The sequence below is a fragment of the Mycobacterium sp. pV006 genome (genome assembly GCF_041287115.1).
Classification (GTDB): Bacteria; Actinomycetota; Actinomycetes; order Mycobacteriales; family Mycobacteriaceae; genus Mycobacterium.
The window spans coordinates 1-113266 of record NZ_JBGGKT010000012.1 but is presented as its reverse complement, the minus strand read 5'-3'; the positions used below and the strand labels follow the sequence as shown (position 1 = coordinate 113266).

Below are 113266 nucleotides of genomic sequence, written 5' to 3'. Positions count from 1 at the left end.
CGCATCCTGAACACCCCGCGCCGCGGCATCGGTGACCGCGCCGAGGCGTGCGTGGCGGTCTATGCGGAGAACACCGGGCTCAACTTCAACGATGCCCTCCTCGCGGCTGCCGAGGGCAAGGTGCCGATGCTCAACACCCGCTCCGAGAAGGCGATCAAGGGCTTCGTCGACTTGCTCGACGAACTGCGCGGCGGCCTCGACGGAGATCTCGGTGAGCTCGTCGAGACGGTCCTCGCCCGCACCGGATACCGCGCCGAACTCGAGTCCAGCAACGACCCCCAGGATCTGGCCCGGCTCGACAACCTCAACGAATTGGTCTCGGTGGCACACGAATTCGCCACCGATCTGGCCAACGCGAGGGCGCTGGCCGAAGAGGAGCCGCAGGACGAGGACATCCCCGACACCGGCGTGCTCGCATCGTTCCTCGAGCGGGTGTCGCTGGTCGCCGACGCCGACGACATCCCCGAGCACGGTGCCGGCGTGGTCACGATGATGACGCTGCACACCGCAAAGGGCCTCGAGTTCCCGATCGTGTTCGTGACCGGCTGGGAAGACGGCATGTTCCCCCACATGCGCGCACTCGGCGACCCCGTCGAGCTGTCGGAGGAACGGCGGCTGGCCTATGTGGGCATCACCCGCGCCCGCCGGCGGCTGTACCTGAGCCGAGCGAAGGTGCGCTCGTCGTGGGGTCAGCCGATGCTCAACCCGGAGTCGCGGTTCCTGCGGGAGATCCCGCAGGAGCTTCTCGACTGGCGGCGCACCGAGGCGCCGCAGTCGCGCTTCTCCGCTCCGGTCGGCAACGCGGGACGCTACGGGACACCGCGCCCGGCGCCGACCCGGTCACCGGCCGGCAAGCGCCCGCTGCTGGTGCTCGAGCCCGGCGACCGCGTCACACACGACAAGTACGGCCTCGGCCGCGTCGAGGAGGTCTCCGGCGTCGGCGAGTCGGCGATGTCGCTGATCGACTTCGGCAGCGCCGGCCGAGTCAAGCTGATGCACAACCACGCGCCGCTGACAAAGCTGTAGCGGAGTCCGCGGCGGAGAGGTCAAGATCACCACATGCCTACTGCTGTCCGGCTCATTCGCTCGTCCACCCTGTCCGACGTCGCCGAGTACGCCTACGCCGCCACGGCCCCTGCCGACGCACGCCTGATTTTCCTGGCGGGTGCCTGCCCGCTCAACGAGGACGGGACCACCGCGGCGATCGGCGACTACGGCGGACAGGCTGCCAAGTGCATCGAGACGCTGACGCGGGCACTCGCCGATGCCGGCGCCACCCTGCAGGACGTGATCAGCACCCGGGTGCTCGTCGCCTCCACCGAGCAGCGGGACCTGGTCACAGCCTGGGAGGTGGTCCGCGATGCGTTCGGCGCACACGACGTCCCCAGCACGCTGCTCGGGGTGACGGTGCTCGGGTACGACGACCAACTGGTCGAGATCGAAGCGGTCGCCGCCGTCGTCGACACCTAGTTGCGGGCCCATCGGCCGGTCTGGGGGAGCGCTGCGAGCCCGACGGTCGCCACCGGCAGCAGCGGCAGCGCGTAGACCGCACCGGGCAGGTCGGCGCCCGCCACGAACAGTCCGGTGAACATCAGCAACGCCACCACGGCGCCGACGATCACCAGCAACCGACCCGTCCGTTGCCGGAGCAGCATCATGATCAGCCCGGTGATGTTTGCTGCCGACGAGATCGCGGTGAGAAAACCCATCGCCACGCAGAACAACGGGTCGGTGCCCCACCACCCGGTGATCAGGTCGGTCGCGATCACCGCCGTCGCCCAACCGGACAGGATGCTGACCACCGTGGTGGTGATCGCCGCCCACGGATGCGCCGGCGACGGGGGCTCGACGGTTACGGGTGGGACGAGAGTGGTGGCCGGCTCGTCGGTCCGATGCTCCTCGCGCGAGCGCTCGTCGGTCCGATGCTCCTCGCGCGAGCGCTCGTCGGCGGCTGGGACGGGAATCTCTCCCGTCGGATGACGACGGATGATGCCGGTGGCGGGTTCGGGCTCGGGACTCAGCGGGGCGCGCCGCAGGATGCGGGTTTGCGCGTCGGGTTCGCCGGGGTCGGCGGACGGGTGATCGTCGCGGGCCACTCAGCCAAAGTAGCTGCCGGGGGCCAACCCCCGCTTGGACAGCCAGCCGATCGGGTCGACCCGGGTGCCGCCGAGGTGCACCTCGAAGTGCAGGTGCGGGCCCGTCGAGTTGCCGGTGTTGCCCATCTTGGCGATCTGGTCGCCGGCCATCACACGGTCGCCCACGTTGACCAGGATCGAGCTGTTGTGCCCGTAGAGAGTGACGGTGCCGTCGGAATGACGCAGCTTCACCAGGTTGCCGTAGCCGCCCTCGGCGCCCGCAGCGATGACGACGCCGTCGGCGGCGGCGACGATCGGCGTGCCAATCGCATTGGCGATGTCGATGCCGGCGTGCAGCACACCCCAGCGGTAACCGAAGCCCGACGTCCACATGCCGCGGGTCGGCATGGCGTACTGCGGCCGGACCAGACGCGCCTCGCGCTCGGCACGCTCCTGGGCGAACGCGGCGGCCTTGGTGATCTCCTCCGCGTGCACCGACGAGGAGGCGGCCGGAGCGACGGTGACGATCTGCATGCCGTCCGTCGACCCGGAAGCGGCTCCGGCGACCGTCAGCGTTGCCTCGGAGGCCAGCACGGTGTCGGCCGGGGCCTTCTGCGCACTGTTGGTGACCGTGTACGCGCCGGCGGCGGTCGCGCCGACGGCCATGGCCGCAACCATCAGGCGGCCCTTGACCGGCACTTCCTGTTTGCGGTGTGCGCCGCGCCGTCCGCGCATGTCGATGACGTCCGTCTTGGCGAAACCGTCACTGAGGTCGGTGTGGCTGTCGCGGTAGGCGCGGCTCGACGAGCGTGCCGACGAGGCCTGGAACTCCGCGGGTACGGCCAGTTGGAGCGGGGTGAGGTCGTCGGTGTCGGTCAGGTCGTCGAGTTCGGGTGCGTGCATCACCTGCGCTTCGCGGTCGAACGCCGCGTGGGGGAGCACATCGAGGTCCGAGACTTCGTCGATCGGACCGAACTCGTTGAACGGAATGATGTCGGTGATCTCGCCCGGACCAGGCGTCGCGACGGCTTCGAAGGGCCGAGGCGAGCGATGCTGAGGCAACCTGAAAAGTCCTTGTCGTCGTGATCAGACCGTTACTTAGACCAGTGGACGTTAACCAAATTCCAATCCGAGCGGCAACCCGAACGCTGGATCACCTCACGAATGTGACTTGAATCACCACCGCGAGTGCGGTGAGATCGACCACATGAGCGGTGGGCGGTAACAAGCGTCTCCGCCCATGTCGTTACAGTTCCTCACGAGCCCGTCGGGCCGCAAGTTTCCACCCGCAGACAGACAGAATGTTTCGGAGTCCATGGACCTCTTCGAGTATCAGGCGAAAGAACTGTTCGCCAAGCACAACGTACCCACGACGCCCGGACGGGTGACCGACACCGCCGAGGACGCCAAGGCGATCGCCGAGGAGATCGGCAAGCCGGTCATGGTCAAGGCGCAGGTCAAGGTTGGTGGCCGCGGCAAGGCCGGTGGTGTGAAGTACGCCGCCACCCCCGACGACGCGTTCACCCACGCGCAGAACATCCTCGGCCTCGACATCAAGGGCCACGTCGTCAAGAAGCTGTTGGTGGCCGAGGCCAGCGACATCGCCGAGGAGTACTACATCTCCTTCCTGCTCGATCGCGCCAACCGCACCTACCTGGCCATGTGCTCGGTCGAAGGCGGCATGGAGATCGAAGAGGTCGCCGCCACCAAGCCCGACCGGCTGGCCAAGGTGCCCGTCGACGCGACCAAGGGTGTCGACGAGGCCTTCGCCCGGGAGATCGCCGAGAAGGGCCACCTGCCCGCCGAGGTCCTCGACGCGGCCGCGGTCACCATCGCCAAGCTGTGGGACGTCTTCGTCGCCGAGGACGCCACGCTGGTCGAGGTGAACCCGTTGGTGCGCACTCCCGACGATCAGATCCTGGCGCTGGACGGCAAGGTCACCCTGGACGCCAACGCCGACTTCCGTCAGGAAGGCCACGCCGAGTTCGAGGACAAGGACGCCACCGATCCGCTCGAGCTCAAGGCCAAGGAGAACGACCTCAACTACGTCAAGCTCGACGGCCAGGTCGGCATCATCGGCAACGGCGCCGGACTGGTCATGTCCACGCTGGACGTGGTCGCCTACGCCGGTGAGAAGCACGGCGGCGTCAAACCCGCCAACTTCCTCGACATCGGTGGTGGTGCCTCGGCCGAGGTGATGGCCGCGGGCCTGGACGTCATCCTCAACGACGATCAGGTCAAGAGCGTGTTCGTCAACGTCTTCGGTGGAATCACGGCGTGCGACGCGGTGGCCAACGGCATCGTCAACGCGCTGAAGATCCTGGGTGACGAGGCCAACAAGCCGCTGGTCGTGCGTCTCGACGGCAACAACGTCGACGAAGGCCGCCGGATCCTCGCCGAGGCCAACCACCCGCTGGTCATTCAGGCCGACACCATGGACTCCGGTGCCGACAAGGCCGCTGAGCTGGCGAACAAGTAAGGGACTGAAGCCAATGTCGATATTTCTGAACAAGGACAGCAAGGTCATCGTCCAGGGCATCACCGGTGGCGAGGGCACCAAGCACACCAAGCTGATGCTCAAGGCCGGCACCCAGATCGTGGGCGGCGTGAACGCGCGCAAGGCCGGCACCAAGGTCGAACACCAGGACAAGGACGGCAACGACGTCGAGATCCCGGTGTTCGGTTCGGTCGCCGAGGCGATGAAGGAGACCGGCGCCGACGTCTCGATCGCGTTCGTGCCGCCGAAGTTCGCCAAGGACGCGATCATCGAGGCCATCGACGCCGAGATCCCGCTGCTGGTCGTGATCACCGAGGGCATCCCGGTGCAAGACACCGCGTATGCGTGGGCCTATAACGTCGCCAAGGGCGAGAAGACCCGCATCATCGGCCCCAACTGCCCGGGCATCATCACCCCCGGTGAGTCGCTGGTCGGCATCACGCCGAACAACATCACCGGCAAGGGCCCGATCGGTCTGGTGTCGAAGTCGGGCACGCTGACCTACCAGATGATGTACGAGCTGCGCGACCTCGGCTTCTCGACCGCGATCGGCATCGGCGGCGACCCGGTCATCGGCACCACCCACATCGACGCCATCGAGGCGTTCGAGAAGGATCCCGAGACCAAGGTCATCGTGATGATCGGTGAGATCGGCGGCGACGCCGAGGAGCGTGCGGCCGACTACATCAAGGCCAACGTGAGCAAGCCCGTCGTCGGCTACGTCGCGGGCTTCACCGCGCCGGAGGGCAAGACCATGGGCCACGCCGGCGCCATCGTGTCGGGTTCGTCGGGCACCGCGGCGGCCAAGCAGGAAGCCCTCGAGGCGGCCGGCGTCAAGGTCGGTAAGACTCCGTCGGAGACCGCGCGGCTGGCTCGCGAGATCTTCGAGTCGCTGTAACTTTTCTTCCGCGAGCAGTCCGCGAAAACCCCCGAGATCTTCGGATTTCGGGGGTTTTTGCGTCTGCTCGCGGGACTGAGGTGCCCCCAGATCGGTAGGAACTAGAGGTGCTCGGCCAGGAAGCGCTCGACCGCCTGATACATGTCGATCTGGTTGTCCGGGTTCAGGAATCCGTGCCCCTCGTCCTGCTTGACCATGTACTCGACCTCGACGCCGCGGGCCCGCAGCGCCTCGACCATGTTGTCCGACTCGGCCTGCACCACTCGAGAATCGTTGGCGCCCTGTATGACAAGCAGCGGGGTGATGATCTTGTCGACCCGGGTGATCGGTGAACGGGCCAGCATGTCGGCTTCCTGTTCCGGGTCCGAGGGGTCGCCGACGTAACGGTGCCAGTTGTTGGCGAGGAACGGCCGCGCCACATTCGGCAGGGTGCGCATGAAGTTCGCCAGGTTCGAGATGCCGACGTAGTCGATGGCCGCGGCGAAGACGTCCGGAGTGAACGTGACGCCGACGAGTGCCGCATAACCCCCGTAGGATCCGCCGAAGATGGCGACCCGCTTCGGGTCGGCGTAACCGTGCTGCACCGCCCAGTTCACCGCGTCGACGAGATCGTCGTGCATCTTGCCCGCGAACTCCCCGATGGCGGCCTTGGTGTGGGCCTTGCCGAACCCGGTCGAGCCGCGAAAGTTGACCTGCAGCACCGCGTATCCGCGGTTGGCGAGCAGCTGCACCTCGGGCTGGTAATACCAGCAGTCGCGTGCCCACGGGCCGCCGTGTACCAGCAGCACCATGGGCAGGCCGACCGGCTCGACACCGAGGGGCAGCGTCAGGTACGACGGCAACTCCAGGCCGTCGCGCGCCGGGATGATCACCGGTGTCATCGGTGCCAGCACGTCGGGATCGAGGTGGGGATGCGGCCGGAACAACACCCGGCTCTCGCCGGTCGCATGATCGTAGAAGTAGGTGACGCCGGGATCGCGGTCGTGGGTGAAGCTGACCACCCACCGGCGGCCGCTGCTGTCGGAGGACAGCGAGCCGATGTCGCCGTCGGAGAGCCGGCCCAGGTTCTCCAGTACCGCTGCGAAATCCGGGTCGAGCGGCCGGATCACCTGCCGATCGCGGTAGTAGCGGGCACCGATCAACTCGCCGGTCCGGTCGCTGACGATCATCGGCGGCGGGAGCATCACCTGTGTGGCGAGGTCGAACTCGGGGTGGCTGTCGACCTCGGTCTCCTCGCCGGTGGCGACGTCGACGCGGACCAGTCGGGTCCGGTCACTGCCCTTGTTGGAGCCGAGCCACAGGCCGGTGCCGTCGGGACTGATCACGATCGGATAGATCCCCAGCGGGTAGTCGATGCCGTCGTAGGTCACGATGGTGCGTAACGATCCTGCACCGGCGTCCCATCGGGCGAGTTCGATATCGCCGTCGGCGGTCATCGTCGAGGTGAACAGGTCACCTGCCGCGCTGGCCTGCCAGTTGATGACGGTGCCGGGGTTCTGCACCAGCAAGGTCAGCTCGCCGGTGGCGATGTCGAGTTCGTAGGCGTCCTGCAGTAGCGGGTCGCGGTGGTTACTCTGGATCAGAGCCTTGCCGGGACGGCTTCTGAGCAGTTCGAAACTGGTTCTGGCACCCGGGAATGGCGTCAGATCCACGGCTGAGGCGACCGTACTTTCGGGGTCGACGCGGTAGACGTGCCAGTTCTCGTCGCCGCCGCTGTCTTGCATGTACAGCAGCCACTTCGAGTCTTCGGTCCACTCGTAGATGTAGACGCTGCGGCCCTCTTCGGCGGTGACGCATCGGGTCTGGGAACCGTCGAGGTCCTCCACCCACACATTGAGTCGGTTCTTCCACGGTGCCAGGTAGGCAATCCTGGTGCCGTCCGGTGAGATCTTCGCGGCCGCCCGAACGGGCGGGCGAAAGAAGTCTTCGACCGAGATACGTTGAGGTAGAGCCATTGTGGAGCCTTTCACGTGGTGATGGGACCGCCGAGGCGGCCGTTGGTGGCTTCTCTGATGGCCCGGTCGATGAGCGCCAGCGCCTCCTGCGCGGTGACGGCCTTCTCTTCGACGATCACCGCCCGGCTGACGTCTTCGTCGACGACCCGGAATGCGGCGGTGACGGCCGCCGCGCAGAGGCGGACGGTCAGATCGGAGTCGTGGAGGCGCAGTCGCCGGGCGATGACCGGGATGAAACCGCGCTCCATCTGGTCGTGCACCATCAGGTAGGCGGTGCGCAACGCCGGTTCCGAGGCCGACATCGCGGCGATACGCATGGCGCTGATCTCGTCGGCGACCTCCTGGGGCGTCAACGGATACTCAGCGCTGTCGGCGGCCAGATGCTCGGCCAGGGACAGCTCCGGTGGCCAGCGCTGCAACATCTTGATGAAGCGGTCCACCGTCTTGGCGAGCAGGGGTTCGACGCAACTCTCCTTGGTCCGGAAGTGACGCCAGATGGTGCGCTTCGAAAGCCCTGCAGCCGCAGCGATGTCGTCGCCGGTGGTCTTCGCGACGCCGCGCTCCCAGAACAAGTCCGCGGCGAGACGGGAGACGGTCAGTCTGGTCAGAGCGTTCTTCTCGTCGATCACGACCACCCCCTGTCACTTAGTGACACCAACACTGTCACTAAGTGACATGTCCGTCAAGCGGTCGACCCCGCGCATCGGCCCGCCCGTCCTTTCAATTAGCCTGCCGAAATAAACCTGCAGGAGGTTCGTCATGGTCGATCCGCGCACACCGGTCGTCGTCGGAGTCGGTCAGTTCACCGAGCGGCTCGGCGATGACGGCTACCGCGGCATGTCGGCTGTGGACCTCGCCACCGAGGCCACCCGCGCGGCGCTGGCCGACACCGGTGCCGACGTCGACGCGGTGGCACGCGCCTTCGACGTGTTCGCCGGGCTGCGGCAGTTCGAGATCTGCACGCCGTTCGAGGACCCGCCGCTGGGTGCCTCCGACAACTATCTGCGGTCGGTGGCGGCCCGGATCGGTGCGGACCCGGCTCGCGCCGTCCTCGAGCCGATCGGCGGCAACGGTCCGCAGAAGTTGGTGACGGAGTTCGCCGGGGTGATCGCGTCCGGCGACGCCGAGGTGGTGCTCGTCGTCGGTTCCGAGCCCGGGTCGACGACGAAGTACTTCTCCAAGAGAGACGACAAGCCTGACTTCACCGAGCGTGTCGGCGGTCAGCTCGAGGACCGCGGTTACGGGTTCGAGCAGTACATGAGCGACTACACCGTCGCCCACGGGCTGACCGGCGCGCCCGTGCAATACGGTCTGCTCGACAACGCGCGCCGCGCCGCCCTGGGTCTCGGAGTGGACGAGTACCGCCGCGCGATGGCCGAGCTGTTCGCACCGTTCTCGGCGGTCGCGGCGAAGAACCCCTACTCGTCGTCGCCGGTCGAGCGGTCGGTGCAGGAGATCGTCACCGTCACCGACGAGAATCGGATGATCTGCGATCCCTACCCTCGGCTGCTCGTCGCGCGTGACACGGTCAACCAGGGTGCCGCGGCGATCGTCATGTCGGTGGCCGCCGCGCGTCGCCTCGGGGTGCCCGAGGAGAAGTGGGTCTATCTGCGCGGCCACGCCGACCAGACCGAACAGGACCTGCTCGACCGCGAGCAGCTCGGCACCAGCGTGTCGGCGAAACAGGCTGTCGCAGAAGCTCTCCGCGTGGCCGGCATCGGGATCGCCGACGTGTCCACGTTCGACCTGTACAGCTGTTTCCCGTTCCCGGTGTTCGCCGTGTGCGACGAATTCGGTTTGGGCGCAGACGATCCCCGTGGTCTGACGCTCACCGGCGGTCTGCCGTACTTCGGCGGGCCGGGCAACAGTTACTCGCTGCACGCGATCGCCGAGACGGTCGCCGCGATGCGCGCAAACCCCGGTGCGTTCGGTCTGGTCGGCGCCAACGGCGGTGTGATGAGCAAGTATTCGGCCGGGGTGTACTCGACCGCGCCGGCCGACTGGAGCGCCGACCGCAGCAAGGAATTGCAGGCCGACATCGCCGCGCTGCCCAAGGTGCCGGTGACGCGGTACCCCGACGGGCCGGGCGTCATCGAAACCTATTCGGTGCGTTACGACTGGCCCGTCCGCACCGGCATCATCATCGGTCGGCTCGACGCCGACGGGTCGCGGTTCATGGCGACCACCGACGACACCGAGTTGGTGGCGCTGATGAGCGACGGTGACCCGCTGGGTGCAAAGGTCACCGTCAAGCCCGCGGGTCAGGTCAACCGCGCGACGCTGCGATAGGCCGACCTCAGAACAGTCGCACCGACGTCGACGTGATCACGAAGCCGTGCGCGCCGACCTGGCAGGCGACGGTCCCGTCGTCGGTGACGGCGCAGACCGCGTCCCCTTTCTCCGCGGTCACCTTGTCTCCCGGCGGCAGTACCGGCGGCGGGTTCTGTCGATCCGCGGCGAGGTCGGGATCGTCGCGTAGTGGTTCGACCGTCGCGGACTCGCTGTGGTGCGCGCGCACCGCCCAATCACCGGGACCCTGTCCGGGCAGCGGGCCGCGGCAGCCGACATACTCGAACTCGACGTCGGGATAGGCGTTGCTACCGCAGAGCAACCCGCCGGCGGTGGAGAAGGAAAAACCCTGCACGCGCGGCACGTTGACCTGATTGAACGTTTCGATGCGTTCGGTGAATGCGGAGAGGTCGGGGAACCCGACATCCGGCGGGGCGGTGGGTGTGGACGTAGCCGACGAAGACTGTTGCGTGAGAGTGTCACTGGGGGCCTCGGGAGGCGATGAACAACCCGCCAGGCTCGTCACCGCGACCGCCCCTGCTGCTGCCACGATACCCATGACCGTCGTCGGTCCGGTCCGCATCAGTAGGCCCCCAATCCACGTGTGTCGCTGTTCTCGATCTGGACCAGTTCCGTACCGTACGGGTTCCACAGGGATATCGACGCGTCCACCGAATTCCCGCCCGACAGCGGCGACTGGAAGACGCCGTACGCACCCGGCTGCGAGGTGACCAGCTGCGGTGGCGTCCAGTTGACCCCGTCGGCCGAGGAGCTGGTGAACACGTTTCCCTTGTCGTCGTTGAACGTCAACAGTGCCTTGTTGTCGTAGAAGTGCACGTTCGGTTCGCCCACTCCGGTGTGGCCCTGTGGCGGCGCCATGATCGGCGGACTCGTGTGCGGCGACTGCCCCGGGTCGAAGGCCGTGCCGTTCCAATACTCGTAGCGTGCGGGATTCTCGATGTCGCCGACCGGTACGCGAGCGACGTGCAGGCCGTCGTTGGCCCGCCCGTCCTGGGTTCCGTACATGTACACATAGCCGTCGTCGCTCGGCGCGAAGCTCTGGACCTGGAACGGTTGGTCGTGAGCGGAAGTGTCGTTCGTCCAGACCATCGGCTTGACGGGCTCCCAGGTCCGCCCCCCGTCGGTCGACTTGTACAGCTGGGAACTTCTCGTCTGCCACGTGCCGTCGTCCCAGTTCTTCACGTTCATCACCGACGTGTACATGGTGTCGCCGTCGTTGAACGTCGAGGTCGGGATCGTCGAGATGTCTGCCGGTTGTCCGGGCAACCGACCCGGGGTGTTCGGGAAGGGATCGTGGACGACCTCGTCGACCACCCATTTGCCGTGCTCGTCCATCTTCCAGAAGATGATGTTGTTGTGCCCGCCGGTCTCTGCGCGGGGACCGGGGCCACCGCCCTCACCCATGCCCACGCCGGTGTCGCCCTGGATCGTGAAAAGACGTCCGTCCGGGGTCATGCCCATGATCGAGAGGTCGGTGTTCGGGACGCCCACACCCCCCTCGCCGGTGGTCGCGTCCCCGGAGCCGGCCACGCTCTGCAACCACTGCAGTTGCTCGCTGTTGAGACTGTCGGGATCGATGCCGCCGGGCGGCGGGTTGTTGCCGGGCAGCCGACCCGCCTCGACGGCGCGCACGCCTGCGGCCGTGGTCTGGTCCGCGGTCAGGAAGCTCTCGATGAGCTGCTGGATGATCTTGGTGTAGGTCGCGGCGATGGCCACCCACGGCGCGGTGTCGTTCGGGGGCCGCACCGATACGACGCCGGCATCGGAGACCTCGAACATCGACGCGGCGATGTCCACCCAGATCAGCAACACCGAGCGCAGGTTGGTCATCGAGGCGCCGCCGGACTGCATCGCCGCGGCCAGGGCCACCAATTTCTCGTGCCGCAGGTGTTGACGCTGCAACGCGCGGTACGCCGACGCCGAGGCCGCGTTGGCGGCCCGACCGGACCAGTTCTCGCGCAACGTGTTCAGAGCACGCACCTGCTCGCCGATCAGGACGTCCACGGTGGCCGCCTTGTCGGACAGGGCCGATCCCGCGTCGACCACGCCCTGCGGGTTCTGCGCGCGGATCATCGAGATGGACATCAGGCTCCCCGGCTGGTGTGGCTACCAGCCTATGCGGGGATCACCGGCCCTCGATGCGCCGAATTCGCGCCGCGCGTCACACCAGGGCGGACAGCTTGCCGGCCAGCCGTTCGACGTAAGCGGCGACCTCGGACTCCGATTTGTCGGGCAGGCCGAAGAGCACCTCGGTGACGCCGAGCTCGCGCCAGTGCGCGAGCTTGTCGGCGTCGGGCTTGAAGTCCAGCGCCACGATCTGGGGCGCCCCGTCCCGACCCGCCGCCGCCCAGGTGTCCTGCAGCAGTTTGACCGGCTCGTCGATCAGGAAGTCGCGCGGTGTGGTGATCCAGCCGTCGGCGGAACGCGCGATCCACTTGAAGTTCTTCTCGTTGCCCGCAGCTCCGACGAGCACCGGAATGTGCGACTGCACCGGCTTCGGCCACGCCCACGACGGTCCGAACGAGACGAACTCGCCGTCGTACTCGGCCTCCTCTTGTGTCCACAGGGCGCGCATCGCCTCGAGGTACTCGCGCAGCATGGTCCTGCGCCGACCCGGCGGAACCTTGTGATCGGCCAATTCGTCGGTGTTCCAGCCGAATCCGACACCCACCGACACCCGGCCGCCGGACAGGTGATCCAGGGTGGCGATCGTCTTGGCCAGCGAGATGGGATCGTGCTCGACGGGCAGCGCCACCGCCGTCGACAACCGGACCCGCGACGTCACCGCTGCCGCGGTGCCCAGCGACACCCAGGGGTCCAGCGTGCGCATGTAGCGGTCGTCGGGCAGGGTCTCGTCCCCGGTGGTGGGATGGGCGGCCTGCCGCTTGATCGGGATGTGGGTGTGCTCGGGGACGTAGAACGTCGTGAAGCCGTGGTCGTCGGCCAGCTTCGCAGCCGACGCCGGAGTGATCCCGCGATCCGAGGTGAACAGCACCAACCCGTAGTCCATAGCTGAATTAGAACGTGTTTCAATCCGCGGCCGCAAGGCCCCGGCGTCCGGGAGGACCCCGGGGCGACGCCCCGACGCGTGACCGCACCCGGTGGAGGTGCGCTAGCGTGGTTCATCGAACTAGAGGCGGTTCCTCGCGGATCGCAGTCGACTACGTCGTTGAAACCGATGCGGCGCCCGCACACCACAGGAGAGGTCATGTCGTTCCCACAAGGCCCGCCCGGAAGCCCCGGCTACCCGCAGTCCCAGCAGCCCACCACCCAGTTCACCGCACCGACGCAGCAGTTCGGGAAGATCCCTGACCAGGACTTCGGCGTCCCCGGCGTCAGCAAGCTGCCCACCTACCTGACCGCCACCGTCGCGGTGCTCGGTCTGTTGGTCTACCTGTCGAACTTCGCGCCGCAGTTCACCATGTCGGCGTCGGACTTCCCGTTCCTCGGTGAGGTCAGCGGCAGCTCGACCGGGCTCGGCCTGGCCATGATCGCCTCGCTGATCGCGGCGCTGCTCGCCGGGATCAGCCTGCTCCCCAAGCAGCGCAGCCTGGTCAACATCGCCGCGGTCGCCGCGGTCATCAGCTTCCTTTTGGTGATCGCCGAGATCGTCAACAAGCCCAACGAGGCCACGGTGGATTGGGGCCTCTACCTCGTGATCGCGTTCACGCTGCTGCAGGCGGCCGTCGCGGTCGTGGCACTGCTGTTCGAGACCGGCATCGTCAAGGCTCCCGTCCCGCGCCCCAAGTACGACCAGGGCCAGCAGTACGGCCAGTACCCCGGCTCCTACTACGGCCAGCAGCCGGGCCAGCTGCAGCAGCAGCGTCCCGGCTACCCGACGCCGTACACCGGCAGCAGCGGCTACCCGAGCACGGGCCCGTCGACCGGCGGCTTCTCGCCGGCACCGTCGGGCCAGCAGTCCTCGTCGCAGGCCCAGTCCGGTCCGCCGACCCCGCCCACCGGCTTCCCGACCTACGGCCAGCCGCCGTCGGGTAGCAGCCCGGGCACGCAGCAACCGTCGACGGGCAACGGCCCCGGCGCGCAACACCCGCCGTCGTCATCCTCGCAGTCGGGTCAGTCCTCGTCGTAGTCTGAGCCGCGCGTGCGCGAACGTCGCGCCGGCGAGCGTGTGCGAGGAGCGGCTCCACCTGTGAACAGTCCACCAGTCGGGACGCGTCAGGCGCGTGACCTGCTGCGGGTGGCGTTCGGACCGTCGGTGGTGGCGTTGGTCGTCATCGCCGCGGTGGTGCTGTTGCAGCTGTTGATCGCCAACAGCGACATGACCGGTGCGCTCGGTGCGATCGCGAGCATGTGGCTGGGCGTGCACCAGGTGCCGGTGTCGATCGCCGGCAGCGCCCTGGGCGTGATGCCTCTGCTGCCGGTACTGGCGATGATCTACGGCACCGCCCGCACCACTGCATCGGCGACGATCAGCTCATCGTGGTTCGTGACCCGCTGGGTGGTGGCCTCGGCGCTGGGCGGTCCGTTGCTGATCGCGGCCCTGTGCCTGGCGGTGATCCACGACGCCGCGTCGGTGCTGACCGACCTGCAGACCCCCGACGCGTTGCGCGCGTTCGGCGGGGTGCTCGTGGTGCACGCGCTCGGCGCCGCGGTCGGGGTGGGCGCTCGGCACGGTCGCCGTCTGCTGGCGGTCGGACCGCTGCCGGCCTGGCTGCCCGACGCGCTACGCGCCGCGGCCGCCGGAGTGATGACACTGCTGGGACTGTCGGGTGTGATCGTCGCAGGCTCGTTGATCGTGCACTGGTCGACCATGCACGAGCTGTTCTCGATCACCGACTCGGCGTTCGGCCAGTTCAGCCTGATGGTGCTCAGCGTGCTCTACATCCCGAACGTGATCGTCGGCGCCTCGGCGATCGCCGTGGGCTCCAGCGCGCACGTCGGGTTGGCGACGTTCAGTTCGTTCACCGTCTTCGGTGGGGAGGTGCCGGCGCTACCCGTGCTGGCCGCCGCGCCGACGCCGCCGCTGGGGCCGGTGTGGGTCGCCCTGCTCATCGTGGCGGCCGTCGCCGGCGTGGCGCTGGGCCAGCAATGCGCACGCCACCCGCTGCCGCCGCTGCAGGCCACGATGAAACTCGTGGCCGCCGCCGGCATCGCCGCCGCCACCATGGCGCTGCTCGGTTTCGCCGCCGGCGGCGAGCTGGGCAACTTCGGCGACGTCGGCGTCGACCAGGCCACCTTCGGTCCGGCGGTGTTCCTGTGGTTCGCCGGGATCGGCGGACTGACGGTGGCGATGTCGGGCGGACTGCAGCCGAGGGTGCGTCGACCACGTCCGGCCGGTCCCGAGGAGACCGTCGACGACGTCTCTGATGTCTCCGACGAGGAGGCGGATACCGAGATCATCGACGTCGACCCGGCCGCCGCGCCCGTCGACCCCGAACCCGACCCCCGCGGGACGGAGCCGGTGCCCGACGCGCCGGAACCCGGCCCGGCCGAACCGGTCGCGTTCGACCCGGAGGAGCACTTCGTCGTCGACGGGGGCGACGACGATCCTGCGGGCAACCGCACACGCGGCGGCGAGTGAGCACACATTAGGCTTCTCGCGTGCAACCCGACGTGAGAGTCCCCCCGAGCGCGCCGGCCCGGTTGGTCGTCCTGGCGTCGGGGACCGGGTCGCTTCTGAAGTCTCTGCTCGAGTCCGCGGTCGGGGACTACCCCGCGCGGGTCGTCGCCGTCGGATCCGACCGGGTGTGCCCCGCCCTCGACATCGCCGCAGCGGCGTCGATCCCCACCTTCACCGTGCGCGTCGGGGACTACCCCGACCGCGCCGCCTGGGACACCGCGATCACCGAGGCCACCGCCGCGCACCAGCCCGACCTGGTGGTGTCGGCCGGGTTCATGAAAATACTTGGCGCGGCCTTTCTTTCCCGGTTCCCGGGTCGCGTCGTCAACACCCACCCGGCGCTGCTGCCCTCGTTTCCCGGTGCGCACGCCGTGGCCGATGCACTGGCCTACGGCGTCCGCGTCACCGGCTGCACCGTGCACCTGGTCGACGGCGGCACCGACACCGGCCCCATCATCGCCCAGCGGGCCGTCCCGGTGCTCGACGGTGACGACGAGGCCACCCTGCACGAACGGATCAAGGTGATCGAGCGAGAGCTCCTCGTGGATGTCCTGGCCACGCTGGCCACCCGCGGCGTGACCTGGACAGGAAGAAAGGCGACCATAGGATGACCGCGACAGAAGGGCGCCGGCAGATTCGTCGGGCGTTGATCAGCGTCTACGACAAGACCGGCCTGGAGGCGCTCGCGCAAGGGCTGCACGACGCCGGCGTCGCCATCGTCTCCACCGGGTCCACCGCGAAAACCATTGCTGCAGCCGGTGTTCCGGTGACCCCCGTGGAGGAGGTCACCGGATTCCCCGAGGTGCTCGACGGACGGGTCAAGACGCTGCACCCGCGCGTACACGCCGGGCTGCTGGCCGATCAGCGCAAACCCGAACACGTCTCGGCGTTGAGCGAACTCGGTGTCGAGGCGTTCGAACTGGTTGTGGTGAACCTGTATCCGTTCACGCAGACCGTCAACTCCGGCGCCGACGCCGACGAATGCGTCGAGCAGATCGACATCGGCGGACCGTCGATGGTGCGCGCAGCGGCCAAGAACCACCCCAGCGTCGCCGTGGTGGTCGACCCACTGGGCTACGACGGTGTGTTGGCCGCGGTCCGGGCCGGCGGCTTCACGCTCGCTGAGCGAAAGAAGCTGGCGGCGTTGGCTTTCCGGCACACCGCCGAGTACGACGTGGCGGTCGCGTCCTGGATGGGGACGGTGCTGGCTCCCGAGGAGTCCGCCGACCCGCAGCTGCCGCCGTGGTACGGAGCGACGTTCCGCCGCGCGGCGGTCCTCCGGTACGGCGAGAACCCGCACCAGGGTGCGGCGCTCTACCGCGACGACAGCGGCTGGCCGGGGCTGGCGCATGCAGAACAGCTGCACGGCAAGGAGATGTCCTACAACAACTACACCGACGCCGACGCCGCGTGGCGTGCGGCGTTCGACCAGGACGACATCTGCGTGGCGATCATCAAGCACGCGAATCCGTGCGGCATCGCGGTGTCCTCGGTGTCGGTGGCCGATGCGCACCGCAAGGCCCACGAGTGCGACCCGCTGTCGGCGTTCGGCGGGGTGATCGCGACCAACACCGCCGTGTCCGTCGAGATGGCCGAGACCGTCGCCGACATCTTCACCGAGGTGATCGTGGCGCCGGCCTACGAACCCGGCGCCGTGGAGATCCTCACCCGAAAGAAGAACATCCGGGTGCTGGTGGCCTCCGAACCGCCGCGCGCCGGTACCGAGTTCCGTCAGGTCAGCGGCGGCCTGCTGGTGCAGCAGCGCGACGCCCTGGACGCAGCCGGCGACGACCCGAACAACTGGACGTTGGCCACGGGCAGCCCTGCCGATCCGCAGACGCTGGCCGACCTCGCGTTCGCGTGGCGCTCGTGCCGCGCGGTCAAGTCCAACGCGATCGTCGTCGTCAAGGACGGGGCAACCGTCGGCGTCGGCATGGGGCAGGTCAACCGGGTCGACGCCGCACGACTGGCCGTGGAGCGGGCCGGCGACCGCACCCGCGACGCCGTCGCGGCCTCCGATGCGTTCTTCCCGTTCCCGGACGGTCTGGAGACCCTGACCCGGGCCGGTGTCCGGGCCGTCGTGCACCCCGGTGGGTCGGTGCGCGACGACGAAGTCACCGCCGCGGCCGAGGCCGCCGGGATCACGCTGTACCTGACCGGGGCGCGCCACTTCGCGCACTGAAACGCGCTCCGGGGTGCAGGATTGACCGCATCGGTCTGTCCTGGCGAACGGAGCCCCCAACGTGGCCGTATTCATCAGTTACTCGAGCCGCGACGCAGAGATCGTCGGCCAACTGGCCGGTGCGTTGCGCCGCGGTCGCCACGATCTGTGGATGGACGACGAGCTCAGCGGCGGCGATGCGTGGTGGCGCGCCATCCTGAGCCGGATCCGGACCTGCGACGTGTTCCTGGCCGCGCTGTCGCAGAACATGCTGGCGTCGAAGGCGTGCCAGGCCGAGATGCGTTATGCGCTGGCGCTGGGCAAACCGATCCTGCCGGTGCTGGTCGGACCGCTCGACAGCATGAGGACCAACCCGCTGGCCGGGATGCAGGTGATCGACTTCCGCGACCGCAGCATCGAGGCCTGGATGGAGCTCGACGAAGCGGTGCGTGCCACGCAGGCCTCCGCGCCGCCGCTGCCCGATCCGCTGCCCGCCGAGCCGCCCATGCCGTTCGGCTACCTGATGCGACTGGGCGGCCAGATCAGTGGCGGGGCGCTGACCCCTCAGGAACAGACGGTGATCCTCGCGGAACTGCACGCGGCGCTGCGCGACGACGGCGACGACGCGGGCGCCCGTCGAGACATCTGCGCGCTGCTGACCCAACTGCGCGACCGACCCGACGTCACCTACCGGACCCGCACCGAAGTCGACGAGCTGCTGGCGCAGACGGACCCCGTCCCGTCGGCGATACCGGCGGCGCAGGCCGGCCCGCCGCGCCGGCCCCGACGAACGGTCATCGTCGGGGCAGTGGCGGCCGCGGTCGTCGTCGCCGTGGTCGCGGTCGTTGCGGCGGTGACGCTTTCGGGCTCGCCGGGCGATACCGACGTGGCCGCTGCCGGCGGGCAGCCCCCGGCGGCCGTACCGGCACCGGGTGCGCCGGCCGGCCAGACGGCCCCGCAGACGGTGACCGTCGGCGCCGCGTGCGCGGCCACCGACGTGCCACCGGTGGTCGTGCCGACCGACGCCCACGAGCCGATCCTGCAGATGCCCCAGCCAGCCGGCTGGGAGCGCAACACCTGGATGGAGTCCGACGGCATCTTCCGGTTCGCGCTCTACAACAACGCGCTGATGGTCGACGGCGTCGCCGCCAGCGCGCTGGTGACGCTCGACGAGGAGCGCGGACGCACCGACGCCGACAGCATCTTCCTGCTCAAGCGAGGTGCCCTGTCGGCGATCGGCGCCACCGACGTGACCGCCGAGAAACACACCGTGTGCGGGTTGCCGGCCGAGACGGTCCGCTACACCACCGGAGAGATCGCGGGCCTGGCACCGCATCCGGCGACCCTGCTGCTCGTCGTGCTGCAGACCGCCGACCGGACGTACACCGCGTCGCTGACCGTCGAGTCGGCCGACCCGCAGAACCCGCAGTTCCGCAGCGACATGGACGCGATGATCGGCGGCTTCCAGTTGTTGCCGCGCAGTGACAGTTGATGCTTCCTCGACCCCTTCCCGGTGCGGCGTCGTAGCGTGGAGTCGTGACTTCACCTAACGACCTGCCTCGGACCGTCGGCGAACTGAGGGCTTCGGGACATCAGGAACGCAGCGTCAAGGCCGAGATCCGGGAGAACCTGCTCGCCGGTCTGCGCTCGGGTGCCGGCGCCGAGCAGCTGTGGCCCGGAATCCTCGGCTTCGAGGAGACCGTCATCCCCCAACTCGAACGCGCGCTGATCGCCGGACACGACATCGTGCTGCTCGGAGAGCGCGGACAGGGCAAGACCCGGCTGCTGCGCGCCCTCAGCGGACTGCTCGACGAGTGGACCCCGGTGATCGCCGGCGCCGAACTGGCCGAGCACCCGTACAGTCCCATCACCCCCGAATCCATCCGCCGGGCCGCGGACTCCGGCGACGACCTGCCGATCACGTGGCGCCACCGCAGCGACCGCTACACCGAGAAGCTGGCCACCCCCGACACCAGCGTCGCGGACCTGGTCGGCGACATCGACCCGATCAAGGTCGCGGAGGGCCGCAGCCTCGGCGATCCCGAGACCATCGCCTACGGGCTCATCCCGCGGGCGCACCGCGGCATCGTCGCGGTCAACGAGCTGCCCGACCTCGCCGAGCGCATCCAGGTCGCGATGCTCAACGTGATGGAGGAACGCGACATCCAGGTCCGCGGCTACACGCTGCGCCTGCCCCTAGACGTGCTGGTGGTGGCCAGCGCCAACCCGGAGGACTACACCAACCGCGGACGGATCATCACCCCGTTGAAGGACCGCTTCGGCGCCGAGATCCGCACCCACTATCCGCTCGAACTCGACGCCGAGGTCGGTGTCATCCAGCAGGAAGCGCACCTGGCCGCCGAGGTCCCGGTCTACCTGCTGCAGGTGCTCGCCCGGTTCGCGCGCAGCCTGCGCGAATCCACCTCGATCGACCAGCGGTCGGGGGTGTCGGCGCGCTTCGCGATCGCAGCCGCCGAGACCGTCGCCGCATCCGCGCGGCACCGCGCGGCGATCCTCGGTGAGGACGAGCCGGTGGCCCGCGTCGTTGACCTGGCCACCGTGATCGACGTGCTGCGCGGCAAGCTGGAGTTCGAATCCGGCGAGGAAGGCCGCGAACAGGCGGTGCTCGAGCATCTGCTGCGGCGTGCGACCGCCGAGACCGCGCAGCGTCTGCTCGGGGGTATCGACGTCGGCCCGATCGTCACCGCGGTCGAGAACGGGTCGCCGGTGACCACCGGCGAGCGGGTGTCGGCACGCGAGGTGCTCGCCGCGCTGCCCGAGGTGCCGGCCGTCGCCGAGATCCAGCGCCGCCTCGAGGCGACCTCGGAGGGGCAACGCGCCGCGGCTGTCGAGTTGGCCCTGGAGGCGTTGTACCTGGCCAAGCGCATCGACAAGGTGACGGGGGAGGGCGAGACGGTCTATGGCTAAACAAGCGCGGTACTCGCGCTATACCGGGGGACCCGATCCGTTGGCCCCGCCGGTGGACCTGCGCGAGGCGCTGGAGGCCATCGGCCAGGACGTCATGGAGGGCACTTCGCCGCGCCGTGCGCTTTCCGAACTGCTGCGCCGCGGATCGAAGAACATGCGCGGCGCCGACAAGCTGGCCGCCGAGGCGAACCGCCGCCGTCGGGAGTTGTTGCAGCGCAACAACCTCGACGGCACCCTCGCCGACATCAAGAAGTTGCTCGACGAGGCCGTCCTCGCCGAGCGCAAGGAACTGGCCCGCGCGCTCGACGACGACGCCCGGTTCGGTGAACTGCAGCTCGATTCGTTGTCCCCGTCGCCGGCCAAAGCCGTCCAGGAGCTCTCCGAATACCAGTGGCGCTCGCCCGAAGCCCGCCAGAAGTACGAGCAGATCAAGGACCTGATGGGCCGCGAGATGCTCGACCAGCGCTTCGCCGGGATGAAGGAGGCGTTGGAGAACGCCACCGACGAGGACCGGCAGCGCGTCAACGACATGCTCGACGACCTCAACGACCTGCTGGACAAGCACGCCCAGGGCCAGGACACCCAGCAGGACTTCGAGAACTTCATGGCCAAACACGGCGAGTTCTTCCCGGAGAATCCGCGCGACATCGACGAGCTGCTCGATTCGCTGGCCAAGCGCGCCGCCGCGGCGCAGCGCTTCCGCAACAGCCTGACCGAGCAACAGCGTGCCGAGCTGGATGCGCTGGCGCAGCAGGCATTCGGCTCGCCGTCGCTGATGAACGCGCTCAACCGGCTCGACTCGCATCTGCAGGCGGCGCGGCCGGGGGAGGACTGGGACGGCTCGCAACGGTTCTCCGGTGACGATCCGCTGGGCATGGGCGAGGGTGCGCAGGCGCTGTCGGACATCGCCGAACTCGAAGAGCTCGCCGAACAGCTGTCGCAGAGCTACGCCGGCGCCAGCATGGACGACGTCGACCTGGACATGCTGGCCCGCCAGCTCGGCGAGGAGGCGGCCATCGACGCGCGCACGCTGTCCGAGCTGGAGCGGGCGTTGATGAACGAGGGCTTCCTGGACCGCGGCGCCGACGGGCAGTGGCGGTTGTCACCCAAAGCGATGCGCCAACTCGGCCAGGCCGTGTTACGGGATGTGGCGCAACAGCTTTCGGGCCGCCACGGGGAACGCGACACCCGTCGCGCCGGTGCGGCCGGCGAGTTGACCGGAGCGACGCGGCCCTGGCAGTTCGGCGACACCGAACCGTGGAGCGTCACCCGCACCTTGACGAACGCGGTGCTGCGCGAAGCCGGCACCGGTCAGGCGACGCCGCCGCTGAAGATCACCGTCGACGACGTCGAGATCGCCGAGACCGAGACGCGCACCCAGGCGGCGGTGGCGCTGCTGGTGGACACGTCGTTCTCGATGGTGATGGAGAACCGGTGGTTGCCGATGAAGCGGACGGCCCTGGCGCTGAGCCACCTGGTCAGCACCCGCTTCCGATCCGACGATCTGCAGATCGTCGCGTTCGGGCGCTACGCGCGCACCGTGACCCCCGCCGAGCTGACGGGCCTGGAGGGGGTCTACGAGCAGGGCACCAACCTGCACCATGCGCTGGCGTTGGCGGCCCGCCACCTGCGTCGTCACCCGAATGCGCAGCCGGTGGTGCTGATCGTCACCGACGGCGAGCCGACGGCGCATCTGGAGGACTTCGACCGCAACGGCAGTCCTGCGGTCTTCTTCGACTACCCGCCGCATCCGCGGACCATCGCCCACACCGTGCGGGGGTTCGACGAGATCGCCCGGATGGGGGCGCAGGTCACCATCTTCCGGCTGGGCAGCGACCCGGGCCTGGCGCGGTTCATCGACCAGGTGGCGCGGCGGGTCGGGGGCCGGGTGGTCGTGCCCGATCTCGATGGGCTGGGTGCGGCGGTCGTCGGCGACTACCTCGGCGCCAAGCGGCGCCGTCGCTGACGGCGCCGGCGTCGCTCAGGAGCCCTTGCGCTTCTTGCGTTTGACCTTGACGCTGCCCCACAGGGAGAAGCCCGAGATCCGCACACACGGTGCGCCGGGCGATCCGTCTTCGTCGACGTCGTGATCGAAGGTGCCCATGACGGCTTTGCCGTGCACGTCGAGGTTGACTTCCGGCGGCACCAGGATGGTCTGCCCGCCCATGATCGAGTAGGAGCGGATCTCGACGTCGTGTGCGGTGAAGTCGGCGTAGCGCAGGTCGACGACCCCGCCGCCCCACAGCGCGAACGTGGTGAGCTTCTTCGGGATGTTCCAGCGGCCGCGGCGCTCGAACCCGCTGAAGATCGCCAGCAGCAGACTCGACGGGGCGGGCCGGCAGGGTCCGCTGCGACCGCGTGTCACCGCGCCGGGCAGGTCGGCCGACAGCCGGTCCAGCTCGTCGTGGGTTTCGGCGGCGTAGGCCCTGGTCAGGCGTTGCTCGTACTCGGTGACGCCGAGTTTTCCGGACGCTGCTGCGTCGGTGAGCAACTGTGCCACCTGGATCCGATCGGTGTCGGCAGCACGCATCGACCCGTTCCTCGAGGCGGGCGTGCTCATGATGACCCTCTCCTCATCAACAGCTCCTCGCCGGGTACACACGCGCACACATCGACTACGAGCCTACGACCTACGGCAATTCGTGCAAGAGGGTTCACCAAACTGTAAGCGCTCAGACGGCCCAGCGCGGCGGCCTTTTCTCGAGGAACGAAAGCATGCCCTCGCGGGCCTCGTCGGAGCCGAACAGCTCTGCCGACTCGCGCGTCAATTTCTCTGCACTGCGGTCGAACTCGGCGAGGATGGCTGCGGTGGTCAGCGCCTTCGACGCGGCCAGGCCCTGCGGCGATCCCTTCCGGATGTTCGCGACCAGATCGCCGACGGTGGCGCTCACATCATCGGCGGCCACGGTGACCAGGCCGATCTCGGCGGCGACGGCCGCGCCGAACTTCTCCCCGGTCAGGAAGAACCGGGCCGCGGCGCGCGCGGTCAGCTTCGGGAGCAACGTCAGCGAAATGATGGACGGGGCCACCCCGATGCGCGCCTCGGTCAGGGCGAAGGTGCTCGCCGGGCCTGCGACGGCGAGGTCGCACGCTCCGACCAGACCCAGGCCGCCCGCCCGCACGTGCCCGTCGACCGCGGCGATCACGGGCAGCGGTGACTCCAGGATGCGGCGTAGCAGGCGGGTCATCTCGCGCGCCCGCATCACGGCGGTGTCGCCGACGTCCGCACCGGCGGTCTCGCCGAGATCGGCGCCCGCGCAGAACGTCGACCCGGTGTGCCCGAGCACCACGACCCGCACATCCGGGTCGGCCCCGGCCTGGCTCAGGCCGTCGTGCAATTGCTCGACCAGCACCGTGGACAGGGCATTGCGGTTGGCCGGGGAGTCCAGCGTCAACCAGGCGGCGCCGTCGGCGGCCCGGTAGTCGACCAGAGACGTCGTCATCAGTACGACCGCGGCAGGCCCAGCGACGTCTGGGCGACGAAGTTCAGGATCATCTCCCGGCTCACCGGCGCGATCCGGGCCAGGCGCGAGGCTGTGAGCACCGAGGCGATGCCGTACTCCTTGGTCAGCCCGTTGCCGCCGAGGCACTGCACGGCCTGGTCGACCGCGCGCACCGACGCCTCGCCGGCGGCGTACTTGGCCATGTTCGCGGCCTCGGCGGCACCGGCGTCGTCGCCGCCGTCGTACAGCGCGGCGGCCTTCTGCATCATCAGCTTGGCCAGCTCGATCTCGATGTGGTTCTGCGCCAACGGGTGTGACAGACCCTGGTGTGCGCCGATGGGGGTCTTCCACACCTGGCGGGTCTTGACGTAGTCGACGGCCTTGCCGATGGCGAAGCGGCCCATGCCGACCGCGCTGGCCGCCCCCATGATGCGCTCGGGGTTCAGGCCGGCGAACAACTGGGCGATGGCGGCGTCCTCCGAACCGACCAGCGCGTCTCCCGGCAGCCGCACCTCGTCGAGGAACAGTTGGAACTGGAACTCCGGGCTGAGGATCTCCATGTCGATCTTCGTCCAGCTCAGCCCGGGGGTGTCGGTCGGCACGATGAACAACGCCGGTTTGAGGTTGCCGGTCTTGTGGTCTTCCGTCCGGCCCACCACGAGCACCGCCTGCGCCTGGTCCACTCCGGAGATGTAGACCTTCTGGCCGGACAGGATCCAGTCGCCGCCGTCGCGGCGCGCGGTGGTGGTGATCCGATGGGAGTTGGACCCGGCGTCGGGTTCGGTGATCGCGAAGGCCATGGTGACCGAACCGTCGGCGATGCCGGGCAGCCAGCGCTGCTTCTGCTCCTCGGTGCCGAACTTGGTGATGATGGTGCCGTTGATCGCGGGGGAGACCACCATCATCAGCAGGGCCGACCCGGCTGCGGCCATCTCCTCCATCACCAGGCTGAGCTCGTACATGCCGGCGCCGCCGCCACCGTACTGCTCCGGGATGTTGACGCCGATGAATCCGAGTTTGCCTGCCGCCGACCACAGTTCGTCGGTGTGCCGGCCGGCGCGCGCCTTCTCCAGGTAGTAGTCCTGGCCGAAGTCGGCGGCCATGGCGGCCACCGCCGCGCGCAGCGCCTGCTGTTCCTCGGTTTCGACGAAACCGCTCATGCCTGCTCTCCTTCGGGTTGTTCGACGAGTGCCAGCACCGCGCCGAGTTCGACCTGGTGGCCCGCTTCGACGTTGAGTTCGGTCAGCACTCCGTCGCTCGGCGCGGCGATCGTGTGTTCCATCTTCATCGCCTCCAGCCAGACCAGCGGTTGTCCGGCCCGGACGCGGTCTCCGACCGCGGCGCCGACCCGCAGCACCGTGCCGGGCATCGGTGCGAGCAGGGAACCATGGGCGAGCGCGTCGGCGGGATCGTCGAACCGCGGCAACGCGACGAAGTGCACACCGCCGCAGGACGAGTCGACGAAGACGTCCTCGTCGTATCGGGCGACGTCGTAGGTCCGGTCCACCCCGTCGACGCTGAGCACGACCCGGTCCGGTGTCGCGGCCATCACCGTGACGTCTTCGCGGTCGGCGAACGAGACACCGTCTCGGCCGGCCCGGTACCGCACCTCGTGGGTGGTGCCGGCCGCATCGCGATAACGCTTGTGCTGGTAGCCCGACGGCAGGTTGCGCCATCCGCCGGGGAGTCCGGCCAGAACGGTTGCGGTGGCCCGGTTGTGCGCGGCATCGGCCATCGCCGCGGCGACCGCGGACAGTGCGACGGCGGTGGAATCCGCTGTGGGAGCGGATAACACGGACAGATCGTGGCGGTCCAGGAATGCGGTGTCGGTGGCACCGTCGAGGAAGGCCGGATGCCGCAACACGTTGACCAGGAGGTCGCGGTTGGTGCGCACACCGTGAATCTTGGATCGGGTCAGCGCGTCGGCCAGCAGCATCGCTGCCTGTGCGCGCGTGGGCGCCACCGAGATCACCTTCGCGATCATCGGGTCGTAGAAGATCGAGATCTGCGAACCGTCGCCCACCCCGGCGTCGAGTCGTAGCCCCGATCGGTCGACGAGTCCGAACTGCGCCGTCACACCGGGCACGGCGAGGCGGTGCAGCAGGCCCGGCTGCGGCTGCCACTGCCGGGCCGGGTCCTCGGCGTAGAGGCGGGCCTCGATCGAATGGCCCAGCGATGGAGGCGGTTCGGGATCCAGCCGGGCGCCGTCGGCGACGGCGATCTGCCACTCGACCAGGTCGAGGCCGGTGGTCAATTCAGTGACCGGGTGTTCGACCTGCAGACGCGTGTTCATCTCGAGGAAATAGAAGGAGCCGTCGTCGGCGGCCAGGAACTCCACCGTGCCCGCACCGGTGTAGCCGATGGCCGAAGCGGCCTGCCGGGCGGCGTCGAACAGCCGCTCGCGCATGCCCGGATGTCGCTGCACCAGAGGCGACGGCGCCTCTTCGATGATCTTCTGATGGCGGCGCTGGATCGAGCATTCGCGTTCACCGACCGCCCACACGGTGCCGTGCCCGTCGGCGAGCACCTGCACCTCGACGTGGTGCCCGGTCTCCAGATAGCGCTCGCAGAACACCGTCGGGTCCCCGAACGCCGACTGCGCTTCCCGGCCCGCCGCGGCCACCTGCCCCGACAGGTCGGCGAGGTCGCGCACCACCCGCATACCGCGTCCACCGCCCCCGGCCGACGCCTTGACCAGCACCGGCAACTCGGCGGCGGTCACGGTCTCGGGATCCAGTTCGTCGAGGACCGGGACGCCGGCGGCGCCCATCAACTTCTTGGCTTCGATCTTGGATCCCATCGCCTGCACAGCCGTGGGCGGCGGACCGATCCACGTCAACCCCGCCGCTGTCACCGCGGCGGCGAAATCGGCGTTCTCCGAGAGGAATCCGTAGCCCGGATGAACCGCGTCAGCCCCGGCGGCCCGCGCGGCGGCCAGCAGCTGGTCGACGTCGAGGTACCCGCGGGTGCCCTGCAGCCGGACGCGGGCATCGGCCTCGGCGACGTGCGGGGCCTCGGCGTCGGGATCGGTGTACACCGCGACCGTCCCGATACCGAGGCGCCGGCAGGTGGCGAACACCCGCCGTGCGATCTCGCCGCGGTTGGCTACCAGCACCCGGGTGATCATCGCGCTCACATCCGGAAGACGCCGAAGTTCGACGTCCCCTCGATCGGGCCGTTGGCGATGGCCGACAGGCACATCCCCAGCACGGTGCGGGTGTCGCGTGGGTCGATCACGCCGTCGTCGTAGAGCCGCCCGGACAGGAACATCGGTAGCGACTCCGCCTCGATCTGCGCTTCGACCGCGGCGCGCAGCGCGGCGTCGGCGTCCTCGTCGATCTGCTGGCCGCGGGCCTCGGCTGCTGCGCGGCTGACGATCGACAACACACCGGCCAGCTGTGGACCGCCCATCACCGCCGACTTCGCGCTGGGCCAGGCGAACAGGAATCGCGGGTCGAATGCCCGGCCGCACATGCCGTAATGCCCTGCGCCGTAGGACGCGCCGATCAGCAGGCTCAGGTGCGGCACCGTGGAGTTCGACACCGCATTGATCATCGTCGAGCCGTGTTTGACCATCCCGCCGGCCTCGTAGTCGCGGCCCACCATGTAGCCGGTGGTGTTGTGCAGGAACAACAGCGGGGTGTCCGAGCGGTTGGCCAACTGAATGAACTGCGTGGCCTTCTGCGACTCCTCGCTGAAGAGCACACCGCGGGCGTTGGCCAGTATGCCGAGCGGATAACCGTGCAGCGTCGCCCAGCCGGTCACCAGCGATCCGCCGTAGAGCGGCTTGAACTCGTCGAACTCCGACCCGTCGACGATCCGGGCGATCACTTCGCGCGGGTCGAACGGGATACGCAGATCGGCGGGGACGATGCCGATCAGTTCGTTCTCGTCGAACACCGGCGGTCGCGCCGGCTTCGGTGCCGGGCCGTGCTTGCGCCAGTTCAACCGCGCGACGATACGCCGCCCGATCCGCAGCGCGTCGAGTTCGTCGACGGCGAAGTAGTCGGCCAGACCCGAGGTGCGGGCGTGCATCTCGGCGCCGCCCAGCGACTCGTCGTCGGACTCCTCCCCGGTGGCCATCTTGACCAGCGGAGGACCGGCCAGGAACACCTTGGAGCGCTGCCGGATCATCACCACGTGGTCGGACATGCCGGGGATGTACGCGCCGCCGGCAGTGGAATTGCCGAAGACGATGGCCACCGTCGGGATCCCGGCTGCCGACAGCCGGGTGAGGTCCCGGAACATCTGTCCGCCCGGGATGAAGATCTCCTTCTGCGTCGGCAGGTCGGCGCCGCCGGACTCCACCAGGGACACCAACGGAATCCGGTTCTGCAGCGCGATCTGGTTGGCGCGCAGGATCTTGCGCAACGTCCACGGATTGCTCGTGCCGCCCTTGACGGTGGGGTCGTTGGCCACCAGGACGCACTCCACGTCGTTGACGACGCCGATGCCGGTCACCACGCTCGCGCCGACGGTGAAGTCGGTGCCCCAGGCGGCCAGCGGGCTGAGCTCCAGGAACGGCGAGTCCGGATCGACCAGGGCCTCGATGCGTTCGCGGGCGGTCATCTTCCCGCGGTCGTGATGGCGGGCCACGTACTTCGCGCCGCCGCCGGCGAGCGCCTTGCGGTGCTCACCGTCGAGTTCGGCGAGCTTGGCCGTCATCGCCTCCGCGGCGTCCCGGTAGGCGGCCGAGCGCACATCGAGCGTCGAGGTCAGTGTCATGATTGATACCCCAGGGTCTTGGCGGCAAGGGACGTCAGGATCTCCGTGGTGCCCCCACCGATACCGAGGATGCGCATGTCGCGGTACTGGCGTTCGACCTCGGTGCCGGTCATGTAGCCCATCCCGCCGAACAGTTGCACGGCGCGATCGGCAACCCACTCACCGGCTTCCACGGCGGTGTTCTTGGCGAAGCACACCGCGGTGATCAGGTCCTTCTCCTTGGCGAGCTGACGTTCGACCACGCTGCGGGTGTACACCCGGGCGACGTCGACCCGGCGGGCCATCTCGGCCAGACTGTGCTGTACCGACTGGCGCGCGATCAGCGGCCGGCCGAACGTCTCGCGCTGCCGGCACCATTCCGCGGTCAGGTCCAGGCAGCGTTGCGCACTCGAATACGCCTGTGCGGCAAGGCCGACGCGTTCACTGACGAACGCCGCCGCGATCTGGGCGAAGCCGGTGTTCTCGGCGCCGACAAGGTTGGTGGCCGGCACGCGAACGTCGTCGTAGGACAGTTCGGCGGTGTCGGAGCTGCGCCAACCCATCTTGTCGAGCACCCGGGTGACCTCGAATCCCGCGCTGTCCTTGTCGACGACCAGAAGCGAGATGCCCGCCGCGCCCGGCCCGCCGGTGCGCACCGCGGTGACGACGTAGTCGGCCCGTACGCCGGAAGTGATGTAGGTCTTGGCGCCGTTGACGACGAAATCCCCCGTGGCGGGGTCGCGGTGGGCCCGGGTGCGCAGATGCCCGACGTCGGAACCCCCGCCGGGTTCGGTGATCGCCAGGGCGCCGATCTTCTCGCCGCGCAGCGTGGGACGCACGTAGGTGTCGATCAGGTGCCGATCACCGGAGGCGATCATGTGCGGCACCGCGATGCCGCACGTGAACAGTGAGGCGTATACCCCGGCGGGACAACCGCTCTGGTGGATCTCCTCACAGACGATCAGTGCATCGGCTGCGTCTCCGCCGTCACCACCCACCGATTCGGCGAACCCGACGCCGAGCAGACCCACGTCGGCGGCCTTGCGGTGCAGGTCGCGGGGAAGCTGTCCGGTGCGCTCCCACTCGTCGGCGTAGGGCAGCACCTCGCGCTCGACGAACGCGCGGACCGTCTTGCGCAGCGCGTCGCGTTCCGGTGTCGTCCAGATGTTCACGGCAACAGTTCCTCCGGCACGTCGACGTAGCGGCTGCGCAACCACTCGGCCAAGCCTTTGGCCTGCGGATCGAATCGTGCCTGATAGGCCACACCCGCGCCGAGGATTTCGTCGATGACGAAGTTGACCGCCCGTAGCTCCGGCAACAGGTGGCGGGTCACCGGTAGATCCCGGGTCTCGGGCAGCAGCTCGCGCAACAGGTCGATCGTGAGAGTGGTTGCCAGCCAATGCCACTGCGGCTCGGTGCGCACCCAGACGCCGACGTTGGCGCTGCCGCCCTTGTCGCCGCTGCGAGCACCGGCGACCAACCCCAGCGGGACGCGACGCGTGGGCGACGCGGACCGGAATGGAACCACCGGCGGCGTGGTGACCGCCTCGAGGGCGGCGGTGCGGGAGGCCGGTGTGACATCGCGACGCGTGCCGTCGGGCAGCACCGCCACGTGCGGGACCTGTTCGTTCGGAACGTGCGCCGCCGAGAACACCCCGTAGACCTGCCCGTCGCCGGGTGGTGCGGTCGTGGTGAAACCCGGATAACTGGCCAACGCCAGTTCGACCGCCGTCGAGGAGAACTGACGCCCCACCACGGCGGCATCCTGGTCGCGGACCACGCACCGCAACAGTGCGCTGGCGGTCTGTTCGGTGTCGGCGTCGGGACGGTCGGTGCGGGCCAGCGTCCACTGCAGTTCCTGCGGACGGCGGGTCAACCCGGCCTCGAGCTGTTCGCGAACCAGCGCGGCCTTGGCGTCGATGTCCAACCCGGTCAGCACGAACGTCATCTCGTTGCGGAAGCCACCCAAGCTGTTCAGGCCGACCTTCAGCGTCGGAGGTGGGGGCTCGCCGCGCACACCGTGCAGGCGGACGCGGTCGGGGCCGTCGGCGGACAACCGGATCGAGTCGAGCCGCAGCGTGGCGTCCGGGTTGGCGTAGCGGGCGCCGCCGATCTCGTACAGCAGTTGCGCGGTGACGGTGTCGACGGTGACCGCGCCACCGGTTCCGGGGTGCTTGGTGATCACCGACGACCCGTCGGCGTGGATCTCCGCGATCGGGAACCCCGGCCGCAGCATGTCGGCGATCTCGGTGAAGAACGCGTAGTTGCCGCCGGTGGCCTGGGCCCCGCACTCGATGACATGGCCCGCCGCGATGGCGCCGGCGGTCCGGTCGTGGTCGGTGCGCTGCCAGCCGAAGTGCGCGGCCGCGGCCCCGACGGCCAGCGAGGCGTCGGTCACCCGCCCGGTCACCACGATGTCGGCGCCGGCGTCGAGGCACTCGACGATGCCCCACGCCCCCAGATAGGCGTTGGCGGTCAGCGGGGTCCCGAACCCGAACTCGGCCGCACGGGGGAGCAGGTCGTCGCCCTCGACGTGCGCCACGGTGACCGGTACGCCCAGTTGCCCGGCCAGGCTCCGGACCGCGGCGGCCAGACCGGCCGGGTTGAGACCGCCGGCGTTGGTCACGATGCGCACGCCGGCGTCGGCGGCCAGTCCGAGACACTCCTCGAGCTGACGCAGGAATGTGCGCGCGAAGCCGCGCTCGGGATCCCTGGCCCGATCGCGGCCCAGGATCAGCATCGTCAGCTCGGCGAGGTAGTCGCCGGTCAGATAATCGAGTTCGCCCCCGGTCAGCATCTCCCGCATCGCCGCCGGTCGATCCCCGTAGAACCCCGAACAATTACCGACCCGAACCGGGGCGCCGGCTTCGGTCACCCAATCACCCCGTCCTAGCTCGCCCAACCAGTCGGTAGGTTAGTGGGGACCGGCGGTCCCAGGCGGCGATTTGGCCAGATCGGCCTGATCCAGCCCGGCGGCGGCCCGGGCCGGAGTTTGGAGCACGCCGCCCGCAGCCGCTATTCTGATCAACAATTGCCGGCGCCCGGTAGGTCCAGGCTCGCGGGCAGTGCCCCTGCCGGATAACCCCCGAACGATGGAGAGCTCGATCATGGCTGTGCCCAAGCGCAGGATGTCGCGCGCGAACACCCGTAGCCGGCGCGCGCAGTGGAAAGCCACCAAGACCGACCTCGTCGGCGTCACCGTCGCAGGTCAGCAGCACAAGGTGCCGCGTCGCCTGCTCAAGGCCGCCCGCCTGGGTCTGATCGATCTCGATCGCCGCTGACGCCCTGAATCGCGTCGCTCGCGCGGCGCGCCTCTCAGGTCAATCTCAGTCGCGGGGACAAGACTGTGCCGGTGCGCATACTTGTCGTTGACGATGACCGCGCGGTTCGTGAGTCGCTGCGGCGTTCCCTGACCTTCAACGGATACTCGGTCGAACTCGCCCAGGACGGGCGCGAGGCGCTCGAGGCGATCGCCAGCAACCGCCCCGACGCCGTCGTCCTGGATGTGATGATGCCCCGGCTCGACGGGCTGGAGGTGTGTCGGCAGCTCCGCTCCACCGGGGACGACCTCCCGATCCTGGTGCTGACGGCCCGCGACTCGGTGTCCGAGCGGGTCGCCGGTCTGGACGCCGGGGCCGACGACTACCTGCCCAAGCCGTTCGCACTGGAAGAGCTGCTCGCTCGCATGCGGGCGCTGCTGCGCCGTACCACCCCCGACGACGGTTCGGCCGAGTCGGCGGCCATGACGTTCTCGGATCTGTCGCTGGACCCGGTCACCCGGGAGGTGACCCGCGGCGATCGGCAGATCAGCCTGACCCGCACCGAGTTCGCGCTGTTGGAGATGCTGATCGCCAACCCGCGCCGCGTGCTCACGCGCAGCCGCATCCTCGAGGAGGTGTGGGGGTTCGACTTCCCCACCTCGGGCAACGCGCTCGAGGTGTACGTCGGCTATCTGCGCCGCAAGACCGAAGCCGAAGGGGAACCGCGGCTGATCCACACCGTGCGCGGCGTGGGTTACGTGCTGCGTGAAACCCCGCCCTGATGACGTACGGCAACGCCCAACCGTGGCCGCTGCGACCGGTCCCACCACCGGCGGCCAGCTCGCTGTCGGTCCGGTGGCGGGTGATGTTGCTGGCGATGTCGATGGTGGTCATCTCCGTGGTGCTGATGGCCGTGGCCGTGTACGCGGTGGTGTCCCGTGCGCTCTACGACGACATCGACGATCAGCTGCGCGGCCGCGCCCAACTGCTCATCGAGAGCGGTTCGCTGTTCGCCGATCCGGCCAAGGCCATCGAAGGCACCGCGTTCTCCGACGTCAACGCCATCTACTACGTGCCCGGCCGGGTCAAGTACACCTACCAGCAGGCCGGGCAGACGCTGCCTGTCGCCGGCCCGGAACGCGACGTCATGGAAGGCAAGCTCCTGATGTCGCTGCGCACCGTCGGCGGGCAGCGCGTACTGGCCGTGCACATCCCCGAGACCGGGTCCTCGCTGCTGCTGTCCAAGAGCCTGGGGCCCACCGGGCTGATCCTGCGCCGGCTGGGCAGCGTGCTGCTGATCGTCGCCGGGCTGGGCGTCGCGGTGGCCGCCATCGCCGGCGGCATGGTCGCCCGCGCGGCCCTGCGGCCGGTGGCACGGCTGACCGAGGCAGCCGAACGCGTGGCGCGCACCAGCGACCTGCGGCCGATCCCGGTGTTCGGCAGCGACGAACTGGCCCGGATGACCGAGACCTTCAACCGGATGCTGGGGGCGCTGGCCGAGTCCCGGGAACGACAGTCCCGCCTGGTCGCCGACGTCGGACACGAACTGCGCACCCCGTTGACCTCGTTGCGTACCAACGTCGAACTGCTGATGGCCTCGACGAAGCCGGGAGCGCCCCGCATCCCGGAAGAAGAGATGGCCGATCTGGAGGCCGACGTGATCGCCCAGATCGAGGAATTGTCCACGCTGGTCGGCGACCTGGTCGACCTCACCCGCGATGACGCCGGCGGCGTGGTCCATGAAACCGTCGAGATGGCCGACGTGATCGAGCGCTCGTTGGAGCGAGTTCGCCGCCGCCGCAACGACATCGAATTCGACGTCTCGACGGTGCCGTGGCAGGTCTACGGCGACGCCGCCGGATTGGCGCGCGCGGTACTCAATCTTCTCGACAACGCGGCCAAATGGAGTCCGCCGGACGGCCGGGTGGAGGTGCGACTGACGCAGGTCGACCCCCTGCGCGCGGAACTCGTGGTCTCCGATTTCGGGCCCGGCATCCCGCCGCAGGAGCGACATCTGGTGTTCGAGCGGTTCTACCGAGCGACCGCGGCTCGGGCGATGCCGGGCTCAGGTCTCGGGCTGGCCATCGTCAAACAGGTCGTCACCCGGCACGGCGGCACCATCTACGTCACCGACACCGTGCTCGGCGGTCAGCCCCCCGGTACGTCCATGCACGTGCTGCTGCCCGGTAGGCCGTCGGCGCCCAAACCGGAGTCCGGGCCGGGCGACACGCGGTAGCTGGTTGCCGCACCAGCGCGCGATACCAGCGACGATGGGGGCGCGCAGTTTGCGGGTATCCCGATCTTGCTCTAAGCGGATTCTCAGTCCTACTGGGCACTCTGAAGCGGAACCGATCGTTGAACCGACCGACAGCAACCCCATTCCAGGAGAGCAGCGCAGCAACATGACCAACCACCCGAGGTACTCGCCGATCCCGCCGCAGGGTCGCCAATCCGGTATGCCCGGGGGTCAGGTCGACCCGCAACGGTCAGGTGCTTACGACTACCAGGGCTACGACTGGCGCTACGCGACCGAGCAGCAGCGGCAGGCGTATCGGAGCGCATACGACCCGTATCCGGGTGCGCCGATGCCCCCCGTCCCCGGCCAGTACCCCGGTGCTCCGGGAGCACCCGCGCCTGCGCCCGCCGGAAAGCGTTCGCGCGCAGGCGTACTCACGATCGGCGCCACGGTGTTGGCGCTGCTGTCGGCGGGCGTGGGCGGCGGGGTCGCGATGCTGGTGCATCCCGACCACAACGGCGGTGGCGGCATCAGCGCGCTCGGCGCCGCGCCGAGTCGGCTCGCGGCGTCGGTGCCGGGCGGCACGGTGGAGCAGGTCGCTGCGAAGGTGGTGCCCAGTGTGGTCAAGCTCGAGGTGCGGCAAGGACGCTCGGCCGAGGAAGGTTCCGGCGTCATCCTCTCGGAGGACGGACTGATCCTCACCAACAGCCACGTCGTCGCCGCCGCCGCGGACACGTCGGGCTCCGGCGGACGCGCCACGACCAAAGTGACCTTCGCCGACGGGAAAAGCGCCGAGTTCACCGTGGTCGGAGCCGATCCGGGCAGCGACATCGCCGTGGTGCGGGCGCGCGGCGTGTCCGGCCTGACCCCCATCACGGTCGGGTCCTCCGCGGACCTGCGAGTGGGCCAGGACGTCGTGGCAATCGGATCCCCGCTGGGACTGGAAGGCACCGTGACCACCGGCATCATCAGCGCCCTGAACCGTCCCGTCGCCGCCGGCGGCGACGCGCGCAACCAGAACACGGTGCTCGACGCGATCCAGACCGATGCGGCGATCAACCCCGGCAACTCCGGTGGCGCGCTGGTCAACATGAACGGCGAGCTGGTCGGCATCAACTCGGCGATCGCCACGCTCGGCGCCAATGCCGGCGGCAGCCCGCAGGGCGGCTCGATCGGTCTGGGCTTCGCGATACCGGTGGACCAGGCCAAGCGCATCGCCGACGAACTGATCCAGACCGGCAAGGCGTCCCGCGCCTCGTTGGGCGTTCAGGTCGGCAACGACCCGGAGGTGGACGGAGCGAAGATCGTCGAGGTGGACAGCGGCGGGGCGGCCGCTGCCGCCGGGCTTCCCGGTGACGTCGTGGTGACCCGCCTCGACGACCGCGTCATCAGCAGCGCCGACGCGCTGGTGGCCGCTGTCCGGTCCAAGGCCCCCGGCGACAAGGTCACGCTGACCTTCGTCGACGGCAGCGGGCGCGAGCAGAGCGTGCAGGTCACCCTCGGTAGGGCGGCCCAGTGAGGGTGACGCGCGACCAACCGCGGATCACGGAGCGTCGGGTTGTGGTGACGTCGGTCCCGACCTATACGGTTGAAGTCATGGAACAGCCACATGCCTTGGTGGGCCGCGCTCTGGTCGTGGTCGTCGACGACCGGACCGCGCACGGTGACGAAGCGGACCACAGCGGTCCCGTGGTCACCGAGTTGCTCGGTGAGGCCGGCTTCGTCGTCGACGGTGTCGTCGTGGTCTCCTCCGACGAGGTGGAGATCCGCAACGCACTCAACACCGCGGTCATCGGCGGTGTGGACCTGGTGGTGTCGGTGGGTGGCACCGGTGTCACGCCGCGGGATGTGACGCCGGAGGCGACCCGCGACCTGCTCGACCGTGAGCTGCTCGGAATCGCCGAGGCGCTGAGGGCCTCGGCGTTGTCGGCCGGCATCGGCGATGCCAGTGTCTCGCGCGGTCTGGCCGGGATCTCGGGCAGCACCCTGGTGGTGAACCTGGCGGGCTCGCGCGCGGCCGTACGCGACGGAATGGCCACTCTCGGACCGCTCGCGGCTTCGGTGATCGGGCAACTTTCCAGCCTGGAAATCTGACACCCTCTGCCGTACGGAAACAGTCCTGAGCTGCAAAGTTAAAACCAGGTGAACTTTTAATCCGATCAGCTCGTGACCTTGCTCACAAGGGGGCAGGCGGTGACGCAACGACGGAAGCCGTCCAAGCAGGAGCTGGACGAGGTCTTCGGTACCGCGCTGCCCGATACCACCCGAGACGAACGTGATCTTGATGCGTCTGCCGAGGGGCCGGCGCACGAACGCTGGCTGCGGGACAACGTCCCGCCGCACCACGATTGACCTGTGCTTTCTTTCGTTCTTTCGTCACTTTCGACCCTCTTGTAACGCAGCTCACATCAGCGGCGATCAATCCACTGCGGCCGGAGAATCGCGGCGGAACCCGTTCGTGGTCCCGCCGCCGCAGCGAAGGAGGGTTCATGGTGATCGACACCGGATAGCGGTGCGCCGGCCATTTCGAAGCTGCGCTGTTCGCGTTGCCGGTCGGAAGCCCCGCCGTTATGTTCCTCGTGTCAAACGATGAGCGGGTCGTAAGACGCGGATGTGGAATCTCTCATTCAATTCACATCTAACTCTTGCGGGCCGCGCGGGGAAGCGATATGCCAACCACACACAACCACCGGTGCCCCCACAGGAGCCCTCGGATCACTTAGGGAGAGCAGTGAAAGCAATCAGTCGGGTGCTGGTCGCGTTGGTGGCGTCCATCGCGGCATTGTTCGCTACCGCCGGCACCGCGCATGCCGGTTTGGACAATGAGTTGAGCCTGGTCGACGGTCAGGGCCGCACGTTGACGATCCAGCAGTGGGACACCTTCCTCAACGGTGTGTTTCCGTTGGATCGCAACCGCTTGACACGTGAGTGGTTCCACTCGGGCAAGGCGAGCTACATCGTTGCTGGTGAGGGTGCCGACGACTTTGAGGGCACCTTGGAGCTGGGATACCAGGTCGGGTTCCCGTGGTCGCTGGGCGTGGGCATCAACTTCAGCTACACCACCCCCAACATCGCCTTCGACGGGCTCAACACCATTCTCATCGAGGACGGAGCCTTCAGTCCCTATGAGGGAATCGTCACTCCGCCGTTGTTCCCCGGTGTCTCGATCAGTGCGGACCTGGGCAACGGCCCCGGGATCCAGGAGGTCGCGACGTTCTCGGTCGACGTCGCTGGCCCGAGCGGTTCGGTGGTGGTGTCCAACGCGCACGGCACCGTGACCGGTGCCGCCGGTGGTGTGCTGCTGCGTCCGTTCGCCCGGCTGGTGTCGTCGACAGGTGACAGCGTCACCACCTACGGCCAGCCCTGGAACATGAACTGACCTTGTACCAACTCGTGAGCCTCGAGCACTGTCAAGGATCACGACACAACTGAACAACCGATGACTCGAAGAAGTTCGAGGGGTGGTATCCGCGGGGGTCCCCGCACCCCCACGGCTACCACCCCGATATGTTGCTCGTGTTTATAGAGTCTTCGGTGAAGCCGTAAGCCAGGCACGAACGAACCGGCGCTCCACCCCCAGGACGTCGTCTGAAGCTAGGGAGAAAATGAAGTCAATCGGTCGGGTATTGGTCGCGATGATGGCGTCGATCGCGGCGATGTTCGTGAGCACTGGCACCGCGCACGCCGGTTTGGACAACGAGTTGAGCCTGGTCGACGGCCAGGGTCGGACGTTGACCGTTCAGCAGTGGGACACCTTCCTCAATGGTGTGTTTCCGTTGGACCGCAACCGCTTGACTCGTGAGTGGTTTCACTCGGGCAAGGCGAGCTACATCGTTGCCGGTGAGGGTGCCGATGACTTCGAGGGCACCTTGGAGCTGGGCTACCAGGTCGGGTTCCCATGGTCGTTGGGTGTGGGCATCAACTTCAGCTACACCACCCCGAACATCGCGTTCGACGGTCTGGGCAGCGCCAACTTTTTCGACACCACATTCGGTAACGAGTTTGTCGGCATCGTGACCCCGCCGTTGTTCCCGGGTGTCTCGATCAGTGCGGACCTGGGCAACGGCCCGGGCATCCAGGAGGTCGCGACATTCTCGGTCGACGTCGAGGGTCCGACCGGTTCGGTGGCGGTGTCCAACGCCCACGGCACGGTCACCGGTGCGGCCGGTGGCGTGCTGCTGCGTCCGTTCGCCCGGCTGGTCTCGTCGACCGGTGACAGCGTCACCACCTACGGCGAGCCCTGGAACATGAACTGACACTGGCTTCACACGGCAACGGCCCCCGGCATCAGCCGGGGGCCGTTGCCGTCGATGTCGCTACTGCCCCTTGTAGTTCTGCGTGTCCGTGGCGCCGTGCCGGCCGCCCGTGGTGTCGGCCTCGGCCTTGAGGAGGTCGCGGATCTCGGTCAGCAGGGTCAGTTCGGTCTCTTCGCTGGCCACCTTCTTGTCGCGTTCTTTCAACTTCTTGAACGGCACCACGATCACGAAGTAGATGACCGCGGCCACGATCAGGAAATTGATCGCCGCGGACAGCACGGCGTTGAGATCGACGAATTGGTCGCCGCCCAGCGGAATGCGGAGAATTCCGTATTCGGCCTCGGGGCCGGCGCCGATACGATCGACCAGCGGCTGGATCACGTTCTCGGTGAATGCCGTGACGAGCCCGGTGAAGGCGGCGCCGATGACGACCGCGACTGCGAGGTCGATGACGTTCCCTCGGGAGATGAAGTCCTTGAATCCCTTCAGCATTGGGGTGTCCCTTCTGGCTTTGAACGCTGCGGAGTGGTCCGGTGACCAGCCCAAACCGTATCCTCAGCCGGCCACGCGGCGGCGCCTATCCGGGATAAGGCGTGGCCCCGGTGTGAACGCTGCTGTGGCGAGAGGACCCGGTGAGCGGTCCGGGACGGCCACGGGCCCACGAATGTCATTGTCATGAATTCTGACCGGACTTCGGGTGAAATTGCGGTGACATTCGTTGTTCGGATAGAAGGTGCCGGGAGTCCCGGCAAGCACAACCCTGCGAGGTGTCGTTGCTGCTGGTAACCTTTTTCCAGCTTGACCACCCTAATCAACCGCCGGACCACGTCCGTCACAGAAAGAAGCAGGCGCATGGCCGCAGATGCCCGCACCTCCACTCGCTCAACGAGACTCGGTGTTCTCGGAGTGGGTGCTCTCGCTCTCACCACGTTCGCTCTGACGTTCGGTGCAGGCACCGCAGGGGCGGACCCCAACGATCCCGGGCACCAGGAATTCTCTGCTGACGGTCAAGTCCGGTCGTCGCAGGCTTCCGGTGTCTCCAGCGGGTCGCTGTGCACGGCCAGAACCTCCCAGGGCACCGTGCACACCTCCGACATAGGTACGCCGAAGCAGCTTGCGAAGGAAGCTGGTCCGAGTTGGGTGGGCTCGGATGGCTGGCAGGCGCAGGGCCTGAACCGGCAAAACCCGTGGGGTGGCGCGTTCGACCCACGCAAGACACGCACGGGGCCGCAGTGCCGGCCGGTCACTGCCAAAGGCTTTTCCTGAGTTCGATTCTGGTGGCTTAGTGGCTGGGTGAGATCGAGGTTCCGCGAGAATCTGACGTTGAGCGTCGGCAGCCACTCAGCTAAGTCGATCCACGGCGCGGCGACTGGAGGCTCACGATTTTGTAGGTCATACCCGAAGTGGACGACCGGCGTTCGGGCCGGGGACTGTTTTCGTTTCAGTGCAACGTGACCGTGACGGCCGAAACCAGCGCGGCGCCGGCGACCGTCCGAGCCGCGGCCGCGGGCAGCGCGACCAGGACGACCCGGTCGCCACCGGGTGCCCCGAGCCCGCTGCCCTGTTCGGAAACCAGCACCACCACCGCATCTGTGGCGATCAGCCGGGCGTCGGAGTCCGCGTCGGCCGAAACGGGAGCCGCGACGATGTCGACGACGTCACCGACCCGGATCAAGTCGAGCACCGCCGGGTCGGCCAGTGGCACCGGAACGATGCGGGCTCCCGGTCCGGCCGACGACTCGGCCAGCCGCGGCCCGAGCAACCTGATGTCGGTGACGATCTCGCCCCGGCGGGACGGACCGGCCAGCGTCGCGCCGACCACTGCGTCGATGTCGGTCTGCGCGCCGTCGGGAACCTCGGTCTCCCTTCGGGATTCGAGGCGAACGTCGTCGCGGGTCAGCGCCGTGCCCGGGGACAGGTCGCCCGAGGCGACCACCACCTCGGTGTGGTCGGCACGGGGATCGTCGCGCCATGCCGCCGCAGCCGCCAGCAGCACCAGCGCCGCGGCCAGCGTCTGTCGCGCCGCGCGCGTACGCGACCAGTCGGGCCGCAGCGCGGTCAAGCGACCCAGCACGGTCGGGTTCAGAGAGTCCCCCATACCGCCACGCTAGATGCGCGTTGCCCGCTCGACGGCGGTCAACGCAGCGGCTGTGGATAACTCAGCTGGCCGCGGCGGTGGGAGTCGAGGCGCTACTCGTGGAGGCCGACGACGAGCTCGACGAGGAATCAGACGAGGACGAACTCGACGAAGACGACGAGTCCGAGGAGGACGACGAGGCCGAGCTGCCGTTGGAACTGCTCGTGCTCTTGGTGGATTCCCGGCTGTCGGTGCGATAGAAACCGCTGCCCTTGAACACGACTCCCACCTTGCCGAACACCTTGCGCAACCGGCCTTGGCACTGCGGGCACTCGGTCAGCGAATCGTCGGTGAACGCCTGCACCACATCGAACTTGTTGCTGCATTCGGTGCACGCATACGAATAGGTAGGCACAGTTACCTCCGAGGTGGTCAAAAGTGATTAGCACTCTACCGGCTCAAGTGCCAGAACCGCCAGTTGCGCCCAGTCATTCCCGGTCATTGCCGGCTACGTCGGTCGGTCGGACCGCAACTCGATCAGTCCGCGGCCCGGGGTCAGCGCATGCGTCATCGGCACATCGTGGTCCTCGACGGGTAAGGCGTCGACCACCTCGTCGTCCCGGACCACTGCCACCAGCCGCGCGGCCGGATCGGCGAGCCGGAGCGTCCGGTCGTAGAAGCCGGCGCCCCGCCCCAGGCGGGTGCCGCGCCGGTCCACGGCCAGCGCGGGAACGAACACGGTCTGCGCCGAGGCGACCGCCTCGGCCGGCAACCACGGGGGCGCCGGTTCGCGCAGCCCGAACGGCGCCTCGACCAGCGCGTCAGGACGATAACGTCCCCACTGGAGAGGCAGCCCGGTCCCGTCGGCGTCGTTGCGCGCCACCGGGAGCAGAACCGTGACCCCGCGTTCACAGAGGGTGTCCAGCGCCTGCGCCGAACCCGGTTCCGTGCCCACCGGCACGTAGGCGCACATGGTCGACCCGGCGGGTGCCAGCGCCACCAGATGGGCGGCCAGCGCCGCCGCCTCCGCGGCGTGTTGTTGCCCCGTCAACGACCTCCGGACGGCCAGGATTGTGGCCCGCACCTGTGTTTTCGTGGCTCGCACCGGGAAAGCCTCCCCAGGGTGGGTAAGCAGAGAACAACGGACGCCGAAAGGTTAATGTGTGAACGATGAGCCGGTCTGATGTCCCCACTCCATACACCGCTGTCGTGCCCGCAGCGGGTCTGGGAACGCGGTTCCTGCCTGCCACCAAGACGGTGCCCAAAGAGCTGCTGCCGGTCGTGGACACCCCCGGGATCGAACTCGTGGCGGCCGAAGCGGCGGAGGCCGGCGCGGAACGGCTGATCATCATCACCTCCGAGGGCAAGGACGGTGTGGTCGCGCACTTCGTCGAGGACCTGGTGCTCGAGGGCACGCTCGAGGCGCGCGGCAAGAAGTCGATGCTGGAGAAGGTGCGTCGGGCACCCGCGCTGATCAAGGTGGAGTCCGTCGTGCAGGCCGAACCGCTCGGACTGGGGCACGCCGTCAGTTGCGTCGAGGACAGTCTCTCGCCCGACGAGGACGCCATCTCGGTGCTGCTGCCCGACGACCTCGTGCTGCCCACCGGCGTCCTGGAGACCATGGCCAAGGTGCGCGCCAAGCGCGGCGGCTCGGTGCTGTGCGCCATCGAGGTGGAGCCCGACAAGATCAGTGCCTACGGCGTGTTCGACGTGGAATCGGTACCCGATGCCGCCAACCCGAACGTGTTGAAGGTCAAGGGGATGGTGGAGAAGCCCAAGGCCGAGGACGCGCCGTCGCCATACGCCGCCGCCGGTCGCTATGTGCTCGACCGCGCGATCTTCGATGCGCTCAAGCGCATCCCGCGCGGCGCGGGCGGCGAATTGCAGCTCACCGACGCGATCGCATTGCTCATCGACGAGGGCCACCCGGTGCACGTGGTCGTGCACCGCGGTTCTCGACACGACCTGGGAAATCCCGGGGGCTACCTGAAGGCTGCGGTTGACTTTGCGTTGGAGCGGGACGATTACGGCCCCGAACTGCGCCAATGGCTGGTGGAGAGGTTGGGACTCGCGTCCGAGACGGCCGCACACTAGCCGGCGCTGTCGCATCAGCCGGTCGTCACCGACGGGTCTGACGGGAGAAAGGCATGTCTTGCGTTCGGTGGAGGAGCAGCAGGCGCGGGTGGTAGCGGCCGCGGTCGCCCCGCGACCGGTGCGCGTGGCGATCGCCGAGGCACAGGGGCTGATGTGCGCCGAGGAGGTGGTCACCGAGCGTCCGATGCCGGGTTTCGATCAGGCGGCGATCGACGGATACGCGGTGCGCAGCGTCGACGTGCTCGGAACCGCGGGCGGCGATGACGACGAGGACCGCGAAGACGGCGAGGACACCGCCGACCGGGACATCAGCCTGCCGGTCATGGGGTTGATCGAGGCCGGCGCGCGCACGCCCAGTCGCCTGCAACCCCGGCAGGCCGCCCGGGTGCAGACCGGCGCCCCGATGCCCACCCTGGCCGACGCGGTACTACCGCTGCGCTGGACCGACGGCGGGGAGTCCCGGGTGCGGGTGTTGCGCGGCGTCCGCTCGGGCGCCTATGTGCGGCGCACCGGCGACGACGTCCAACCGGGCGATGTCGCCGTCCGCGCCGGCACCGTCATCGGCGCCGCCCAGGTCGGGCTCCTGGCCGCGGTCGGGCGGGAGCGCGTGTTGGTGCATCCGCGGCCGCGGCTGTCGGTGATGTCGGTCGGTGGCGAACTGGTCGACATCTCCCGCACGCCGGGCAACGGGCAGGTCTACGACGTCAACTCCTATGCGTTGGCCGCGGCGGGTCGCGACGCGGGCGCGGAGGTCAACCGGGTGGGCATCGTCCCGACCGATCCGAAACTGTTGCGCGAAGTCGTCGAAGGGCAGCTCAACCGCGCCGAGGTGGTGGTGATCGCCGGCGCGGTCGGGGGAGCGGCGGCCGAGGGGGTGCGGGCCGTGCTGTCCGAACTCGGCGACATGGAGGTCGCGCGGATCGCGATGCACCCGGGCTCGGTGCAGGGTTTCGGGCAGCTGGGGCCCGACCGGGTGCCGGTCTTCCTGCTGCCGGCCAACCCGGTCAGCGCCCTGGTGGTGTTCGAGGTGATGGTCCGGCCGTTGATCCGGCTGTCCCTGGGCAAACGGCAACCGATGCGCCGGATCGTCCGAGCGCGGGCACTGTCGCCGATCGGCTCGGTGACGGGACGCAAGGGATACCTGCGTGGACAGCTGATGCGCGACCAGGACACCGGCGAGTACCTGGTGCAGGCGCTGGGCAGCGCACCGGGTGCCTCGCACCTGCTGGCGACGCTGGCCGAGGCGAACTGCCTGGTGATCGTGCCCAGCGAGGTCGAGCAGATTCGCACCGGTGAGCTGGTCGACGTCGCATTCCTGGCCCAGCGCGGCTAGGGCCGTGAACTTCCTGACCCCACGCATCCAGCACCCCGGCTGGCCGACGGCCGTCGGGCCGCTGCGGGTCCCCGGCGGTGTGGTGCGGCTGCGTCCGGTGCGGTTGCGCGACGCCGCGCAGTGGAGCCGCATCAGACTGGCCGACCGTCGGCATCTCGAGCCCTGGGAGCCCTCGGCCGATCTGGACTGGGAGGTGCGCCACTCCGTGTCGGGGTGGCCCTCGGTCTGTTCCGGGCTGCGGACCGAAGCGCGCAAAGGGCGCATGCTGCCGTACGCGATCGAGGTCGACGGTCAGTTCGCCGGCCAGTTGACCATCGGCAACATCACCCACGGCGCGCTCCGGTCGGCCTGGATCGGTTACTGGGTAGCCAGCGCGAACACCGGCGGCGGAGTGGCGACCGCGGCGCTGGCACTGGGCCTGGACCACTGCTTCGGTCCCGTCAGGCTGCACCGGGTGGAGGCCACCGTCCGTCCGGAGAACGCTGCGAGCCGAGCCGTGCTGGCCAAGGCCGGGTTCCGCGAGGAAGGTCTGCTCAAGCGCTATCTCGACGTCGACGGAGCGTGGCGGGACCACCTGCTGGTGGCGCTCACGGTCGAGGAAGTGGAGGGTTCGGTGACCTCGTCACTGGTGCGAGCCGGTCGCGCGTCCTGGACCTGACGGACGGCGGCTGCCGGTATCCCTGTTGCAGATGTGACACAAGTGACGTTTGGTGCTTGTCTCCAGCGAATTACAGGTGTGTAATTGTCTCGGCGCGCCGCCCACGGATGCGCTGGTCACACGACCTAGCCTGATGGGGAAAGGAGCAGGCGCCATGCCAAGCATCCCCCAATCTCTTCTGTGGATCTCTCTTGTCGTGCTCTGGCTGTTCGTGCTGGTGCCGATGCTGATCAACAAGCGCGACTCGGTGCGCCGAACCAGCGACGTGGCCCTGGCCACCCGGGTGCTGAACAGTGCCGCGGGCACACGGCTGCGCCGGCGTGGCCCCGCGGCCGGTCACCGCAGTGACCCCGACTGGCAGCCGAGCGAAAGTCCCGACGACGACGTCGAACACGACGAGCCCGGCCGTGCGGTGGTCATGGTCGCCGCCGAACGTGGCGCGGCCGACGAACCCGACTACCTCGACGTCGACGTCGTCGAGGAGCCCGACGCCCTCCCGGTCGGTGCGTCCGCGGGCGCCGACCAGGCGCGCGAAGACGACGAGGCGTCCGACCCCGTCGAGCCCGAACTGCCCCTCGAAACCGTCGCCGAGACCGAGGACGCCGCCGACGACGAGTACGAGGGCGAGGACGACGCGGACGCGGACGACGAGCCCGCCGCCCAGAGCGATCGCCGCATCCCGGATGCGGTCGGTGCCGCCCGCCGGCGCCGCCGCGAATCGGACACCGCGGCCGCCGTGGCGGCCCGCAAGTACCGCTTCCGCACCCGCACCCTGACGGTGATGGCAGTCCTGCTGCTGACCAGCGCGGTCGCGGCGCTGACGTGGTCGTCGTCGATGTGGTGGGTCACCACCATCGTCGGCGTGGTCGCGGTCCTGTATCTGGCGTATCTGCGCCGTCAGACCCGCATCGAGGAGCAGGTGCGGCGCCGGCGCGCGCAGCGGATGGCGCGGTCACGACTGGGGGTGGAGAACACCAGCGACCGCGAGTTCGATGTCGTACCGTCGCGTCTGCGTAGGCCGGGCGCTGCGGTCCTGGAGATCGACGACGAGGACCCCGAGTTCGAGCATCTCGAGTACGTCGCGTTCGCCCGCCACTACGACCTGCCGCGGGCGGCCGGTCAGTAGGACCTCGCGATTTCTGCCGGTGCGCGCAGGCTGCTAACCTGTACCGGCATCAGGGGCTATGGCGCAGTTGGTAGCGCGACTCGTTCGCATCGAGTAGGTCAGGGGTTCGATTCCCCTTAGCTCCACAGAGTTTCAGATCTGTCGTCCACCTGGTACGCCGGGCCGAAGAATCGGCGCACCGCAATCTCCTCGGCGTTCGCGTCGGCGAGTGGCCAGTGCCAGAGCGCCAGGAACACGCGGATCAGCCATTCCGCGGCCAGAGGGTCCGGATTGTCCGGACCCACCATTTCGGTGGCGAAAGCGACGATCGCGGGTGACTCCGCCAGCCACCCGGTTCCGGGTGGCCCCGGCGTCGAGCGCATGACTTGCGCCAACGGGTCGGTGCGCATGCGTCGCAGGGCGACAACGGTTGCGGTGACGACACGTTCGGAGCCGCTCAGATCCGCGATCGCTTCGCGGACCGACTCGAGAATGCGTTCTGCGTGCCTGCTCAGCACCGCATCGCGGATCGCTTTCTTCCCTCCGGCGTGGCGGTAGATCGTTGCCGGCGAGCAGTGCACCATCGCCGCCAGGGCATCGATGCTGAAGGCGTCGTAGCCATCGCGGGAGATGAGTTCCGCCGCTGCCGCGTAGATCCGTTCCACGCCGGCGCTGTGTCTGTCGCGCCCGATCAGCCAGTCATCGGTCGGCACCGCCGACTCCTTAAGAGGTCATGGGAAATTTTCTCACTATGAGAAAAATAGCGGAGTTCTCATCACGAAAGGGCCTTGTCTGCGCAGTCGTATGAGAACGGTTGCCCGCGGACTCCGCGGGCCGGTTCCGCGACTTCACCGTGAGCCGTTGACCCAGTTCATCGTCCGACGCGAGTCTTGTGTGATGACAGCTGTGGTGGATCCGGACGAGTTCTTCGGCAGCGCGGCGATACAGGACCCCGGCCGGCTGTACGACGCGATGCGCAGTCGCGCACCTGTGAACCGGATCGGAGACTCCGGGTTCTATGCAGTGTGCGGCTGGGACGCGGTCATCGAAGCGCTCGGCCGTGTCGAGGACTTCTCGTCGAACCTGACCGCGACGATGGTCTACCACGAGGACGGGACCGTCACGCCGTTCGAAATGGGAAGCCTCGGGGGACCGATGCATGCCCTGGCCACCGCCGACGATCCGGTGCACGCGACGCATCGGAAGCTCTTGCTGCCCCATCTGTCGGCGCGCCGCGTACGTGTCATCGAAGAATTCGCCGAAGGGGCTGCCAAGACTCTCCTGTCCGACGCGCTGGCCGACGGCCAGGTCGAATGGATGGGCGCTCTGGCCAACCGGCTGCCCATGATGGTGGTCGCACGTCTGCTCGGCCTACCCGACGACGACGTGGACAGCCTGATACGACTCGGATACGCCACCACCACGCTCCTCGACGGAATCGTCAGCGCGTCCCAACTCGAAGCCGCCGGGATGGCTGCGATGGAACTGTCGGCATACGTCCTCGAGCACTTCGAGAAGGCGGCCGAGAGCGCTGCGCCCGGACTGATAGGCGACCTGGCGCAGCGCACCAGATCCGGTGAGCTGGAACAGCTTCCGGCGCTGGCGATCATGCTCACATTGTTCAGCGCGGCCGGCGAGTCCACCGCTTCACTGCTCGGTAGCGCGGCCTGGGTCTTGGCCGGGCACCCCCACATCCAAGAACAGCTTCGTGCCGCACCTGATCTGCTGGGAGTCTTCATCGAGGAAACGCTGCGCTACGAGGCGCCGTTTCGCGGCCACTACCGGCACGTGGTCTCCGACACCACACTTGCCGGCGTGGAGTTGCCCGCGGGATCGCGGCTGCTGCTGATGTGGGGAGCCGCCAACCGCGATCCCGGACAGTTCGACAGGCCTGATGAGTTCCGGTTGGACCGCGGTTCAGCGAAAACGCATCTCACGTTCGGCAGGGGCGCGCACTTCTGCGTCGGGGCCGCATTGGCCCGACTGGAAGCGCACATCGTGTTGGCGTCGCTGCTCGAGGCAACGGCATGGATCGACGCGACCGACGTCGGCCGATGGTTGCCCAGCATTCTGGTACGCCGCCTCGAACGGCTGCAGCTGAGGCTCGAGGCGCGCTGACCGGCGGAACCTCAGAACGGACTGCTGTTCGACTGATAGCGCGACTCCTCGGGCCGCGGACCGTACTTGCGGATGTAGTCCTCGTGCATGCGGGCCTGCTTCTTGCGCTTGATCACGTCCACCAGATTGGGATCGAGGCCGTGCTGGGCCAGGCGGTGGCGGCGCCACACCTTGTTCAGCGCGATGGCCATCAGGATCGCCCAGACGTAGATGGGTGCGGTCATCTCCAGGCGCATGTAGATCGGGACCGGGATCAGCCAGAACGGAGCCAGGATCAACGCCGGCGGAATCGAGTACCGGATCATGTGCCGCCGGATCGCGCCGTGACCCGCGAGGTCCTCGGCGACCCACCGGTTCATCGACTTCGGCAGTCGGCGTCCGTAACAGTAGGTGAGGTACTGCCACAGGTTCGGCTTGGTGGCGGTGGTCATCACGACTCCTTCGTTGTCTGGGTCTGCTGGAGCGCTCCGGTGGCCAGCGCTGCCTGGTTGACGCGGGTGAGCACCCGGTGGAGGTCTTCGAGTTCGGCGGGATCGGCCCCCAGGCGCGCGGTCACCGCATCCGGTATGCCGACCGCACGCTCACGCAGTGACACTCCCGCCTCGGTCAGTCGCACTTCCGTCGCCCGCTCGTCGGTGGCGCTGCGGGACCGCGTGATCAGCCCTGAGGCGTCGAGGCGCTTGAGCATCGGCGACAGGGTCGCCGAGTCCAGTTGCAGCAGACCCGCGATCTGCTTGACCGACAACGCGGAATCCGGGGACTTCTTGTGGTGGTCCCACAGTGCCAGCATCACCAGGTACTGCGGATGGGTCAGGCCGAGCGGTTCGAGCAGCGGCCGGTAGACCGCCAGCACGGCGCGGTTGGTGACCGCGAGGGCGAAGCACACCTGGCGTTCGAGGGAGAGCGGATCGGCCTGGGCCGTGGGAACCACAGACATGGTTCCATCGTGCCCGATTAGTTAGTGTCCTAACAATATCGATTCGCTCACACGCTCACTCCGGCGACGGCGTACCGATCAGCACGGCGCTCAGGCGGCAACCGGCGGGGCCGGCCCGCCAGGCGTGGTCCACACCGGTGAGAACGACCAGGTCGCCCTGCTCCAGGGCGTGAGCGCCGTCGTCGAGGATCAGCTCCACGCTGCCCGACAACACCGTCTCCAGGTCGACGGTGTCGGTGTGGTGCATCGGCGTCACCGACTCCGGTCCGAGCTCGACCACCATCCATCGCGCCAGACCGGGCGCGATGCCCTGGTCGATCAACGGCGCCGAACCGGCGGGCCGGGCGGGCGGCGGCGCGCTCGTCGTCGCGTAGGGCACAGCCATCGCGAATCCGGGTGCCAGTTCGTCGAGCGTCAGCTCACTGTCGCTGACGACGCACGACCTGCCCTCGGCGTCGGTTCCGGTGATCAACGTGCGCACGGCGTTCCTTCCGCAGGGTTTCGGGGCCGTCTGTGATCATCCGGCACGTCGTGCCGGCCATGGGTGTCGGGTGGGTGGCTACGACGCACGTCGACGATGAGGAACTCTTCGCCACCGATGAAGGCGTGTGCTCCCGTCGCTGAGTCGTTCCTACCGTCGCATCGGATACCCCGACCGCCGGATCAGAACCAGCACCGGATCCGGTGCGCGCGAATCCTTGCCGGACTTCGGCAACCGACCGTAGCCTCGTGAAATGTCGGGCCCCACCGCGGCGTGCGCCGAGGACCTCGCGACCCTCGCGGTGTTCGACGGCGTCCCGGTCGAGGCGCTGACGTCGCTGGCCACCCAACTGCGGCCGCTGACCGCGGCGCCCGGACAGGTACTGATGCAGCAGGGCGAGCTCGCGGTGTCGTTCCTGCTGGTGGCCACCGGTCATGCCGAGGTCACCCATGTCGGCGCCGACGGGCACGACGTCGTCGTCGACCTCGGTCCGGGGCTGATCGTCGGTGAGATCGCGCTGCTGCGCGACGCGCCGCGCACCGCCACCGTGGTGGCGACCGAACCGCTTCGCGGGTGGGTCGGTGGGCGAGAGGCGTTCTCGACGATGCTGGAGGTCCCCGGCCTCGTCGACCGGCTGGTGCGGACCGCCCGCCAGCGCGTCGCGGCGTTCATCACGCCGGTTCCGGTACGCGTGCGCGACGGCACCGAGTTGTTCCTGCGTCCGGTGCTGCCGGGCGACGTCGAGCGCACCGCCGCCGGCCGCGTCGAGTTCTCCACCGACACGATCTACCGGCGGTTCCAGTCGGTCCGGAAACCGACGAGATCGTTGATGACCTACCTGTTCGAGGTGGACTACCTCGAACACTTCGTGTTCGTGCTCACCGACGGCGCCGACGGACCCGTGGTCGCCGACGCGCGCTTCATCCGCGACCACGACGACCCCTCCGAAGCCGAGGTGGCCTTCATCGTCGGAGACGACTTCCAAGGCCGCGGCATCGGCACGCTCCTGATGTGGGCGCTCGTGGTGGCCGCCCGCGATGACGGCGTGCGGCGCTTCACCGCCCGGGTGCTGGCCGACAACGCCCCGATGCGCGCCATTTTCGACCGGTTCGGTGCGGTGTGGCGGCGCGACGATCTCGGCGTCGTGACGACCACCGTCGACGTCCCCGAAGTCGACGACGTGCCGTTGCCGGCGACGCTGATCAGGCAGATCCGCGACATGGCGCGGCAGGCGATCCGCGCCGTCGGCTGACCGGCAGGGTCAGGGAACGATGCGGGTCTGCTCGTCGATCGCGCTGGTGGCCTCCATCAGCGGTACGGCCTGTTCCTCGGGGCCCTCGACATCGATCTGCAGCACGTAGAGCCCGTCGGAACCGGGGATGGTGACGGTCTTCTGGGCGACCATGTGCGGTACGCCCTCTCGGACGTAGAGCCCGCCGATCGTCACCGCCTCGAAGCCGCTGAGCTGCCCGGCCTGTCCGGTCTCGGGACCCTCGAACTCCGGCAGCGTCTTGAGGCCCTGCGGTGCGTACTCCAACACCTTCGCGGGATCGACGTTGCCGGTCAGCCGGAAGACACGGGAGATCAGGGTGGCCGGCGGCGTGGTCAGTGCCGGGTCGCCGCCGAACGACAGGGCGCTGAAGGCGTCCTGGGGGGCGTCGGGACCCATCTCCGTCCAGCCCTCGAGGGCCGGCAGCTCGATGGTCGGAGCGCCCGCGGCGCCGCGTGACACCGGCGTGCGCACCAGGTTGTTCTCGGCGATGTATTCGTCGAGTGTCATGGCAGCGGCGGGTGCGTCCGGGCCGGTGGGGGGATCCGCGGGAGCTTCGGAGGTGGTTTCCGACGTGGTGGCCGCGACCGACGACGTCTCCGCCGATTCGCCCTCCGATCCGCACGCGGCCAACCCGATCGCGAGCGCGACCGCGGCGATGCTGACGGCGCCGGCTCGCATGAGGTCTGTCATGTGGTCTCCTGTTCGTCAGCCCGCGGCGGGTCGGTCCACCACGAACGCCGGATCGAACCGCAGCATATCGGTCGCCGTGGTATCAAGGCCGACGTGAGGTGGTTCGCGATGGGCGTGCTGGCTTCGCTGTGCGCGGCCTGTGCTACCCCTGCACCCCCGGATGCCGCACCCACGACGGCGCAGTCGGTCGGCCCGGTCGACCCCGTCCGTATCGACCGCGTCCGCAGCCAGGTTCCCGACGGCTACGAGGTCACGTCCTACACCGGCCCGCCGTCGCCGATCACGTTGTGGGGCATGGGGGATGGCCCGGTCGCCGATCCGCCCGAATGTCTGGCGCTGGCCGTCCCGCCGGTCGATCCGACGACCACCAGAGGGTGGTCGGCGTCAGGGCCGGGCGGGATCATCTACGCGGTCGTGGCAGCCACGACCGGGCCGACCGACGTCGATTGCCCGCGCTGGGAGCTGACTTCGACGCGCAGCAGCGCCACCGTCACCGCCATTCCTGCGCCCGCGCTCACCGCGGCGCGCAGCGACGGCATGAAGACCGAGGCGCGCACGGTCGTCGAAGGCGGGACCGAAACACACACGCACGCCGACACATTCGTCGCCCATTTGGACGGCCACCTGGGTCTGGTGACGGTGGTGACCGACCCGGGCGCGACGCACCCTCCGCTGACCACCGACTTCGCCGCCGATCTGTTCGCCGAAACGGTGGCGGCGTTGCGCAGTTGAGGCGTGCGGCGCGGGTACATTGGCGCCGATGTTCATCCGGCGCAAGATCGTCGCGGCGCTGACCGCGTGCGTGTGTGTAGTGGCCTGTCAATCCGATCAGGGCGACGACCTGTCCCGAGCCGACATCGCCAAGGTCGCCGAGCTGCAGGCCGGCTTCGGTCCGTCGTTCACCACGAACGCGGTGGGGCCCGCGGCGGTCGACCCCCGACTGCTGGCGCCCTCGACGCTGCCCGCCGGGTTGACGTTCGACCCCGCCGACTGTGCGGCCAGTGCGGATCGGCGGTCGGTGCCCGAAGGCACCAAGGGCAACATGGCCGCCGTCACCGCCGAGGGCGACGGTGTGCGTTACATCGTGATCGCGGTGGAGACCTCCGAGCCCGTGCCGGTCGATGCGCCCGGCGAGCAGTGCCGCAAGGTCGCGTTCAGCGGCTCGGGGGTGCGCGGTCTGGTCGAGGTCGTCGAGGCGCCGCAGATCGCGCACACCGAGACCGTCGGCACCCACCGCATCCTGCAGACCACGACGGCGCAGGGGCCCCGGACCGGCGAGTTGTACAACTACGTCGCCAAATTCGGGAACTTCGTCGTGATCGTCACCGCGAATCCGTTGGTGGTGGCCGACAAACCGGTCGCCGACGTCGACACCGCGCGCGCCCGCGACCTGGTGACTCAGGCCGTGCGTCTGGTCAGGAACTGACGGTCACCGCACGTCGTGCGGGCGGAACTGGATGCTGATGCGCGGACCGGTGGGCCGGCTGGTCTTGGGCACGGCGTGTTCCCAGGTGCGCTGGCACGAACCGCCCATGACCAGCAGATCGCCGTGGTGATGGCGTAACCGCAGCGACGGCCCGCCGCCGCGAGGACGTAACGCGAAAACCCGTGTGGCGCCGAGCCCGACGATCGCCACCATGGTGTCCTCGGTGCTGCTGCGGCCGATGTTGTCGCCGTGCCAGGCCACCGAGTCGTCGCCGTCGCGGTAGAGGTTGAGTCCCGCGGTGACGAACGGTTCGCCGAGTTCGCCGGCGTAGATGTCGTTGAGGCGGCGGCGCAGCTGCTTCAGGCGGGGATGGGGCGCCGGCTCGTCGACCAGATGGTGATAGCTGACCGGGCGGGGCACGTCGAGCATCCGGTCGTACATCTGGCGCCGCTCGGCACGCCACGGAATGGTGTCGAGCAACTCGTCGAACAGGGTGTCGTCGCGCACCCCGTCCTGCGACAGCCAGCCGGATCGCACCTCCAGCCAGGCGCCGCTGCCGAGGTCGCGGCGGTCGGCCTGGTCGAACAGAGAGCTCTGCAACGCCTGCTCCATGCGACCCAGGTTATCGCACAATTGTTCGATGTCTACAGGCCTGGCGCGCCCGGCCCCTGACCTGCCAGCACATCGTCGGGGTTGACCAGCGCGCACACTTTCAGGCTCAGACACCCACAGCCGATACAGCCGGACAGGTTGTCGCGCAGCCGCTCGAGGTGCGCGATGCGCTCGTCGAGTTCGGCGCGCCAACCCGCCGACAGCCGCGCCCAGTCCTTGCTGGTCGGCACCCGGTCGCCGGGCAGGGTGGCCAGCGCTTCGCGGATCCGGGAGAGCGGGATGCCGAGGCGCTGCGACATCCGGATGAACGCGACGCGGCGCAGGGTGTCGCGGGTATAGCGGCGCTGGTTTCCCCCGGTACGGGTGCTGGTGATCAGGCCCTGGCGTTCGTAGAAGTGCAGGGCGGAGACCGCGACCCCGCTGCGCGCCGACATCTCACCGGGCGTCAGCTCGGCGGGCCTGTCCATGACCTCAACCATAGTTGAGGCGGTGGTTGGCATTACGGTGCTAGATGTGGCGGTGCTCGGATGCGATTCGGAGGTCGGGACGCTGCGCGTGGTCATCCTGCATCGGCCGGGACCGGAACTGCAGCGCCTGACGCCGCGCAACAACGACACGCTGCTGTTCGACGGTCTGCCCTGGGTGGCGCGGGCCCAGGAGGAGCATGACGCGTTCGCCGCGCTGCTGCGGTCGCGCGGCGTCGAGGTCCTGTTGCTCGGCGACCTGCTGACCGAAGCGCTGGCCAACAGCGGCGCGGCACGCATGCACGGGATCTCCGCGGCGGTCAACCCGCGGCGGCTGGGTTCGCCGCTGGCGCAGGAACTCTCGGCGTATCTGCGGACACTCGCCGCGCCGGATCTGGCGCGGGTGCTGATGGCGGGCATGACATTCGACGAGCTGCCCTTCGGTGAGAATGAACTGTCCCTGGTGCGCCGTATGCACCACGGTGCGGACTTCGTCATCGACCCCCTGCCCAACCTGCTCTTCGCGCGGGACTCGTCGTTCTGGATCGGGCCGCGGGTGGCCATCACGTCACTGGCGCTGCCCGCGCGGGTGCGCGAAACGTCGCTGACCGACGTGATCTACGCCCACCACCCGCGTTTCCTGGGCGTGCGCCGCGCCTACGAGTCGCGGTCGGCGCCCGTCGAGGGTGGGGACGTGCTGCTGCTGGGGCCCGGTGTGGTGGCGGTCGGCGTCGGGCAACGCACCACCCCGGCAGGTGCAGAAGCGTTGGCGCGCAGTCTCTTCGATGATGGCCTCGCCCACACTGTGCTCGCGGTGCCGATCGAGCAGGGCCGCGCGCAGATGCATCTGGACACTGTCTGCACGATGGTCGACACCGACGCGGTGGTGATGTATCCGAACATCGTCGACTCACTCACCGCGTTCCCGATCCGTCGCGCCGCCGACGGGGTGACCATCGGCCGCGCAGCGCCGTTCGTGGACGTCGCCGCCGACGCGATGGGCATCGGCAAGCTGCGCGTGATCGACACCGGCCTGGACCCGGTGACCGCCGAGCGTGAACAGTGGGACGACGGCAACAACACCCTGGCCCTGGCCCCGGGCGTGGTGGTGGCCTACGAACGCAACACCGAAACCAATGCCCGCCTTGCCGATTCGGGGATCGAGGTGCTGCCGATCGCGGCCTCGGAGCTGGGGACCGGCCGAGGCGGTCCGCGCTGCATGTCCTGCCCGGCGGCCCGCGACCCGCTCTAGCTGCCGCGTCTGCGCCGCCGATGTAGCGCCTCGCGGCACTCGCTCAGGAGGTGTGACCACTGTTGGTCCGGTAGCGCCTCGATCAGTTGCCAGTCTTCTTGCCTCAACAGATCCCGGAAGCGCACGTCACGGTCGAGGCTGCGGCGATGTCCGCCCCACTCGACGCCGACCCTGTAGCGCGGCCAGCCCATACCGAGCCGGTCATCCCACCAATTCTCAGTCAGCGGGATCGAGGTTCGCGGCCGCGGTAGTCCAGCCTCGATCAGCCGCAGTCGGATCAGCGACTCCTGCGGTGAGCGGGCACCGCCATCCATGAATCTGATGGCCCTGAACGCGGTCGCCATGCCGCGTGCACCCCGATAGCGCAGGCGAAGGGCCATCACATCCCTTGCCGTCAGTTCGGTTGCGGCGCAGAGTTGGTCGAGGTGGATGATGGCTTCGTCGGTGGGAAGCTGACGTGCCAGGTCCAGCGCCGTCCGCGCCGGGGACGTCAGACGCATCCGTCCGTACGGCGTGATCTCGTCGTCCTCTATCCGCTCGTTGCGGATGACCACACCGGGGCGAGCCCGCTTGGGCTTCCCGATCAGTTCGATGTCGGGGGCGGCCTGTGCTCTTTCGGCGCCGTGAAGTGCGGCGGCGGTATGTCCGGCGAGGATCCCTGTGCCGTCGGTCCACAACCACGCTGCCATGGCTCGCGTGTAAATGCTGAGACGGCGGCTCTTGTGGACGTAGACATCCGGGTAGATCCGGCGATAGTTCCAGCGCAGGTCACCTCGAGTCAGTTCCCCTGCGGCGATGGCTTGGCTGCCGATGATCGGTTCGTACATGTACGCGAGCGTCTCGCCGCGCTCCGACATCTTCGGGCCGAATGCGGCCGGACATGGTGGCAGCTGTGGAACAACTGCCGGTTGGGGACTGCCTGCCGGTTGCGGACTGCCTGCCGGTGGGGGACTGCCTGTCGGTTGGGGACGGTCGTGGGGGTGCCGTGACGTTCGTCGGCAGGTGCTAGGGCCGAGATGAACCTGAGGGCTGTGGAAAGCGGTGGGCTTGACGAATCGAACAGCCATGGTGTCGATCTGGCCAGAACAACGGCAAGCCAAAAGTCGGCAGGAGGCTGGCTACCGCCAGGACGGCAGCCAGATCTGCATGTTCCAGGTGTGCTGCGAGATCGGCAGGCCGGTCAGCACCGGATACAGCCACGCGAAGTTCGTGATCACCAGCGCCACATAGAAACACACCACCAGCAGCCCGAGCGTGCGACGCTCGGTACCCATCCTGCTCCCCACGTCCGCGGTACCCATTCTGCTCCTCACGTCCGCGGTGGCCATTCTGCTCCTCACGTCCGCGGTGCTCTGCCCGCGCTGATAGAGGATGTCGCCGAGGATCATCGCGATGATCATCACCAGGAACGGCGCCATGGTGGCGGCGTAGAAGAAGTACATCTGCCGGTCGATGCCGACGAACCACGGCAGGAATCCCGCGCTGTAGCCCACGAGCAGCGCCGCGTACCGCCAGTCGCGTTTGACGAACGCGCGCCACACCGCCCACGCCAGCACCGGGACCGCGATGAACCACATCGCCGGCGTACCGACCAGCAGCACCGCCTTTACACACGACTGTGCCCCGCATCCCGACACGTTCTCGTTGTCGATCGCATACAGCACCGGACGCAACGACATCGGCCACGCCCACGGTTTGGACTCCCACGGGTGGTGGTTGCCGTCGGCGTTGGTCAAACCGGAATGAAAGCTGTAGGCGGCGTAGGTGTAGTGCCACAGGGAACGCAGCGCGTCCGGTATGGGCAGCACGCTGTCGGGGCCGATGGCGCGACCCACCTGATGCCGGTTGATCGCCGTCTCCGAAGCGAACCACGGCGTGTAGGTCGCCAGGTACACCGCGAGCGGGACCACCACCAGCGCGTAGAGCGCGGGACCGACATCGCGCCCGAGAGTCCCGAGCCAGGGCCGCGGCACCCGGTACTGCTTGCGCGCGGCGACGTCGAAGGCCACCGACATCACCCCGAAGAAGGCCACGAAGTACAGCCCCGACCACTTCGTCGCGCACGCCATACCGAGCAGCACGCCGGCGCCGAACCGCCACCACCGCACACCCAGTCGAGGACCCCACGTGGTCGCGGCGATCCGGCCCTCCAGGAACGCGGTGTGCAGTCGCTCGCGCACCTGGTCCCGATCGACGATCAGGCAGCCGAACGCGGCGACGACGAACATGGTGAGAAAGCCGTCGAGCAGTGCGGTGCGGGACGTGACGAACGTGACGCCGTCGGCGATGATCAGCAACCCTGCGATCCCGCCCACCAGCGTCGACCGGCTGATCCGGCGCGCGATGCGCACCACCAGGACCACCAGCACCACCCCGCAGACGGCGCCGGAGAAGCGCCAGCCCAGCGCGGTGTAGCCGAAGATCGCCTCGCCCAGCGCGATCAGCTGCTTGCCGAGCGGCGGATGAACCACCAGCCCGTATCCGGGGTTGTCCTCGACACCGCTGTTGTGCAGCATCTGCCAGGCCTGCGGCGCGTAGTGCTTCTCGTCGAAGATCGGCGTGCCGGCGTCGGTGGGGGAGCCCAGGTTCAGGAAGCGGGTGATCGCGGCCAGCGCGCCCAGGACCGCCGTCATCGCCCAGCCCTGCAGCCGGTCCAGCGGGCCGAAGTCGGCGACCGGCACCAACGGCGCGGGACTGGCCACCGGTGCCCCGCGCGGGGCTTCGGTGGCGGCGACGGTCACGCAAGCGATCGTAGGCTGTCAGTCATGGCCATCGGACGACTGCTCATCGGTGCCACGCCGCTGGGACAGCCGCTCGACGCTTCGGTGCGGCTGGTGCGGGCGCTGGGTGGCGCGGACGTGGTCGCCGCCGAGGACACCCGCCGCGTGCGGGCGCTGGCGGCCGCTCTCGAGGTGCGGATCGTCGGGCGGGTCGTGAGCCTGTTCGACAACAACGAGGCGACGCGCGTGCCGGCCCTGGTCGACGACATCCGCGCCGGCGCGACGGTGCTGCTGGTCAGTGACGCCGGTATGCCACTGATCAGCGACCCCGGGTATCGCCTCGTGTCGGCGTGCATCGACGCCGACGTACCCGTGCAGTGTCTGCCGGGGCCGTCGGCGGTGACCACCGCGTTGGCGGTGGCCGGGCTGCCCGCCGAGCGGTTCTGCTTCGAGGGCTTCGCGCCCCGCAAACAGTCCGCGCGCAGGACGTGGCTGCAGTCGCTGACGCTGGAGGAGCGCACGTGCGTGTTCTTCGAGTCGCCGCGCCGGCTCGGCGACTGCCTGCGCGACGCCGTGGAGGTGCTCGGCCCGCAGCGGCGTGCGGCGGTGTGCCGGGAACTGACCAAGACCCACGAGGAGATCGTGCGCGCGACGCTGGGGGAGTTGGCCGAGTGGGCTGCCGAGGGCGTCCTCGGCGAGGTGACGGTGGTGCTGGCCGGTGCGACGCCGGTGGCCGACATCGATGCGCTGGTCGAGCAGGTGAACCGTCTGGTCGACGACGGGATGCGGGTCAAGGACGCGTGCGCGCAGGTGGTGGCGTCCACGCCGGGTGCGCCGTCGCGCCGGGAGCTCTACGACGCGGTGCTGCGGGCCCGCGCCTGAGCGGCCGCTCCGAGGATCGGCGCCGCCTTGTGCAGGCACTCCTGCCACTCGGCGACGGGGTCGGAGTCGGCGGTGATGCCTCCTCCGACGCCGAGCACCGCGCCGCCGTCGGAGGTGAACTCGACGGTGCGGATCGCCACGTTCAGCTCGCAGCCGGCCACCGGGGACGCGAACCCGACGGTTCCGCAGTACACCCCGCGGCGGTGCGGCTCCCAGCGGGAAAGAAGTTGCCGCGCCCGGCTTTTCGGTGTCCCGGTGACCGACGCCGGCGGGAAGGTCGCGTCCAGCAGAGCACCCATCGGGAGGTCGGCGGGCACCTCGGCGGCCACCGTCGACACCAGGTGCCACACCCCCGGCGCGGGGCGGACGGCCAGCAGGTCCGGCACCGTCACCGTCCCGGTGCGGGCGACGCGGCCGAGATCGTTGCGGACCAGGTCGACGATCATGATGTTCTCGGCGACGTCCTTGGCTGACGCGCGCAGGGCGCCCGGATGGGCCGTGCGTGGCAATGTGCCCTTGATGGGGCTGGAGGTCACCGATTCGCCACGGCGACACAGGAACAGCTCCGGCGACAATGACGCGACGGCGCCCCAGTCGCCGGCGAGGTAGGCCGCGCGGGCCGGATCGGTGCGGGCCACCGCGTCGGCGAAGAAATCCAGGGTGTCGCCGTCGAGGGTGCCGGTGAACTGCGTGCACACGCAGGCCTGGTACACCTCGCCGGCGGTGATCGCCTCCAGGCAGGCCGCCACACCGCGCTGGTGCGCGTCGTGGTCGGCGGCGTTCCAGGTGATGACCGCATCACCGGTCGGGACGGTGTCGGTCAGCGCATCGGTCGCCCACCCGGGAGGGGCGGCGCCGCTGAGGCTTTCGTGCCACCACACGCCGTCGCGGTCGCAGCGCAGGACGTGGTCGGACCAGCCGCCGGCAGCCGACGGCACCCGGGGGCCGGCACCGTCCGCGCCGGCGTCGGGGTAGGCGAGATAACCGAACCATCCGCCGCCCACCGGGCCGTCGTCGCGTGCGCCGGGCGGGACGTCGAAGACGTCGCCGGCGGGTACCGGGGCGGCGTCCAGCGACGGTGCGATGACCGCGCGCGAGGAGAACCAGTCGCCGGTCACCGCCGCCGGCGGCGGCAACCGGAGCCGACGCGTCGCCGCGCCCAAGGCGCGCAGCACCGCCGGGGCGTCGCCCAGGTCGCCGAGTCGGTCGATGCGCACGCGCTCAGCTTGTCAGATGTCGCGGTCAGCGGCCGATCCGGCGCGGCACGGTCACCGCGACCAGCTTCTCGGGGTTGCGCATCGCGTAGAAGTTGGTGATCCGGCCGTCGATCACCTCGAAGGTCACCACTCCTTCCAAGCGGTCGCCCAGGTACAACACCAGCGCAGGTGCGCTGTTGTAGACGGCGGGCTCGACCCGGCCCTCGTCGCCGGCGAGGCGCACGAAGCCCAGGATCAGGCGCGCGACCCGCTCGGCACCGGCCACGGGGCGACGGGCCGCGGAGACCTTGCCGTCGCTGTCGGCGGTCCACACCACATCGGGCGCCAGCATCGCCATCAGTCCGTCGAGGTCACCGGTGGCCGCGGCGGCGAAGAACCGCGTCGTGATCTCGGCACCCAGCTTGGCGTCGACGGGCTCGAACCGTTTGCGTCGCGACTGCACGTGCTCGCGGGCCCGGTGGGCCATCTGCCGCACCGCAGCCGTCGACTTGCCCAGGGTGGCCGCGATCTCGTCGTGCCCGAAGCCGAACACCTCCCGCAGCACGAACACTGCGCGTTCGTCGGGACTCAATGTCTCGAGCACCACGAGCATCGCCATCGACACCGACTCGGCGAGCACCACGTCGGCCGACGGATCCTCTTCGGTCAGCAGCGGTTCGGGCAGCCACGGACCGACGTAGTCCTCCCGGCGGCGGGACTGTGCGCGCAGCGCGTTGAGGGCCTGGCGGGTGACCAGCTGGGCCAGGTAGGCCTTGGTGTCGGTGACCGTGTCCAGGTCCACCTCGGCCCAGCGTAGGTAGCTGTCCTGCAGGACGTCATCGGATTCCGTTGCGCTGCCCAGGATCTCGTAGGCGATGGTGAACAGCAGCGGGCGTAGGTGGGTGAACCGTTCGGCGTGTTCGTCGTCGCCGGCGCGGTTCATGAGACCGGCACCGTCGCGGTCACCGAGCGCTCGGGGCCCCGGCGCAGGGCGTAGGACCCGGGCCGTTCGGCCTCGCCGCCCATCCATTTCACCGTCCACCGGCACACCTGCTCCTTGATGAACGCCCCGGCCCGGCCACCGACGTACAGCGGGAGAGGGGTGTCGTCGGCGCGTTGGATCTGCAGCGTGCCCGCGCGGCGGCCCAGGCTGATGCATTGAGCCGACATCGGGATGGTCACCCGGGCGGGTGCGGTGCCGGCGATGCGCGCCAGCACCGTCTCGGCGGCGTGCGCCCCCATCGGCATGCTCGCCTGGCAGCTCATCCGGTACGGCCGGCCCGACGGGGTGGCGGCGTCGCCGGCGGCGACGATGCGGTCGTCGTCGACGCTGGTCAGGGTCTCGTCGGTGACGACGCGGCCGAGCTCGTCGGTGGTCAGGCCGCTGGCGGCGGCCAGTCCGGGCACACCGAAGCCGGCGGTCCAGACCGTCACCGCGCTGGGGATGCGGCGGCCGTCGGCGAGCACGACGCTCTCGGCGGTCACCTCGACGACGGGCGCCTCGATCATGGTGACTCCGAGCTTGCGCAACTGCTTGGTCACCGAGCGGCGTCCCGGTGCGCTGAGCGACGGTGCGATGGCGTCGGCCACCAGCGTGACGGGCCGGCCCGCCTCGGCGAACTCCGAGGCCGCTTCGATGCCGGTCAGCCCGGCGCCCACGACGACGATGGGGGCGGTCTCGGCGGTGTCGTCGAGCTTTGTCCGCAGCCGCTGGGCCTGCTCGAATTCGCTGACCGGATACACGAATTCGCTGCCGGGAACGGCTGCGGCGACCGTACCGGTGCTGCCGACGGCATACACCAGATAGTCGTAACCGAGCGTCTGGCCGGAGGCCAACTCGACGCGGCGTCCGGCGACGTCGATGGCGCAGACGGTGTCGACGACCAGGTCGACGCCTCGGTGCAGGAGGGTCCCGAACTCGGCGACGGCATCGTCGTTTCCGGCGGCCAACTGGTGCAGCCGGATCCGCTCCACGAACTGTGGCCGGGGGTTGACCAGCGTGACGTCGGCGTGCGGGGCCAACCGGTTGGCCGCCATCACGCCGGCGTACCCGCCACCGATGACGACGATCTTCGGGTTCTCGGTCATGACGTTCTCCTCAGGTCGATCCGGCTCGATCAGCCGGTCTGCCCTCGAGACACCACGCACCCCGAAAGTGTGACACCGCCGCGACGGAAAGTGACCTAGATCACTACACCAGGCCGAGGGCGAGCATCGCGTCGGCCACCCGGATGAACCCGGCGATGTTCGCGCCCGCGACGTAGTTGCCCGGCTGGCCGTACTCGTCGGCGGTGACCAGGCAGCGGTTGTGGATGCGCCGCATGATCTGCTCGAGGCGCAGCTCGGTGTCGGCGAACGTCCACGAGTCGCGGGAGGCGTTCTGCTGCATCTCCAGGGCGCTGGTCGCCACACCGCCGGCGTTGGCGGCCTTGCCCGGCGCGAACGTCACCCCGGCGTCGGCGAACTGCTTGATCGCGTTCGGCGAGCACGGCATGTTGGCGCCCTCGGCGACCACGCGGCACCCGTTCTTGATCAGCGCGGCCGCCTCGTCGCCGTTGATCTCGTTCTGGGTCGCGCACGGGATCGCGATGTCGCACGGAACTTCCCAGACATTGCGGTGCTCGACGGAGGCGGCGCCGTTGCCGCGCAGCTCGGCGTAGTCCGACATGCGGCCGCGACGGACCTCCTTGACCTCTTTGAGAATCGAGAGGTCGATGCCCTTCTCGTCGACGACGTAGCCACTGGAGTCCGAACAGGCCACCACGTTGCCGCCGAGCTCGTGAATCTTCTCGATCGCGTAGATCGCGACGTTGCCGGAACCGGAGACCACCACGTTCTTGCCTTCGAAGGTGTCCCCCGAGGCCTTCAGGATCTCGTTGATGAAGAACACCGTGCCGTAGCCCGTGGCCTCGGTGCGCACCTGCGAACCGCCCCAGGTCATGCCCTTGCCGGTGAAGACGCCGGACTCGTAGCGGTTGGTGATCCGCTTGTACTGGCCGAACATGTAACCGATCTCGCGCATGCCGACGCCGGTGTCGCCGGCGGGCACGTCGGTGTACTCGCCGAGGTGGCGGTACAGCTCGGTCATGAACGACTGACAGAACCGCATGACCTCACCGTCGCTGCGGCCCTTCGGGTCGAAGTCCGATCCACCCTTGCCGCCGCCGATGGGCATACCGGTCAGCGAGTTCTTGAAGATCTGCTCGAAGCCCAGGAACTTCACGATGCCCAGATACACCGACGGGTGGAACCGCAGCCCGCCCTTGAACGGCCCGAGCGCAGAGTTGAACTCGACGCGGAAGCCGCGGTTGATCTGCACCACGCCGTTGTCGTCGATCCACGGCACCCGGAAGATGATCTGGCGCTCTGGTTCGCACAGGCGTCGGATCACCGCCGAATCGACGTAGTCGGGATGCTTCTCGACGACCGGCCCGAGGCTGTTGAGCACCTCGAGGACGGCCTGGTGGAACTCGGCCTCACCCGGATTGCGGTGAGCCACCTCGTCGTAGATGTCTTGCAGTTTTTCGTGTAGGTCAGTCATCTCATGTCGTCTGGTAGCGGGGAAACACGCCCGTGGGCGCGGGTAATGCGATGCCCGGGGTGAGCCGGTTGCCCACCGCGGTGAAGGTGCGCTGGCCCTCGGTCTGGCCCAGCAGCTCAAGCATTTTCGTCATCGAGTCCGGCATCACGGGTTGGCTCAGCAGCGCGGCGATGCGCACCACCTCCAGCGTGGTGTACAGCACCGTGGCGAAGCGTTGCGGGTCGCTCTTGCGCAGCACCCAGGGCTCCTGCGCCGAGAAGTAACGGTTCGCCGACGCCAGCACCGACCAGATCGCCTCCAGCCCGAGATGCATCGCGGTGGCGCAGTAGTGCGCGCGGACCCGCTCCAGGAGGGCGTCGGCCTCGTCGAGAAGTGCCTTGTCCTCGGTGGTGAAATCGCCCGGGGTGGGCACCGTGCCCTCGAGGTTCTTGGCCACCATCGACAGCGACCGTTGGGCCAGGTTGCCGAATTCGTTGGCCAGGTCGGCGTTGATCCGGCCGATGATGGCTTCCTCGCTGTAGCTGCCGTCCTGGCCGAACGGCACTTCGCGCAGCAGGAAGTAGCGCACCTGGTCGACGCCGAAGGTGTCCACCAGATCGTGCGGGTCGACGACGTTGCCCACCGACTTGCTCATCTTCTCGCCGCGGTTGAACAGGAACCCGTGGGCGAACACCTTTTTCGGCAGCTCGATGCCGGCCGACATCAGAAACGCCGGCCAGTAGACGGTGTGGAAGCGGATGATGTCCTTGCCGATCATGTGCAGATCGGCGGGCCAATACCGTTGGAAGACATCGGAATCGGTGTCGGGGAAGCCGACACCGGTCAGGTAGTTGGTCAACGCGTCGACCCACACGTACATGACGTGGTCGGGATGGCCGGGCACCGGCACGCCCCAGTCGAAGGTGGTCCGTGAGATCGACAGGTCGCGCAGCCCGCCCGAGACGAAGCTGACGACCTCGTTGCGGCGCACCGCGGGTTCGATGAAGTCGGGGTGGGCGTCGTAGTGGGCGAGCAGCCGATCGGTGTAGGCCGAGAGCCGGAAGAAGTAGGTCTCCTCCTCGGTCCAGGTGACCGGAGTCCCGGTTTCGGTGGCCACCCGGATCCCGTCGGCGCCGACGGTGGTCTCGGCGTCGGTGAAGAAGCGTTCGTCGCGCACCGAGTACCAGCCGGAGTACTTGTCCAGGTAGACGTCTCCCGCGTCGACCATGCGGGTCCAGATGGCCGCCGACGCCTCGAAGTGGTCGGCGTCGCTGGTGCGGATGAAGCGGTCGAACGAGATGTTGAGCTTCTCCTGGAGCCGCTGGAAGACATCGGAGTTGGCGCGCGCCAGCTCAGCGGTGGGAACACCCAGCTTGGCCGCGGTTTCGGCCATCTTCAGACCGTGCACGTCGGTGCCGGTGAGAAACCGCACGTCGTAGCCGTCGAGTCGCTTGAACCGCGCGATGGCGTCGGTGGCGATGTACTCGTAGGCATGCCCGACGTGCGGATCGCCGTTGGGGTAGGCGATCGCGGTGGTGACGTAGTAGGGCTCGCTCATGACCACCTCACCCTAGAGTGTGGGCCGTGAGCTCCACGAAACAGCGGCGGGAGGCGCCGCCGGCACCGGACCCACTCACACCGCTCATCGACGCACACACCCACCTCGACGCCTGCGGTGCGCGCGACGCCGACGACGTACGCGCCATCCTCGACCGGGCCTCCGCCGCCGGCGTGCAGGCGGTGGTCACCATCGCCGACGACCTGGACTCGGCGCACTGGGCCGCCGCGGCCACCGAGTGGGACGACCGCGTCTACGCCGCCGTCGGGTTGCATCCGACCCGGGCCAACGCGCTGACCGACCGGGCCCGCGCCGACATCGAGCAACTGGCCACCCACCCGCGGGTGGTGGCCATCGGCGAGACCGGTATGGACCTCTACTGGCCGGGCCGCCTCGACGGGTGCGCCGAGCCCGCCGAGCAACGTGAGGCGTTCGCCTGGCACATCGACCTGGCCAAACGCATCGGCAAGCCGTTGATGATCCACAACCGTGACGCGGATGCCGACGTGCTCGACGTGCTGCGCGCCGAGGGTGCCCCCGAGAATGTGATCTTCCACTGCTTTTCCTCGGGCCCGGAGATGGCCCGCGCCTGCGTCGACGCCGGCTGGGTGTTGAGCCTGTCGGGCACCGTCAGCTTCAAGAACGCGCGTGAGCTGCGCGAAGCCGCGCCGCTGATCCCCGCCGGGCAGCTGCTCGTGGAGACCGACGCCCCGTTTCTGACGCCGCACCCGTACCGCGGCGCGAAAAACGAGCCGTACTGCCTGCCATACACTGTGCGGGCGCTGGCCGACCTGCTGGACCGCCCGGCGCAGACCATCGCCGAAGAGAGTTCGGCAACAGCCGTACGGGTCTACGGCCTGGCGAGTTGCCGGACGGAGACCTGACCGTTACGGTCCTGTGATCGAGAGAAGAAGGCCGCCGCTCCCGCTGCGCTGGTCGGGGATAAGACGACACTTTGACTGCTCTGAACAAGCTGCACCAAACGCGCTCGCCGTTGCTACGAGTGCTGATTGCTGCACTCTTACTTACTTTGATATTTGCCGGAGCCACGGCGGTAGCCGCTCACAAGACGGTGACGCTCACCGTGGACGGCACGTCGATGACCGTCGCCACGATGAAGTCGCGCGTCATCGACGTCGTCACGGAGAACGGGTTCACCCTCGGCGAGCGTGACGATCTCTACCCCGCTGCCGACACCCCGGTCGGCCAGGCCGACACCATCGTGCTGCGCCGCAGCCGACCGCTGGAGATCTCCACCGACGGCGGCGGCACCGAGCAGGTGTGGACCACCGCGGCGACCGTCGACGAGGCTCTCGCGCAGCTCCGGATGACCGACAAGGCGCCGGTGGCGGCCTCGCGAGGCAGCCGCGTTCCGTTGGCGGGAATGGCGTTGCCCGTGGTCAGCGCAAAGACCGTACACCTCGACGATGGCGGGGCGATCCGTACCGTGCGGCTGGCCGCACCGAACGTCGCGGCCTTGCTGGAAGCCGCGGGGGTGCCGCTCCAGCAAAACGACGCCGTTGTCCCCGCACCGTCGGCACCGGTGGTCGAGGGCATGCATATCGCCGTCACGCGGGTCCGGATCGCCAAGGTCACCGAGCGTCTGCCGCTCGAACCCGGCCACCGCCGCATCGAGGACGAGACGCTCAACATGAGCCGGCAGATCGTCGAGGAGCCCGGTGCTGCGGGAGTGCAGGATGTGACGTTTTCCGTGGCCACGGTCAACGGCGTCGAGACGGGGAGGTTGCCAGTAGCCAATGTCGTTGTCACGCCCGCGCGCGAAGGTGTGCTGAGAGTCGGCGCCAAACCTGGCACCGAGGTCCCGCCGGTGCTCAACGGAGCCACCTGGGATGCGCTGGCCCGCTGCGAAGCGGGAGGTAACTGGGCCATCAACACTGGCAACGGATATTTCGGTGGCGTGCAATTTGATCAAAACACCTGGGAGCGCAACGGTGGTCTGAGGTATGCTCGGCGAGCAGATTTGGCAACTCGCGAGGAACAGATTGCGATTGCTGAGATAACCAGGGCACGCCAGGGCTGGGGGGCGTGGCCGACTTGTAGCGGGAGGATCGGTGCGTCGTGACCATACGGCTGCTCGGGCGAACTGAAATACGGCACTTGGCGAAGTCCATCGACTTCCGTCCTCGGAAGTCGTTCGGTCAGAATTTCGTCCACGATGCGAACACCGTCCGCCGGATCGTCTCGGCGTCCGGCGTCAACCGCAACGACCATGTCCTCGAGGTGGGGCCGGGTCTGGGTTCGCTGACGCTGGCCCTGCTGGACCGGGGCGCCAAGGTCACCGCCGTGGAGATCGACCCGGTGCTGGCCCGTCAGCTGCCGGTCACCGTCGGTGACCACTCGCACAGCGAGATCAACCGCCTGACCGTCCTCAACCGCGACATCCTCACCTTCGAGCGGTCCGAGATGACCGAGGAGCCCACCGCGCTGGTGGCCAACCTCCCCTACAACGTGGCGGTCCCGGCGCTGCTGCACCTGCTCGCCGAGTTCCCGTCCATCCGCACCGTCATGGTGATGGTGCAGGCCGAGGTCGCCGAGCGGCTGGCCGCCGAACCCGGCGGCAAGGACTACGGCGTGCCCAGCGCCAAGGTGCGGTTCTACGGCAACGTGCGCCGCTACGGCATGGTGTCGCCCACGGTGTTCTGGCCCATCCCGCGGGTCTACTCCGGACTGGTGCGCATCGACCGCTTCGAGACGTCGCCGTGGCCGACCGACGCCGAGTTCCGCGATCAGGTCTTCGAGCTGATCGACATGGGCTTCGCGCAGCGACGCAAGACCGCCCGCAACGCGTTCGCCGAGTGGGCCGGTTCGGGCAACGAGTCCGCGAGCCGTCTGCTGGCCGCCAGCATCGATCCTGCCCGTCGCCCGGAGACGTTGAGCATCAACGACTTCGTGCGTCTCCTGCAGCGCTCCGAGGACTGGCACGTCGTCCCGAAGCCGGCGCGCGAGGAGAAGGCCGAGACGGTCGCCGAGGACAAGGACTCCCAGGTCTCCTCACGCTGACCCGCGGTGTGCTGGTACCCGACCATGCGGCCACCGTCGGTGACCGCGCGTTAGTGTCGTGCGGTGTCTGTGGGTGAGGGCAGTACCGCCACCGATTGGGTGACCACGGGTTCGGTCACCGTCCGCGTCCCCGGCAAGGTCAACCTCTATCTGGAGGTCGGCGATCGCCGCGACGACGGTTACCACGAACTGGCCACGGTCTTCCACGCGGTGTCGCTCTTCGACGAGGTCACCGTCGCGACCGACGACGTGTTGTCGCTGGCGTTCACCGGCGAGGGTGCCGCCGACCTGCCCGTCGACGAGAACAACCTCGCGTGGCAGGCCGCGGTGCTGATGGCCGAACACGTCGGCCGTGCCCCCGACGTCTGCATCACGATCGACAAATCCATCCCCGTCGCCGGTGGAATGGCCGGCGGCAGCGCCGACGCCGCTGCCGTCCTGGTCGCGATGAACGAGCTCTGGGAGCTCGGGGTACCGCGCCGCGACCTGCACACCCTGGCCGCGCGCCTGGGCAGCGACGTGCCGTTCGCGTTGCACGGCGGTACGGCGCTGGGAACCGGGCGCGGCGAGAAGCTGGCAACCGTCCTGGCCCGGGACACGTTCCATTGGGTGCTCGCGTTCGCGCCGGGCGGGTTGTCGACGGCCGAGGTGTTCGGCGAGATCGACCGGCTGCGTGCCGAGGAGCAGGACCGCCTGCCCCCGAGGCTGGAGTCCCCGGAGCCGGTGCTGGCGGCGTTGGCCTCCGGTGACCCCGCCCGACTGGCCGCCCTCCTGGGCAACGATCTGCAGCCGGCGGCGCTGAACCTCGACTCGTCGCTGCGGCGGACCCTGCGGGGCGGTGTGGCTGCCGGCGCGCTGGCCGGCGTGGTGTCGGGATCGGGGCCGACGTGCGCCTTCCTCTGTGCGTCGGCGGAGTCCGCGGTGCAGGTCGGTGCGGAGCTGGCCGGCATGGGGGTGTGCCGCACCGTGCGGGTGGCCAGCGGTCCCGTTCCCGGTGCGCGGGTCGTGCCCGGTACCTCGCCGTCGGCCTGACCGCTGTGACACGCACCTCAATTGTCGCGAGCGTTTGGCAGCTACTTAAGAGTTGCTTAAGATGAGCGACGGTGAGTGCTAGCGGTCGAGCAGTGGACGCGGTCAGCTCTCCCGCCGACAGCTTCGGCGGGTGGCGACTGGTCGCTGGCTATGACCCGGCCTTCGGGACATCACCGATTCGAGACACAACCGCTCCCCAATCGTGTGCGCGCCTGCGTGAAAAGGCCGCTAAGCAGGCGGAGCATGGCAAATGGGCATGTGCACCGGAGCAGATGTCGACGAGGAGGTCGTCGTGAGCAGGTTCACCGAGAAGATGTACGAGAGTGCCCGTACCAGCTCCCGTGGCATGGTGACCGGCGAGCCGCACGAGCCGGTCCGCCACACCTGGGCCGAGGTCCACGAGCGCGCCCGCCGCATCGCCGGCGGACTGGCCGCCGCCGGTGTCGGCCTCGGTGACGCGGTCGGCGTGCTGGCGGGCTTCCCGGTCGAGATCGCGCCCACCGCCCAGGGGCTGTGGATGCGCGGTGCCAGCCTGACCATGTTGCACCAGCCCACCCCGCGCACCGACCTGGCGCTGTGGGCCGAGGACACCCTGACGGTCATCGGGATGATCGAGGCCAAGGCCGTCATCGTCTCCGAGCCCTTCACCGTCGCCATCCCGGTGCTCGAGGAGAAGGGCATCAAGGTCCTCACGGTGGCCGACCTGCTGAACTCCGAGCCGATCGATCCCATCGACGTCGGCGAGGACGATCTCGCGCTGATGCAGCTGACCTCCGGCTCCACCGGCTCGCCCAAAGCCGTCCAGATCACCCACCGCAACATACGCTCGAACGCCGAGGCCATGTTCATCGGCGCCGAGTACGACGTCGACACCGACGTCATGGTCAGCTGGCTGCCCTGTTTCCACGACATGGGCATGGTGGGCTTCTTGACCATCCCGATGTACTTCGGCGCGGAGCTGGTCAAGGTCACCCCCGTCGACTTCCTTCGGGACACCCTGCTGTGGGCCCGGCTGATCGACAAGTACAAGGGCACCATGACCGCGGCGCCGAACTTCGCGTACGCGCTGTTCGCCAAGCGGCTGCGCCGCCAGGCCAAGCCCGGCGAGTTCGATCTGTCCACACTGCGCTTCGCGCTGTCGGGCGCCGAACCGGTGGAGCCGGCCGACGTCGACGACCTCATCGATGCCGGCAAGCCGTTCGGGCTGCGCCCCGAGGCCATCCTGCCGGCCTACGGCATGGCGGAGACGACGCTGGCCGTGTCGTTCTCGCCGTGCGGCGCGGGCCTGGTGGTCGACGAGGTCGACGCCGACCTGCTGGCCGCGCTGCGCCGCGCGGTCCCCGCGACCAAAGGACACACCAAGCGCCTGGCCACGCTGGGCCCGCTGCTCAAAGACCTCGAGGCCCGGGTCATCGACGACCACGGCAACGTCATGCAGCCGCGCGGCGTCGGGGTGATCGAGCTGCGCGGGGAATGCGTGTCCCCGGGTTACATGACCATGGGCGGCTTCATCCCGGCCCAGGACGAGCACGGCTGGTATGACACCGGTGATCTCGGCTACCTGACCGAAGAAGGCCACGTGGTGGTGTGCGGCCGCGTCAAGGACGTCATCATCATGGCCGGCCGCAACATCTATCCCACCGACATCGAACGCGCCGCCGGCCGCGTCGACGGTGTGCGTCCCGGTTGCGCCGTAGCCGTCCGGTTGGACGCCGGCCATTCCCGGGAGACCTTCGCCGTCGCGGTCGAGTCCAACGCCTGGCAGGATCCGGTCGAGGTGCGCCGCATCGAGCACCAGGTCGCCCACGAGGTCGTCGCCGAGGTCGACGTGCGGCCCCGCAACGTCGTGGTGCTCGGTCCGGGCAGCATCCCGAAGACCTCCTCGGGCAAGCTGCGCCGGTCGACCTCGGTCTCTCTGGTCACGTAGAACGCCGAATCCCGGCGGGCCCAGATGTACTGGGCCGCACCGGGATCCGATGATCGCGCCTCAGGCGGCGGCCATGAGCTCGGCCGCTGCCGACTCCTTGGCCCGGACCGTGATCAGCTCGTAGTCGGCCACCTGCCACCCGGCCATGAAGACACCGATCGGCAGGGCCTTGCCCTGTCCCACGGACTTGCCGTCGTCGGTCATCGAGCTGTCGTTGACGTAGATCACGCCTCGCTTCAGATCGACCTGGGTCACGACGGCGGCGTGGTCGGCCACGGTGTAGGAGGTGTCGGCGTCCGGCACGAAGTCGGTCACCGCGCTCCAGATGATCGCCACCGGATAGGCGATCAACGCGGCCTCCCCGCGCGCGAGCGCGGCCTGCAGGTCGGCGAGCGCCCGCTGACCGTCCGCCAACGTGGAGCCGATGCGGTTGCCGTCGTCGTCGTAAGAGATGTACTTCTGATACGTCGTGGTCACACCGAAGTACATCTCCATCAGCGCTGCGGCGTCGGCTTCGTCGACGCCTTCGCTGATCCGCTCGTCGAGGTACATCTTGCGGCCCGGTGACGCGACGCTGTCGGTGGTCTTGGCCAGACGGACCATCTCCTCTTCGCTCGGCGGGGTGCTGCGGGTGGCCTGCCCGATCGCCGCCGCACTGGCCTGCAGGACACAGTTGTCGAAACTCTGTGACACCCAGTACTGCTTGGCGTCTTCGGCGTCGCCGTACTGGCCGTCGCCGAGTACCTCGACCTCGATCAACTGATCGATGGTGTCCGGCTTCGCGAATCCCATCCGCACGGCGAAGTTGTGCAGCAGGGCCTGCAGCAGGCCGCCCAAGCCGGGCATCCGCGCCGCGGCCCCGTTGTCCAGGGTGATGACGAAGCTGTCCTTGACCCCGGGCCGGATCAGGGCCGGATCGGCGTAGTAGGTGTAGGAACCGGGCGTGTCGCCTGCCTCCAACCGGCCGTAGCGTGGTCCTTCCTTGATCGTGTAGGTGAGGTCGAAACCGTTGTTGCTCTCGCCGTTCAGGTCGACGGTGATCGCGTGGTCCTCCCCTTCCGGAGGGGCGGTGGAAACCGACGCGCTCGGCTCCCGGTTGAAGAAGATGTAGGCCAGTGCGCGGCTGATGTCACCGAATATCGACTCCGAGGTCGACCGCACGGCGCTCACAGCCGCAGAGCCGTTGTTCCCGGCTCGGCCTTCTGCTCCGGCGTCCCCGGAGGAGCCGTCGGCACTGGTGCCGCCGAGACCGCCCTGGCCTGCCCGGCCACCGAAGCCACCTGCGCCGGCGGTGGCAGCTCCGTCGCCTCCGTCACCGCCATCACCACCGTCGCCGCCATTGCCGGCGGTCTCGCCGTCACCGCCGTTGGCGCCGCCACCTCCCTCACCACCGGAACCGCCGGCGCCACCGGGGGCGCCGTCTTCACCCGGACCACCCGGCCCTCCGACACCGCCGCTACCGCCGGCTCCGCCGTCACCGCCGGCCGTGAGGTCGCCGCCGTCACCGCCCTCCCCGCCGGCGCCACCGGCACCGCCCGTGCCGCCCTCGGCACCTGCGCCTCCCTCGGCGCCTGCGCCGCCGTTGCCTCCGACACCGCCGTTGCCGCCGGCACTACCGTCGTCGGACCACCCGCCGCTTCCGCCGTTGCCGCCCTTACCGCCGTCACCTCCGGCGCCGCTGTCGCCCCCGGTCCCGTCCGCGGGAATGACGAAGAAGAACCGACCGGTCCCGGGCAGACCGCCGACGGCTCCGCCCACCCCGCCGGGCCCACCGTCGCCGCCGTTGCCGCCGTTGCGGCCGGGACCGACGCTGACCTTGCCGCCGGTGAACCCGGTGCCGCCCTGACCGCCCGTGCCGCCCTGACCGCCGTCGCCGCCGTCGCCGCCGGTCCCGAAGATCCGGCTGCCGTTGCCGCCGTCGCCGCCCCGACCGCCCGGGCTGCCCGCCGCGCCGACGCCACCGTCGAGGCTTGCCGCCGAGCCGTTGAGGCCGGGGACGCCCTCCTGTCCGGCGCCGCCGTCGCCGCCGGCGCCGCCGGCCCCGAACAACGACAGCCACCCGACGTTGCCGCCGCGGCCGCCGTCACCTCCGCCGTCGCCGCCCTCGCCGCCGTCACCGCCGCTACCGACGAACAGTCCGCCGCGGCCGCCGGCACCGCCGTCGCCGCCGTGGTTACCGACATCGCCGTGGTACGGACTGTTGCCGCCGGCCCCGCCGGCACCGCCCATGCCGGAGAACGCCAACCGCCCGGCGTTGCCGCCGTCACCGCCGGCGCCACCGAAACTCGCCGCGCCGCCGATCCCGCCGGCACCGGCGCCCCCCGACATAGAGAACAGTCCGGTGTCGCCGCCGCGACCGCCCGTGCCGCCGGTCTGGCCGTTGAAGATGGCGCTGCCGCCGACACCGCCGGTACCGCCGTCGCCCCACATCAACCCGCCGTTGCCGCCCCAGCCTCCGCCGCCGCCGCGGAAATCGCCGGTGGAGGTCCCGCCGGCACCACCGCCGCCGCCGTGGCCGAACACCCCCGCAGAACCGCCGCGGCCACCGGCGGAACCTTCCACGGTGGTCGCGCCGTTGCCGCCGGCGCCGCCGTCACCGTAGATCAGACCACCTCGGCCGCCCGCTCCACCGGCCCCGCCGCCGATGCCGACGACACCGTGGCCGCCGTCGCCCCCGGTACCGAAAAGCCCTGCGTTGCCGCCGTTTCCGCCGTTGTACCCGTTGCCTCCGCTGCCGAAGATGCCACCGTTGCCGCCTCTGCAGGAGGTGGTGACGGGGCAGGTGTCCGCCGTCCAGGAGTAGCCGTTGCCGACCAGGATGCCGCCGTTGGGTCGGGCGGCGGTGCCGTTGCCGAACAGGAACGAGAAGAGTCCCGGAGAGGACAGCGGAGCCGACGGCGCGAAGTTCGTCGTGCGCAACTGCGGCGTGGGGTCGGCCTGTTCGTCGCGCTGACCGAGGTCGGCCACCACGGTCGCCGGCGCGGTGGCCCGGGCGGCACCCCTATCGCCGGTGGCCTCGGTGGTCGCCGACTCCGCCGGAATTCGCGGTTCGCCGGTCTTGCGATCGGCGGTGAGGTCCGGTCCTTCCTCGGAGTCGGTGAGCCGCTCGGTGACGCGGATCTCGAGGTCTGCCTCGTCCCGGCTGTCCACCGCGCTGCGCCTGGTCGAGCGGTCCCGGCTGTCGGTCGAGGTGTCCGACGCGCGGCTGCGCCGCTGCGGGCCGGCCGAATCACTGTCCGGCCGGCTGGTTTTCGCGCGCGGGGAGTCCGAGGTCGACGTGCTCGACGTCGAACTCGTGTCTTCGGCCGCGGCGACGCCGACCTGCGGGCCCATCAAGGAAAGACCCACCAGAGCTGCGCCCAGACCGGCCGAGGCCGCGCCCAGCGTCAGCCACCGACGGACGGGGAAGTCCTGCGAGCGTCGCCGGGACCCACCGTGCCGGGTGGCCTTGCTGTTCACATCGTCATCGCGCTGATCCGCAGCAGCAATCATCGACATCGGTCCCCCCGGTTGGGTCCGCCCTCGCGCCGCGGACAAGTGATTGACGTTCACGTAAATGTGAATGTGCAACGGATAGTAAAGACCGGCATGCTGCATTGCTGGCAAATTCGCCCGAATCGGCCCCGTCGGATTTCCGTGACGCAAGCCCTTGCGCCGCGCACCCGTTCAGCTGCCCGGCGGTGCGAACAGCAATCGCTGCCATTAGCCCGTGGCAATGCTCGTCCCGGTCCGGTCGGACGGAGCCGATACCGTCGAACCCATGCCATCTGCACCCGCCATCGAGGCCGACGAACTGGTGAAGCGTTTCGGCGACGACACCGTGGTCGATCGGGTCAGCTTCACCGTGCCGCCGGGATCCGTGCTGGGGCTGCTCGGCCCCAACGGCGCGGGCAAGACCACGACGGTCCGGATGATGACCACGCTGACCGAACCGACCAGCGGAACCGCCCGGGTCGCCGGGTACGACATCCGGACCCAGCCCGACCAGGTGCGTCGCCACATGGGTCTGACCGGCCAGGTGGCCAGCGTCGACGAGATGCTCACCGGCCGGGAGAACATCCGGATGATCGGCGGTCTCTACGGGATCCGGAAGAAGCACCTCGACAGGCTCGGTGATCAGCTGCTGCATCAATTCTCCCTGACCGACGCCGGTGACCGGGTGGTCAAGTCCTACTCCGGTGGCATGCGCCGGCGGCTGGACCTCGCCGTGAGCCTGTTGGCCTCGCCGCCGGTGCTGTTCCTCGACGAACCGACGACCGGGCTCGATCCGCGCAGCCGCAACGAGTTGTGGGATGTCCTGCGCGCGCTGGTGGCTCAGGGGACCACCCTGCTGCTGACCACGCAGTACCTGGAGGAAGCCGACCAGTTGGCCGACAACATCGTGGTGATCGACAGGGGGCGCATCATCGCGCAGGGATCGCCGATGGAGCTCAAGCAGCAGGCCGGGCGTGCCAGCCTGGTGGTCACTGTCGCCTCCGGGGCCGATCTCGAAACCGCTCGGGAAGTACTGGGCCGCAGGGGTTCTGAGGTGTTCGTCGACGTCGGGGCGCGCAGGCTCACCGCCTCTGCCGACGGGCTCGATGACATGATCACCGTCGCCGGGTGGTTGCGCGAGCGAGATGTCGCGGTCGAGGACATCGGCCTGTCCCGGCCCAGCCTCGACGACGTCTTCCTGTCGCTGACCGGACACCGCACCGACGACGGTCAGGAGGCCGGCGAATGACCGCAGTGCAGGTGAGCGCCAATGCGACGGTCCGGCCCGACCCGGTGCCGACGCACCCCACCAACCTCGCGCAGCAGTCGTGGATCATGGTCAAACGCAACATGATCCACACCAAGCGGATGCCGGAGATGCTCAGCGACGTCACCGCTCAGCCGATCATGTTCGTGCTGCTGTTCGCCTTCGTGTTCGGCGCGTCGATCAACACGGGCGGGTCGTCCTACCGCGAGTACCTGCTGGCCGGCATCCTCGCGCAGACCATCGTGTTCTCCGCGTTCGTGGTGGCCTCGGGTATCACCGCCGATGTCGAGAAGGGCATCATCGACCGGTTCCGGTCGTTGCCGATATCGCGGTCGTCGGTGTTGATCGGTCGCAGCATCGCCAGCCTGATCCACTCCTCGCTGGGAGTGGTGGTGATGTCGGTGACCGGCTTGGCGATCGGGTGGCGCATTCGCAACAGCGCGGCCGAGGCCCTCCTGGCGTATGCCCTGCTGCTGTTGTTCGGTTTCGGGATGATCTGGTTCGGCATCCTCGTCGGTTCGCTGATGCGCACCGTGGAGGCCGTCAACGGCGTCATGTTCACGGTGCTGTTCCCGATCACGTTCCTGGCCAACACCTTCGTGCCCACCGAGCCGATGCCGCGCTGGTTGAGGGTGATCGCCGAATGGAACCCGGTGTCGTCGCTGGCGCAGGCCATGCGTGAGCTGTGGGGTAACGGAGGTCCGGCAGCCGCCGACGCCCAGCTGCCGCTGCACCACCCGGTGCTGTCCACGGTCCTGTGGTCGCTGGCGCTCACGGCGGTGTTCGCCCCGTTCGCGTTGATGGCCTACAAGCGGCGGACCTCGGACTGAAAGCCCGTCAGCCCCAGGCGTGCACGGTGTTCTGCGCGGCCTCCAGGCCCTGGGCGATCAGCAGCTCGGTGGCATCGGCGGCCTGCTCACAGATGGTGCCGACCTCGGGTCGCTCCCGCGAGTTGAAGTTCTCCAGGACGAACGACGCACCGGACTGCCGTCCCGGAGGCCGGCCGATACCGATCCGCACGCGGTGGAAATCGTTGCTGCCCAACGCTGCACCAACCGACCGCAGGCCGTTGTGGCCGGCGACGCCGCCGCCGAACTTCAGCCGGATACGGCCGAAGTCGATGTCGAGTTCGTCGTGCAGCACGACGACGTCGGCCGGCGCCACGGAGTAGAACTTCGCCAGCGGGCCGACGTGTCGGCCCGACTCGTTCATGTAGGTGCGCGGTTTGGCGACAACCACCGGCTTGCCGCCGAGGCGGCCGGTGACCACCTCGGCCCCCGACTTCTTGTGCACCTTGAAACCGTCGCCGATGCGATCGGCGAGGATGTCGGCGACCAGGAAGCCGAGGTTGTGCCGGGTGGTGGCGTACTGCGGTCCGGGATTGCCCAGGCCGACCACCAGAACGGGCTCGGCCATGAACGACGCGTCCTACTCGGCGTCGTCGCCGTCGGCAGCCGGGGCGGCCTCGGGAGCGGCTTCCTCGGCCGGAGCGGCCTCGGCGTCCAGGTCCTCGGCGGTGGGCGCCGCGACGACGTTGACGACCAGGTTCTCGGGGTCGGTCACCAGCGTGACGCCTGCGGGCAGCTCGAGCTGACCGGCCAGGAACTGGGTGCCTTCGCCGACGCCCTCGACCGACACGATGATCTGCTCCGGGATCGACTGCACGTCGGCCTCGATCTCGACGGTGTTGACCTCCTGGGTGACCAGGGTGCCGGGCGCCGCGTCACCTTCGACGACGACATTGACCTCGACGACCACCTTTTCGCCGCGGCGCACGACCAGCAGGTCGGCGTGTTGGATGCTGCGACGGATCGGGTGGATGTCCAGCGCCTTGGTCAGGGCCAGCTGCTCTTGGCCGTCGATGTCGAGGGTCAGCACGGCGTTGGTGCCGGCGTGACGCAGGACCGCGGCGAAGTCGCGGGCGTTGAGCTCGAGGTGGCGCGGGTCGGAGCCGTGGCCGTAGAGCACCGCGGGCACGCGCCCTTCACGGCGGGCGCGACGCGACGCGCCCTTACCGGTGGCGGTGCGGACCGCAGCGGTCAGCTTGTTGGGGGGGTTCTGTGCCATCGTGGTGCTCCTGTGCCGAAGGTCGGGTATCGGGCACGGCCAGGGTCGCTCACAGATGAAGTACTGGTTCCCGTCGATAACGGTGGCTCGCAGGGGCCACCCTCGCCGTGACGCGTCGCCAGATTAGCGCAGCTACACCTCAGAGCGGAAATCGCACGCCGGTGAGGTCCTCGGACAGCGACCACAGACCCGCCGCCTTGGCGCGATCGCGGGCGAGCGGGCTGCGCCAGCGGCGGCCGGTCGTCCCCACCGACATGAATCGGGGCCCGATGAAGCTGTCGCCCGGGATGTCGGCCGCGGCGGCATACAGCGTCTGCCGGGCCCCGAACTCGGCGTCGGTGGCCATCAGACGGTTGCCGATCGCGGCGGCGCGGGCGCCCAGGCGGTTGCCGCTCTGCCCCTGCAGGTTGGTCGCCGAGTATCCGGGATGGGCGGCCAGCGCCCGGATCGGCGAGCCGGCGGCGGTCAGCTTGCGGTGCAGTTCGCTGGTGAACAGCAAATTGGCCAGCTTCGACTGGCCGTAGGCCGGCCATGCCAGGTAGGGCCGCGATTTCCAGTTCAGGTCGCTCAGGCTGACGTAGCCGAACAGGTGCATCAGCGACGACACCGTCACGACGCGCTCGGAGATCTTGGGTAGCAGCAGGTTGGTCAGTGCGAAGTGACCCAGGTGGTTGGTGCCGATCTGGCTCTCGAAACCGTCGACGGTGCGTGCGTAGGGCACCGCCATGATGCCCGCGTTGTTGATCAGGACGTCGAGGCGTTCGACACCGTCGGCGAAGTCCTGCACCGAGGCCAGATCCTGCAGGTCGAGTTTGCGTACCTCGACGTCGCCGGTCATCGTCGCAGCGGCTTCGCGGCCCTTGTCGAGGTTGCGCACCGCCAGGATGGTGGTGGCGCCGACGCGCGCCAGTTCGCGCGCGGTGATCAGGCCGAGTCCGCTGTTGGCGCCGGTGACGACGACGGTTCGCCCGGCGAACGAGGGCAGATCGGCTGCGGTCCAGTCGCTCATGGTCACACCCTAGTGGGGCGAGCCGGTGTCGGTCAGGGGCGCGGAGTCTTCGGGACCTCGACGGTGAACCCTTTGATGATGGCCTCGATGTCGGGTGCTTCCTCGGCCGCCTTGTCCGCGAAGCCGGTGACGGTGAACTGCACCAGGTAGCGCTGCCGCTGTGGTGGGGCGCCGGTGGCCAGGACGATGCGGTTGTAGCTGTGCATCCGGGCGCCGTTGAGGTCGTAGCTGCCCTCGATCATCGACGAGGGGAAGCCGTTGAACTCCGCGCGGGAGGCGTTGAGTTGCCGGAAGTTCTCCGAGGTCTCGGCGTCGACGTTGGCGTGCTCGAGGGCCTGCGCCACGTCGAAGTCGCCGTCGAGCTCGAAGACCATCAGCATCGCGGTCGGGTAGGTCGAGCCCTTGGCGATCATCCGGGTGCCCGGACTCAGGTTGGGGTTCTGATAGGGCTGCCAGCCCGGCGGGGTCGGCATGGTCACCGTCAGGTCGGTGATCCGGTTCGGGGCGACCTGCTGTCCGACGACGCCTTGGCGCTCCAGCCACGCCGCGATCGACAGCCGCTGCTCCTGGTCCTCGTCCGGTGGTGCGGCAGCGGTGGTGGTGGTGCTCGTCGTCGACCAGATCGACTGATAGTCCGGGGCTTCCGGTGCGCACGCGGAAAGCACCAGCGCTCCCGCGACCGCCAGCGCCGCCCGGGGGCGAACTCTCACAGAATCTCGCGGACGTTGTCGAGGGGACGGGCCAGCCGGGTGCCCTTGTCGGTCACCACGAACGGGCGCTCGATCAGGATGGGGTGTTCGGCCATGGCGTCGAGCAGCGCGTCGTCCGATGCGTCGGCCAGGCCCAGTTCGGTGTAGAGCGCTTCGCGCTTGCGTACCGCGGTGCGCACCTCGATGCCGGCGTCGCGGAGCATCTTCTCCAGCTCGGCGCGGGTGGGCGGGTCCTTCAGGTAGAGCACGATCTCGGGCTCGATGCCGTTCTCGCGCAACAGGTCCAGGGTCTTGCGCGAGGTCGAGCATTTCGGGTTGTGCAGGATTCGTGCGGTCATCTCAGGCCGATCCGTCGAAAAGACTTGTCACAGAACCATTGTCGAACACCGCGCGAATGGTGTTGGCCAGCAGGGGAGCGATCGAGAGAACGGTCAGCTGCGGGAAGCGCTTCTCCTCGCTGATCGGCAGCGTGTTGGTGACGATCACCTCGCAGGCGCCCGAACCGGTGAGGCGTTCGCGGGCCGGGTCGGAGAGCAGGCCGTGCGTCGCGGCGATGATCACGTCGCCCGCTCCGTCCTCTTTGAGCAGGCGCACAGCGCCGGCGATGGTGCCGCCGGTGTCGATCATGTCGTCGGTCAGCACGCAGGTCTTGCCGCGAACGTCGCCGACCACGCGGTTGGACACAACTTGGTTGGGCACCAACGGATCACGCGTCTTGTGGATGAAGGCCAGCGGTACCCCGCCCAGCGCGTCGGCCCACTTCTCGGCGACGCGCACGCGTCCCGAGTCGGGGGAGACGACCACCATGTCGTGGTCGGCGTAGTTCTCGGCGATGTAACCGGTGAGCAGTTTCTGGGCGCGCATATGGTCGACCGGTCCGTCGAAGAACCCCTGGATCTGGTCGGTGTGCAGGTCGACGGTGACGATCCGGTCGGCGCCGGCGGTCTTGAGCAGGTCGGCGATCAACCGTGCTGAGATGGGTTCGCGGCCACGGTGCTTCTTGTCCTGCCGCGCATACGGGTAGAACGGCAGGATCGCGGTGATGCGCTTGGCGCTGCCCCGCTTGAGCGCGTCGATCATCAGGAGCTGCTCCATGATCCACTCGTTCAGCGGTGCCGGGTGACTCTGCAGGACGAACGCGTCGCAGCCGCGGACGGACTCCTCGAACCGGACGAAGATCTCGCCGTTGGCGAAGTTGCGTGCCGTCTGCGCGGTGACCGGCACATCGAGTTCCTTGGCCACCTGGTCGGCCAGTTCGGGATGCGCCCGACCGGCGAAGAGCATCAGGTTCTTGCGGTTGTCGGTCCAGTCGTGGCTCACGGGCTGCCCTCGGCTTCTCAGATCGATGGCGGATCGATACTCGGGCCATCGTACGTAGCGCTCCCGCTCCTACGCTGGCGGGTTACCAGAATGCCAACAAAGGGCCGCGAATGGCTACTCGCCGGTAGATGCGGCCGGATTATCGGCAGTTTCTGCCGGATTCTCGGTGGCTGCAGCTGCAGCCGCAGCCGCAGCGCTGCCCGGACGCTTGCGCTCCACCCAGCCCTCGATGTTGCGCTGATGGGCGTCGGAGACCGCCAGCGCACCCGGCGGCACATCCCGGCGCACCACCGTGCCGGCCCCGGTGTAGGCGCCGTCGCCGACGGTCACCGGCGCGACGAACATGGTGTCCGACCCGGTACGCACATGCGAGCCGATTGTCGTACGGCTCTTGGTTTCTCCGTCGTAGTTGACGAACACGCTGGACGCCCCGATGTTGCTGTGCTCGCCGATGTCGGCGTCGCCGACGTAGGTCAGATGGGGCACCTTGGTGCCGGTGCCGATCGAGGCGTTCTTGGTCTCGACGAAGGCGCCGAGCTTGCCGGCGTCGCCCAGGACGGTGCCGGGCCGCAGGTAGGTGAACGGCCCGACGACGGCGTCGGCGCCGATGGTCGACGAGCTGCCGTGGGTGCGCACCACCGACGCGCCGTCGCCGACGGTCACGTCGGTCAGCGTGCTGTCGGGCCCGATCTCGCAGCGCTGCCCGATCGCGGTGCGGCCGAGCAGCTGGGTGTTGGGGCGCACGGTGGTGTCGCCGCCGATGGTCACGTCGACGTCGATCCAGGTGGTCGCGGGGTCGATGACGGTCACACCGGCGCGCTGGTGGCGCGCGACGATGCGACGGTTGAGTTCGGCGCCGAGTTCGGCGAGCTGGACGCGGTCGTTGACCCCGGACACCAGCACCGCGTCGGCGACGTGCGCCGCGCCGACCACCCGCCCGTCGGCTCGGGCGATGGCGACCACATCGGTCAGGTACAGCTCGCCCTGCGCATTGTCGGTCTGCAGGCGACTCAGCGCTGAGCGCAGCATGGCCGCGTCGAATGCGTACACACCGGCGTTCACCTCGGTGATGGCCTGTTGTGCGGTGTCCGCGTCGGCCTGCTCGACGATCCCGGTCACCTCGCCCGCGTCGTCGCGCAGGATGCGCCCGTAACCCGTCGGGTCGGGGGCGGTGGTGGTGAGCACGGTGACCGCGGCATCGGCGGTCTCGTGGACGGCGATCAGGTCGGTCAGGGTGGCGGAGTCGAGCAGTGGGACATCACCGGAGGTGACGACGACGGTGCCGGTGAAGTCCTCCGGCAACACCGACAGACCGCACTGGGCGGCGTGCCCGGTGCCGAGTTGTTGTTCCTGCACGGCGATTTCGACGTCGCGCCCCAGTTGTTCGCCCAGCTGCCGTGCGGCAGGGGCCACCTGGTCGCGGTCCTTGCCCACCACCACGACCACGTGGCGCGGGTCGACTCCGGTCACGGCGGTCAGCGCGTGGGCCAGCATGGTCCGACCGCCCAGCGGATGCAGCACCTTGGGTAGGGCCGACTTCATCCGGGTGCCGGCGCCGGCGGCCAGAATGAGAACTGCGGCCTGCCGCATACCTGTCGTCCTTCCCCCGCGAGCGCGCGTGTCCGCACCTCGACACACCGCTGCAGGGTGTCCCTGTGCGCACGCTCGCGATGATGTGCTCCGTCGCCAGGACTCGAACCTGAACTATCTGAACCAAAATCAGAGGTGCTGCCGATTACACCACGACGGATCGGACGTCACGTACGCGTGCACTTTATCCGACGGGGCGATCAGCCCGCCGCGGCGCTGTCGAGCTCGTGAGCCCCGAACGGCTTGGCCGTCAACACCGTCACCTGCTGGATGGTGCCGTTGGGCAACTGGTAGCTGCGCTGCTCACCGGGCTTGGCGCCGAGCAGCGCGCTGCCCAGGGGCGAGTTCACCGTGTAGACGTCGAGCTCGGTGTCCGACGTGCCCCGGGTGCCCAGCAGGAACGACTCGGTGTCACCGGCGTCGTCGTAGCGCACGGTGACCACCATGCCGGGCTCGACGATGCCGTCGTCGGCGGGCAGCGTGGAGCCGTCGGCCTTGCTGAGCAGCTCGTGGATCTCGCGGATCCGCTCCTTGCGTGCCAGCCAGGCGTCGACGACCTGATCGGTGCGTTCACCGTCTTCGCCTTCGGCCGGGTTGGGCAGCGCCAGCAGCTCGGCGAGCTCGGTTTCCAGGCTCTGCCGTGTCTGCGGGGTCATCCAGATGCGGTCGTTGTCGTACACGTCGTGTTCCTTCCGGTGGGAGTGGTTGCCGTCAGGGGCGGGCTGAAGAAGGAGAAAAAGCTCCGCCCCTGACGACGGGGGAATCCCTCGCGAGGCGAGGGGTGGGGTGTCAGTGGCCTGCCGGCGGCGGGTCCAGTGCTCGGGACCCGCGTCGCAGCGGGTCGAACGGTCGCAGCACCTCGGGTTGTTTTCCCGTGGTGATCTGCTCGGCCAGTAACCGGCCGGTGGCCGGGCCGTGCGCCAGCCCCCACATGCCGTGGCCGCCCGCGGTGAAGACGCCCGGTTCGAGCTCACCGATCAGCGGCTTGCCGTCATCGGTGACGGGGCGGGGTCCGACCCAGAGGTCGTGGCGCGCGTCCCAGCGCACCCCGTCGAGCAGCGGTGCGGCGGAGGCGACGATGGCGTCGACGCGACGGGGGATCAGCGGTTCGGACGGCCGCCGGAACTCCATGGTTCCGGCGACACGCAGCCCGTCCCGGTAGGGCGTGCAGGCCACCCGCGCCTCGGGCAGGTAGATCGGTCCGGGTAACGCGCGGTCGACCGGCACGGTGAACGAATAGCCTCGGCCGGCCTGCAGGCGCACGCGGATGCGACGGCCGGTCAGCGCGGGCAGCCAGGCTCCGGTGGCCAGCACCACGGCATCGGCGCGTACGGTCTCCCCGTTGCCCAGGCGCACCTGCACGTCGCGGCCGCCGGAGAATCCGACGACCTCGCCGGTGATGACGTGCCCGTCCCGCGCCGCCACCGCGTCGCCGAGGGCGTGGGTGAACCGGCCGGGATCGACGAACCGCTGCCCGAACACACTCACGACGGCCGCGACGTCGGAGGAGGCCAGCGGTACCTGCTCACGGATCGTCGCACCGGTGAGCATCTCGCTGCGCACGTCGTGGTGGGTGGTCTCGAGGTGTTGCAGTCCAGCCTGGAACGCCGCGGCCTTCTGCGCGTCGCGGAACGCCACGGAGATGGAGGTATCGGTCACCGGTGCGTCGACGCCGTTGGCCACCAGCACGTCATAGGTCTCGATGGCCTCGTCGTTGAGGACGGCGTTGGCCGCGACCGCCGCCCGCCACACCGACGCGCGGGAGTTCGCGGCAAACCGGGTCAGGAACCGGATGAGCGCGCTGTCCGGGCGCAGCGGGATGTGCAGCGCCGCGGCGGGATCGGCCAGCGAACGCAGACCCTCGCGCAGGACACCCGGCGCGTTCAGCGGGGCGGTGAGCGCGGGGGAGATCCAGCCGGCGTTGCCCCACGATGCGCCGGCGGCGACGCCTTCGCGGTCCACGACGGTCACCTCGACGCCGCGCTCCTGCAGGAACCAGGCGGTGGACAACCCGACGATGCCGGCGCCGACGACCACGACGGAGCGAGGGGCGTCGCTCATTGCCGAACCGGTCGCCATCCTTCCCCTCCCGTCGCCGAATGCACCGATCGACTCCCATGGTCCGGGCAGGTGAAACAGCTGACATTGTGGTGGGCCGACAAAATACCGGTGGACTGCTGTCGCAAACGGACAAAGGTCAGTCGAGCACGGCCAGGGCGATCATCATCGCGAACCGCTTGTGCGAGTCGTCGAGGTCCAGGTCGGCGATCTCGGCCATGCGCCGCATCCGGTAGCGGATGGTGTTCTCGTGCACTCCCAGCTGCGCTGCCGTGCGCCCGGGATCGCCGTGCTCCTGCAGCCAGGTACGCAAGGTGGCGATGTAGGCGGTGCCGTGTGCGCGGTCGTGGTCACGCAGCTCGGCCACCGCGCCGCGGAACGGGGTACGGCCCGACTGCGCGGCCGTGCGCAACCGTTGCAACACCAAGTCGTCCCACGACTCGTCGTAGGCCGGGAACACGTCGGGGTCGGTGCTCTCCTGCAGCGCCAGGCACTCGTCGGCCTCGGTGCGGGCGGCGGCCATCTCGGTCGCCGCGGCCGGGGCGCTGATCCCGGCCTGCACGACGAGCTGTTCCGGCAGCGCCGCGACCAGGCGGGTCACCCAGTCCCGGGCGACCTCGGCCTCCGGTGCGGCCAGCAGCGTGTAGACGGTGGTGCCGGCCAACGCGCTGCGCGACGGCCGCGACCATCCAAAGCCGGCGGTGGCACGTTCGAAGACCTGCAGCAACGCGGCGTGGCCCTGACCGTCCTGTTGCGCGCGCAGTGCGATGACGCGCAGATCTCCCGGCGGCAGCCCCAACCGGCTGGCGACGGTGGCCGCGTCGGCCGGACTCTCCAGCAGCCGGATCACCAGCTCGGACTCCACCTGCCGTTCCAGGTCGGCACTGGCACGGGAGCGCAGCAGGTGCAGCGCCACCGTGTGCGCGCCCTCGGTCAGGGCGTCCTGCGCGGGGGCAGGCAGCGGAGCGGGACAGGCCACCCACACCGACCCGAGCAGTTCGCGGCCGGCGCGGGCCGCCACGACCATGCGCCCGGACAACCCGACGGCCTCCACTCCCGGAATGAACATCGGCTCGTCCGAGGCGACCAGATGGGTGAATGCGCCGTGCTCGTCGAACACCGCCCGCAGATACGCCGGTGCCTGCCGCTGCAGGATCGTCGCGACCCGGGCCGGGTCGGTGGATTCCTGGCCTCGGGAATAGGCCAGCACCTGCGACATCCGATCCTCGATCACCACGGGTCCGCCGACGGCGACGGCCAGGCTGTCGGCCAGGGCGAACAGATCGGTGGGGCCGCGCCCGGACTCGGTCTCGCGGCCTTCCATCACCAGCCCGTAGACGATGGCGGCGAAGTCGCTCCACGGCATCGCCGAATCGATCGCCACGACCGCGATCTCGGTCGGCTCGGCAGGGACCGGACCACCCGACTGGCGGACGATCACGACGGCCGCGCGGGCTGCACGCGCCCACGTCAGCGCTTCGTCCACCGATGTCGCGCCCACGGCGAGCAACACGTCGCCGGAGACGGTGCGGCTGTCGACGACCTCGGGCAGCACCACACTGCGCAGCTCGGTGGATCTGACGACCGACGTGACGCGCAGGCGGGCGCCGTAACCGCCGAGGACGTTGATCAGCCGATCCAGCGTGATCACGGTGCTAGAGGCTACCCGTCGGGGCGCGTTTGACCATCTACGCTGAGACCCGTGGCTGGGTCGGAGAAGGAGATGCGCGCCCCCCGGGCCCGGATGACCGGCACCGAGCGGCGTCAGCAGCTGGTGGAGATCGCCAAGTCGCTGTTCGCCGAGCGCGGGTTCGACGGCACCTCCATCGAGGAGATCGCGCTGCGCGCCAACGTCAGCAAGCCGGTGGTCTACGAGCACTTCGGCGGCAAGGAGGGGCTCTACGCGGTGGTCGTCGACCGCGAGATGTCGGCCCTGCTGGACGGCATCACGTCGTCGTTGACCAACAACAGGTCCCGCGTGCGGGTGGAGCGGGTGGCGCTGGCACTGCTGACCTACGTCGAGGAACGCACCGACGGCTTCCGCATCCTGATCCGCGACTCCCCGGCCAGCATCACCCAGGGCACGTACTCGACGCTGCTCAACGATGCGGTCAGCCAGGTGGCCTCGATCCTGGCGGGAGATTTCTCGCGACGTGGCCTGGACCCCGATCTCGCTCCGCTCTACGCCCAGGCGCTGGTCGGTTCGGTGTCGATGGCGGCGCAGTGGTGGCTCGATGTGCGCGAACCCAAGAAGGAAGTGGTGGCCGCGCATCTGGTGAACCTGTGCTGGAACGGGCTGACCCATCTGGAGTCCGATCCGGTGCTGCACGAGGAGTGACCTCAGCCGGCGGGCAAGCTGATGCCACGCGCGCCGGGTGCCTACGATGGACCCATCATGACCGCATCGGGGACCCTCCATGTCCACACCCCGATCGCGGGCCTCGTCGAACTGGCACTGCGTGACCCCTCTCTGCAGGATGTCGCCCGTCGTGCCGCCGAACGGCCCGTAGATCTCAACCTCGTCGGCCCGGCCAGCGCGCGGGTCTTCGTCGCGTCCGCGCTGGTCTCGGCGATCGACACACCGCCGTTGCTCGTCGTCACCGCCACCGGGCGCGAGGCCGACGACCTGACCGCCGAGCTACGCGGCGTCTTCGGTGACACCGTCGCGATGTTCCCGTCCTGGGAGACGCTGCCGCACGAGCGGCTCTCGCCCGGCGTGGACACCGTCGGTGCCCGCATGATGCTGCTGCGCCGGCTCACCCACCCCGACGACGAGCGGCTCGGACCGCCGCTGCGGATCGTGGTGACCACGGCGCGCTCGCTGCTGCAGCCGATGGCCCCCGACATCGCCGACATCGAGCCGGTGACGTTGAGCGTCGGCGCCGAGCTGGAATTCGATTCCGTCATCGCACATCTGGTGGAACTGGCCTACACCCGTGTCGACATGGTGGGTAAGCGGGGCGAATTCGCGGTCCGCGGCGGCATTCTCGATGTCTTCCCGCCGACGGCCGAGCATCCCGTCCGTGTCGAATTCTGGGGTGACGAGATCTCCGAGATGCGGATGTTCTCGGTGGCCGACCAACGGTCGATCCCCGAGATCGACGTCGCGGCAGTGGTGGCGGTGCCGTGCCGCGAGGTGCTGCTGACCCCTGACGTGCGCGAGCGTGCCGCAGCGTTGTCGGCCGAGCACCCGGCGCGGGAGAACAGCGTGCCGGGCAGCGTGCCCGACATGCTGGCCAAGCTGGCCGAGGGCATCCCGGTCGACGGCATGGAGGCCCTGCTCCCGCTGCTGCGGGCCACCGATCTGGTCACCGTGCCGAGCCACCTGCCCGCCGGCGCGCCGGTGCTGATCTGCGACCCGGAGAAGGTCCGGACCCGGGCGGCGGACCTGATCAAGACCGGCCAGGAGTTCCTCGAGGCGTCGTGGTCGACCGCCGCGGTCGGCGGCGACGTGCCGATCGACCTGGAGGCGCTCGGAGCGTCGGGCTTCGTCGGGTTCGGGGAGGCGCGCGACGCGACCCGGGCGGCCGGGCATCCGTGGTGGACGCTGAGCCAACTCGACACCGGCTCCGACGACGCGGTGGCGCTCGACGTCCGGCCGGCGCCGTCGGCGCGCGGCCAGCAGCACAATCTCGATGAGATCTTCGCGATGCTGCGCGCCCACGTCGCGACGGGTGGTTACGGCGCGGTCGTCACGCCGGGCACAGGTACCGCCAAGCGTGTCGTCGAGCAGCTCGGCGAATCCGACGTCGCCGCAACACTTCTGGAGCCCGGCGCGGCCCCTGCCGCCGGGGTGTTCGGGGTCCTTCAGGGCCCGTTGCGCGACGGCGTGGTGCTGCCCGGCGCGGACCTGGTGGTGATCACCGAGACCGATCTGACCGGTAACCGCGCCGCGGCCGCCGAAGGCAAGAAGCTCGCGGCCAAGCGGCGTAACGTCGTCGACCCCTTGGCACTGACGGCCGGGGATCTGGTGGTGCACGACCAGCACGGGATCGGCAAGTTCGTCGAGATGACCGAACGGGTGGTCGGCGGTGCGCGCCGCGAGTACCTGGTGTTGGAGTACGCGTCCGCGAAGCGCGGTGGCGGAACCGACAAGTTGTACGTGCCGATGGACTCGCTGGACCAGTTGTCGCGCTACGTCGGCGGCGAAGCACCGACGCTGAGCCGACTCGGCGGCAGCGACTGGGCCAACACCAAGACCAAAGCCCGCCGAGCGGTGCGCGAGATCGCCGCCGAACTGGTCGCGCTGTACGCCAAACGGCAGGCCTCGGCGGGGCACGCGTTCGCTCCCGACAGCCCGTGGCAGCGCGAGATGGAAGACGCGTTCGGCTTCACCGAGACGGTGGACCAGCTGACCGCCATCGAAGAGGTCAAGTCGGACATGGAGAAGCCGGTCCCGATGGATCGGGTCATCTGCGGTGACGTCGGCTACGGCAAGACCGAGATCGCGGTGCGCGCGGCGTTCAAAGCCGTGCAGGACGGCAAGCAGGTCGCGGTGCTGGTGCCCACGACGCTGCTGGCCGAACAGCACCTGCAGACGTTCATCACGCGGATGACCGGGTTCCCGGTGACGGTGAAGGGCTTGTCGCGCTTCACCGATCCGGCCGACTCGCGGGCCACCCTCGAAGGCATGCGCGACGGCAGCGTGGACATCGTGATCGGCACGCACCGGCTGCTGCAGACCGGGGTGACGTGGAAGGACCTTGGACTGGTCATCGTCGACGAGGAGCAACGGTTCGGCGTCGAACACAAAGAGCACATCAAGTCGATGCGCACCCACGTCGACGTGTTGACCATGAGCGCCACCCCGATTCCCCGCACCTTGGAGATGAGTCTGGCCGGCATCCGCGAGATGTCGACGATCCTCACCCCGCCGGAGGAGCGGTATCCGGTGCTGACCTACGTCGGGCCGCAGGACGACAAACAGGTCGCCGCGGCGTTGCGCCGCGAGATGCTGCGCGACGGGCAGGCCTTCTACATCCACAACAGGGTGCGCACCATCGACTCGGCGGCGGCCAAGGTGCGCGAGCTGGTGCCCGAGGCGCGGGTGGTGGTCGCGCACGGGCAGATGCCCGAGGAACAGCTCGAGAAGACGGTCGAGGGGTTCTGGAACCGGGAGTACGACATCCTGGTGTGCACCACGATCGTCGAGACCGGGTTGGACATCTCCAACGCCAACACGCTGATCGTCGAACGGGCCGACACGTTCGGGCTTTCCCAGCTGCACCAGCTGCGCGGCCGCGTCGGGCGGTCGCGGGAGCGTGGCTACGCATACTTCCTGTACCCGCCCGAAATTCCGCTGACCGAGACGGCCTACGACCGCCTGGCCACCATCGCGCAGAACAACGAACTCGGCGCCGGCATGGCGGTGGCGATGAAGGACCTCGAGATCCGCGGTGCGGGCAACGTCTTGGGCGCCGAGCAGTCCGGCCACGTCGCCGGCGTCGGGTTCGACCTGTACGTGCGACTGGTCGGCGAGGCGGTGGAGGCCTACCGGGCCGCCGCGGACGGCAAAACCGTTGCCACCGCTGAAGAACCGAAAGACGTCCGCATCGACCTGCCGGTGGACGCCCATCTGCCGCCGGACTACATCGGCAGCGACCGACTGCGGCTGGAGGCCTACCGCCGCCTGGCCGCCGCACCCGACGACGCCGCCGTCGACAGGGTCATCGAAGAACTCGTCGACCGGTACGGGCCGCTGCCCGAGCCGGCGCACCGGCTGGTCGCCATGGCCCGGTTGCGGTTGCTGGCCCGTGCGTACGGCGTCACCGAGATCAGTGCGCCGTCGGCGACTACACTACGCATTTCGCCTCTGACACTGCCGGATTCGGCGCAGCTGCGACTCAAGCGCCTCTACGCGGGAAGCAACTACCGGGCCACCACATCGACGGTCCAGGTGCCCGTGCCGCGGGCGGGCAGCGGTGTCGGGTCCCCACGCATCCGGGACCTGGAGCTCGTCGCGTTCGTGGCCGGGCTGTTGCTCGCGATCGCCGGGAACGGTGACGCCGAAGTTGATATAACCAAGTTCGGAGGTGGCGCATGACGGTTGTCCTGGTGGACCCGCGGCGGCCGACGCTGATCCCGATCGAGGCCATCGAGCTTCTCTCCGGCGACGTGCAGTACACCGAGGAACTGCCGATCAAGGTGCCGTGGTCGCTGCCGTCTGCGCGGCCCGCCCACGACGGGGATGCCGCAGAGATCCTGCTGTCCTCCGACCGCACCCATCCTGTCGTCGCCGCGCGGATCGCCGCCGGTGAGCGGGTTATCGCCGCGCCGGAGCCGCAACCCGGGGAGCGGCTCGTCGACGCCGTCACCCTGATGGACCGGCTGCGCACCGCAGGACCGTGGGAGAGTCAGCAGACCCACGACTCGCTGCGCCGGTACCTACTCGAGGAGACCTACGAGCTGTTCGACGCCGTACACGGCGGCGACCTCGGCGAGCTGCGCGACGAACTCGGCGACGTCCTTTTGCAGGTGCTCTTCCACGCCCGCATCGCCGAGGATGCGCCGGAGAATGCGTTCGACATCGACGACGTCGCCGACGCGCTCGTACGCAAGCTGGGCAACCGCGTACCGGCCGTCCTGGCCGGCGAGACCGTGACGTTGGAAGATCAACTGGCGCAATGGGAACAGCGCAAAGCACTGGAGAAGAAGGCGCGAGCGTCGTGCATGGACGACATCCCCACCGGGCAGCCCGCGCTCGCGCTGACGCAGAAGGTGCTCGCCCGCGCCGAGACTGCCGGCGTGCCGGCGGATCTGATCCCGCCGGGGCTGACCACGGTGTCGGTGGCCGCCGACGTCGACGCCGAAACCGCCCTGCGCACAGCGGTGTTGACGTTCATGGATGACGTGCGGGCCGCGGAGCAGGCGGTGGCCGCGGAACGCCGCGGCGACGAGGTGGCCGAAGAACTCGACGATGCCCCGGTGACCGCGATCGATCCCGACGAGTGGCGGGCGCACTGGCCCACCGAACCTCAGGGGTAGCACGGATCAACGTTTCGCAGACGTCTTCTCGCACTTTCGCTGCGAAAAGTCGATCTGTGTGACGGGTGAGACCTACGGCGGGCACCCCTCAGTCCAGCAGGCGATCCCCCAGGAACCGGTCCGGTCCGGGCACACCGGGCAGAGCGAAGAAGAAACCCCCGCCGACGGGCAGGATGTACTCCTCGAGCGGTTCCCCCTTGAGGCGCCGCTGCACGGTGAGGAAGCCCTTCTCGAGGCTGCGCTGGTAGGCGACGAACGCCAGCCCCTGGTCCAGACGCCCGGCGCCGTCGAACCCGCGTGAGTAGTTGAACCCGCGGCGCAGGATCAGGTTCTCCTCCGTCTGCGGGGTGCGCGGATTGGCCAGCCGGATGTGCGCATCCAACGGAATGCGTTGTCCCTCAGGGTCCGACGCGTAATCGGGGTCGGTGAACTCGCCCGACAGGCCCAGCGGGGCGCCGCTGACCTTGGCGCGTCCGAACAGCGCCTCCTGCTCGACGAGTTGGGTGCGGTCCCAGAACTCGACGAACATCCGGATGATCCGCACCGCCTGGTAGGTGCCGCCGACCGCCCAGTCCGGTTCCCCGTCGTCGGGTCCCACCCAGACGTGGCGGTCCATCACCGCGGCGTCGGTGACGTCGAGATTGGAGGTTCCGTCCTTGAACCCCATCAGGTTTCGCGGGGTGCCGGCTTCGGAGGCGCGACCGGCGCCGATACCGCGCGCGTAACCGTCGATCATCCAGCGCAACACCAGGTCGCGTCGCGTGCGCCGCATCAGCTGGCGCAGCGCGAACTGCACGGTGTCGTTGTGGCCGGCCTCGAACAGGATCGCGATGTCGCCGTGGGAGAGCTTCGGGTCCAGCCGGTCGTTGGCGAGGAACGGCATGGTGACCAGGTCGCGCGGCTTGCGATCGGCCAGGCCGAACCGGTCGTCGAACAGCGACGCGCCGACGCTGACCACGATGGACAGGTTGTCCGCGGGCGGCTTCTCGCCGAGGATGCCCGAATCGACCGGCGGGTACGCCGGACCACGCACCTCGGGCGGCCGCCCGGCCATCAGGCCGCGGATCTCGTCGGTGAGTTCGCGCAGCGTCGTCGCCAGGCCGGCACGGTCCTTGGACAACACGTTGAAGGTGGCGATCAGCCCCTGCTCGGGGATGGGCAACGCGGTGAGCCCGGTCTGGTGCGGACCCTCGAACGGGATGAAGCGTTCGGCCGGCTCGGCGGCCGGCGATTCGCTGCGTTGAGTGCAGCCGGCGAGCGCACCGGCCACCGCCCCTGCTCCCGCGACCGCGGTGACAAACCCCCGGCGGGACAAGCCCGGGCGCCGCGGGCCCTCGTTCACTGCAGGTTCAGTGCCCCGGCGACCTGCGACAGGTTCTCCGAGACACCCGCCAACTCGGCTTTGAGCTTGTCGACGGTGGCTTGGTCGACGGTCACCTCGGGGCAGCGCGGTGACGGGTACGGGTCGTTCTCCGTGCAGAACAGCACCCATCCGTCACCGCGGCGCAGCGGCTCCATGGTCTGGAACACCGAATTGATTCCGGCGTCGATCTTGCCCAGCAACGCAGGGTCGGCCTGGACCAACGCAGGGTTGAGCATGCCCACGGCGTCGCGGGCACCCTGCATGTTCCCGTCGAAGTCCCACAGGTCGGTCTTGGCGTAGCGGTCCTCTTCGCCGGTGATCTTGCCTTCGGAGACCTCTTCGACCAGCTCGGCGGCGCCGTTGGCGACGTCGATGGGTTTGACCTCGATGGTCGCGAACTGTTCCTTGAGCGCGGCGACGTCGGCGTCGAGCTGATCGGCGAACGGCGCACCGCCCTCGGTGGTGTTCTGGTCGAACAGGAGGTACTCCAGCCGGTGCCAACCGGTGAACTGCGGGTCGTCGACACCGGCGAAGTCGTCCACCCGGGCGTCGATCTTGCCGTCGATCTCCTCGACCAGGCCCGCGATCGGCTCGATGCGCTCCCACGGTAGACGCGACGGCGCGTAAGCGTTCTGCGCAGCCTGCAGGTCACCGGCCCGCACGGCGTCGGTGAACACCTTGACCACGCCGACGAGCTCGTCGATCTGGCCGCTGGCGTAGGCCTTGTAATCCGCAGCCGCCTTTTCGACCAGGGGATCCGGCGCTGCGGCGGCCGAGGTGGTGCCGGCGCTGGTCGTCGCGGTCGTGGTGTCCTGGCCGCCGGAGCCGTCGGAGCCCCCGGAGCATGCTGCTACCACGAGCGCGATCGCGGCAACCGCGGCTGGCCAGGCAAAACGCTGCTTCACGGGGGCCTCCTCGAAGTCGGTGCGCAACGTAACACGTTTCGCCTGGATGAGAATAGGCGTACCTAACCTGCGATCGCATGATCAACCCGGGATTCTTCGGTGACGTCGGCAGGCAAGGCGGGTGTGTCGGCACGACCATGCGCGGACCCGTGGGACCATGGGTTACGTCCGAAGCGGGTTGAGGAGTCCGGTGACGCGGGTGCGTTGGCTACAGGCAATTGCCGTGATCGGCGCGACAGCGCTGCTCATGGCGGCCAGTTGTTCCTGGCAGCTGGGTTCGCGCATCCCGGAAGGGGTGCCGCCGCCACCGGGGGACCCGGTCCCGCAGATCGACACCTACGCCGCGGGGCGCCCCGCCGACCAGCTGCACGAATGGGCGGCCGCGCGGGCCCCGGCACTGGGCATCCCGGTCACCGCTCTCGAGGCTTACGCGTACGCGGCGCGGGTCGCCGAGGTGGAGAACCCGGACTGCAACCTGAAGTGGACGACGCTGGCCGGAATCGGGCAGGTCGAGAGTCACCACGGCACCTACCGCGGGGCCGTCGTGGCCCGCAACGGCGACGTGGATCCACCTATCCGCGGGGTCCCGCTCGACGGCACCGCCGGCAACCTGGAGATCCTCGACCACGATGCGGTCAGCCACGACGGCGAGGAGCCGTTCGCGCGGGCCATGGGGCCGATGCAGTTCATCCCCGAGACCTGGCGGCTCTACGGCGTCGACGCGAACAACGACGGCAGTATCAGCGCGGACAACATCGACGACGCGGCGCTGTCGGCGGCCGGCTATCTGTGCTGGAGCGGCAAGGATCTGGACACCCCGCGCGGCTGGATGAACGCGGTGCTGGCCTACAACAACTCCGAGCAGTACCTGCGCACGGTGCGGGACTGGGCCACGGCCTACGCCGACGGTCGGCGCCTCTAGGCGGCGCCGCCTGATCGGGCAGGCTCTAGGCTCTCTAGAACAATCTCACCGGTTCACGACATCAAGGAGACAACAGTGCCCATCATCGAGCAGGTCGCAGCCCGCGAGATCCTCGATTCCCGGGGCAATCCCACCGTGGAGGTCGAGATCGGGCTGCTGGACGGTTCGGTTGCGCGTGCCGCGGTCCCGTCGGGTGCGTCCACCGGTGAGCACGAGGCGGTCGAGTTGCGCGATGGCGGCTCCCGCTACCTGGGCAAAGGTGTGCAGAAGGCCGTGGAGGCGGTGCTCGACGAGATCGCTCCCGCGGTGATCGGGATGGGCGCCGACGAGCAGCGGCTGGTCGATCAGGCACTGGTGGATCTCGACGGCACGCCCGACAAGTCCCGGCTCGGCGCCAACGCCATCCTGGGTGTGTCGCTGGCGGTGGCCAAGGCGGCGGCGCAGTCGTCGGAGCTGCCGCTGTTCCGCTACATCGGCGGCCCGAACGCCCACATCCTGCCGGTGCCGATGATGAACATCATCAACGGTGGCGCACACGCCGACACCGGGGTCGACGTGCAGGAGTTCATGATCGCGCCGATCGGTGCGCCGTCGTTCAAAGAGGCGCTGCGCTGGGGCGCCGAGGTGTACCACTCGCTGAAGTCGGTGCTCAAGAAGCAGGGCCTGGCCACCGGTCTGGGGGACGAGGGCGGCTTCGCCCCCGACCTGCCGGGCACCACTGCCGCGCTGGATCTGATCAGCACCGCGATCGAGGGCGCCGGGCTGCGCGTCGGCAGCGAGGTGGCGTTGGCGCTCGACGTGGCGGCCACCGAGTTCTACACCCAGGGCAGCGGATACGCCTTCGAGAAGCAGAACCGCACCGCCGAGCAGATGACGCAGTTCTACGACGAGCTGCTCAACGCCTACCCGTTGGTGTCGATCGAGGATCCGCTGTCGGAGGACGACTGGGACGGCTGGGTGGCGCTGACCAACGCGATCGGTGACCGGATCCAGCTCGTCGGCGACGATCTGTTCGTCACCAACCCGGAGCGTCTCGAGGACGGCATCCAGCGGGGTGCGGCCAACGCGCTGTTGGTGAAGGTCAACCAGATCGGCACGCTGACCGAGACCCTCGACGCGGTGTCGCTGGCCCACACCTCCGGGTACAAGACGATGATGAGCCACCGCAGCGGCGAGACCGAGGACACCACGATCGCCGATCTGGCCGTGGCGGTGGGCAGCGGTCAGATCAAGACCGGTGCGCCTGCCCGCAGCGAGCGGGTCGCCAAGTACAACCAGCTGCTGCGCATCGAGGACGAACTGGGTGACGCGGCCCGCTACGCCGGCGATCTGGCGTTCCCGCGGTTCTCTTTGGAGACAAAATAGCCTGTGCCCGACGCGAAACGACCCGACCCTCGGCGGACTCCGGCGTCCCGGCCATCACGGCCGGGAAAGTCCGGTGCCGGGCGCGCGAAGCCGCGGGGGACGTCGTTACGCCGCGAGCCCAAGAGCCCCGAGCCGGGCAAGGAGCTGGCCACCCTCGACGGTGACACCGAGGGCGACGGCAAGCCGACATCGATCCGTGAGTCGATCCTGATTTCCGCGGACGCGGCCGCCGAGCAGCGGTTCGGGTCCACGGCGCGACGGGCGGCCATCCTGGCGGCAGTGGTGTGCGTGCTCACGCTCACCATCGCCGGACCGGTGCGCACCTACTTCTCGCAGCGCACGGAGATGAAACAGCTGCAGGCCAGCGAAGCCCAGCTGCGGGAGCAGATCCGCGAGCTCGAGGAGCAGAAGGCCAAGCTGGCCGATCCGGTGTTCATCGCCGCGCAGGCACGAGAGCGGCTGGGCTTCGTGATGCCCGGGGAGATTCCTTACCAGGTCCAATTGCCGCCCGGGGCAACGACTCCCGTGCCGGAGCAGGAGGATCTGACCGAGATGCGCAGTACGGATCCGTGGTACACCGCGCTGTGGAATACGATTTCGGATGTGCCACGCCCTATTTCGCCGGCGACACCGGTGCCCGCTCCTGCGGTGCCGCCGCCGCCTGACGCGCCTGCCCCCGGTGGTTGACCCGGCCGACCTCGAGGCCGTCGCGGCGCAGTTGGGCCGGGAGCCGCGCGGTGTGCTCGAGATCGCTTATCGGTGCCCCAACGGTGAACCCGGCGTGGTCAAGACGGCGCCGAAACTGCCTGACGGGACGCCGTTTCCGACGCTGTATTACCTGACGCATCCGGCCTTGACGGCTGCGGCGAGCCGGTTGGAGTCCTCCGGGATGATGCGGGAGATGACCGAGCGGCTGACGCAGGATCCCGACCTCGCCGCGGCGTACCGCCGCGCGCACGAATCGTATCTGGCCGAGCGGGACGCGATCGAACCGTTGGGGACGACGTTCTCCGGGGGCGGCATGCCCGACCGGGTCAAGTGCCTGCACGTGGTGATCGCGCACTCGCTCGCGAAGGGGCCGGGGGTCAACCCGTTCGGTGACGAGGCGCTCGCGGTACTGGCCGCCGAGCCGGGCATGGTGGGGATAGTGGATCGGGACGTGTGGACATGAGCAGAGTCGCGGCGGTGGACTGCGGTACGAACTCGATCCGGCTGTTGATCGCCGACGCGGGCGCCGACGGCCGTCTGACCGACGTGGTCCGGGACATGCGGATCGTGCGGCTGGGTCAGGGCGTGGACGCCACGGGGCAGTTCGCCCCGGAGGCGTTGGCGCGCACGGAAACCGCGCTGGCCGGGTACGCCGAGACCATGCGCGACCACGGGGTCGACGCGGTCCGGATGGTGGCCACGTCGGCGGCGCGTGATGTCGCCAACCGTGACGAGTTCTTCGCGATGACCTCGGCGGTGCTCGGCGCCGTGGTGCCGGGCGCCGTGGCCGAGGTCATCACCGGCGACGAGGAGGCGGCGCTGTCCTTCCATGGTGCGGTCGGCGAGTTGGATTCCGCGGCAGCACCTTTCGTGGTCGTCGACCTGGGTGGCGGTTCGACGGAGCTGGTGCTGGGGGCCGACGAGGTCACCGCTGCGTACTCGACGAACATCGGCTGTGTGCGGCTGACCGAGCGGTGCCTGCACTCCGATCCGCCCACGACGGCGCAGATCGACGAGGCCCGGTCGGTGGTGTGCGACGCGCTGGACGAGGCGCTGCGGGTCGTCCCCGTCGAACAGGCCCGCACCTGGGTCGGGGTGGCCGGCACGATGACCACACTGGCTGCGCTGGCGCACAATCTGACGACCTACGACCCCGCCGCCATCCATCTGTCGAGGGTCCGGTTCGACGACCTCCTCGGCGTCTGCGATGAGCTGCTGAGCATGACGCGCGAGCAGCGTGCGGTGCTCGGCCCGATGCACGAGGGTCGGGTCGACGTGATCGGCGGGGGCGCGCTGATCGTGACCGAGCTGGCCGCGGTGCTGGCCGATCGGGCCGGCATCTCCGAGCTGGTGGTCAGCGAGCACGACATCCTCGACGGCATCGCGTTGTCGATCGCCTGATCTCTTGTGGCGCGCTGTCGCGCGGAGGACAATCGGTGCCGACGGCAGCGCCGTCGCGACGCTGCCTCGTCGGAAGGAGGCAGATTGTGTATGCACGAACCACGACCGTCTGGGGACGGCCGGCGTCGATCGACGACGGTGTAGCGCACATGCGGGATTCTGTGATGCACGAGATGCGGCGGATGCACGGCTTCGTCGGATTGTCGGTGCTGGTGGACCGCAGTTCGGGGCGGTGTATCGCCACCAGCGCCTGGGAATCCGAGGAAGCGATGCGAGCCAGTGTGCCGCTGGTGCGGGAGGTGCGCGACCGTGCCGCCCAGATCCTGGGCGGCACCATGGAGGTCGAGGACTGGGAGATCGCGGTCATGCACCGCACGCATGAGACCGGCGAGGGCGCCTGTGCCCGCGTCAGCTGGTGCAGAATCGATCCGAGCCGGATCGAGTCCGGCCTCGATCTGTTCCGTCACCGGGCGTTGCCTGCGTTGGAAGAACTCGACGGGCATTGCGGCACAAGCCTGTTGCTCAACCGCGACACCGCACGCGCGGTGGTGTCGTCGGCGTTCGACAGCGCGGAGACGCTGGACCGGCACCGCACCCAGATGGACAGGCTGCGCGACGCCACCGCCGGTGAGGCCGGGGCCGACATCATCGAGGAGGCTGTGTTCGAGCTGGCGATCGCCCACCTGAGGGTGCCGGAACTGGTCTGAATCCGGCGTGCACTACGTGGCCGCGCGACGCATGTGGATGCGTCGGCGCCGGGTCGGGTCGTGCTGACCGGCCAGGGTGACGGCCAGCAGGAGCAGCACGACGCCGAGGATGAGGTGCAGCCAGTTCGCCGCAGGGTTCAGCGGCACCACATGGTCGGCCCGGTCGGCCAACATCCCGTAGAGACCGAGACCGACGTAAACCACGCCGCCGCCGAGCAGATACGTCCGCGACGACGAGTACGTCCGTGCCATCGCGAACCCTGCCAGCCCGACGACGATGTGCACGATGTTCACGACCACCGACGCCGAGAACCTCCCGAACAACAGGGCGCCGGAGTCGCTTCCCACCCAAGCGATCTCGTGCAGGTCAGCGGTGACCCCGGGGATGAAACCCAGCACGCCGATCAACGTCAGGACCACAGCGACGAGGATCGCCGCGCCCTGGACCGCCATGTACCTCGGCTGTGCTGACATCGCGACCCTCCCGTCACGCACTTATTGACGTGTGTGATGGCAGGGGTACCCAACTGGCGCCGACGCATACCCGCGGTGGTCAGTCGCGCAGGATCTCGCCCAGGGAGTCGAGGACCGACGGGTCCTCGATGGTGGACGGAACCGGCTCGTCTCGGCCCTCGGCCAGCGCCCGCATGGTCTTGCGCAGGATCTTGCCGGATCGGGTCTTGGGCAACGCGGGGACGACGTCGACGAGTTTGAACGAGGCGACCGCACCGATCTCGTTGCGCACCAACGCCACCAGTTCGTCGACCAGGCCGTCGGTGGGGGCGCCGGCCTTGACGACGACCAGTCCGCGCGGGGCCTGTCCCTTGATGTCGTCGGGCACGCCGATCACCGCGCATTCGGCCACGGAGGGATGGGTGGCGAGCACCTCCTCGATCGCGCCGGTCGACAGTCGGTGCCCTGCGACGTTGATGACGTCGTCGATGCGACCCATGACGAACAGGTAGCCGTCTTCGTCGAGACGGCCACCGTCACCGGTCAGGTAGTAGCCGGGGTACTCGGTCAGGTAGGACGCCTGGTAGCGGTCGTCGGCGTTCCACAGGGTGGGCAGGGTCCCCGGTGGGAGCGGCAGCTTGATGCAGATGGCACCGTCCTCACCCGTGTCGCAGGCGCGACCGTCTTCGCGCAGGATGTGGATGTCGTAGCCGGGCATCGGGACCGTCGGAGAACCGGGCTTGACCGGGAATTGTTCGCAGCCAACCGGATTGGCTGCGATCGCCCAGCCGGTCTCGGTCTGCCACCAGTGGTCGATGATCGGCACGCCCAGCTTGTCGGCCACCCAGTGGTAGGTGTCGGGGTCGAGACGCTCACCGGCCAGGAACAGGTATTTCAGTCCCGACAGGTCGTAGCGCCGCAGGTATTCGGCGTCCGGATCCTCTTTACGGATCGCGCGGATGGCGGTCGGGGCGGTGAACATCGCCTTGACCCGATGTTCGGATGCGACACGCCAGAAGGCGCTGGGATCGGGGGTGCCGACGGGTTTGCCTTCGTAGAGCACGGTGGTGGCGCCCTGCAGCAGGGGTCCGTACACGATGTAGGAATGGCCGACGACCCAGCCGACGTCGGACGCCGTCCAGAACACGTCTCCGGGAGCGATGTCGTAGATGTGGCGCATGCTCCACAGCAGCGCCACCGCGTAGCCGCCGTTGTCGCGCACGATGCCCTTGGGCTTGCCGGTGGTGCCCGAGGTGTAGAGCACGTAGAGCGGGTCGGTCGCGGCCACGGGAACCGGGTCGGCGGGGGTGGCGTCGGCGATCGCCGACTCCCAGTCCAGGTCGCGTCCTTCGGTGAGGTCGCAGCGGTGCCGCTCGCGTTGCACGATGACGCAGTGCGCGGGCGGGTGGGACACCGCGGCCAGCGCCGCGTCGAGCATCGGCTTGTACTCGACGACTCGGCTGGGTTCGATGCCGCAGGACGCCGACACGACCACTTTCGGGCGGACGTCGTCGATGCGGACGGCGAGTTCGTGGGGTGCGAACCCGCCGAAGACCACCGAGTGCACCGCCCCGAGCCGGGCGCAGGCCAGCATCGCGATGGCGGCTTCGGGGATCATCGGCATGTAGATGACCACCGTGTCGCCCTTGCCGACCCCCAGGTCGCGCAGGACGCCGGCGAAGCGTGCGGTGTGGTCGAGCAACTCGCGATAGGTGTAGGTGCGTTGGGTGTCGGTGACCGCCGAGTCGTAGATCAGCGCGGGCTGGTCACCGCGTCCCGCATCGACGTGGCGGTCCAGCGCGTTGGCGCAGGTGTTCATCTCGGCGTCGGGAAACCAGCGGTAGAACGGCGGGTTGCTGTCGTCGAGGATGCGGTGCGGGGGCTTGGTCCAGGTGACCGCGTCGGCCGCCTCGGCCCAGAAACCCGCGGGGTCGTCGATGCTGGCGTCGTAGAGCGCGCGAAACCCAGGCATGGATGCACCGTAGACCCTTGCGATTAGTCTCTGGGCTATGACGACCCAACCTCCGGAAATTGCCGGTGTGCGCCGGCGCAACGTGTCGGCCCGCGGGGTGAATTTCCACGTCACCGAGGCCGGACCCGAGGACGGCCGGCCCGTCCTGGCCCTGCACGGTTGGCCGCAGCACCACTACGTGTACCGCGATCTGCTGGCCGATCCGCCGCCCGGGCTGCGGATCATCGCGCCCGACCTGCCGGGTTACGGCTGGTCCGGCGCCCCGCCGCATTCCTGGGCCAAGGAGGACGTGGCCGCCGACGTGGTGGCGCTGATGGAGGCGTTGGGTCTGGAACGGGTGCTGCTGGTCGGGCACGACTGGGGCGGCTACATCGGTTTCCTGGTGGCGTTGCAGGCGCCCGAGCGGATCGACGCGTACCTCCCGCTGAACATCGCGCACCCGTGGGTGCCGACCAAGGTGTTGGCGCCGCACCTGTGGCGGTTCCTGATGTATCAGCCGTTGATCGCGTTCGCCGGGGTGCCGGTGCAGACGCGGACCCGCTTCCTCGACATGGTCTACAGCCGGGTGTCCGAGGTGGATCCGCAGACCGCGCGCATCTACAGCGAGCGGTTCCGGGACCCGCTGGTGGCGCGGACGGCGCGCGACACCTACCGCACGTTCCTGCTGCGCGAGGTCCCGGCGGTGGCGCGGCACGGGGAATCGCGGCGGGCCACGGTGCCGGTCCGGGCGTTGTTCGGCACCGCCGACCAGGCGATCCACCCCGACCTGGCGGCCGCCGAGACCGCACGGGCGGACGATTACACCGTCGAGTACGTCGACTGTGGACACTTCATCGTCGACGAACGCCCAGAGTTGGTGCGCGCGAAGCTGATCGCCGTCGCTGAGGAGTTCCCCGCCCGCTAGTTCGCGCTAAGCGCGGCGCCCATACGCAGAGGTCCACGGCTCGGTTACTCGACGATGCCGGCGGCGCGTGCGTCGTCGACGCTGCGCTCCCACGGCAACGCGCCGACCACCAGCACGATCAACGCGGCAACCAAAGCCAGCATCGGCGCGACGGCCAGCATGAGCACCACACCCGCCAGCAAGCCCAGAAGCACAGTCCACCGGACCCGGCGGTGCGGGTGGAATCCGCTGGCGGGGCGAGGGTCAACCGTTGCGGTCATGCCTCCACGGTGAGCACCGCAGCTAAGAGTCGGCTCACCGCTGACTGTGAATTTGCTTTGAGACTGCTACGACGGCGGCGGCTCGTGGGTGAGCGCCTGGTAGCTGTGCGCGCCGGCGCGCTGCAGCGAGGCGCGGACGAGGCCGACGATCAGGCCCTGGATCGCGGCTGCGATCATCACCGTCTTCGTGGACTGCTGAAGGTCTTTGGGATCCGGCGGTTCGGGGTCGTTGTCACCGATGCGCTTCCAGATCTGGCCGAAGATGGCACCGGCCAGTAGACCGCCGCCGACCCCGGTGGCTACCGACAGCGGCTGGTACAACGACCTCGAGAGTTTGCTCATGGTCACTCCAATGTGTCTGTGGCGAGCGCGGCTTGATCAAGTTCTACCCGGCGGCGCGCGGGCCAAACCGTACGGGCGTTTCGACAAGAGCGGGTGGGGTAAGCCGCGGCCGGAACCCCACGACTCTTGGAGGCGCAAATGGCTGAAGACGATGTGATGCCCGACGGAGTGATTCCGTACCCGGGCGAGACCGCCGACATGAGCGACAAACCGCAGGACGAGATGCGCGGCTACGTCGGCACCGGCCTGCTGGAAGGCAAGCGGGCATTGATCACCGGTGGCGATTCCGGGATCGGGCGGGCGGTGGCGGTCGCGTTCGCCAAGGAGGGCGCCGACGTCGCGATCGCATACCTGGAGGAGGACGACGACGCCGCGCACACCGCGTCGCTGGTCGAGGCCGAGGGGCGACGGGCGGTGCGGTTCGCCGGTGACCTGGCTGACCCGGCGCACTGCCGGTCCGTCGTCGAGAACACCGTCAAGGAACTCGGCGGGCTGGACATCGTCGTCAACAACGTCGCGTTCCAGTCGCCGGCCACCGACTTCACCGAAATCAGCGACGAGCAGTGGCGACGCACCTTCGCGGTGAACATCGACAGCTTCTTCCACGTCACCAAGGCGGCGTTGAAGCACCTCCCCGACGGATCGGCGATCATCAACACCGGTTCGATCAACGGTCTGCGCGGCAACAAGACCCTGATGGACTATTCGGCCACCAAGGGTGCGGTGACCGCGTTGACGTACTCGCTGGCACAGTCGTTGGCGGAGCGCAAGATTCGCGTGAACTGCGTGGCGCCGGGCCCGGTGTGGACGCCGTTGATCCCGGCGACCATGGACAAGGAGAAGACCGAGGGCTTCGGTGAGCAGACGCCGATGGGTCGCGCCGCCCAACCCGACGAGATCGCGCCGTCGTATGTGTTCTTCGCGGCGAACCGGCTGTCGTCGTACTACAGCGGCGAGGTGCTCGCACCGATCGGCGGCGAGACACTTCCGGGCTGACGCTCTTTACGACAAGAACGGGCCGGCGGGAATCCCGCCGGCCCGTCCGTCGTCTGTGGTTACTTGCGTCCGAACACGCCGCTCAGCGCGTCGCGGGCACGGTCGAGCACCGAAGCGAACGGTCCGGCAACGAAGTTCGCTGCAGCCGACTCCACACCGGGGTGCGGGTGTGTCGGTGCGATCTTCTCGGCGACGGCCACCGCGTCGGCCAGTTTGGCCAGCTCATCTTTGCTCAACGCGGCTTCCAGCGCCGTGAACTCGAGCTCCTCCTCGTTCTTGGCGTGCTCGAGCACCTCACCCTGCAGGTGGATCAACGCCTTGCTGAACTCCGCGCTGTCGATCGGCAGCTTCTCGATCTCGCTGAGCAGCACCTTGGAGTCGTGCTCCTCGGCCAACCGGTCGTCGACGATCGCATCGCCGTTCTCGATCTTGCGGCGCACCCGCGGATGCACCACCATCTCCTCGGCCGTCTCGTGGACCGCCAACATGGTGCGCAGACGTGAGAACGCTTCCTGACGGGTTTCGGCATCGGCGGCGTCGAGGGTCTCGACGAACAGGTTCCGGATCGTCTCGTGCTGGGTCTTGAGGTAGTCGACGACGTCGCGCGCCGACGTGATGGTCGGTGCAGTCACGTGAATCTCCTTGCTGAATACGAATTTTGGGCTGTACGCGGGCCACCCCTCGGCAAACCCGCGCTGCTGCTGCGATACCCGTGCGTCCGAGCCCGAAAACGTGGTGTGCCGTCGTCGACAATCCGTTTGAATTCCGCCTGCTCGGGTACGGAGAGCAGCATGAAAGCTGTCACGTGGCACGGCCGCCGCGACGTGCGGGTCGACACCGTCGACGACCCCGAGATCCAGGAGCCCACCGACGCGATCATCGAGGTCACGTCGACCAACCTCTGCGGATCCGACCTGCATCTGTACGAGGTGCTCGGGGCGTTCATGCACCCCGGCGACATCCTCGGCCACGAGCCGATGGGCATCGTCCGGGAGGTCGGGAAGGACGTCACCAATCTCAAGCCGGGCGACCGCGTCGTCATCCCGTTCCAGATCTCGTGTGGGCACTGCTACATGTGCGATCAGCAGCTCTACACCCAATGTGAGACCACTCAGGTCCGTGACCAGGGGATGGGCGCGGCGCTGTTCGGCTACTCCGAGCTGTACGGCCAGGTGCCGGGTGGGCAGGCCGAGTACCTCCGGGTGCCGCAGGCGCAGTTCACCCACATCAAAGTCCCTGAGGGACCACCGGATTCGCGCTTCGTGTACCTGTCCGACGTGCTACCCACGGCGTGGCAGTCGGTCGCCTACGCCGACATCCCCGACGGGGGATCGGTCACGGTGCTGGGTCTCGGGCCGATCGGCGACATGGCCGCCCGCATCGCCCAGCACAAGGGTTATCAGGTGTTCGCCGTCGACCGGGTCCCGGAGCGCCTCGAACGCGCCCGGACCCGCGGCATCCACACCATCGACCTGCGGGATGTCGACGGCAAGGTCGGCGACGTGGTGCGGGACCTGACCGACGGCCGCGGCAGTGACTCGGTGATCGACGCGGTCGGCATGGAGGCCCACGGTTCGCCGATCGCCCACGCCGCGCAGGCCGCGACCGCCTTCCTCCCGGACGCGATCGCCAAGCCGTTCATGCAGAAGGCGGGTCTGGATCGGCTCGACGCGCTGTACTCGGCCATCGACTGTGTTCGGCGAGGCGGCACGTTGTCGCTGATCGGGGTGTACGGCGGGATGGCCGACCCGATCCCGATGTTGACGCTGTTCGACAAGCAGCTCCAGGTGCGTATGGGGCAGGCCAACGTCAAGAAGTGGGTCGACGACATCATGCCGCTGCTGACCGATTCCGATCCGCTGGGCGTCGACACCTTCGCGACCCACGTGCTTCCCCTGGACCGGGCGCCGTACGCCTACGAGGTGTTCCAGAAGAAGCAGGACGGCGCGGTCAAGGTCATTTTCCAGCCCTGAGAGGTGGCCGAGTGAGGCTGACGCGTAGCACGCTCAGTGCGCCCGGGATCACCCGCAAGAGGCGCGGAAAGGGCTTCGCGTACTACGGCCCCGACGGTGACCTGCTCGCCGATCCGGACACCGCGCAGCGCATCAAAGAGCTCGTCATCCCGCCGGCCTGGAAGAACGTGTGGATCAGCCCGAAACCGAACGGGCACATCCAAGCGGTCGGCACCGACGCGGCGGGACGCCGCCAGTACCTCTACCACGAACGCTGGCAGCAGGAACGCGCCGAAGAGAAGTTCGACCGTGTGCTCGAGATGTCGGCGCTGTTGCCGCAGTGGCGTGCCGATGTCGCCAGGGATCTCGCCGGCCGCGGACTGACCAGAGACCGCGTGTTGGCGCTGGCGTTGCAGCTGCTCGACCGCGGGTACTTCCGCGCCGGGGGTGAGCAGTACGCCGAGGAACACGAACACTACGGTCTGGCGACGCTGCTCTGCGAGCACGTCACGCTCAAGAAGAACGCCGTCGAGTTCGACTACCCCGCCAAGAGCGGGGTTCGCCGCACCGTGGAGGTCGACGACCCGGAGGTGGTGCGCGCCATCCGGTCGCTGATGCGCCGCTCCGACCGATCCGGACGTCTCCTGGTGTGCCGGAGCGGGAGAAGCGACTGGGTCGACGTGCGCGCCGATGACCTCAACGCCCGCTTCAAGGAGCTGGTCGGACAGGACTACAGCGTCAAGGATCTGCGGACCTGGCACGGCACCGTGCTGGCCGCCGCGGCGTTCGCCGACGCGAAGCCCCCGACGTCGAAAACCGCGATCAAACGCGCCACTGCGGGTGTGATGAAAGAAGTGTCCGAAGAGTTGGGCAACACCCCGGCCGTGGCGCGGTCGTCCTACGTCGACCCCCGTGTCGTCACCGGGTACGAGCGAGGGCTGACCATCGCCGCGGCGACCCGGCGGGCGTCGAAGATCATCAAATCCGACGAGGCGCAGGCTGTCCTGGAGAAAGCCACCCGCATGCTGATCCGCCGCGTCGCGCGCGGTTGAAGAGGTGTTTGACGGCCGCGTTGGGTGTCAATCCGGTGACTCAAGCGGTTGGACAAGCAGGAGGACCACAGATGCCGAACGCTTCGATCAAGAACGAGAAGATGTACGAAGAGTTGCGCGATCAGGGCAATTCGAAGGAGAAATCGGCGCGGATCGCCAACGCCGCGGCGTCGCGCGGTAAGTCCGCGGTGGGGCACAAGGGCGGCCGGTCAGGGTCGTACTACGACTGGAGTGTCGCCGACCTCAAGAAGCGCGCCAAGGAACTTGGCATGTCGAATTATTCCCACCTGAACAAGGAGAAGCTGATCGCCAAGTTGCGCAACCACTGACCTCATTCGGTCTTGGCGCGCGCTTCGGCGCCGGTCTCCTCGGTGTCGATGTCGTCGTCAGACCCGGCCCGACCCACGTAGGGACCCGAGTCGGCATCCGTGTCGTCGGAGTCCGCGCGTGAACCCGCCACTTTCGGATCGGACTCGACGTCGGATTCGGCTTTCTCGGAACGCGGTTCACTCATGTTGGACCTCCTCGGTGCGTCGGAGCTGTGATGCCCGGCACGCAGGCTTCCGAAACCCGCGCTCCGCATTTCTCCGATGGCGAATGACATGACTGTGACCGGCTGTTTGGTCACGATGGGGTCGGGTACCTGACCGGCATGACGGATAACGGTGCGCCGGTGCGCGTGGTCGCGCTGGTCTGCAGCCTCAAGCCGAGCCCGGCTGAGTCCAGCAGTGCCCTCATCGCCGAAGACATCTTCAAGACGATGCGGGCCCAGGGCGCCGAGTGCGAGTCGGTGCGATGCGTCGACTACCACATTGCCCCCGGCGTCGAGGCCGACATGGGCGACGGTGATGAATGGCCCAAGATCCGCGAGAAAGTGCTGAACGCCGATATTTTGGTGCTGAGTACACCGATCTGGCTGGGTCATCCCTCGTCGGTGACGCAGAGGGTGCTCGAGCGTCTGGACGCCGAGTTGTCCAACGACGACGAGCAGGGGCGCCCCATGATGGCGGGCAAAGTCGCCATCGTCAGCGTCGTCGGCAATGAGGACGGCGCCCACAAGGTCGCCGCTGATGTGTTCCAGGGACTCAACGACATCGGCTTCAGCATTCCGGCTCAGGGGTGCACCTACTGGACGGGTCCGGCGATGGGCTCGACCGACTACAAGGAACTCGACGAGGTACCGGAATCGGTGGCCTCTGCGACCGCGGCTGCAGCGCGCAACGCGGTTCACCTGGCGCGGGTACTGCGCACAGCCGAGTACCCGCCCTACGAATGACAGACGCCGTCCACGATACGGCGAAAGGAGAGCGAAATGCCTGACACATCACGGGATCCGGTGGATCATGCCCGCACCACCCGGCAGCATGCCGGCGAGACGATGAAAGCCGGTCACAACGCTCCCGGTTTGATTGGAGTGGCTCTAGGTGTGTTGTCGTTGGTGATCGGCCTGTATCTGCTGGCCAATGCCATGACCGCCGGCGGCGTCGTCGCCGTGGTCCTGGGCGTTGTGCTGATCGGTGGTGGCCTGTTCTGGCTGAACCGGATGCATCACAAAGTGCAGTTGGAGCAACGAGATTGGCACGCCAAGAATCCTGACGCCCACTACGAACCGCCGACCAGTTGAGCACCGGCAACCCGGTGGCGGTGCGGGAGGCCGAACTCCCACCGCCGCCACCGACCACGACAGCCCGCACCGTCGCCCGCCTCGCTTTGGCGGGCGCGATGGTGTTCGCCGGGTTGAGCCACCTGTTCTGGGCGCGCGACGAGTTCCGCGCCCAGGTGCCCAAGTCCGTCCCGATGGACGAGGACGGCGTGGTGATGGCCTCCGGCGGGGTGGAGATCATGCTCGGTGCCGGTTTGGCGCTGCTACGCCGCGACCGGGTGCTCGTCGGGCGGCTACTGGCCGCTTTCTTCGTCGCCGTGTTCCCCGGCAACATCGCGCAGTTCGTCAACAAGCGTGACGGCTTCGGACTGGACAGCGACGCCAAACGCTTTGTACGGCTGCTGTTTCAGCCCGTGCTGATCGCCTGGGCGTTGTGGTCGACCGGAGTGCCGAAGCGCTGAGTCAGCGAGCCAGCCAGGGCATCGCTGCCACGACGAGTGCCCGCGTGGCGACATCGAGGGTGGGCTGGATGGTCGGGGCGAAGAACGCGGAGTGATTGACCGGGATGTCCTGGTCCACCCGTTCGGCCTCGGCGGCCCTCCGGTAGATGTCCGCGTCGATGCCGCCGACACCCCAGTAGGTGTAGGGCGCCCCGAGCGCGGACGGGATGTCGCTGAAGTCCTCGCTGGCGGAGCCCTGCGGAAGTTCGACGCATTGGTCGCCGAACGCTTCGGCGAAGGCGTCGTGAACTTTACGCGTGGTGTCGATGTCGTTGTCGGTCAACGGGAATCGATCGAAGAGTTCGAACTCGGGTTCTTTCGGGCAGTCTGACGCGAGGCATTCGGCGTTGACGATGCGGCGGATCGCGTCGATGACGGCCGTGCGTGTGCGCTCGTTGTAGGTGCGAATGTTCAGCTGCAGCACCGCGCGGTCGGGGATGACGTTGCTCTTGCTGCCGGCGGTGATGCTGCCGACGGTCACCACGGCGGGCTCGGTCGGTGCGACCTCGCGCGAGACGATGGTCTGCAGCCGCACGACGATCATCGCGGCCAGCACGACGGGGTCGACGGCCGCTTGCGGCATCGAGCCATGACTGCCGCGGCCGAACACCGTGATCCGCATGCTGTCCGCGGCGGACAGAAACGGCCCGGCGTGCGTTCCGACGGTTCCGGCCGGAAACGGCAGCACATGCTGGCCCAGGCAGACGTCGACGCGGGGGAGCAGGTCGGCGAGCCCGTCGGTGACCATGCTCCGGGCGCCGTCCCCGGTTTCCTCAGCCGGTTGGAACAATGCGATCGCACTGCCCTGCCAGTGGTCCCGGCCGTCGGCCAGCAGCCGTGCGGCACCCAGCAGCGCGGCCACGTGCGCGTCATGGCCGCAGGCATGCATCACCGGCACCTCGTTGCCGTCGCGGTCGGTGCCCTGCACTGTCGAGGCGTAGGGCAGCCCGGTCTCCTCCTTCACCGGCAGCGCGTCCATGTCGGCGCGCAGCAGCACCGCCGGTCCGGCGCCGTTGTCGAGGATCCCGACCACGCCCGTCCCGCCCACGCCCTCGTGCACCTGATAGCCGGCCTCGGTGAGGGTCTTGGCAACGATCCCGGCGGTTCGATGCTCCTGATGGGATAACTCCGGGTGACGGTGCAAGTCCTGGTAGAGCTCTTCCTGCCACGAGCGGATGCTGTCCAGTCCGTCGAGGATGGCGTTGGCGGCGGTCAGAGTAGCGGTCATGTCACCGGATACCTCCAGCCGAGGTCTGCAAACAGTCCCCGAACAGCGTTGAAATTGCTGCGTGGGGGTCACCATTTCCCGCGGTAATCTCAAGACCGTTACGGGGGTGACATGGCAACTGACTTGACCGCAGACACGGCTGGATTGAAGTCCGCCGCCGCCGACAGCCTCAGTGTTGTCGGCGATCTGCTCGTCAATCGCTTTGACGGTCCACTACGTCCTCGTCCGAGCGGTGCGGGAATTGCAGCGGTCGAGGCGGCGAGTGCCGCCGCGCGCATGCGCACTGCTGATCGCATGGTTGGTCAGGCCGGTGACGTCGCGGCGGCAGGTGATCGCTATGAAACTACGGACGGGGGCAGTGGCGACGCTATAGCGGTGACCGTGTGATCCTCGCGGCCGTACCGGTGGGCGTTCCTTGCAGGTCGGACGTCGAGGCTTGGGACAGCTCCGACCTCGACGCTGCCGCTACGCGCTGGCGGACGGTGGCAGATGCGCTGGAATCCGCGTTCGAGCAGCACAGGCAGAACATCCTGACTCCTGGCGGCACCGCATGGGAAGGTGACGCCAAAGACGCCGCTCTGGATCGAGTAACCACCGATCTTTCGGTTGTGCGTCGGCAGGGCGATATGCATCGTGCGGCTGCCGAAATCGTTGCGCGTGGCAGCGAGGATATCCAGACCGCACGCCGTCGAGTGCTAGAAGCAATCGCCGAAGCCGAACAGGACGACTTCACCGTTGGCGGGGATCTTTCGGTTACCGACAACCGGGCATACGACGAGGAGACTGCTGCCACTCGCATGACCGCTGCGACCGAGCACGCGGAATTCATTCGATGGTGCGCTGAACAGCTCGTCGCTACCGATGCCCTCATCAGCCGGCAACTCCAAGCGAACGCGGCTGATCTCGAAGGAATTCGGTTCGAGGGCGATCGCGCTGAAAATGCAACCGATTCCCCGATTCGACTCGTGGACAACAAGACTGAGGACGAGGATTCCAACACTGCGTCCTCAGAGCATCGGGGCGAAGGTGCTCTGCAGAAGGAATCTGCGGGTAGCTGGCAGGACATGCTCGTGCCCGAGGAGTCTGCTGAAAGCACTGAGGGCGTTGATGCCGCCGAGTCGCCGTTGGAAGCGCTGCTCGCGACACCGCCCACGGCGTTGGAGCGCATCATCAATCAGCACGCCGGAACCGGCAGGGGCGAGGATCGCCGGTACACGCGCCATCCGGTTGAGGCGCCCGTCGTTGGTGCTGATCCATCGGTGATCGGTGATCAGCAGGCCAGGGTGGACGCTGCGCACGAGAGTGTGGCGTCGGCCCAAAGCACGCTCGACGACGCGCTGGCTCGGTCGACAGTCGCCGGTGCGGGCGCCGGCCCGACACACGACCAACTCGAGGCTCTGGGTGAAGCCTTGTTCGATGCGCGCGCTGAGGTGACGAGTCAGACCGAGGTCCTGGAGCAGCTCAAAGGGGCGGCCGGCGAAGTCGGCCAGGGACGCGTACCGATCCCGGCACTTCCCGAGAATGCCTATGTACAAGCGTTTCCCGCGGGCCCATCGGCATTCGCCGAAGGAAGCCGCGCACTGAGCGAAGGCAGCTTCGGTTTGATCCCCGACGTTTCCCACGACATCGACGTCTTTCGCAATTGGAGCGAATCCTCAGTCGAGGATCGGGTTGGAGCCGTGCTCGACGTGGCCGGGGCCGCGCCCATCCCTGGCGGCAAGTTCGTCACAGAGGGCCTCGAACGCGCTATTGACGCTTTCAACGCCGGGCGCCACGCGGACGATGCCCTGGATGCCGGAAGTGCGGCGACACATCAACTATCCGATGCGCCATCGGTCCTCCATGTCGACCACACGCCAGACGCGGCCGGTCCGCACAGTGGAGGCGGTGCCGACGCAGGTCCGGCACCGGCGTTCGCGCTAGAGGACGCAACTGCGATCCTGCACAGCAGTGAAGCCAACGGCGGCCACCTCATCGAGCGGCATGTTGGGAAGACATTTGATGACCTGTCCGCACGCCTGGCTGATTCACCTCGACTGGAGAATGTATCGACGTTCGCATCAATCGATGAGGCGTCTTCGGCGCTCAACGCTGCGGTTCAGCAGAACAAGAGTGAGTTCGATGAGTGGATAGCTAATGGAGCGAAGGGAAAGCTCGAATTGATTACGCCATTTGAAGGCGGATCGGTGCTGGTGCGTGGGTCCGATAGCGTGGTTCCGGGGTCAAGCGTGAAGATGGTCCTCAGAGCGGACGGGGCTGGTGGATGGTATCTGTTGACAGGGATGGTTAATCCGTGAGTGCGCAGTCAGTTTCACGATCCTTGTCCCACTTCTTCGGAGCGTACTTCCACGAGGACTGGGACCTGGAAGCCGATGATTGGAAAGGAATCGTTGACGGTTACGTTCGTGATGAAGAACCCAGCTCAGATTTGCTTCGACTGCTAGCTACAGAGATCGATGATCTGAATGCTGTTGGTACAGAGGACGATGTTGCTGGTCTCGTGACACGAACCTTGGGGGCCAACTACTACCCGTTACCCGAAGTTTCTTACAGAGAATGGCTTAGCCAGGTTGCAGCGTGGCTGCGTCAACACGCTGCTGCGATCGATGGTGGCCCTACTCCGCCGACAGGGTGAGCACGGATCGGTCGGTTCAGTTGTGATGCACCGGGGTTAGCGGCGATAGTCATCGACAACGAATCGATTCGTCCGAGTAGAAGCGAATCTCGATGCATACTTACCTGAGAAGGTGGCGTATTGGTTCGCCGCAGGCTGCGCCTCCGATGGACCGCAATCGACTTCGTCAGTTGTAGCGACATAGGGGGCCTCACATGTTTGCATACACGGCACTGGCGAAACGATGGGTGGAGGTAACCAAAAGAGTCGCCGGAGGTTCGTGGGATGGCATCGGTTGTCCCAAGAATGCCGATGCCGACGTGTTGATCGAGGTCCGTGAACTGGGAAGTGGCGCCGACAACGCACGCTTCGAGTACTGGATCCACTGCCCAGGATGCGGTGCTGAGATCTACTTTCACAGCAAGCATCACTTCAGTCGGGTCGCGAATCCGGCCGGCTGAATCAATCAGTTCGAAGCACTCCCCGACGCGGTTACAGCACACGCAGTACTGATTCGGGCTCGGTTGGAGAGTTCGTCGCGGAGAAGCCCGCGCGCGGCGGGCACCGAGATGTCCTGAACTATGCTCTGACCTGCAATGCCCCCATAGCCCAATTGGCAGAGGCAGCGGACTTAAAATCCTCTGAATTGGACGTTTGTCGTGTTTGACGCAGACGGTAGCGGTTGAAGATATTGCCCGGAACTGCGAGTTTGGAGTTGGCAGCGTTGGTGAGTGCCGAGGTGAAACGGAACCACTGCGGTATGTACTGCGGTATCTAGCCTTGAACCGCCCTGGAAAAGTTGGAGGCTCCTGACCTTGGAAACGAGGATGCAGGTATGCCGAAGGAACAGTCAGCTGGCA

At 68.5% G+C, this 113266-nt stretch carries 110 protein-coding genes and 2 tRNA genes (1 of these 112 cut by a window edge); 59 read left to right on the top strand and 53 right to left on the bottom strand.

Annotated features, from left to right (window positions below):
* A protein-coding gene (gene pcrA / locus ACAG25_RS18635; RefSeq protein WP_370489957.1) for a DNA helicase PcrA crosses the window boundary here: on the top strand, positions 1 to 1026 show its end. 1287 nt of this gene lie to the left of the window's left edge; the window shows 1026 of its 2313 coding nt (coding positions 1288-2313); its start codon lies off the left edge, out of view; it ends in the stop codon at positions 1024 to 1026.
* Positions 1027 to 1059: 33 nt separating this feature from the next.
* Positions 1060 to 1470: a RidA family protein gene (locus ACAG25_RS18630; RefSeq protein ID WP_370489956.1), complete on the top strand. Its 411-nt coding sequence runs from the start codon at positions 1060 to 1062 to the stop codon at positions 1468 to 1470.
* Here ACAG25_RS18630 and ACAG25_RS18625 read toward each other — a convergent pair.
* Together ACAG25_RS18625 and ACAG25_RS18620 are read right to left on the bottom strand one after the other, a co-directional pair.
* Positions 1467 to 2096, bottom strand: a complete 630-nt coding sequence (locus tag ACAG25_RS18625; RefSeq protein WP_370489955.1) for a hypothetical protein — start codon at positions 2094 to 2096, stop codon at positions 1467 to 1469. The two genes, ACAG25_RS18630 and ACAG25_RS18625, sit on opposite strands and share 4 nt — an antisense overlap.
* On the bottom strand, positions 2097 to 3137 hold the full coding sequence (locus ACAG25_RS18620; RefSeq protein ID WP_370489954.1) for a M23 family metallopeptidase: 1041 nt from the start codon (positions 3135 to 3137) through the stop codon (positions 2097 to 2099).
* A gap of 253 nt (positions 3138 to 3390) precedes the next feature.
* Here ACAG25_RS18620 and sucC point away from each other — a divergent pair, with 253 nt between their 5' ends.
* Both sucC and sucD read left to right on the top strand, forming a co-directional pair.
* Entirely contained in the window at positions 3391 to 4554 is a 1164-nt protein-coding gene (gene sucC, locus ACAG25_RS18615) for an ADP-forming succinate--CoA ligase subunit beta (protein ID WP_370489953.1), read from the top strand.
* 13 nt (positions 4555 to 4567) lie between these two features.
* Positions 4568 to 5470 carry a succinate--CoA ligase subunit alpha gene (gene sucD / locus ACAG25_RS18610; protein WP_370489952.1) on the top strand — a complete coding sequence of 301 codons (903 nt, stop codon included), beginning with the start codon at positions 4568 to 4570 and terminating at the stop codon, positions 5468 to 5470.
* 101 nt (positions 5471 to 5571) lie between these two features.
* Here the strand turns inward: sucD and ACAG25_RS18605 are convergent, their stop codons facing one another.
* Both ACAG25_RS18605 and ACAG25_RS18600 read right to left on the bottom strand, forming a co-directional pair.
* On the bottom strand, positions 5572 to 7425 hold the full coding sequence (locus ACAG25_RS18605; protein ID WP_370489951.1) for an alpha/beta fold hydrolase: 1854 nt from the start codon (positions 7423 to 7425) through the stop codon (positions 5572 to 5574).
* Between the two features lie 11 nt (positions 7426 to 7436).
* Positions 7437 to 8054 (bottom strand): TetR/AcrR family transcriptional regulator, encoded by a 618-nt coding sequence (locus ACAG25_RS18600; protein WP_370489950.1) that lies wholly within the window; start codon positions 8052 to 8054, stop codon positions 7437 to 7439.
* Positions 8055 to 8184: 130 nt separating this feature from the next.
* On the opposite strand from ACAG25_RS18600, the gene ACAG25_RS18595 reads away from it, so the two are divergent.
* The gene (locus ACAG25_RS18595) at positions 8185 to 9714 is read left to right on the top strand and encodes an acetyl-CoA acetyltransferase (protein WP_370489949.1); all 1530 of its coding nucleotides are present in this window, start codon (positions 8185 to 8187) and stop codon (positions 9712 to 9714) included.
* 7 nt (positions 9715 to 9721) lie between these two features.
* Here the strand turns inward: ACAG25_RS18595 and ACAG25_RS18590 are convergent, their stop codons facing one another.
* From ACAG25_RS18590 to ACAG25_RS18580, 3 genes are all read right to left on the bottom strand, one after another.
* Entirely contained in the window at positions 9722 to 10273 is a 552-nt protein-coding gene (locus ACAG25_RS18590; RefSeq protein WP_370489948.1) for a hypothetical protein, read from the bottom strand.
* A gap of 23 nt (positions 10274 to 10296) precedes the next feature.
* The gene (locus ACAG25_RS18585) at positions 10297 to 11820 is read right to left on the bottom strand and encodes a DUF4185 domain-containing protein (protein WP_370489947.1); all 1524 of its coding nucleotides are present in this window, start codon (positions 11818 to 11820) and stop codon (positions 10297 to 10299) included.
* A 76-nt stretch (positions 11821 to 11896) separates the two neighbouring features.
* Positions 11897 to 12745, bottom strand: a complete 849-nt coding sequence (locus tag ACAG25_RS18580; protein WP_370489946.1) for an LLM class F420-dependent oxidoreductase — start codon at positions 12743 to 12745, stop codon at positions 11897 to 11899.
* Positions 12746 to 12943: 198 nt separating this feature from the next.
* On the opposite strand from ACAG25_RS18580, the gene ACAG25_RS18575 reads away from it, so the two are divergent.
* The 7 genes from ACAG25_RS18575 to ACAG25_RS18545 all read left to right on the top strand — a co-directional run bounded on the left by ACAG25_RS18575 (position 12944) and on the right by ACAG25_RS18545 (position 22371).
* Positions 12944 to 13825: a DUF5336 domain-containing protein gene (locus tag ACAG25_RS18575; RefSeq protein ID WP_370489945.1), complete on the top strand. Its 882-nt coding sequence runs from the start codon at positions 12944 to 12946 to the stop codon at positions 13823 to 13825.
* 60 nt (positions 13826 to 13885) lie between these two features.
* On the top strand, positions 13886 to 15277 hold the full coding sequence (locus ACAG25_RS18570; RefSeq protein ID WP_370489944.1) for a DUF6350 family protein: 1392 nt from the start codon (positions 13886 to 13888) through the stop codon (positions 15275 to 15277).
* A gap of 20 nt (positions 15278 to 15297) precedes the next feature.
* A complete protein-coding gene (gene purN / locus ACAG25_RS18565; RefSeq protein ID WP_370489943.1) occupies positions 15298 to 15927 on the top strand; it encodes a phosphoribosylglycinamide formyltransferase in 630 nt (209 codons plus the stop codon).
* On the top strand, positions 15924 to 17498 hold the full coding sequence (purH, locus tag ACAG25_RS18560) for a bifunctional phosphoribosylaminoimidazolecarboxamide formyltransferase/IMP cyclohydrolase (protein ID WP_370489942.1): 1575 nt from the start codon (positions 15924 to 15926) through the stop codon (positions 17496 to 17498). The genes purN and purH overlap by 4 nt, the downstream gene beginning before the upstream one ends.
* Before the next feature lie 61 nt (positions 17499 to 17559).
* Positions 17560 to 18969 carry a toll/interleukin-1 receptor domain-containing protein gene (locus ACAG25_RS18555; RefSeq protein ID WP_370489941.1) on the top strand — a complete coding sequence of 470 codons (1410 nt, stop codon included), beginning with the start codon at positions 17560 to 17562 and terminating at the stop codon, positions 18967 to 18969.
* 44 nt (positions 18970 to 19013) lie between these two features.
* Positions 19014 to 20405 carry a sigma 54-interacting transcriptional regulator gene (locus ACAG25_RS18550; protein ID WP_370489940.1) on the top strand — a complete coding sequence of 464 codons (1392 nt, stop codon included), beginning with the start codon at positions 19014 to 19016 and terminating at the stop codon, positions 20403 to 20405.
* Complete coding sequence (locus tag ACAG25_RS18545; RefSeq protein ID WP_370489939.1) at positions 20398 to 22371, top strand: VWA domain-containing protein; 1974 nt, start codon at positions 20398 to 20400, stop codon at positions 22369 to 22371. Before ACAG25_RS18550 ends, ACAG25_RS18545 begins: the two co-directional genes overlap by 8 nt.
* Before the next feature lie 15 nt (positions 22372 to 22386).
* On the opposite strand, the gene ACAG25_RS18540 is transcribed toward ACAG25_RS18545, so the two are convergent.
* The 7 genes from ACAG25_RS18540 to ACAG25_RS18510 all read right to left on the bottom strand — a co-directional run bounded on the left by ACAG25_RS18540 (position 22387) and on the right by ACAG25_RS18510 (position 31358).
* Complete coding sequence (locus ACAG25_RS18540; RefSeq protein WP_370489938.1) at positions 22387 to 22965, bottom strand: DUF1707 domain-containing protein; 579 nt, start codon at positions 22963 to 22965, stop codon at positions 22387 to 22389.
* 112 nt (positions 22966 to 23077) lie between these two features.
* Positions 23078 to 23848 (bottom strand): enoyl-CoA hydratase family protein, encoded by a 771-nt coding sequence (locus ACAG25_RS18535; RefSeq protein WP_370489937.1) that lies wholly within the window; start codon positions 23846 to 23848, stop codon positions 23078 to 23080.
* Positions 23848 to 25008 carry an acyl-CoA dehydrogenase family protein gene (locus ACAG25_RS18530; protein ID WP_370489936.1) on the bottom strand — a complete coding sequence of 387 codons (1161 nt, stop codon included), beginning with the start codon at positions 25006 to 25008 and terminating at the stop codon, positions 23848 to 23850. Before ACAG25_RS18530 ends, ACAG25_RS18535 begins: the two co-directional genes overlap by 1 nt.
* Positions 25005 to 26975 (bottom strand): biotin carboxylase N-terminal domain-containing protein, encoded by a 1971-nt coding sequence (locus tag ACAG25_RS18525; protein ID WP_370489935.1) that lies wholly within the window; start codon positions 26973 to 26975, stop codon positions 25005 to 25007. Before ACAG25_RS18525 ends, ACAG25_RS18530 begins: the two co-directional genes overlap by 4 nt.
* A 5-nt stretch (positions 26976 to 26980) precedes the next feature.
* Entirely contained in the window at positions 26981 to 28573 is a 1593-nt protein-coding gene (locus ACAG25_RS18520) for an acyl-CoA carboxylase subunit beta (RefSeq protein ID WP_370489934.1), read from the bottom strand.
* Complete coding sequence (locus ACAG25_RS18515) at positions 28570 to 29724, bottom strand: acyl-CoA dehydrogenase family protein (protein WP_370489933.1); 1155 nt, start codon at positions 29722 to 29724, stop codon at positions 28570 to 28572. Before ACAG25_RS18515 ends, ACAG25_RS18520 begins: the two co-directional genes overlap by 4 nt.
* Positions 29721 to 31358 (bottom strand): acyclic terpene utilization AtuA family protein, encoded by a 1638-nt coding sequence (locus ACAG25_RS18510; protein WP_370489996.1) that lies wholly within the window; start codon positions 31356 to 31358, stop codon positions 29721 to 29723. Before ACAG25_RS18510 ends, ACAG25_RS18515 begins: the two co-directional genes overlap by 4 nt.
* Before the next feature lie 301 nt (positions 31359 to 31659).
* Here ACAG25_RS18510 and rpmF point away from each other — a divergent pair, with 301 nt between their 5' ends.
* From rpmF to ACAG25_RS18470, 8 genes are all read left to right on the top strand, one after another.
* Positions 31660 to 31833 (top strand): 50S ribosomal protein L32, encoded by a 174-nt coding sequence (gene rpmF / locus ACAG25_RS18505; protein WP_370489932.1) that lies wholly within the window; start codon positions 31660 to 31662, stop codon positions 31831 to 31833.
* Between the two features lie 71 nt (positions 31834 to 31904).
* Positions 31905 to 32594, top strand: a complete 690-nt coding sequence (locus ACAG25_RS18500) for a response regulator transcription factor (protein ID WP_370489931.1) — start codon at positions 31905 to 31907, stop codon at positions 32592 to 32594.
* Positions 32594 to 34048 (top strand): ATP-binding protein, encoded by a 1455-nt coding sequence (locus tag ACAG25_RS18495; RefSeq protein ID WP_370489930.1) that lies wholly within the window; start codon positions 32594 to 32596, stop codon positions 34046 to 34048. The genes ACAG25_RS18500 and ACAG25_RS18495 overlap by 1 nt, the downstream gene beginning before the upstream one ends.
* Before the next feature lie 166 nt (positions 34049 to 34214).
* Positions 34215 to 35567 carry a S1C family serine protease gene (locus tag ACAG25_RS18490; RefSeq protein WP_370489929.1) on the top strand — a complete coding sequence of 451 codons (1353 nt, stop codon included), beginning with the start codon at positions 34215 to 34217 and terminating at the stop codon, positions 35565 to 35567.
* A 77-nt stretch (positions 35568 to 35644) separates the two neighbouring features.
* Positions 35645 to 36142 carry a molybdenum cofactor biosynthesis protein B gene (locus ACAG25_RS18485; RefSeq protein ID WP_370489928.1) on the top strand — a complete coding sequence of 166 codons (498 nt, stop codon included), beginning with the start codon at positions 35645 to 35647 and terminating at the stop codon, positions 36140 to 36142.
* 99 nt (positions 36143 to 36241) lie between these two features.
* A complete protein-coding gene (locus tag ACAG25_RS18480; protein WP_370489927.1) occupies positions 36242 to 36400 on the top strand; it encodes a hypothetical protein in 159 nt (52 codons plus the stop codon).
* A 379-nt stretch (positions 36401 to 36779) separates the two neighbouring features.
* Positions 36780 to 37427 carry an MspA family porin gene (locus ACAG25_RS18475; RefSeq protein ID WP_370489926.1) on the top strand — a complete coding sequence of 216 codons (648 nt, stop codon included), beginning with the start codon at positions 36780 to 36782 and terminating at the stop codon, positions 37425 to 37427.
* Positions 37428 to 37653: 226 nt separating this feature from the next.
* Complete coding sequence (locus ACAG25_RS18470; protein WP_370489925.1) at positions 37654 to 38304, top strand: MspA family porin; 651 nt, start codon at positions 37654 to 37656, stop codon at positions 38302 to 38304.
* A gap of 60 nt (positions 38305 to 38364) precedes the next feature.
* Here the strand turns inward: ACAG25_RS18470 and mscL are convergent, their stop codons facing one another.
* The 4 genes from mscL to ACAG25_RS18450 all read right to left on the bottom strand — a co-directional run bounded on the left by mscL (position 38365) and on the right by ACAG25_RS18450 (position 41486).
* Positions 38365 to 38796, bottom strand: coding sequence for a large-conductance mechanosensitive channel protein MscL (gene mscL / locus ACAG25_RS18465; RefSeq protein ID WP_370489924.1), 432 nt, complete (start codon positions 38794 to 38796; stop codon positions 38365 to 38367).
* Between the two features lie 949 nt (positions 38797 to 39745).
* Positions 39746 to 40402 (bottom strand): SAF domain-containing protein, encoded by a 657-nt coding sequence (locus ACAG25_RS18460; protein WP_370489923.1) that lies wholly within the window; start codon positions 40400 to 40402, stop codon positions 39746 to 39748.
* A 61-nt stretch (positions 40403 to 40463) separates the two neighbouring features.
* A complete protein-coding gene (locus ACAG25_RS18455) occupies positions 40464 to 40796 on the bottom strand; it encodes an FmdB family zinc ribbon protein (RefSeq protein ID WP_370489922.1) in 333 nt (110 codons plus the stop codon).
* 93 nt (positions 40797 to 40889) lie between these two features.
* Positions 40890 to 41486: a 5-formyltetrahydrofolate cyclo-ligase gene (locus ACAG25_RS18450; RefSeq protein WP_370489921.1), complete on the bottom strand. Its 597-nt coding sequence runs from the start codon at positions 41484 to 41486 to the stop codon at positions 40890 to 40892.
* Positions 41487 to 41551: 65 nt separating this feature from the next.
* On the opposite strand from ACAG25_RS18450, the gene ACAG25_RS18445 reads away from it, so the two are divergent.
* The 5 genes from ACAG25_RS18445 to ACAG25_RS18425 all read left to right on the top strand — a co-directional run bounded on the left by ACAG25_RS18445 (position 41552) and on the right by ACAG25_RS18425 (position 45717).
* On the top strand, positions 41552 to 42475 hold the full coding sequence (locus tag ACAG25_RS18445; RefSeq protein ID WP_370489920.1) for a UTP--glucose-1-phosphate uridylyltransferase: 924 nt from the start codon (positions 41552 to 41554) through the stop codon (positions 42473 to 42475).
* A gap of 58 nt (positions 42476 to 42533) precedes the next feature.
* On the top strand, positions 42534 to 43808 hold the full coding sequence (gene glp / locus ACAG25_RS18440; protein ID WP_370489919.1) for a gephyrin-like molybdotransferase Glp: 1275 nt from the start codon (positions 42534 to 42536) through the stop codon (positions 43806 to 43808).
* A gap of 4 nt (positions 43809 to 43812) precedes the next feature.
* Complete coding sequence (locus tag ACAG25_RS18435) at positions 43813 to 44466, top strand: GNAT family N-acetyltransferase (RefSeq protein ID WP_370489918.1); 654 nt, start codon at positions 43813 to 43815, stop codon at positions 44464 to 44466.
* A gap of 154 nt (positions 44467 to 44620) precedes the next feature.
* The gene (gene glpR / locus ACAG25_RS18430) at positions 44621 to 45592 is read left to right on the top strand and encodes a gephyrin-like molybdotransferase receptor GlpR (RefSeq protein WP_370489917.1); all 972 of its coding nucleotides are present in this window, start codon (positions 44621 to 44623) and stop codon (positions 45590 to 45592) included.
* A gap of 52 nt (positions 45593 to 45644) precedes the next feature.
* A tRNA-Ala gene (locus ACAG25_RS18425) sits at positions 45645 to 45717 on the top strand.
* Here ACAG25_RS18425 and ACAG25_RS18420 read toward each other — a convergent pair.
* The gene (locus tag ACAG25_RS18420) at positions 45709 to 46284 is read right to left on the bottom strand and encodes a TetR/AcrR family transcriptional regulator (protein WP_370489916.1); all 576 of its coding nucleotides are present in this window, start codon (positions 46282 to 46284) and stop codon (positions 45709 to 45711) included. The two genes, ACAG25_RS18425 and ACAG25_RS18420, sit on opposite strands and share 9 nt — an antisense overlap.
* 184 nt (positions 46285 to 46468) lie before the next feature.
* Between ACAG25_RS18420 and ACAG25_RS18415 the strand changes: the two genes are divergently transcribed.
* Positions 46469 to 47689, top strand: coding sequence for a cytochrome P450 (locus tag ACAG25_RS18415; RefSeq protein ID WP_370489915.1), 1221 nt, complete (start codon positions 46469 to 46471; stop codon positions 47687 to 47689).
* Between the two features lie 11 nt (positions 47690 to 47700).
* On the opposite strand, the gene ACAG25_RS18410 is transcribed toward ACAG25_RS18415, so the two are convergent.
* Genes ACAG25_RS18410 through ACAG25_RS18400 form a run of 3 tightly spaced genes read right to left on the bottom strand, consistent with a single transcriptional unit; the run spans position 47701 to position 49107 of the window.
* Positions 47701 to 48120, bottom strand: a complete 420-nt coding sequence (locus tag ACAG25_RS18410) for a DUF5313 domain-containing protein (protein WP_370489914.1) — start codon at positions 48118 to 48120, stop codon at positions 47701 to 47703.
* Complete coding sequence (locus tag ACAG25_RS18405) at positions 48120 to 48626, bottom strand: MarR family winged helix-turn-helix transcriptional regulator (RefSeq protein WP_370489913.1); 507 nt, start codon at positions 48624 to 48626, stop codon at positions 48120 to 48122. The genes ACAG25_RS18410 and ACAG25_RS18405 overlap by 1 nt, the downstream gene beginning before the upstream one ends.
* 55 nt (positions 48627 to 48681) lie before the next feature.
* The gene (locus tag ACAG25_RS18400; protein ID WP_370489912.1) at positions 48682 to 49107 is read right to left on the bottom strand and encodes a cupin domain-containing protein; all 426 of its coding nucleotides are present in this window, start codon (positions 49105 to 49107) and stop codon (positions 48682 to 48684) included.
* A gap of 253 nt (positions 49108 to 49360) precedes the next feature.
* Between ACAG25_RS18400 and ACAG25_RS18395 the strand changes: the two genes are divergently transcribed.
* On the top strand, positions 49361 to 50359 hold the full coding sequence (locus ACAG25_RS18395) for a GNAT family N-acetyltransferase (RefSeq protein ID WP_370489911.1): 999 nt from the start codon (positions 49361 to 49363) through the stop codon (positions 50357 to 50359).
* A gap of 9 nt (positions 50360 to 50368) precedes the next feature.
* Here ACAG25_RS18395 and ACAG25_RS18390 read toward each other — a convergent pair whose 3' ends face one another.
* The gene (locus ACAG25_RS18390) at positions 50369 to 51070 is read right to left on the bottom strand and encodes an LpqN/LpqT family lipoprotein (RefSeq protein WP_370489910.1); all 702 of its coding nucleotides are present in this window, start codon (positions 51068 to 51070) and stop codon (positions 50369 to 50371) included.
* Between the two features lie 93 nt (positions 51071 to 51163).
* Here ACAG25_RS18390 and ACAG25_RS18385 point away from each other — a divergent pair, with 93 nt between their 5' ends.
* Entirely contained in the window at positions 51164 to 51802 is a 639-nt protein-coding gene (locus ACAG25_RS18385; RefSeq protein WP_370489909.1) for a DUF5642 family protein, read from the top strand.
* 28 nt (positions 51803 to 51830) lie between these two features.
* Positions 51831 to 52496: a DUF5642 family protein gene (locus ACAG25_RS18380; protein WP_370489908.1), complete on the top strand. Its 666-nt coding sequence runs from the start codon at positions 51831 to 51833 to the stop codon at positions 52494 to 52496.
* Between the two features lie 3 nt (positions 52497 to 52499).
* Here the strand turns inward: ACAG25_RS18380 and ACAG25_RS18375 are convergent, their stop codons facing one another.
* Positions 52500 to 53108: an alpha-ketoglutarate-dependent dioxygenase AlkB gene (locus tag ACAG25_RS18375; protein WP_370489907.1), complete on the bottom strand. Its 609-nt coding sequence runs from the start codon at positions 53106 to 53108 to the stop codon at positions 52500 to 52502.
* Positions 53109 to 53140: 32 nt separating this feature from the next.
* Positions 53141 to 53575, bottom strand: a complete 435-nt coding sequence (gene soxR / locus ACAG25_RS18370) for a redox-sensitive transcriptional activator SoxR (RefSeq protein WP_370489906.1) — start codon at positions 53573 to 53575, stop codon at positions 53141 to 53143.
* On the opposite strand from soxR, the gene arcA reads away from it, so the two are divergent.
* Entirely contained in the window at positions 53574 to 54824 is a 1251-nt protein-coding gene (gene arcA / locus ACAG25_RS18365) for an arginine deiminase (protein ID WP_370489905.1), read from the top strand. The genes soxR and arcA overlap by 2 nt on opposite strands.
* Here the strand turns inward: arcA and ACAG25_RS18360 are convergent.
* Both ACAG25_RS18360 and ACAG25_RS18355 read right to left on the bottom strand, forming a co-directional pair.
* The gene (locus ACAG25_RS18360) at positions 54821 to 55681 is read right to left on the bottom strand and encodes a hypothetical protein (RefSeq protein WP_370489904.1); all 861 of its coding nucleotides are present in this window, start codon (positions 55679 to 55681) and stop codon (positions 54821 to 54823) included. The two genes, arcA and ACAG25_RS18360, sit on opposite strands and share 4 nt — an antisense overlap.
* A 261-nt stretch (positions 55682 to 55942) precedes the next feature.
* Complete coding sequence (locus tag ACAG25_RS18355; RefSeq protein ID WP_370489903.1) at positions 55943 to 57565, bottom strand: dolichyl-phosphate-mannose--protein mannosyltransferase; 1623 nt, start codon at positions 57563 to 57565, stop codon at positions 55943 to 55945.
* Positions 57566 to 57589: 24 nt separating this feature from the next.
* Here ACAG25_RS18355 and rsmI point away from each other — a divergent pair, with 24 nt between their 5' ends.
* Positions 57590 to 58426, top strand: coding sequence for a 16S rRNA (cytidine(1402)-2'-O)-methyltransferase (rsmI, locus tag ACAG25_RS18350; RefSeq protein ID WP_370489902.1), 837 nt, complete (start codon positions 57590 to 57592; stop codon positions 58424 to 58426).
* On the opposite strand, the gene ACAG25_RS18345 is transcribed toward rsmI, so the two are convergent.
* The 5 genes from ACAG25_RS18345 to metG form a co-directional block, all read right to left on the bottom strand.
* Complete coding sequence (locus ACAG25_RS18345; protein ID WP_370489901.1) at positions 58396 to 59643, bottom strand: aminodeoxychorismate synthase component I; 1248 nt, start codon at positions 59641 to 59643, stop codon at positions 58396 to 58398. The genes rsmI and ACAG25_RS18345 overlap by 31 nt on opposite strands.
* 25 nt (positions 59644 to 59668) lie before the next feature.
* Positions 59669 to 60565, bottom strand: coding sequence for an RNA polymerase sigma-70 factor (locus ACAG25_RS18340; RefSeq protein WP_370489900.1), 897 nt, complete (start codon positions 60563 to 60565; stop codon positions 59669 to 59671).
* Entirely contained in the window at positions 60562 to 61710 is a 1149-nt protein-coding gene (locus ACAG25_RS18335; RefSeq protein ID WP_370489899.1) for an NAD(P)/FAD-dependent oxidoreductase, read from the bottom strand. Before ACAG25_RS18335 ends, ACAG25_RS18340 begins: the two co-directional genes overlap by 4 nt.
* Positions 61711 to 61813: 103 nt before the next feature.
* Positions 61814 to 63163, bottom strand: coding sequence for an NADP-specific glutamate dehydrogenase (gene gdhA, locus ACAG25_RS18330; RefSeq protein ID WP_370489898.1), 1350 nt, complete (start codon positions 63161 to 63163; stop codon positions 61814 to 61816).
* Between the two features lies 1 nt (position 63164).
* Entirely contained in the window at positions 63165 to 64700 is a 1536-nt protein-coding gene (gene metG / locus ACAG25_RS18325; RefSeq protein WP_370489897.1) for a methionine--tRNA ligase, read from the bottom strand.
* A gap of 26 nt (positions 64701 to 64726) precedes the next feature.
* On the opposite strand from metG, the gene ACAG25_RS18320 reads away from it, so the two are divergent.
* The 5 genes from ACAG25_RS18320 to ACAG25_RS18300 all read left to right on the top strand — a co-directional run bounded on the left by ACAG25_RS18320 (position 64727) and on the right by ACAG25_RS18300 (position 70680).
* Positions 64727 to 65584 (top strand): TatD family hydrolase, encoded by an 858-nt coding sequence (locus tag ACAG25_RS18320; RefSeq protein WP_370489896.1) that lies wholly within the window; start codon positions 64727 to 64729, stop codon positions 65582 to 65584.
* A gap of 71 nt (positions 65585 to 65655) precedes the next feature.
* Entirely contained in the window at positions 65656 to 66783 is a 1128-nt protein-coding gene (locus ACAG25_RS18315; RefSeq protein WP_370489895.1) for a transglycosylase family protein, read from the top strand.
* Positions 66780 to 67721, top strand: a complete 942-nt coding sequence (gene rsmA / locus ACAG25_RS18310; protein ID WP_370489894.1) for a 16S rRNA (adenine(1518)-N(6)/adenine(1519)-N(6))-dimethyltransferase RsmA — start codon at positions 66780 to 66782, stop codon at positions 67719 to 67721. The genes ACAG25_RS18315 and rsmA overlap by 4 nt, the downstream gene beginning before the upstream one ends.
* A 63-nt stretch (positions 67722 to 67784) precedes the next feature.
* Positions 67785 to 68753 carry a 4-(cytidine 5'-diphospho)-2-C-methyl-D-erythritol kinase gene (locus tag ACAG25_RS18305; protein ID WP_370489893.1) on the top strand — a complete coding sequence of 323 codons (969 nt, stop codon included), beginning with the start codon at positions 67785 to 67787 and terminating at the stop codon, positions 68751 to 68753.
* 292 nt (positions 68754 to 69045) lie between these two features.
* Complete coding sequence (locus ACAG25_RS18300; protein ID WP_370489892.1) at positions 69046 to 70680, top strand: fatty acyl-AMP ligase; 1635 nt, start codon at positions 69046 to 69048, stop codon at positions 70678 to 70680.
* Between the two features lie 60 nt (positions 70681 to 70740).
* Here the strand turns inward: ACAG25_RS18300 and ACAG25_RS18295 are convergent, their stop codons facing one another.
* Entirely contained in the window at positions 70741 to 74172 is a 3432-nt protein-coding gene (locus ACAG25_RS18295) for a hypothetical protein (RefSeq protein WP_370489891.1), read from the bottom strand.
* A gap of 268 nt (positions 74173 to 74440) precedes the next feature.
* Between ACAG25_RS18295 and ACAG25_RS18290 the strand changes: the two genes are divergently transcribed.
* Both ACAG25_RS18290 and ACAG25_RS18285 read left to right on the top strand, forming a co-directional pair.
* The gene (locus ACAG25_RS18290; protein WP_370489890.1) at positions 74441 to 75403 is read left to right on the top strand and encodes an ATP-binding cassette domain-containing protein; all 963 of its coding nucleotides are present in this window, start codon (positions 74441 to 74443) and stop codon (positions 75401 to 75403) included.
* Positions 75400 to 76251 (top strand): ABC transporter permease, encoded by an 852-nt coding sequence (locus tag ACAG25_RS18285; protein ID WP_370489889.1) that lies wholly within the window; start codon positions 75400 to 75402, stop codon positions 76249 to 76251. The genes ACAG25_RS18290 and ACAG25_RS18285 overlap by 4 nt, the downstream gene beginning before the upstream one ends.
* A 7-nt stretch (positions 76252 to 76258) precedes the next feature.
* Here ACAG25_RS18285 and pth read toward each other — a convergent pair whose 3' ends face one another.
* The 11 genes from pth to ACAG25_RS18230 all read right to left on the bottom strand — a co-directional run bounded on the left by pth (position 76259) and on the right by ACAG25_RS18230 (position 85826).
* The gene (gene pth, locus ACAG25_RS18280) at positions 76259 to 76837 is read right to left on the bottom strand and encodes an aminoacyl-tRNA hydrolase (RefSeq protein ID WP_370489888.1); all 579 of its coding nucleotides are present in this window, start codon (positions 76835 to 76837) and stop codon (positions 76259 to 76261) included.
* Positions 76838 to 76849: 12 nt separating this feature from the next.
* Positions 76850 to 77488, bottom strand: coding sequence for a 50S ribosomal protein L25/general stress protein Ctc (locus tag ACAG25_RS18275; protein WP_370489887.1), 639 nt, complete (start codon positions 77486 to 77488; stop codon positions 76850 to 76852).
* 139 nt (positions 77489 to 77627) lie between these two features.
* Positions 77628 to 78497: an oxidoreductase gene (locus ACAG25_RS18270; protein WP_370489886.1), complete on the bottom strand. Its 870-nt coding sequence runs from the start codon at positions 78495 to 78497 to the stop codon at positions 77628 to 77630.
* A 32-nt stretch (positions 78498 to 78529) separates the two neighbouring features.
* Positions 78530 to 79207: an LpqN/LpqT family lipoprotein gene (locus ACAG25_RS18265; RefSeq protein ID WP_370489885.1), complete on the bottom strand. Its 678-nt coding sequence runs from the start codon at positions 79205 to 79207 to the stop codon at positions 78530 to 78532.
* A complete protein-coding gene (gene arsC, locus ACAG25_RS18260) occupies positions 79204 to 79545 on the bottom strand; it encodes an arsenate reductase (glutaredoxin) (RefSeq protein ID WP_370489884.1) in 342 nt (113 codons plus the stop codon). The genes ACAG25_RS18265 and arsC overlap by 4 nt, the downstream gene beginning before the upstream one ends.
* A gap of 1 nt (position 79546) precedes the next feature.
* On the bottom strand, positions 79547 to 80527 hold the full coding sequence (locus tag ACAG25_RS18255) for a ribose-phosphate pyrophosphokinase (RefSeq protein WP_370489883.1): 981 nt from the start codon (positions 80525 to 80527) through the stop codon (positions 79547 to 79549).
* Between the two features lie 114 nt (positions 80528 to 80641).
* Positions 80642 to 82117: a bifunctional UDP-N-acetylglucosamine diphosphorylase/glucosamine-1-phosphate N-acetyltransferase GlmU gene (gene glmU / locus ACAG25_RS18250; protein ID WP_370489882.1), complete on the bottom strand. Its 1476-nt coding sequence runs from the start codon at positions 82115 to 82117 to the stop codon at positions 80642 to 80644.
* An 88-nt stretch (positions 82118 to 82205) separates the two neighbouring features.
* Positions 82206 to 82277: transfer RNA gene (locus ACAG25_RS18245), tRNA-Gln, on the bottom strand.
* A gap of 40 nt (positions 82278 to 82317) precedes the next feature.
* Complete coding sequence (locus ACAG25_RS18240; protein ID WP_370489881.1) at positions 82318 to 82797, bottom strand: GreA/GreB family elongation factor; 480 nt, start codon at positions 82795 to 82797, stop codon at positions 82318 to 82320.
* A gap of 109 nt (positions 82798 to 82906) precedes the next feature.
* Positions 82907 to 84196 (bottom strand): NAD(P)/FAD-dependent oxidoreductase, encoded by a 1290-nt coding sequence (locus ACAG25_RS18235; protein ID WP_370489880.1) that lies wholly within the window; start codon positions 84194 to 84196, stop codon positions 82907 to 82909.
* Positions 84197 to 84314: 118 nt separating this feature from the next.
* Entirely contained in the window at positions 84315 to 85826 is a 1512-nt protein-coding gene (locus ACAG25_RS18230; RefSeq protein WP_370489879.1) for a PucR family transcriptional regulator, read from the bottom strand.
* Positions 85827 to 85919: 93 nt separating this feature from the next.
* Here ACAG25_RS18230 and ACAG25_RS18225 point away from each other — a divergent pair, with 93 nt between their 5' ends.
* Genes ACAG25_RS18225 through ACAG25_RS18215 form a run of 3 tightly spaced genes read left to right on the top strand, consistent with a single transcriptional unit; the run spans position 85920 to position 91159 of the window.
* Positions 85920 to 86513 (top strand): TetR/AcrR family transcriptional regulator, encoded by a 594-nt coding sequence (locus ACAG25_RS18225; protein WP_370489995.1) that lies wholly within the window; start codon positions 85920 to 85922, stop codon positions 86511 to 86513.
* 57 nt (positions 86514 to 86570) lie between these two features.
* Positions 86571 to 90218 carry a transcription-repair coupling factor gene (gene mfd / locus ACAG25_RS18220; protein ID WP_370489878.1) on the top strand — a complete coding sequence of 1216 codons (3648 nt, stop codon included), beginning with the start codon at positions 86571 to 86573 and terminating at the stop codon, positions 90216 to 90218.
* Positions 90215 to 91159, top strand: coding sequence for a nucleoside triphosphate pyrophosphohydrolase (locus ACAG25_RS18215; RefSeq protein ID WP_370489877.1), 945 nt, complete (start codon positions 90215 to 90217; stop codon positions 91157 to 91159). Before mfd ends, ACAG25_RS18215 begins: the two co-directional genes overlap by 4 nt.
* 88 nt (positions 91160 to 91247) lie before the next feature.
* On the opposite strand, the gene ACAG25_RS18210 is transcribed toward ACAG25_RS18215, so the two are convergent.
* Positions 91248 to 92501: a Dyp-type peroxidase gene (locus tag ACAG25_RS18210; RefSeq protein ID WP_370489876.1), complete on the bottom strand. Its 1254-nt coding sequence runs from the start codon at positions 92499 to 92501 to the stop codon at positions 91248 to 91250.
* Positions 92498 to 93427, bottom strand: coding sequence for an EfeM/EfeO family lipoprotein (locus ACAG25_RS18205; RefSeq protein WP_370489875.1), 930 nt, complete (start codon positions 93425 to 93427; stop codon positions 92498 to 92500). The genes ACAG25_RS18210 and ACAG25_RS18205 overlap by 4 nt, the downstream gene beginning before the upstream one ends.
* Positions 93428 to 93617: 190 nt before the next feature.
* Between ACAG25_RS18205 and ACAG25_RS18200 the strand changes: the two genes are divergently transcribed.
* The 6 genes from ACAG25_RS18200 to ACAG25_RS18175 all read left to right on the top strand — a co-directional run bounded on the left by ACAG25_RS18200 (position 93618) and on the right by ACAG25_RS18175 (position 98530).
* Positions 93618 to 94349 (top strand): lytic transglycosylase domain-containing protein, encoded by a 732-nt coding sequence (locus tag ACAG25_RS18200; RefSeq protein WP_370489874.1) that lies wholly within the window; start codon positions 93618 to 93620, stop codon positions 94347 to 94349.
* Positions 94350 to 94424: 75 nt separating this feature from the next.
* On the top strand, positions 94425 to 95714 hold the full coding sequence (eno, locus tag ACAG25_RS18195) for a phosphopyruvate hydratase (protein WP_370489873.1): 1290 nt from the start codon (positions 94425 to 94427) through the stop codon (positions 95712 to 95714).
* Positions 95715 to 95717: 3 nt separating this feature from the next.
* The gene (locus ACAG25_RS18190) at positions 95718 to 96401 is read left to right on the top strand and encodes a septum formation initiator family protein (RefSeq protein ID WP_370489872.1); all 684 of its coding nucleotides are present in this window, start codon (positions 95718 to 95720) and stop codon (positions 96399 to 96401) included.
* Positions 96394 to 96885, top strand: coding sequence for a DUF501 domain-containing protein (locus ACAG25_RS18185; RefSeq protein ID WP_370489871.1), 492 nt, complete (start codon positions 96394 to 96396; stop codon positions 96883 to 96885). Before ACAG25_RS18190 ends, ACAG25_RS18185 begins: the two co-directional genes overlap by 8 nt.
* Positions 96882 to 97823 (top strand): exopolyphosphatase, encoded by a 942-nt coding sequence (locus tag ACAG25_RS18180; protein WP_370489870.1) that lies wholly within the window; start codon positions 96882 to 96884, stop codon positions 97821 to 97823. Before ACAG25_RS18185 ends, ACAG25_RS18180 begins: the two co-directional genes overlap by 4 nt.
* 149 nt (positions 97824 to 97972) lie before the next feature.
* A complete protein-coding gene (locus ACAG25_RS18175) occupies positions 97973 to 98530 on the top strand; it encodes a hypothetical protein (protein ID WP_370489869.1) in 558 nt (185 codons plus the stop codon).
* Positions 98531 to 98542: 12 nt separating this feature from the next.
* Here the strand turns inward: ACAG25_RS18175 and ACAG25_RS18170 are convergent, their stop codons facing one another.
* Both ACAG25_RS18170 and ACAG25_RS18165 read right to left on the bottom strand, forming a co-directional pair.
* The gene (locus tag ACAG25_RS18170) at positions 98543 to 99004 is read right to left on the bottom strand and encodes a DUF4383 domain-containing protein (protein WP_370489868.1); all 462 of its coding nucleotides are present in this window, start codon (positions 99002 to 99004) and stop codon (positions 98543 to 98545) included.
* A 79-nt stretch (positions 99005 to 99083) separates the two neighbouring features.
* Positions 99084 to 100955: a propionyl-CoA synthetase gene (locus ACAG25_RS18165; protein ID WP_370489867.1), complete on the bottom strand. Its 1872-nt coding sequence runs from the start codon at positions 100953 to 100955 to the stop codon at positions 99084 to 99086.
* Between the two features lie 37 nt (positions 100956 to 100992).
* Here ACAG25_RS18165 and ACAG25_RS18160 point away from each other — a divergent pair, with 37 nt between their 5' ends.
* The gene (locus ACAG25_RS18160) at positions 100993 to 101859 is read left to right on the top strand and encodes an alpha/beta fold hydrolase (RefSeq protein ID WP_370489866.1); all 867 of its coding nucleotides are present in this window, start codon (positions 100993 to 100995) and stop codon (positions 101857 to 101859) included.
* A 44-nt stretch (positions 101860 to 101903) separates the two neighbouring features.
* Here ACAG25_RS18160 and ACAG25_RS18155 read toward each other — a convergent pair whose 3' ends face one another.
* Together ACAG25_RS18155 and ACAG25_RS18150 are read right to left on the bottom strand one after the other, a co-directional pair.
* A complete protein-coding gene (locus ACAG25_RS18155; protein WP_370489865.1) occupies positions 101904 to 102119 on the bottom strand; it encodes a hypothetical protein in 216 nt (71 codons plus the stop codon).
* Between the two features lie 66 nt (positions 102120 to 102185).
* A complete protein-coding gene (locus ACAG25_RS18150; protein WP_370489864.1) occupies positions 102186 to 102461 on the bottom strand; it encodes a DUF4235 domain-containing protein in 276 nt (91 codons plus the stop codon).
* A gap of 138 nt (positions 102462 to 102599) precedes the next feature.
* Between ACAG25_RS18150 and ACAG25_RS18145 the strand changes: the two genes are divergently transcribed.
* Positions 102600 to 103457: an SDR family oxidoreductase gene (locus tag ACAG25_RS18145; protein WP_370489863.1), complete on the top strand. Its 858-nt coding sequence runs from the start codon at positions 102600 to 102602 to the stop codon at positions 103455 to 103457.
* Positions 103458 to 103516: 59 nt separating this feature from the next.
* Here ACAG25_RS18145 and ACAG25_RS18140 read toward each other — a convergent pair whose 3' ends face one another.
* The gene (locus tag ACAG25_RS18140) at positions 103517 to 104089 is read right to left on the bottom strand and encodes a hemerythrin domain-containing protein (protein ID WP_370489862.1); all 573 of its coding nucleotides are present in this window, start codon (positions 104087 to 104089) and stop codon (positions 103517 to 103519) included.
* Positions 104090 to 104248: 159 nt separating this feature from the next.
* Here ACAG25_RS18140 and ACAG25_RS18135 point away from each other — a divergent pair, with 159 nt between their 5' ends.
* The 3 genes from ACAG25_RS18135 to ACAG25_RS18125 all read left to right on the top strand — a co-directional run bounded on the left by ACAG25_RS18135 (position 104249) and on the right by ACAG25_RS18125 (position 106790).
* Positions 104249 to 105430 carry a zinc-dependent alcohol dehydrogenase gene (locus ACAG25_RS18135; RefSeq protein ID WP_370489861.1) on the top strand — a complete coding sequence of 394 codons (1182 nt, stop codon included), beginning with the start codon at positions 104249 to 104251 and terminating at the stop codon, positions 105428 to 105430.
* 11 nt (positions 105431 to 105441) lie between these two features.
* The gene (locus tag ACAG25_RS18130; RefSeq protein ID WP_370489860.1) at positions 105442 to 106461 is read left to right on the top strand and encodes a DNA topoisomerase IB; all 1020 of its coding nucleotides are present in this window, start codon (positions 105442 to 105444) and stop codon (positions 106459 to 106461) included.
* A gap of 71 nt (positions 106462 to 106532) precedes the next feature.
* Positions 106533 to 106790: a Rho termination factor gene (locus ACAG25_RS18125; protein ID WP_370489859.1), complete on the top strand. Its 258-nt coding sequence runs from the start codon at positions 106533 to 106535 to the stop codon at positions 106788 to 106790.
* 2 nt (positions 106791 to 106792) lie between these two features.
* Here the strand turns inward: ACAG25_RS18125 and ACAG25_RS18120 are convergent, their stop codons facing one another.
* The gene (locus ACAG25_RS18120) at positions 106793 to 106975 is read right to left on the bottom strand and encodes a hypothetical protein (protein ID WP_370489858.1); all 183 of its coding nucleotides are present in this window, start codon (positions 106973 to 106975) and stop codon (positions 106793 to 106795) included.
* Between the two features lie 138 nt (positions 106976 to 107113).
* Here ACAG25_RS18120 and ACAG25_RS18115 point away from each other — a divergent pair, with 138 nt between their 5' ends.
* From ACAG25_RS18115 to ACAG25_RS18105, 3 genes are all read left to right on the top strand, one after another.
* A complete protein-coding gene (locus tag ACAG25_RS18115) occupies positions 107114 to 107737 on the top strand; it encodes a flavodoxin family protein (protein ID WP_370489857.1) in 624 nt (207 codons plus the stop codon).
* A 36-nt stretch (positions 107738 to 107773) separates the two neighbouring features.
* Entirely contained in the window at positions 107774 to 108085 is a 312-nt protein-coding gene (locus ACAG25_RS18110; protein ID WP_370489856.1) for a DUF308 domain-containing protein, read from the top strand.
* A gap of 98 nt (positions 108086 to 108183) precedes the next feature.
* A complete protein-coding gene (locus tag ACAG25_RS18105; RefSeq protein ID WP_370489994.1) occupies positions 108184 to 108525 on the top strand; it encodes a hypothetical protein in 342 nt (113 codons plus the stop codon).
* 1 nt (position 108526) lies between these two features.
* On the opposite strand, the gene ACAG25_RS18100 is transcribed toward ACAG25_RS18105, so the two are convergent.
* Positions 108527 to 109792, bottom strand: a complete 1266-nt coding sequence (locus ACAG25_RS18100; protein WP_370489855.1) for an amidohydrolase — start codon at positions 109790 to 109792, stop codon at positions 108527 to 108529.
* Positions 109793 to 109903: 111 nt separating this feature from the next.
* On the opposite strand from ACAG25_RS18100, the gene ACAG25_RS18095 reads away from it, so the two are divergent.
* The 4 genes from ACAG25_RS18095 to ACAG25_RS18080 all read left to right on the top strand — a co-directional run bounded on the left by ACAG25_RS18095 (position 109904) and on the right by ACAG25_RS18080 (position 112867).
* A complete protein-coding gene (locus ACAG25_RS18095; RefSeq protein ID WP_370489854.1) occupies positions 109904 to 110179 on the top strand; it encodes a hypothetical protein in 276 nt (91 codons plus the stop codon).
* Positions 110180 to 110274: 95 nt separating this feature from the next.
* Positions 110275 to 112089, top strand: a complete 1815-nt coding sequence (locus ACAG25_RS18090) for an RNase A-like domain-containing protein (RefSeq protein ID WP_370489853.1) — start codon at positions 110275 to 110277, stop codon at positions 112087 to 112089.
* Positions 112086 to 112427, top strand: coding sequence for a contact-dependent growth inhibition system immunity protein (locus tag ACAG25_RS18085; RefSeq protein ID WP_370489852.1), 342 nt, complete (start codon positions 112086 to 112088; stop codon positions 112425 to 112427). The genes ACAG25_RS18090 and ACAG25_RS18085 overlap by 4 nt, the downstream gene beginning before the upstream one ends.
* A 194-nt stretch (positions 112428 to 112621) precedes the next feature.
* Positions 112622 to 112867, top strand: a complete 246-nt coding sequence (locus tag ACAG25_RS18080; protein ID WP_370489851.1) for a hypothetical protein — start codon at positions 112622 to 112624, stop codon at positions 112865 to 112867.
* The last annotated feature ends 399 nt before the right edge of the window (positions 112868 to 113266 follow it).

Excerpts from the sequence above, each read along its gene's own strand:
- ACAG25_RS18630 (WP_370489956.1), top strand. The coding sequence starts at position 1,060 with ATGCCTACTGCTGTCCGGCTCATTCGCTCGTCCACCCTGTCCGACGTC.
- sucC (WP_370489953.1), top strand. The coding sequence starts at position 3,391 with ATGGACCTCTTCGAGTATCAGGCGAAAGAACTGTTCGCCAAGCACAAC.
- sucD (WP_370489952.1), top strand. The coding sequence starts at position 4,568 with ATGTCGATATTTCTGAACAAGGACAGCAAGGTCATCGTCCAGGGCATC.
- ACAG25_RS18605 (WP_370489951.1), bottom strand. The coding sequence starts at position 7,425 with ATGGCTCTACCTCAACGTATCTCGGTCGAAGACTTCTTTCGCCCGCCC.
- ACAG25_RS18595 (WP_370489949.1), top strand. The coding sequence starts at position 8,185 with ATGGTCGATCCGCGCACACCGGTCGTCGTCGGAGTCGGTCAGTTCACC.
- ACAG25_RS18590 (WP_370489948.1), bottom strand. The coding sequence starts at position 10,273 with ATGGGTATCGTGGCAGCAGCAGGGGCGGTCGCGGTGACGAGCCTGGCG.
- ACAG25_RS18585 (WP_370489947.1), bottom strand. The coding sequence starts at position 11,820 with ATGTCCATCTCGATGATCCGCGCGCAGAACCCGCAGGGCGTGGTCGAC.
- ACAG25_RS18580 (WP_370489946.1), bottom strand. The coding sequence starts at position 12,745 with ATGGACTACGGGTTGGTGCTGTTCACCTCGGATCGCGGGATCACTCCG.
- ACAG25_RS18575 (WP_370489945.1), top strand. The coding sequence starts at position 12,944 with ATGTCGTTCCCACAAGGCCCGCCCGGAAGCCCCGGCTACCCGCAGTCC.
- purH (WP_370489942.1), top strand. The coding sequence starts at position 15,924 with ATGACCGCGACAGAAGGGCGCCGGCAGATTCGTCGGGCGTTGATCAGC.
- ACAG25_RS18545 (WP_370489939.1), top strand. The coding sequence starts at position 20,398 with ATGGCTAAACAAGCGCGGTACTCGCGCTATACCGGGGGACCCGATCCG.
- ACAG25_RS18540 (WP_370489938.1), bottom strand. The coding sequence starts at position 22,965 with ATGAGCACGCCCGCCTCGAGGAACGGGTCGATGCGTGCTGCCGACACC.
- ACAG25_RS18535 (WP_370489937.1), bottom strand. The coding sequence starts at position 23,848 with ATGACGACGTCTCTGGTCGACTACCGGGCCGCCGACGGCGCCGCCTGG.
- ACAG25_RS18530 (WP_370489936.1), bottom strand. The coding sequence starts at position 25,008 with ATGAGCGGTTTCGTCGAAACCGAGGAACAGCAGGCGCTGCGCGCGGCG.
- ACAG25_RS18525 (WP_370489935.1), bottom strand. The coding sequence starts at position 26,975 with ATGATCACCCGGGTGCTGGTAGCCAACCGCGGCGAGATCGCACGGCGG.
- ACAG25_RS18520 (WP_370489934.1), bottom strand. The coding sequence starts at position 28,573 with ATGACACTGACCTCGACGCTCGATGTGCGCTCGGCCGCCTACCGGGAC.
- ACAG25_RS18510 (WP_370489996.1), bottom strand. The coding sequence starts at position 31,358 with ATGCGGGAGATGCTGACCGGGGGCGAACTCGATTATCTGACCGGCGAC.
- rpmF (WP_370489932.1), top strand. The coding sequence starts at position 31,660 with ATGGCTGTGCCCAAGCGCAGGATGTCGCGCGCGAACACCCGTAGCCGG.
- ACAG25_RS18495 (WP_370489930.1), top strand. The coding sequence starts at position 32,594 with ATGACGTACGGCAACGCCCAACCGTGGCCGCTGCGACCGGTCCCACCA.
- ACAG25_RS18490 (WP_370489929.1), top strand. The coding sequence starts at position 34,215 with ATGACCAACCACCCGAGGTACTCGCCGATCCCGCCGCAGGGTCGCCAA.
- ACAG25_RS18485 (WP_370489928.1), top strand. The coding sequence starts at position 35,645 with ATGGAACAGCCACATGCCTTGGTGGGCCGCGCTCTGGTCGTGGTCGTC.
- ACAG25_RS18470 (WP_370489925.1), top strand. The coding sequence starts at position 37,654 with ATGAAGTCAATCGGTCGGGTATTGGTCGCGATGATGGCGTCGATCGCG.
- mscL (WP_370489924.1), bottom strand. The coding sequence starts at position 38,796 with ATGCTGAAGGGATTCAAGGACTTCATCTCCCGAGGGAACGTCATCGAC.
- ACAG25_RS18460 (WP_370489923.1), bottom strand. The coding sequence starts at position 40,402 with ATGGGGGACTCTCTGAACCCGACCGTGCTGGGTCGCTTGACCGCGCTG.
- ACAG25_RS18445 (WP_370489920.1), top strand. The coding sequence starts at position 41,552 with ATGAGCCGGTCTGATGTCCCCACTCCATACACCGCTGTCGTGCCCGCA.
- glpR (WP_370489917.1), top strand. The coding sequence starts at position 44,621 with ATGCCAAGCATCCCCCAATCTCTTCTGTGGATCTCTCTTGTCGTGCTC.
- ACAG25_RS18415 (WP_370489915.1), top strand. The coding sequence starts at position 46,469 with ATGACAGCTGTGGTGGATCCGGACGAGTTCTTCGGCAGCGCGGCGATA.
- ACAG25_RS18410 (WP_370489914.1), bottom strand. The coding sequence starts at position 48,120 with ATGACCACCGCCACCAAGCCGAACCTGTGGCAGTACCTCACCTACTGT.
- ACAG25_RS18405 (WP_370489913.1), bottom strand. The coding sequence starts at position 48,626 with ATGTCTGTGGTTCCCACGGCCCAGGCCGATCCGCTCTCCCTCGAACGC.
- ACAG25_RS18395 (WP_370489911.1), top strand. The coding sequence starts at position 49,361 with ATGTCGGGCCCCACCGCGGCGTGCGCCGAGGACCTCGCGACCCTCGCG.
- ACAG25_RS18390 (WP_370489910.1), bottom strand. The coding sequence starts at position 51,070 with ATGACAGACCTCATGCGAGCCGGCGCCGTCAGCATCGCCGCGGTCGCG.
- ACAG25_RS18380 (WP_370489908.1), top strand. The coding sequence starts at position 51,831 with ATGTTCATCCGGCGCAAGATCGTCGCGGCGCTGACCGCGTGCGTGTGT.
- ACAG25_RS18375 (WP_370489907.1), bottom strand. The coding sequence starts at position 53,108 with ATGGAGCAGGCGTTGCAGAGCTCTCTGTTCGACCAGGCCGACCGCCGC.
- arcA (WP_370489905.1), top strand. The coding sequence starts at position 53,574 with ATGACCTCAACCATAGTTGAGGCGGTGGTTGGCATTACGGTGCTAGAT.
- soxR (WP_370489906.1), bottom strand. The coding sequence starts at position 53,575 with ATGGACAGGCCCGCCGAGCTGACGCCCGGTGAGATGTCGGCGCGCAGC.
- ACAG25_RS18360 (WP_370489904.1), bottom strand. The coding sequence starts at position 55,681 with ATGTCGGAGCGCGGCGAGACGCTCGCGTACATGTACGAACCGATCATC.
- rsmI (WP_370489902.1), top strand. The coding sequence starts at position 57,590 with ATGGCCATCGGACGACTGCTCATCGGTGCCACGCCGCTGGGACAGCCG.
- ACAG25_RS18340 (WP_370489900.1), bottom strand. The coding sequence starts at position 60,565 with ATGAACCGCGCCGGCGACGACGAACACGCCGAACGGTTCACCCACCTA.
- ACAG25_RS18335 (WP_370489899.1), bottom strand. The coding sequence starts at position 61,710 with ATGACCGAGAACCCGAAGATCGTCGTCATCGGTGGCGGGTACGCCGGC.
- gdhA (WP_370489898.1), bottom strand. The coding sequence starts at position 63,163 with ATGACTGACCTACACGAAAAACTGCAAGACATCTACGACGAGGTGGCT.
- metG (WP_370489897.1), bottom strand. The coding sequence starts at position 64,700 with ATGAGCGAGCCCTACTACGTCACCACCGCGATCGCCTACCCCAACGGC.
- ACAG25_RS18295 (WP_370489891.1), bottom strand. The coding sequence starts at position 74,172 with ATGATTGCTGCTGCGGATCAGCGCGATGACGATGTGAACAGCAAGGCC.
- ACAG25_RS18290 (WP_370489890.1), top strand. The coding sequence starts at position 74,441 with ATGCCATCTGCACCCGCCATCGAGGCCGACGAACTGGTGAAGCGTTTC.
- ACAG25_RS18285 (WP_370489889.1), top strand. The coding sequence starts at position 75,400 with ATGACCGCAGTGCAGGTGAGCGCCAATGCGACGGTCCGGCCCGACCCG.
- pth (WP_370489888.1), bottom strand. The coding sequence starts at position 76,837 with ATGGCCGAGCCCGTTCTGGTGGTCGGCCTGGGCAATCCCGGACCGCAG.
- ACAG25_RS18275 (WP_370489887.1), bottom strand. The coding sequence starts at position 77,488 with ATGGCACAGAACCCCCCCAACAAGCTGACCGCTGCGGTCCGCACCGCC.
- ACAG25_RS18270 (WP_370489886.1), bottom strand. The coding sequence starts at position 78,497 with ATGAGCGACTGGACCGCAGCCGATCTGCCCTCGTTCGCCGGGCGAACC.
- arsC (WP_370489884.1), bottom strand. The coding sequence starts at position 79,545 with ATGACCGCACGAATCCTGCACAACCCGAAATGCTCGACCTCGCGCAAG.
- glmU (WP_370489882.1), bottom strand. The coding sequence starts at position 82,117 with ATGCGGCAGGCCGCAGTTCTCATTCTGGCCGCCGGCGCCGGCACCCGG.
- ACAG25_RS18235 (WP_370489880.1), bottom strand. The coding sequence starts at position 84,196 with ATGGCGACCGGTTCGGCAATGAGCGACGCCCCTCGCTCCGTCGTGGTC.
- ACAG25_RS18225 (WP_370489995.1), top strand. The coding sequence starts at position 85,920 with ATGACCGGCACCGAGCGGCGTCAGCAGCTGGTGGAGATCGCCAAGTCG.
- mfd (WP_370489878.1), top strand. The coding sequence starts at position 86,571 with ATGACCGCATCGGGGACCCTCCATGTCCACACCCCGATCGCGGGCCTC.
- ACAG25_RS18215 (WP_370489877.1), top strand. The coding sequence starts at position 90,215 with ATGACGGTTGTCCTGGTGGACCCGCGGCGGCCGACGCTGATCCCGATC.
- ACAG25_RS18180 (WP_370489870.1), top strand. The coding sequence starts at position 96,882 with ATGAGCAGAGTCGCGGCGGTGGACTGCGGTACGAACTCGATCCGGCTG.
- ACAG25_RS18175 (WP_370489869.1), top strand. The coding sequence starts at position 97,973 with ATGCGGGATTCTGTGATGCACGAGATGCGGCGGATGCACGGCTTCGTC.
- ACAG25_RS18170 (WP_370489868.1), bottom strand. The coding sequence starts at position 99,004 with ATGTCAGCACAGCCGAGGTACATGGCGGTCCAGGGCGCGGCGATCCTC.
- ACAG25_RS18165 (WP_370489867.1), bottom strand. The coding sequence starts at position 100,955 with ATGCCTGGGTTTCGCGCGCTCTACGACGCCAGCATCGACGACCCCGCG.
- ACAG25_RS18160 (WP_370489866.1), top strand. The coding sequence starts at position 100,993 with ATGACGACCCAACCTCCGGAAATTGCCGGTGTGCGCCGGCGCAACGTG.
- ACAG25_RS18155 (WP_370489865.1), bottom strand. The coding sequence starts at position 102,119 with ATGACCGCAACGGTTGACCCTCGCCCCGCCAGCGGATTCCACCCGCAC.
- ACAG25_RS18150 (WP_370489864.1), bottom strand. The coding sequence starts at position 102,461 with ATGAGCAAACTCTCGAGGTCGTTGTACCAGCCGCTGTCGGTAGCCACC.
- ACAG25_RS18145 (WP_370489863.1), top strand. The coding sequence starts at position 102,600 with ATGGCTGAAGACGATGTGATGCCCGACGGAGTGATTCCGTACCCGGGC.
- ACAG25_RS18135 (WP_370489861.1), top strand. The coding sequence starts at position 104,249 with ATGAAAGCTGTCACGTGGCACGGCCGCCGCGACGTGCGGGTCGACACC.
- ACAG25_RS18125 (WP_370489859.1), top strand. The coding sequence starts at position 106,533 with ATGCCGAACGCTTCGATCAAGAACGAGAAGATGTACGAAGAGTTGCGC.
- ACAG25_RS18120 (WP_370489858.1), bottom strand. The coding sequence starts at position 106,975 with ATGAGTGAACCGCGTTCCGAGAAAGCCGAATCCGACGTCGAGTCCGAT.
- ACAG25_RS18115 (WP_370489857.1), top strand. The coding sequence starts at position 107,114 with ATGACGGATAACGGTGCGCCGGTGCGCGTGGTCGCGCTGGTCTGCAGC.
- ACAG25_RS18110 (WP_370489856.1), top strand. The coding sequence starts at position 107,774 with ATGCCTGACACATCACGGGATCCGGTGGATCATGCCCGCACCACCCGG.
- ACAG25_RS18105 (WP_370489994.1), top strand. The coding sequence starts at position 108,184 with ATGGTGTTCGCCGGGTTGAGCCACCTGTTCTGGGCGCGCGACGAGTTC.
- ACAG25_RS18100 (WP_370489855.1), bottom strand. The coding sequence starts at position 109,792 with ATGACCGCTACTCTGACCGCCGCCAACGCCATCCTCGACGGACTGGAC.
- ACAG25_RS18095 (WP_370489854.1), top strand. The coding sequence starts at position 109,904 with ATGGCAACTGACTTGACCGCAGACACGGCTGGATTGAAGTCCGCCGCC.
- ACAG25_RS18080 (WP_370489851.1), top strand. The coding sequence starts at position 112,622 with ATGTTTGCATACACGGCACTGGCGAAACGATGGGTGGAGGTAACCAAA.